At 51.7% G+C, this 115,343-nt stretch carries 101 protein-coding genes and 2 pseudogenes (2 of these 103 cut by a window edge); 84 read left to right on the plus strand and 19 right to left on the minus strand.

The genetic code is table 11. The features are described 5' to 3' along the window. From GCU45_RS32540 to GCU45_RS32570, 7 genes are all read left to right on the plus strand, one after another. On the plus strand, positions 1–674 hold the 3' portion of the coding sequence (locus tag GCU45_RS32540) for an ABC transporter substrate-binding protein (RefSeq protein ID WP_167527306.1). It extends 418 nt beyond the left edge of the window; 674 of the gene's 1,092 nt are visible here — the last part of the coding sequence; the start codon falls outside the window, past its left edge; it ends in the stop codon at positions 672–674. Between the two features lie 28 nt (positions 675–702). Next, positions 703–1,482, plus strand: a complete 780-nt coding sequence (locus GCU45_RS32545; protein WP_152404257.1) for an ABC transporter ATP-binding protein — start codon at positions 703–705, stop codon at positions 1,480–1,482. A 44-nt stretch (positions 1,483–1,526) separates the two neighbouring features. Continuing rightward, complete coding sequence (locus GCU45_RS32550) at positions 1,527–2,219, plus strand: SDR family oxidoreductase (protein WP_152404259.1); 693 nt, start codon at positions 1,527–1,529, stop codon at positions 2,217–2,219. Between the two features lie 138 nt (positions 2,220–2,357). After that, positions 2,358–2,813, plus strand: coding sequence for a MarR family winged helix-turn-helix transcriptional regulator (locus GCU45_RS32555; protein WP_152404261.1), 456 nt, complete (start codon positions 2,358–2,360; stop codon positions 2,811–2,813). 42 nt (positions 2,814–2,855) lie between these two features. Then, entirely contained in the window at positions 2,856–4,028 is a 1,173-nt protein-coding gene (locus tag GCU45_RS32560; protein ID WP_152404263.1) for an amidohydrolase, read from the plus strand. Between the two features lie 188 nt (positions 4,029–4,216). Further along, positions 4,217–4,894 (plus strand): ABC transporter ATP-binding protein, encoded by a 678-nt coding sequence (locus GCU45_RS32565; protein WP_152404265.1) that lies wholly within the window; start codon positions 4,217–4,219, stop codon positions 4,892–4,894. Beyond that, entirely contained in the window at positions 4,885–5,640 is a 756-nt protein-coding gene (locus tag GCU45_RS32570; RefSeq protein ID WP_152404267.1) for an ABC transporter permease, read from the plus strand. Before GCU45_RS32565 ends, GCU45_RS32570 begins: the two co-directional genes overlap by 10 nt. 112 nt (positions 5,641–5,752) lie before the next feature. On the opposite strand, the gene GCU45_RS32575 is transcribed toward GCU45_RS32570, so the two are convergent. Beyond that, positions 5,753–6,580 (minus strand): COG4705 family protein, encoded by an 828-nt coding sequence (locus GCU45_RS32575; RefSeq protein ID WP_152404269.1) that lies wholly within the window; start codon positions 6,578–6,580, stop codon positions 5,753–5,755. Between the two features lie 282 nt (positions 6,581–6,862). On the opposite strand from GCU45_RS32575, the gene GCU45_RS32580 reads away from it, so the two are divergent. The 9 genes from GCU45_RS32580 to GCU45_RS32615 all read left to right on the plus strand — a co-directional run bounded on the left by GCU45_RS32580 (position 6,863) and on the right by GCU45_RS32615 (position 15,357). After that, positions 6,863–7,636 (plus strand): C40 family peptidase, encoded by a 774-nt coding sequence (locus tag GCU45_RS32580; protein WP_152404271.1) that lies wholly within the window; start codon positions 6,863–6,865, stop codon positions 7,634–7,636. A gap of 202 nt (positions 7,637–7,838) precedes the next feature. Beyond that, positions 7,839–8,516: a response regulator transcription factor gene (locus GCU45_RS32585; protein ID WP_152404273.1), complete on the plus strand. Its 678-nt coding sequence runs from the start codon at positions 7,839–7,841 to the stop codon at positions 8,514–8,516. Beyond that, complete coding sequence (locus GCU45_RS32590) at positions 8,513–9,919, plus strand: HAMP domain-containing sensor histidine kinase (protein ID WP_152404275.1); 1,407 nt, start codon at positions 8,513–8,515, stop codon at positions 9,917–9,919. The genes GCU45_RS32585 and GCU45_RS32590 overlap by 4 nt, the downstream gene beginning before the upstream one ends. 112 nt (positions 9,920–10,031) lie before the next feature. Beyond that, complete coding sequence (locus tag GCU45_RS32595) at positions 10,032–10,655, plus strand: undecaprenyl-diphosphatase (RefSeq protein WP_244364708.1); 624 nt, start codon at positions 10,032–10,034, stop codon at positions 10,653–10,655. A gap of 7 nt (positions 10,656–10,662) precedes the next feature. Then, positions 10,663–11,577: an alkaline phosphatase family protein gene (locus tag GCU45_RS32600; protein WP_167527307.1), complete on the plus strand. Its 915-nt coding sequence runs from the start codon at positions 10,663–10,665 to the stop codon at positions 11,575–11,577. Between the two features lie 47 nt (positions 11,578–11,624). Beyond that, positions 11,625–11,801 carry a hypothetical protein gene (locus tag GCU45_RS33965; protein WP_167527308.1) on the plus strand — a complete coding sequence of 59 codons (177 nt, stop codon included), beginning with the start codon at positions 11,625–11,627 and terminating at the stop codon, positions 11,799–11,801. Between the two features lie 82 nt (positions 11,802–11,883). Further along, positions 11,884–13,050, plus strand: a complete 1,167-nt coding sequence (locus tag GCU45_RS32605; RefSeq protein WP_152404279.1) for an MGDG synthase family glycosyltransferase — start codon at positions 11,884–11,886, stop codon at positions 13,048–13,050. A 15-nt stretch (positions 13,051–13,065) separates the two neighbouring features. Then, positions 13,066–13,710, plus strand: a complete 645-nt coding sequence (locus GCU45_RS32610; RefSeq protein WP_167527309.1) for a TVP38/TMEM64 family protein — start codon at positions 13,066–13,068, stop codon at positions 13,708–13,710. 327 nt (positions 13,711–14,037) lie between these two features. Then, on the plus strand, positions 14,038–15,357 hold the full coding sequence (locus GCU45_RS32615; RefSeq protein WP_152404282.1) for a VTT domain-containing protein: 1,320 nt from the start codon (positions 14,038–14,040) through the stop codon (positions 15,355–15,357). 5 nt (positions 15,358–15,362) lie between these two features. Here GCU45_RS32615 and GCU45_RS32620 read toward each other — a convergent pair whose 3' ends face one another. Continuing rightward, complete coding sequence (locus tag GCU45_RS32620) at positions 15,363–15,791, minus strand: EamA family transporter (protein WP_152404284.1); 429 nt, start codon at positions 15,789–15,791, stop codon at positions 15,363–15,365. Positions 15,792–15,977: 186 nt separating this feature from the next. Between GCU45_RS32620 and GCU45_RS32625 the strand changes: the two genes are divergently transcribed. From GCU45_RS32625 to GCU45_RS32655, 7 genes are all read left to right on the plus strand, one after another. Beyond that, positions 15,978–18,800 carry a DEAD/DEAH box helicase family protein gene (locus tag GCU45_RS32625; RefSeq protein WP_152404286.1) on the plus strand — a complete coding sequence of 941 codons (2,823 nt, stop codon included), beginning with the start codon at positions 15,978–15,980 and terminating at the stop codon, positions 18,798–18,800. Between the two features lie 137 nt (positions 18,801–18,937). After that, positions 18,938–20,527, plus strand: a complete 1,590-nt coding sequence (locus tag GCU45_RS32630) for a copper amine oxidase N-terminal domain-containing protein (protein ID WP_152404288.1) — start codon at positions 18,938–18,940, stop codon at positions 20,525–20,527. 189 nt (positions 20,528–20,716) lie between these two features. Continuing rightward, a complete protein-coding gene (locus tag GCU45_RS32635) occupies positions 20,717–21,493 on the plus strand; it encodes an NUDIX domain-containing protein (protein ID WP_152404290.1) in 777 nt (258 codons plus the stop codon). A gap of 89 nt (positions 21,494–21,582) precedes the next feature. Continuing rightward, positions 21,583–23,070, plus strand: coding sequence for a nicotinate phosphoribosyltransferase (locus GCU45_RS32640; protein ID WP_152404292.1), 1,488 nt, complete (start codon positions 21,583–21,585; stop codon positions 23,068–23,070). Between the two features lie 10 nt (positions 23,071–23,080). Next, positions 23,081–23,695 (plus strand): nicotinate (nicotinamide) nucleotide adenylyltransferase, encoded by a 615-nt coding sequence (gene nadD, locus GCU45_RS32645; protein ID WP_152404295.1) that lies wholly within the window; start codon positions 23,081–23,083, stop codon positions 23,693–23,695. A 15-nt stretch (positions 23,696–23,710) separates the two neighbouring features. Continuing rightward, positions 23,711–24,529, plus strand: a complete 819-nt coding sequence (nadE, locus tag GCU45_RS32650) for an NAD(+) synthase (RefSeq protein ID WP_152404297.1) — start codon at positions 23,711–23,713, stop codon at positions 24,527–24,529. Positions 24,530–24,641: 112 nt separating this feature from the next. Continuing rightward, positions 24,642–25,484, plus strand: a complete 843-nt coding sequence (locus GCU45_RS32655) for a nucleotidyltransferase family protein (protein WP_152404300.1) — start codon at positions 24,642–24,644, stop codon at positions 25,482–25,484. Positions 25,485–25,584: 100 nt separating this feature from the next. On the opposite strand, the gene GCU45_RS32660 is transcribed toward GCU45_RS32655, so the two are convergent. Beyond that, positions 25,585–26,178, minus strand: a complete 594-nt coding sequence (locus tag GCU45_RS32660) for an NADPH-dependent FMN reductase (protein ID WP_076165832.1) — start codon at positions 26,176–26,178, stop codon at positions 25,585–25,587. A gap of 249 nt (positions 26,179–26,427) precedes the next feature. Between GCU45_RS32660 and GCU45_RS32665 the strand changes: the two genes are divergently transcribed. Beyond that, on the plus strand, positions 26,428–26,970 hold the full coding sequence (locus GCU45_RS32665; RefSeq protein WP_152404313.1) for a hypothetical protein: 543 nt from the start codon (positions 26,428–26,430) through the stop codon (positions 26,968–26,970). Positions 26,971–27,061: 91 nt separating this feature from the next. On the opposite strand, the gene GCU45_RS32670 is transcribed toward GCU45_RS32665, so the two are convergent. Then, the gene (locus tag GCU45_RS32670; RefSeq protein ID WP_167527310.1) at positions 27,062–28,573 is read right to left on the minus strand and encodes a stalk domain-containing protein; all 1,512 of its coding nucleotides are present in this window, start codon (positions 28,571–28,573) and stop codon (positions 27,062–27,064) included. A 179-nt stretch (positions 28,574–28,752) separates the two neighbouring features. On the opposite strand from GCU45_RS32670, the gene GCU45_RS32675 reads away from it, so the two are divergent. Continuing rightward, positions 28,753–29,436 carry a hypothetical protein gene (locus GCU45_RS32675; RefSeq protein WP_244364710.1) on the plus strand — a complete coding sequence of 228 codons (684 nt, stop codon included), beginning with the start codon at positions 28,753–28,755 and terminating at the stop codon, positions 29,434–29,436. Positions 29,437–29,521: 85 nt separating this feature from the next. Here GCU45_RS32675 and GCU45_RS32680 read toward each other — a convergent pair whose 3' ends face one another. Beyond that, entirely contained in the window at positions 29,522–30,931 is a 1,410-nt protein-coding gene (locus GCU45_RS32680; protein WP_208837171.1) for an amino acid permease, read from the minus strand. A gap of 220 nt (positions 30,932–31,151) precedes the next feature. Here GCU45_RS32680 and GCU45_RS32685 point away from each other — a divergent pair, with 220 nt between their 5' ends. The 5 genes from GCU45_RS32685 (at position 31,152) to GCU45_RS32705 (ending at position 36,016) form a co-directional block, all read left to right on the plus strand. Continuing rightward, a complete protein-coding gene (locus GCU45_RS32685) occupies positions 31,152–31,436 on the plus strand; it encodes a GNAT family N-acetyltransferase (protein WP_208837172.1) in 285 nt (94 codons plus the stop codon). Between the two features lie 28 nt (positions 31,437–31,464). Beyond that, positions 31,465–32,247 carry an NAD-dependent epimerase/dehydratase family protein gene (locus GCU45_RS32690; protein WP_152404319.1) on the plus strand — a complete coding sequence of 261 codons (783 nt, stop codon included), beginning with the start codon at positions 31,465–31,467 and terminating at the stop codon, positions 32,245–32,247. A 379-nt stretch (positions 32,248–32,626) separates the two neighbouring features. Next, entirely contained in the window at positions 32,627–34,975 is a 2,349-nt protein-coding gene (helD, locus tag GCU45_RS32695; RefSeq protein ID WP_152404320.1) for an RNA polymerase recycling motor HelD, read from the plus strand. A 71-nt stretch (positions 34,976–35,046) separates the two neighbouring features. Further along, positions 35,047–35,463 (plus strand): NUDIX hydrolase, encoded by a 417-nt coding sequence (locus GCU45_RS32700; protein ID WP_152404322.1) that lies wholly within the window; start codon positions 35,047–35,049, stop codon positions 35,461–35,463. Positions 35,464–35,536: 73 nt separating this feature from the next. Beyond that, positions 35,537–36,016: a GNAT family N-acetyltransferase gene (locus GCU45_RS32705; protein ID WP_152404324.1), complete on the plus strand. Its 480-nt coding sequence runs from the start codon at positions 35,537–35,539 to the stop codon at positions 36,014–36,016. Between the two features lie 99 nt (positions 36,017–36,115). On the opposite strand, the gene GCU45_RS32710 is transcribed toward GCU45_RS32705, so the two are convergent. Further along, positions 36,116–36,643, minus strand: coding sequence for a hypothetical protein (locus GCU45_RS32710; protein ID WP_152404326.1), 528 nt, complete (start codon positions 36,641–36,643; stop codon positions 36,116–36,118). A 248-nt stretch (positions 36,644–36,891) separates the two neighbouring features. Between GCU45_RS32710 and GCU45_RS32715 the strand changes: the two genes are divergently transcribed. The 11 genes from GCU45_RS32715 to GCU45_RS32765 all read left to right on the plus strand — a co-directional run bounded on the left by GCU45_RS32715 (position 36,892) and on the right by GCU45_RS32765 (position 49,810). Continuing rightward, positions 36,892–37,740, plus strand: a complete 849-nt coding sequence (locus GCU45_RS32715) for a hypothetical protein (RefSeq protein ID WP_152404328.1) — start codon at positions 36,892–36,894, stop codon at positions 37,738–37,740. 391 nt (positions 37,741–38,131) lie between these two features. Further along, the gene (locus GCU45_RS32720; protein WP_152404330.1) at positions 38,132–39,190 is read left to right on the plus strand and encodes a glycine-rich domain-containing protein; all 1,059 of its coding nucleotides are present in this window, start codon (positions 38,132–38,134) and stop codon (positions 39,188–39,190) included. A 136-nt stretch (positions 39,191–39,326) separates the two neighbouring features. Next, entirely contained in the window at positions 39,327–39,947 is a 621-nt protein-coding gene (locus tag GCU45_RS32725; RefSeq protein WP_244364711.1) for a TetR/AcrR family transcriptional regulator, read from the plus strand. Positions 39,948–39,966: 19 nt separating this feature from the next. Beyond that, positions 39,967–41,190, plus strand: coding sequence for a cytochrome P450 family protein (locus GCU45_RS32730; protein ID WP_152404332.1), 1,224 nt, complete (start codon positions 39,967–39,969; stop codon positions 41,188–41,190). Positions 41,191–41,451: 261 nt separating this feature from the next. After that, the gene (locus GCU45_RS32735; protein WP_152404334.1) at positions 41,452–42,219 is read left to right on the plus strand and encodes an ABC transporter ATP-binding protein; all 768 of its coding nucleotides are present in this window, start codon (positions 41,452–41,454) and stop codon (positions 42,217–42,219) included. Beyond that, on the plus strand, positions 42,206–44,137 hold the full coding sequence (locus GCU45_RS32740; protein ID WP_152404335.1) for an ABC transporter permease: 1,932 nt from the start codon (positions 42,206–42,208) through the stop codon (positions 44,135–44,137). The genes GCU45_RS32735 and GCU45_RS32740 overlap by 14 nt, the downstream gene beginning before the upstream one ends. 13 nt (positions 44,138–44,150) lie before the next feature. Then, positions 44,151–44,519 (plus strand): YxeA family protein, encoded by a 369-nt coding sequence (locus GCU45_RS32745; RefSeq protein ID WP_152404337.1) that lies wholly within the window; start codon positions 44,151–44,153, stop codon positions 44,517–44,519. 56 nt (positions 44,520–44,575) lie between these two features. After that, on the plus strand, positions 44,576–46,774 hold the full coding sequence (locus tag GCU45_RS32750) for a M1 family metallopeptidase (protein WP_152404339.1): 2,199 nt from the start codon (positions 44,576–44,578) through the stop codon (positions 46,772–46,774). 93 nt (positions 46,775–46,867) lie between these two features. Then, complete coding sequence (locus GCU45_RS32755) at positions 46,868–47,581, plus strand: response regulator transcription factor (RefSeq protein ID WP_089547226.1); 714 nt, start codon at positions 46,868–46,870, stop codon at positions 47,579–47,581. Beyond that, positions 47,578–49,029: a sensor histidine kinase gene (locus GCU45_RS32760; RefSeq protein ID WP_152404341.1), complete on the plus strand. Its 1,452-nt coding sequence runs from the start codon at positions 47,578–47,580 to the stop codon at positions 49,027–49,029. The genes GCU45_RS32755 and GCU45_RS32760 overlap by 4 nt, the downstream gene beginning before the upstream one ends. Before the next feature lie 103 nt (positions 49,030–49,132). Further along, positions 49,133–49,810, plus strand: a complete 678-nt coding sequence (locus GCU45_RS32765) for a formylglycine-generating enzyme family protein (protein WP_152404731.1) — start codon at positions 49,133–49,135, stop codon at positions 49,808–49,810. 61 nt (positions 49,811–49,871) lie between these two features. Here the strand turns inward: GCU45_RS32765 and GCU45_RS32770 are convergent, their stop codons facing one another. Both GCU45_RS32770 and GCU45_RS32775 read right to left on the minus strand, forming a co-directional pair. After that, positions 49,872–51,098, minus strand: coding sequence for an epoxide hydrolase family protein (locus GCU45_RS32770; protein ID WP_152404342.1), 1,227 nt, complete (start codon positions 51,096–51,098; stop codon positions 49,872–49,874). A 66-nt stretch (positions 51,099–51,164) separates the two neighbouring features. Continuing rightward, entirely contained in the window at positions 51,165–51,611 is a 447-nt protein-coding gene (locus GCU45_RS32775) for a MarR family winged helix-turn-helix transcriptional regulator (protein WP_152404344.1), read from the minus strand. 151 nt (positions 51,612–51,762) lie between these two features. Between GCU45_RS32775 and GCU45_RS32780 the strand changes: the two genes are divergently transcribed. Continuing rightward, the gene (locus tag GCU45_RS32780; RefSeq protein ID WP_425281312.1) at positions 51,763–52,722 is read left to right on the plus strand and encodes a VanW family protein; all 960 of its coding nucleotides are present in this window, start codon (positions 51,763–51,765) and stop codon (positions 52,720–52,722) included. A gap of 48 nt (positions 52,723–52,770) precedes the next feature. On the opposite strand, the gene GCU45_RS32785 is transcribed toward GCU45_RS32780, so the two are convergent. Next, positions 52,771–54,207: a MocR-like pyridoxine biosynthesis transcription factor PdxR gene (locus GCU45_RS32785; RefSeq protein WP_152404346.1), complete on the minus strand. Its 1,437-nt coding sequence runs from the start codon at positions 54,205–54,207 to the stop codon at positions 52,771–52,773. A 163-nt stretch (positions 54,208–54,370) separates the two neighbouring features. On the opposite strand from GCU45_RS32785, the gene GCU45_RS32790 reads away from it, so the two are divergent. From GCU45_RS32790 to GCU45_RS32810, 5 genes and pseudogenes are all read left to right on the plus strand, one after another. After that, a complete protein-coding gene (locus GCU45_RS32790) occupies positions 54,371–54,646 on the plus strand; it encodes a hypothetical protein (RefSeq protein WP_152404348.1) in 276 nt (91 codons plus the stop codon). 253 nt (positions 54,647–54,899) lie between these two features. After that, a complete protein-coding gene (locus tag GCU45_RS32795) occupies positions 54,900–56,132 on the plus strand; it encodes an RICIN domain-containing protein (RefSeq protein WP_152404350.1) in 1,233 nt (410 codons plus the stop codon). A 114-nt stretch (positions 56,133–56,246) separates the two neighbouring features. Continuing rightward, positions 56,247–56,381, plus strand: a pseudogene (locus GCU45_RS32800) (VOC family protein); the annotation flags it as partial. A 101-nt stretch (positions 56,382–56,482) separates the two neighbouring features. Next, positions 56,483–57,595: a kanamycin nucleotidyltransferase C-terminal domain-containing protein gene (locus tag GCU45_RS32805; protein WP_152404353.1), complete on the plus strand. Its 1,113-nt coding sequence runs from the start codon at positions 56,483–56,485 to the stop codon at positions 57,593–57,595. 245 nt (positions 57,596–57,840) lie between these two features. After that, on the plus strand, positions 57,841–58,224 hold the full coding sequence (locus GCU45_RS32810; protein ID WP_152404355.1) for a YkvA family protein: 384 nt from the start codon (positions 57,841–57,843) through the stop codon (positions 58,222–58,224). An 84-nt stretch (positions 58,225–58,308) separates the two neighbouring features. On the opposite strand, the gene GCU45_RS32815 is transcribed toward GCU45_RS32810, so the two are convergent. Further along, positions 58,309–59,175 (minus strand): helix-turn-helix domain-containing protein, encoded by an 867-nt coding sequence (locus tag GCU45_RS32815; RefSeq protein ID WP_167527311.1) that lies wholly within the window; start codon positions 59,173–59,175, stop codon positions 58,309–58,311. Between the two features lie 133 nt (positions 59,176–59,308). Here GCU45_RS32815 and GCU45_RS32820 point away from each other — a divergent pair, with 133 nt between their 5' ends. The 9 genes from GCU45_RS32820 (at position 59,309) to GCU45_RS32860 (ending at position 76,299) form a co-directional block, all read left to right on the plus strand. Then, complete coding sequence (locus GCU45_RS32820) at positions 59,309–60,070, plus strand: SGNH/GDSL hydrolase family protein (RefSeq protein WP_167527312.1); 762 nt, start codon at positions 59,309–59,311, stop codon at positions 60,068–60,070. A 62-nt stretch (positions 60,071–60,132) separates the two neighbouring features. After that, positions 60,133–62,442 carry a helix-turn-helix domain-containing protein gene (locus GCU45_RS32825; protein ID WP_152404361.1) on the plus strand — a complete coding sequence of 770 codons (2,310 nt, stop codon included), beginning with the start codon at positions 60,133–60,135 and terminating at the stop codon, positions 62,440–62,442. A 222-nt stretch (positions 62,443–62,664) separates the two neighbouring features. Continuing rightward, a complete protein-coding gene (locus GCU45_RS32830; RefSeq protein WP_152404363.1) occupies positions 62,665–63,699 on the plus strand; it encodes an ABC transporter permease in 1,035 nt (344 codons plus the stop codon). A gap of 15 nt (positions 63,700–63,714) precedes the next feature. After that, positions 63,715–64,599, plus strand: a complete 885-nt coding sequence (locus GCU45_RS32835; RefSeq protein WP_089547239.1) for a carbohydrate ABC transporter permease — start codon at positions 63,715–63,717, stop codon at positions 64,597–64,599. A gap of 39 nt (positions 64,600–64,638) precedes the next feature. Continuing rightward, positions 64,639–66,147 (plus strand): ABC transporter substrate-binding protein, encoded by a 1,509-nt coding sequence (locus GCU45_RS32840; protein WP_152404365.1) that lies wholly within the window; start codon positions 64,639–64,641, stop codon positions 66,145–66,147. A gap of 136 nt (positions 66,148–66,283) precedes the next feature. Further along, positions 66,284–70,060, plus strand: coding sequence for an Ig-like domain-containing protein (locus tag GCU45_RS32845; RefSeq protein ID WP_152404367.1), 3,777 nt, complete (start codon positions 66,284–66,286; stop codon positions 70,058–70,060). 115 nt (positions 70,061–70,175) lie between these two features. After that, on the plus strand, positions 70,176–70,856 hold the full coding sequence (locus GCU45_RS32850) for a hypothetical protein (RefSeq protein ID WP_152404369.1): 681 nt from the start codon (positions 70,176–70,178) through the stop codon (positions 70,854–70,856). Beyond that, the gene (locus GCU45_RS32855; RefSeq protein ID WP_152404371.1) at positions 70,849–75,051 is read left to right on the plus strand and encodes a glycoside hydrolase family 2 protein; all 4,203 of its coding nucleotides are present in this window, start codon (positions 70,849–70,851) and stop codon (positions 75,049–75,051) included. Before GCU45_RS32850 ends, GCU45_RS32855 begins: the two co-directional genes overlap by 8 nt. A 111-nt stretch (positions 75,052–75,162) precedes the next feature. Continuing rightward, a complete protein-coding gene (locus GCU45_RS32860) occupies positions 75,163–76,299 on the plus strand; it encodes a glycoside hydrolase family 88 protein (RefSeq protein WP_152404372.1) in 1,137 nt (378 codons plus the stop codon). 232 nt (positions 76,300–76,531) lie between these two features. On the opposite strand, the gene GCU45_RS32865 is transcribed toward GCU45_RS32860, so the two are convergent. Continuing rightward, entirely contained in the window at positions 76,532–77,836 is a 1,305-nt protein-coding gene (locus GCU45_RS32865) for a catalase (protein ID WP_152404735.1), read from the minus strand. Positions 77,837–78,188: 352 nt separating this feature from the next. Here GCU45_RS32865 and GCU45_RS32870 point away from each other — a divergent pair, with 352 nt between their 5' ends. The 6 genes from GCU45_RS32870 to GCU45_RS32895 all read left to right on the plus strand — a co-directional run bounded on the left by GCU45_RS32870 (position 78,189) and on the right by GCU45_RS32895 (position 84,063). Then, complete coding sequence (locus GCU45_RS32870; RefSeq protein WP_152404375.1) at positions 78,189–78,668, plus strand: NUDIX hydrolase; 480 nt, start codon at positions 78,189–78,191, stop codon at positions 78,666–78,668. 19 nt (positions 78,669–78,687) lie between these two features. After that, complete coding sequence (locus tag GCU45_RS32875) at positions 78,688–79,116, plus strand: GNAT family N-acetyltransferase (protein WP_152404378.1); 429 nt, start codon at positions 78,688–78,690, stop codon at positions 79,114–79,116. A 96-nt stretch (positions 79,117–79,212) separates the two neighbouring features. Beyond that, positions 79,213–80,355 (plus strand): NAD(P)/FAD-dependent oxidoreductase, encoded by a 1,143-nt coding sequence (locus tag GCU45_RS32880; protein ID WP_152404380.1) that lies wholly within the window; start codon positions 79,213–79,215, stop codon positions 80,353–80,355. Positions 80,356–80,454: 99 nt separating this feature from the next. Further along, the gene (locus tag GCU45_RS32885) at positions 80,455–81,117 is read left to right on the plus strand and encodes a hypothetical protein (protein WP_152404381.1); all 663 of its coding nucleotides are present in this window, start codon (positions 80,455–80,457) and stop codon (positions 81,115–81,117) included. Positions 81,118–81,283: 166 nt separating this feature from the next. Further along, positions 81,284–82,282, plus strand: coding sequence for a cation diffusion facilitator family transporter (locus tag GCU45_RS32890; RefSeq protein ID WP_145945910.1), 999 nt, complete (start codon positions 81,284–81,286; stop codon positions 82,280–82,282). Positions 82,283–82,551: 269 nt separating this feature from the next. Next, positions 82,552–84,063 (plus strand): glycoside hydrolase family 43 protein, encoded by a 1,512-nt coding sequence (locus GCU45_RS32895; protein WP_152404383.1) that lies wholly within the window; start codon positions 82,552–82,554, stop codon positions 84,061–84,063. Between the two features lie 17 nt (positions 84,064–84,080). Here the strand turns inward: GCU45_RS32895 and GCU45_RS32900 are convergent, their stop codons facing one another. Beyond that, positions 84,081–84,950, minus strand: a complete 870-nt coding sequence (locus tag GCU45_RS32900) for an AraC family transcriptional regulator (protein WP_152404385.1) — start codon at positions 84,948–84,950, stop codon at positions 84,081–84,083. Between the two features lie 264 nt (positions 84,951–85,214). On the opposite strand from GCU45_RS32900, the gene GCU45_RS32905 reads away from it, so the two are divergent. Beyond that, the gene (locus GCU45_RS32905) at positions 85,215–86,927 is read left to right on the plus strand and encodes an ABC transporter substrate-binding protein (RefSeq protein WP_425281313.1); all 1,713 of its coding nucleotides are present in this window, start codon (positions 85,215–85,217) and stop codon (positions 86,925–86,927) included. Between the two features lie 79 nt (positions 86,928–87,006). Here GCU45_RS32905 and GCU45_RS32910 read toward each other — a convergent pair whose 3' ends face one another. Next, positions 87,007–87,714 (minus strand): DNA alkylation repair protein, encoded by a 708-nt coding sequence (locus tag GCU45_RS32910; protein WP_152404389.1) that lies wholly within the window; start codon positions 87,712–87,714, stop codon positions 87,007–87,009. Positions 87,715–87,749: 35 nt separating this feature from the next. Continuing rightward, the gene (rlmD, locus tag GCU45_RS32915) at positions 87,750–89,159 is read right to left on the minus strand and encodes a 23S rRNA (uracil(1939)-C(5))-methyltransferase RlmD (RefSeq protein ID WP_152404737.1); all 1,410 of its coding nucleotides are present in this window, start codon (positions 89,157–89,159) and stop codon (positions 87,750–87,752) included. Positions 89,160–89,417: 258 nt separating this feature from the next. On the opposite strand from rlmD, the gene GCU45_RS32920 reads away from it, so the two are divergent. Together GCU45_RS32920 and GCU45_RS32925 are read left to right on the plus strand one after the other, a co-directional pair. Continuing rightward, on the plus strand, positions 89,418–89,738 hold the full coding sequence (locus GCU45_RS32920; protein WP_152404391.1) for a hypothetical protein: 321 nt from the start codon (positions 89,418–89,420) through the stop codon (positions 89,736–89,738). A 106-nt stretch (positions 89,739–89,844) separates the two neighbouring features. Next, a complete protein-coding gene (locus GCU45_RS32925) occupies positions 89,845–92,757 on the plus strand; it encodes a glycoside hydrolase family 3 protein (RefSeq protein ID WP_152404393.1) in 2,913 nt (970 codons plus the stop codon). A gap of 489 nt (positions 92,758–93,246) precedes the next feature. Here the strand turns inward: GCU45_RS32925 and GCU45_RS32930 are convergent, their stop codons facing one another. Further along, positions 93,247–94,158: an AraC family transcriptional regulator gene (locus GCU45_RS32930; RefSeq protein WP_152404395.1), complete on the minus strand. Its 912-nt coding sequence runs from the start codon at positions 94,156–94,158 to the stop codon at positions 93,247–93,249. A gap of 277 nt (positions 94,159–94,435) precedes the next feature. Between GCU45_RS32930 and GCU45_RS32935 the strand changes: the two genes are divergently transcribed. The 10 genes from GCU45_RS32935 to GCU45_RS32980 all read left to right on the plus strand — a co-directional run bounded on the left by GCU45_RS32935 (position 94,436) and on the right by GCU45_RS32980 (position 101,785). Further along, positions 94,436–94,831, plus strand: coding sequence for a VOC family protein (locus GCU45_RS32935; protein WP_152404396.1), 396 nt, complete (start codon positions 94,436–94,438; stop codon positions 94,829–94,831). 45 nt (positions 94,832–94,876) lie between these two features. After that, on the plus strand, positions 94,877–95,335 hold the full coding sequence (locus GCU45_RS32940; protein ID WP_152404397.1) for an NUDIX domain-containing protein: 459 nt from the start codon (positions 94,877–94,879) through the stop codon (positions 95,333–95,335). A 108-nt stretch (positions 95,336–95,443) separates the two neighbouring features. Then, a complete protein-coding gene (locus GCU45_RS32945) occupies positions 95,444–95,890 on the plus strand; it encodes a GNAT family N-acetyltransferase (RefSeq protein WP_152404399.1) in 447 nt (148 codons plus the stop codon). A gap of 212 nt (positions 95,891–96,102) precedes the next feature. Continuing rightward, positions 96,103–96,534, plus strand: coding sequence for an NUDIX hydrolase (locus tag GCU45_RS32950; RefSeq protein ID WP_152404401.1), 432 nt, complete (start codon positions 96,103–96,105; stop codon positions 96,532–96,534). A gap of 52 nt (positions 96,535–96,586) precedes the next feature. After that, positions 96,587–97,102 carry a DUF1572 family protein gene (locus GCU45_RS32955; protein ID WP_152404402.1) on the plus strand — a complete coding sequence of 172 codons (516 nt, stop codon included), beginning with the start codon at positions 96,587–96,589 and terminating at the stop codon, positions 97,100–97,102. A gap of 49 nt (positions 97,103–97,151) precedes the next feature. Beyond that, positions 97,152–97,406 (plus strand): hypothetical protein, encoded by a 255-nt coding sequence (locus tag GCU45_RS32960; protein WP_152404404.1) that lies wholly within the window; start codon positions 97,152–97,154, stop codon positions 97,404–97,406. Between the two features lie 100 nt (positions 97,407–97,506). After that, entirely contained in the window at positions 97,507–97,992 is a 486-nt protein-coding gene (locus GCU45_RS32965; protein WP_425281314.1) for a VOC family protein, read from the plus strand. Between the two features lie 235 nt (positions 97,993–98,227). Next, complete coding sequence (gene nirB / locus GCU45_RS32970) at positions 98,228–100,633, plus strand: nitrite reductase large subunit NirB (RefSeq protein ID WP_152404408.1); 2,406 nt, start codon at positions 98,228–98,230, stop codon at positions 100,631–100,633. Between the two features lie 14 nt (positions 100,634–100,647). Further along, positions 100,648–100,998 carry a nitrite reductase small subunit NirD gene (nirD, locus tag GCU45_RS32975; RefSeq protein WP_076165646.1) on the plus strand — a complete coding sequence of 117 codons (351 nt, stop codon included), beginning with the start codon at positions 100,648–100,650 and terminating at the stop codon, positions 100,996–100,998. Then, positions 100,973–101,785 carry a formate/nitrite transporter family protein gene (locus tag GCU45_RS32980; RefSeq protein WP_152404411.1) on the plus strand — a complete coding sequence of 271 codons (813 nt, stop codon included), beginning with the start codon at positions 100,973–100,975 and terminating at the stop codon, positions 101,783–101,785. Before nirD ends, GCU45_RS32980 begins: the two co-directional genes overlap by 26 nt. A gap of 89 nt (positions 101,786–101,874) precedes the next feature. Here the strand turns inward: GCU45_RS32980 and GCU45_RS32985 are convergent, their stop codons facing one another. Beyond that, positions 101,875–102,438: a restriction endonuclease gene (locus GCU45_RS32985; RefSeq protein ID WP_152404739.1), complete on the minus strand. Its 564-nt coding sequence runs from the start codon at positions 102,436–102,438 to the stop codon at positions 101,875–101,877. Between the two features lie 261 nt (positions 102,439–102,699). Between GCU45_RS32985 and GCU45_RS32990 the strand changes: the two are divergent. Next, positions 102,700–103,176 (plus strand): annotated as a pseudogene (locus GCU45_RS32990) (AAA family ATPase). Between the two features lie 115 nt (positions 103,177–103,291). On the opposite strand, the gene GCU45_RS32995 reads toward GCU45_RS32990, so the two are convergent. From GCU45_RS32995 to GCU45_RS33005, 3 genes are all read right to left on the minus strand, one after another. After that, positions 103,292–103,939 carry a DUF2306 domain-containing protein gene (locus GCU45_RS32995; RefSeq protein WP_152404741.1) on the minus strand — a complete coding sequence of 216 codons (648 nt, stop codon included), beginning with the start codon at positions 103,937–103,939 and terminating at the stop codon, positions 103,292–103,294. Between the two features lie 36 nt (positions 103,940–103,975). Continuing rightward, positions 103,976–105,028: a DJ-1/PfpI family protein gene (locus tag GCU45_RS33000; RefSeq protein ID WP_152404413.1), complete on the minus strand. Its 1,053-nt coding sequence runs from the start codon at positions 105,026–105,028 to the stop codon at positions 103,976–103,978. Between the two features lie 106 nt (positions 105,029–105,134). After that, a complete protein-coding gene (locus GCU45_RS33005; RefSeq protein WP_308737562.1) occupies positions 105,135–105,344 on the minus strand; it encodes an SHOCT domain-containing protein in 210 nt (69 codons plus the stop codon). Positions 105,345–105,499: 155 nt separating this feature from the next. On the opposite strand from GCU45_RS33005, the gene GCU45_RS33010 reads away from it, so the two are divergent. The 8 genes from GCU45_RS33010 to GCU45_RS33045 form a co-directional block, all read left to right on the plus strand. Continuing rightward, positions 105,500–106,186, plus strand: a complete 687-nt coding sequence (locus GCU45_RS33010; RefSeq protein WP_152404415.1) for a response regulator transcription factor — start codon at positions 105,500–105,502, stop codon at positions 106,184–106,186. Position 106,187: 1 nt separating this feature from the next. Next, entirely contained in the window at positions 106,188–107,522 is a 1,335-nt protein-coding gene (locus tag GCU45_RS33015) for a sensor histidine kinase (RefSeq protein ID WP_152404417.1), read from the plus strand. Between the two features lie 373 nt (positions 107,523–107,895). After that, positions 107,896–109,695, plus strand: a complete 1,800-nt coding sequence (locus tag GCU45_RS33020; protein ID WP_152404419.1) for a cache domain-containing sensor histidine kinase — start codon at positions 107,896–107,898, stop codon at positions 109,693–109,695. Next, complete coding sequence (locus tag GCU45_RS33025; protein WP_244364713.1) at positions 109,695–111,371, plus strand: response regulator transcription factor; 1,677 nt, start codon at positions 109,695–109,697, stop codon at positions 111,369–111,371. The genes GCU45_RS33020 and GCU45_RS33025 overlap by 1 nt, the downstream gene beginning before the upstream one ends. A 127-nt stretch (positions 111,372–111,498) precedes the next feature. After that, positions 111,499–113,070, plus strand: a complete 1,572-nt coding sequence (locus GCU45_RS33030) for an extracellular solute-binding protein (RefSeq protein WP_152404420.1) — start codon at positions 111,499–111,501, stop codon at positions 113,068–113,070. A gap of 44 nt (positions 113,071–113,114) precedes the next feature. After that, positions 113,115–114,077, plus strand: a complete 963-nt coding sequence (locus tag GCU45_RS33035) for an ABC transporter permease (protein ID WP_145019673.1) — start codon at positions 113,115–113,117, stop codon at positions 114,075–114,077. A 16-nt stretch (positions 114,078–114,093) separates the two neighbouring features. Continuing rightward, entirely contained in the window at positions 114,094–114,993 is a 900-nt protein-coding gene (locus GCU45_RS33040; protein WP_076165610.1) for a carbohydrate ABC transporter permease, read from the plus strand. 59 nt (positions 114,994–115,052) lie between these two features. After that, positions 115,053–115,343, plus strand: the 5' portion of a protein-coding gene (locus GCU45_RS33045) for an alpha-L-arabinofuranosidase C-terminal domain-containing protein (RefSeq protein WP_152404422.1). The gene runs 1,743 nt beyond the window's last position; only the first 291 of its 2,034 coding nucleotides appear in the window; its start codon is at positions 115,053–115,055; the stop codon falls past the right edge of the window.

Genomic DNA, 115,343 nt, shown 5'->3' on the forward strand with positions numbered 1-115,343 from the left:
GAGGGGCTTACTGGATTATCGCCAAGCCCGAAATCAAGTCGTTTGCCGACTTGAAAGGCAAGAAAATTGGTTCTGCGCAGCCGATCGGAGGTATGCCGCTAACCTTGATGGAGGTGCTCTCGCAGAACGGCATCGATCCGAAAAAGGATGTTCAGCTTGTGCCGAACGGCGTGTATCAATCCGCCTACGCGACGTTTGAATCGGGCGAAGTCGACGCCACGATTATTCACCAGCCGTTCGCAACGATGGCGGAGCAAGCCGGCAAGGGGAATGTGCTGGCCAAGACTTGGGAGTTTATGCCGAAATACCAAACCGGCGTGCTGGTAGCCAGTGAGAAGCTGATCAAGGAGCAGCCAGAAGTAGTCGAACGCGTGCTCGAAGTGTATTTCTATGCCAACGAATACGCCAAGACGCATCTGGATGAATTCCTGCCTTGGGCAGCCAAGTATTTGAACCTTGATGAGAAGACGGCACGTACTGCAATCGAATCGGAAATCGTCCTCTGGGAGAACGACCCGATCGTCGATAAAAACCGCCTGCAAGTGACCGAAGATCTGCTGAATCAATATGGCATGCAGCGGGACAAAATTTCGGTCGACGGCACATTCGACAACACGTTTGCGGAGCGCGTTGCCAAAAGGCTGAAGCTGGGGAAATACAAGGCGAACAATTAAATGGGGAAGCGGGAAAGGAGCTGATGTCATGCCGACAATCGAGCTTCGGCATATTACCAAGGAATACGAAAATATCGATGAAGAGCAAACCTATGCGCTGCACGACATTAACCTGACGGTGCAGGACGGGGAATTTGTGTGCGTGCTTGGTCCAAGTGGTTGCGGAAAAAGCACGCTCCTGGAAATTACCGCGGGTCTGCTATCCCAGACGAGCGGAGAGGTGCTGCTGGATCAGGTTCCGCAAGCCGGAACCAGCCGCGACATCGGCGTCGTGTTTCAGGATTCCGCGTTGTTCCCTTGGCGGAGCATCCGCCGCAATATCGAATTCGGCTTGGAGATTGCCGGCTTCAGCCGCGAGGAGCGGCGCAATAAAGTTCAAAAGACGATCGAACTTGTAGGCTTGGCTGGTTTCGAGGACAAGTATCCACATCAGCTCTCCGGGGGCATGAGGCAGCGCGCCGGGCTTGCCCGGACGCTGGTAGCCGATCCGCGGGTCATCCTTATGGACGAGCCTTTCAGCGCGGTGGACCATTTGACACGGTTAACCTTGCAGGACGAAATGATACGTATTTGGGAGAAAGAGAAGAAGACGATCTTTTTTATTACGCATGACGTGGCTGAAGCCGTCTATTTGGCGACAAGGATTGTCCTTCTCAGTCCGCGTCCCGGCCGCATCCAGCAAATCTTCGACGTTCCGTTCGAACGGCCTCGTAACCGGAACGATATGGAACTCTTGAGTATCGTGGAAAAGATCTATATGGCGATCAACAACCCGGTCCAGAGCCATGACACCGAGTATTTTATTTAACCGGATCAAAGGGACTAAAGTCCGGGTGATATGGAGGGATTGCGATGAGAGTCATCATTACGGGGGGCAGCCGGGGGATCGGACTTGCGATTGCCAGGCAGCTGTCCGTCTCCGGTCATGAACTGCTGCTGGTGGGGCGGAACGGGGAATCATTGGCCGAAGCGCGAACCGCGCTTGGTGGGAATGCACTGGTTTTCACGGCAGACCAGACGAGCGAGGAAACACCGGATCGGCTCATTATATATATGAAGGAACATCAATTCCAACCGGACGTTCTCATCTTGAACGCTGCCGCTTTCTTCGATGACACCCGTTCCGTTACAGAGCCAAAGGGTGAAGAGCTGGAGCGCATCCTTCTGGCCAATGTCGTATCCAACTACAATTGGGTGCGAACTTTGCTTCCGCTGATCCGCCAAGGTGAATACCCACGCATCCTGGTCATCGGGTCGACGGCCGGACTGCGGGCGGATACCTCGCTGTACGGCATTTCCAAAGCAGCGCTCCGAAATTACGCGCTCGGTCTACGGGAGGAACTGAAGCCTGCCGGAGTCGGTGTGACGCTGATCCATCCCGGCGGTACCTTTACCGAGCGGCGCGTTCCCAATGAGCGAACAGCCCCGGACCGACTGCTGGAAGGCAGCGACATCGGTTTGCTGGTTGCAGCCATCTTGTCTTTAAGTCCGCAGGCGGTCGTCGAAGAGCTAACGGTCCGACCGATGTTGGGCGACACTTTTTAGTCGATATTAGCTGGCATTGGAAAAGGTTCATTTCATGATTTCACGATGGGCCATCCGTTTGATTGACGGATTTTGGAAGAACGGATAAGATGAGGTGAATGTTTCTGACGAACACAACAATTTAGAGGAGCGTTTGTATTGGATCAGTTTCATATTCAAGTGGACCTGGCCTTGGGACGGATGTTTGAAGTTTATAACCTCCTGAATAAAAAACCAAAAGAATATGTGCCCGGCATGCTGCTGTATTATTCGGAAATCCATATGATTGAAGCCATTGGAAGGCATCAGGACTCCAATCTGACGGAGCTTGCCAGCATATTGAACATCACCAAGGGAACCGCCTCCAAGACGATCGCCAAATTGGGCTCAAAGGGGCTCATCTGCAAGTTCCAGCGGGAGGATAACAAGAAAGAGGTCCATTTCCGGCTGACGGAGCTTGGACAGCTTGCGTTCGAAGGCCATTACCGGTATCACGAGTCCCGAAGCTCGGATATCGACCGGGACTTCGACAGTTATTCCCCGGACGAGCAGAAGCTGATATTGCACTTTATTGAGCGTTATACCGAAGAATTAAGCCGGTACCTTGAAGAATGACAATGATATACTACATCATCGGAGTTAGAAGGAGGAATTCGCATGGCCAATCCCGGTTTAACGAATACCGGTTCCACTGCGAAGCTGCAGGAACGCTTGGTGGACATCCGCCGCAATCTGCATCTGGAACCTGAATTATCCAATGAAGAGTTCGAAACGACGCGCAAAATCAAAGCGTGGCTGAAGGAAGCCAATATTGAAATTCTGGATTTACCCAGCTTAAAGACGGGGGTCATCGCCCAAATTGGAACTGGCAGGGAACCGATCATGGCCTTGCGGGCGGATATCGACGCGCTGCCGATCGATGAAGAGACGGACGTTCCGTTCCGATCCAAGTTTGCAGGAAAAATGCATGCTTGCGGCCACGATTTTCATACAACCGTCGCCTTGGGAGCCGCCTATCTATTGAAGGAAAAGGAGCAAGAGCTTCAAGGAACCGTACGGATCATTTTCCAGCCGGCCGAAGAAACTGGACACGGAGCTAAAGACGTGGTGGACTCCGGTGGGTTGGAAGGCGTATCGGCGATCTTCGGCCTTCACAATTCGCCGGAGCTTGCGGTAGGAGAACTGGGCACATGCGAAGGCGCCATCACTGCCGGCGTTGACCGGTTCGAAATCGTCATTAACGGAATCGGTGCCCATGCGGCAACGCCTGAGAAAGGGACCGATGCGATCGTCGCCGCCTCCCAAATCATTCTGGCTCTGCAAACGATCACCAGCCGCCGGGTCAGCGCACTCGATGCCGTCGTGGTCAGCGTCACCCGAATCTCCGGTGGGAACACATGGAACGTCCTTCCTGGGACAGTGGAGCTCGAAGGAACGGTAAGAACGCTCGATGTGGAGGTACAGAAACGCATTCCGGACACGATCCGGCAAATTATTGACGGAATCGGAGCATCGGCGGGGGTGTCAGCTGAGCTGAAATGGTACCCCGGACCGCTAGCCACGATCAACGACGCATACTGGGCCAAGTTCGCCAGCGATGCGGCGGAGGAATCCGGCTATGTCACCACAGTGCTTGGACCAAGCATGGGAGGAGAGGATTTCTCCTACTATCTCCAGCATATTCCCGGCGCATTTGTGTACGTAGGGTCGAACTCGCCCTATGCGCTGCATCATCCGAAGTTTAATCCGGAAGAGGAAGCGCTGCTCCCGGCTGCGGAATATTACAGCCATCTGGCGGTACGCTGTCTCAACGAATTGAATACTCGATAAGCCGCGAGCTTCGCGGCTTTTTTATTTCCCGGTTTGTACCATTTGCTTCTGCATGCTCGATTTGCTCACGATAACTAGGCAAATGAGTGAAGACCGATCGATCCTTAAGCCATGACAAGCCGACCGGGAATGTTTAAAATGGATGGTAATCGATGATAGTAAGCCACACGCAGAGGAGATTTATATGAATGATCGATAACATCTTGTCATTTACGAATTTAAGCAAAACGATATCCTCGGTCTCTAACCGAATCATTTTTTCGCAAATCTCCGGTACCGTCCCCGCAGGGGAGAAAATTGTATTCGTCGGGCCGTCCGGCCAAGGCAAAAGCACCCTGCTGCGCATTCTTGGCCTGCTCGATGAAGTGGACAGCGGGGAAATGCTTCTGCTCGGAAAGCCGCTGCACGAGTGGAATCCGCAAGACTGGCGGATGAACGTCTGCTACGTCAGTCAAACGCCGGTCATGCTTGAAGGTTCCATCGAAGATAATCTGCGTACGGTGAGCAGGCTGCATCATACAGAATATGATCCAGCCTATGCGGCGCATTTGATGTCAAACGTTGGGCTTGGAGATATGGGCTTGTCCAAAGAAGCTTCCACCCTTTCGGGCGGTGAAAAGCAGCGGGTGGCTCTAGTGCGCTCCTTATTGCTGCGTCCCAAGCTTCTGCTGCTGGATGAGATCACTTCCTCGCTCGACGATGTCAGTAAATATGCGGTTGAGCGTTTGATTACGGACATCAATCGGCAGGAGGGAACGGGCTATGTCTGGATATCCCATGATCGCGACCAAGCGGCACGGATCGGGGACAGGGTATGGTCGCTCTCCAATGGGACTTTGTCGGAGGGAGGGATATCATGTCTTTGATCGCGCTGGCTTCGACGCTTGTATTTATAGCCGTATCCGTCGGTATATCCATATGGCAAAAGCTCGGACTGGAGCGGGATATTCTATATGGAACGATTCGCTCCGCGATACAGCTGCTCGCTGTCGGGTTTGTTCTTCAATACATATTTGGCACACAACATTTCCTGCTTGTTGCCTTAATCCTGGTCCTTATGATTGCGGTAGCTACCTGGAATGCGGGCAAGCGCGGAAAAGGATTGAAGCGCATCTATCTGTATGTTGGTTTGACCATTACGATTACGGAAGTTGTGACGATGGGGTTGCTGCTCGCTCTAAGCATTATCCCGCTCACAGCGCGTTATGTTATCCCGATCAGCGGCATGACCATCGGGAACGCTATGGTCGTGTCCAGTTTGTTTCTGAACCAAATGAAGCGGGAAGCGGTAACCTCGAGGGGAGAAGTCGAAACGCTGCTGTCTCTCGGCGCGAGCCCGCGGCAGGCCATCCATCGCATGCTGAACCGCTCGGCGCGTTCCAGCATGATCCCGACGATCGACGGGATGAAGACCGTTGGGCTCGTCCAACTGCCCGGCATGATGACGGGCATGATCGTGGCCGGAGCCAGTCCGCTGGAGGCTGTCCGTTATCAAATATTGATCATGTTTGCGTTCGCTTCGTCGGCGGCGCTCACCAGCATTTTGCTGGCCCTGATGAGCTATCGGTTGTGGTTCGGTAAGCTGGGCCAATTTATGCGTGTGGACTCGTAATAAATACCTCTGCAAGATGAGCACTTGCTTTTACTGTTGATTTCTATCGTTTGTGAGGACTTAGAACAAAGGGCAGCGGGATTTGAACCCGCTGCCCTTTTCAATGAACCGTCTATTTACCGGTGATATGATGCGGACCGGTAAGATTTTCGTTGGTTTGGGATCTAGACAAATAAATGATCAAGGCCACAATGATGACGAGGAAGAAAGCGCTTGTTCCCACGGTTCCAAGCCCAAGGCCACCGTCGCCTGGCGCTTGCGACAGATAGTCGCCGAGGGATGCCCCGAACGGTCTTGTCAAGATGTAAGCGAGCCAGAAGGCGAGAACGGCATTCAGCTTGATGCCGTAATATGCCAAGCAGATGATACCGATGATCGATGCAAATATGAGTGCCGAAACCAGGTATCCGAGGTTCATCGTCTCGGCGATGAGGTCTCCTGCGGCTGTGCCTAAAGCAAATGTAAACAAGATGGCCAGCCAATAGAAAGCTTCGCGTTTCTGCGTCGTAATGGAATGGATCGACAGCGTCTTTTCGCTTGCGTACCAAATTACGAATACTGCAATCAGCAGGATGGCAAACACGATGGTGCTTGTTTCCAGCGGAACTCCGAGGTTATCGGTCAGATTATCGGTGATCAAGGTACCGACCACGCTGATGAACACGACCGACAGCCAATAGATCCACGGCACATATTTATTCGCCTTGAACTGCAGAACCAGAGATCCGATCAAAATCACCGTCATGAGCAGAGTCGTTACGGTCAGTCCGAGGTTGAGGTTCTCGTTCAGAAGATCCGCTGCCGTCTCACCAACGGTCGTTGCCATAATTTTAATGATCCAAAAAAAGATGGTGACTTGCGGCACTTTGTTTAACATCTGCCTATCCGGACCTACGGGCGGCTGAATCAAGCCCTCCTTATTATGCGTAAACTGTTCCATTTACATCCTCCTTTATCGTCTTAGAAACCACCGCCTCAGCTTGCTCTTGCTGCCTGTGTTGAGTCGGTTTTGTCCATGAGTGTAACAGCTGAGAATGAAAATTTTCTGTGAAAATGACCGTTCTACGAACTGCACAGCAGACGCTTGGATAAAATTGCTTGAGGAGGATATTGGACATTCTCATCATTTTTTAATTTCTATCGCCTATAACTGTTTGTGAAGGCAAAAGCACTAATCCGCATGAATTTCACTTATCCAATACGACTTCTAAGGAGGGTCTTTATGAATAACAACACGAACCTCATCAGAAAGAGCCGTATCGTCAAAACTTTTATGGGAATCGGCTTGTGTCTCTCCGTCGCTTTTTCCGGAAGCATGCTGCTGCCGGCCCATCCGGTTCACGCAGCCTCGGTATCTGACAGCTCCGTGGCGGATCGGGTTATCGCAACAGGCAAACAATTTCTAGGCGTTCGTTATCAGTTTGGGGCTCCATCCGGCCGAACGGACGGATTCGATTGTTCCTCATTCACGCAATATGTGTTCAAGCAAAACGGCATCGATCTGCCGCGCTCATCAAGAGAGCAATCGCAGGTAGGCACGCCGGTGTCCAAGGATCAATTACAGCCAGGGGACTTGGTTTTCTCCGATACGAATCATGACGGAGTCATCAATCACGTCAGCATTTATATAGGCAACGGACAACTGCTTCATACCTACAGAGTCGGTATTGGCGTGACGGTATCCGATTTTTCTGGAAGCACCTGGGATCATACCTTTGTAACCGCTCGTCGCGTCATTTCCGACAATGGACAAGCTTCCGGCGGGCAGACAACAAGCAGTCAGGCTTCGAATGAACAGAGCAGTAACGGACAAAATGCAGGCAGCCAAGATTCCAATGGTCAGCATTCTGCCGATGCGTCAGTCACTGCACCATCGACATCTGACGACCAAAGCGGTTCTGTACAAAAGCCGTCGAATCATCAGAAGCATTCCACACAACATCATTGGGGAAAATCCGAAAGTGCAGATGGAGAGCATGAGAATAGAGAACAATAATAAAGCATTCAAGGCAGGGTCTCTTGTGGGGCTCTGCTTTTTGTATACAGAAAATGTTAGGAAGGATTATCATTTGTTTACAATTTCAAGGTATGATCAAACTAGTACTGATTGTTGATGGCAACAGTGCCTATCTTCTCATCATTTTCTCATGAAATTCCAATATACTTGTCTTCGCAGCAGTAACCTGGAGGAGATATCAATGAAACGGATACTTATTATAGAAGACGAAAAGAGCCTGGTGCGTTTCATCCAGCTCGAACTTGAGCATGAGCAATTCTTTGTGAAGGCTGCCTATGACGGATCCAGTGGACTTCAGCTTGCTTTGGCGGAGGAATGGGATATGATCCTGCTGGACATCATGCTGCCTCATTTGGATGGGGTAGAGGTATGCCGCAGGCTCCGGAATGCGAAAAGTACCCCGGTCATCATGCTCACGGCAAGAGACGGTCTCGAAGACCGGGTGCAGGGCCTTGACAGCGGTGCCGATGACTATATCGCCAAACCTTTTGACATCGAGGAGCTCCTCGCCCGCATGCGCGCGATTTTCCGCAGGATTGAGCTTCAGGATCAACCGAACCGGGCAGTTCTGACATTCCGGGACATTACGGTGGATCTGGATGCCAGAGTAGCTACCCGGGGCGGTACCCCCATCGAGCTGACGAAGCGTGAATTCGACCTGTTGGCCGTGTTTATGAAGCATCCAAACCTGGTCCAGACCAGAGATATGCTGCTCGACTTGGTATGGGGCTACGATTCGCAGGTGGAGACGAATGTGGTTGATGTGTATGTCCGGTATCTGCGGAATAAATTGGACTCTGCCGGAGAAGAAAGCGTCATCCAAACCGTACGCGGAATGGGATACGTGATGCGGCCATGAGACGAATAACTGATTGGCTCAAGCGGCTGCCTGTCATATGGAAGCTGATGATTGGCGCTACGCTGCTCATTTTTCTGCTGTTCGCTACGTACAATTTTGCCCAATACCTGGTATTGAAGCACTGGATGCTGAACCAGGAACGGGACGCGCTGCACGTCATGATGTCGCAGGTCCAGGGTTATTTAGAAGAACAGCAGGCAACGAAGGAATCGCTGGAATCACCGGAAGCGAGCTCCTTCATTCGCAATATTCTCGGTAAAAATCAAATGATCCGCCTGATTGACGACAACGGGGCGAATCTGCTGCTGGTTACGAACCATTTTAATCCGAAGTGGATCACCCCGCTGCCAAGTACGACCAGCTCATTGCAGGATGCGTGGCATGGAGAAGACCACATTCTCATTTACCGGACACCCTTTGCGATCAAGAACGAGTCGGGAACGGTCGAAATGGCGACGAATCTCGAAACTTTCGACCATTTTAACGCGACGCTGCTGTGGGTCATGGTCATCGGAGGCTTTCTGGCCGTATGCATCAGCGCTGCCAGCGGCTGGGCGATCGCGAAGCAGTTTTTGCGGCCGGTTAAGGCGCTTGCGGTTACCATCCAAAATGTGAAGCAAAACGGGCTTCAGGAACGCGTCGGAAACATCGGAAACGGGGATGAATTATCACAGTTGGCCAGCCTGTTCAACGAGCTGATGGACCAGCTGGAAGTGTCATTCCGCCAGCAAAAGCAGTTCGTGGACGATGCCTCGCATGAGCTGCGCACGCCCATCACCATTCTGGAAGGTCACTTGAACATGCTGAACCGATGGGGGAAAAAGGATCCGGCCATCCTGGAGGAGTCGCTGAACGCGTCGCTTCAGGAAGTCCGTAGGCTGAAGGGGCTCGTACAAGGGCTCCTGGCACTGTCCAGGTCAGATTCAGCGACATTGACCGATCATATCGAACGGATCCGGATCGAACCGTTTATGATTCAAACCCTGAAGCGGATGGAGCATTTGTACCCGGAGTTCGCTTTTCGCATGAAAGCGGAGGGGACCGGTAAAATGGTGAGGATCAACCCGCTTCACCTGGAGCAGATGCTGTTGATCGTCATTGAAAATGCAGTCAAGTATTCAGCGGAACATAAAGAAATCGACATTCGCTGCTACGAAGAGCAAAAACGGGTGTGCATATCGATTCAAGATTATGGAATCGGCATACCGACGGCCGAGATCCAGCATGTTTTCGACCGGTTTTACCGCGTGGACCGGGCTCGCAGCAGGGAAATTGGAGGAACGGGCCTGGGCCTTGCGATCGCCAAAAATCTCATTTCGCATTATCAAGGCGAGATCGCCATGACGAGCGTCGAAGACGAAGGAACACGTGTAACCTTGTCGTTCCCGGCGGTATCCTCCTAAAGCCGATGCCATTGATGGGTTGATTCTCATTAAATTTTCATATTCCTACGTTAAGCTGATCTCTACCGATCGTTAACAGATCAGAACAAGCAGAAGGAGTATGAGAATGAGTATGAGTATGGGTCAAATCGATTATCAACTATTTCATGTCATTAACGAGTGGGGAAGATCCGTTTCCTCCCTTAATCCTGTTATGCGTATACTGGCGGAACGAGCATTTTATTTGTTTTTTGCCGGACTGCTGGTTTATTGGTTCACCCGTAAGGAGAGCAACCGGAGAATGGTGGTGGAGTCCGTCGTCTCCGCTGCCATCGGGCTTGGAATCAGCGGAGTGATCGGTCACCTGTTTTACCGGAACCGCCCGTTTGTCACCCATTCGGTGCTCCAGTTGATCCCCCATCCTGCCAATGCATCATTTCCAAGTGATCACTCCATTGGAGCATTTGCCATTGCCGCGATTTTCGTGATATATCGCCGAAGAGAAGGGGTCATCTGGCTGATCTTGGCTGCGTGCATTGCGTTCTCCAGGGTATGGACGGGTGTACATTATCCGCTTGACGTATTGGGTGGGGCATTAATCGGTATCATAGTTTCAGCAGGCGTGCATCATCTTGCAGCACGCTTCACGTTCGCATCCCGATTGTTTAAAGCAGGTCTCGGATGGTATGAAAAATACGAATCGAAGATTTTGCCCCGGCCCGTGAACAAAGAAGATCAACTACCCGCAGGGAAGTGAAATGTTAATGCAATTGCGTAAATTTACAATACTGTTTGTTCTCCTCATTATCTTGTGTTCTTGTGCCGGGCCTAAGGGAACCGGGCAAGCGGAGGCGGGGCAAAACGTATCAAAGCCCCAGACGATGAAACCCGTTGGCCAAAATGCAGCCCAAAGCGGAAGAACGGCAAAGGTTCCCGATCATGTCGTCATCGTCGTAGAGGAGAATCATTCCCGCCAAAACATCATCGGGAATCGGGCGGCGCCCTATATGAACAGCCTGGCTAAGCAAGGGGCGTATTTCACGGAATCGTATGCCAACGCTCATCCAAGCCAGCCGAATTATCTAATCCTGTTTTCCGGGTCCGACCAAGGCGTTCACAATGATTCCTGCGGACATACGTTTACCGCGCCCAATCTGGCAAGCGAGTTGTTCAAACACAAGCTTACTTTTGCGGGATACTCGGAAGGTTTGCCTTCTGTCGGATCGACCGTGTGCACCAACAAGCAGTACGGAAGAAAACATAGTCCCTGGGTGAACTTTACCAACATTCCAAAATCGGCAAACCGGAGATTCACCGATTTCCCGGCTGATTACACCCAGCTTCCGACCGTTTCCTTTGTGATCCCTAACCTGGATCATGATATGCATGACGGAACGATCCAGTCGGCAGACAAGTGGCTTAAACAGAACCTGGGTCCTTATGTCGAATGGGCGAAGAGCCACAACAGCATCCTGATTCTAACCTGGGACGAAGACGACTACGGCAGCCGGAATCATATCCCGACGATTATCGTGGGGGATCATGTTCGTCAAGCCGTATTCGATCAGAAGATCACCCATTTAAATGTCCTGCGGACACTGGAAGACCTGTACGGTTTGTCACATTTTGGCCGTACATCGGGCAGCGAACCGATCCGAAATCTGTGGAAACCGTCCTAAATGAAATTGAAGCCATGGAATTTGAATATAGATGGGGAGTGAGAGGCATGTATGAAAAGCTTCAGGATATGGATTTGTTTTTGCAGTCCATGCATGACTTGGAAACACGTATTCGCCATATGATTCAACGGTCCGGCCTTTCCGAGAAAGAGCAGCAGTTTATTTTGGACCATATATTGGTCGTTCCCGGCAAGGATTTTTCATATCAGCGCAATTACGGTTAACTCTTGGCAGATCATCCTGACCGGATCAGGCATCGACTTGTGTCGCCTGGCAATCCGATGAGACCAAAGGGAGGGAACAAGCATGTCTAACCGTCGCCCGCGTATTTTGATTTTGACAGCCGGCTTTGGAGACGGCCATCTTCAGGTATCTTCGGCGTTATTGCACTATTTTCATGCGCAGCAGGTCAACCAGGTGCAGATCATTGACCTCATGAAGGAAGCTCATCCGGTACTCAATTCCTTGTTCTCGAAAGTGTATCAAATGAGCACATTTACGTCCCAATTGGGCTTCGACTACTATGGCTGGAGCTATTACATGACCAGGGATTCCAATCCATCCGGGCCGGTGATGCGGTACCTGAACGGACTCGTGAAAGGCAAAATGCTGGAGACCATCAGCCGTTTCCGGCCCGATGCGATCATCAATACATTTCCTTTCGGCGTCGTTTCGGAGCGAGAATGCGTTCACGCCGCGCGTACGTTTACTGTCATTACCGATTATGCCCTGCATTCCCGCTGGATTCATCCGTATACGTTCGGGTATTACGTGGCTACTAACGAGATTAAGAACCAAATGGTCCGAAACTATGACGCCGCAGCGGGGAAAATCAGCGTTACCGGTATCCCTGTACGACCGCAATTCTATACAGCCGCCGCCGAAGGCCCGCTGCCCCGTGCTGCACAAGGAACGGCCAAGGGGAAACGTATTTTGATTATGGCAGGCACATTTACGGTGTTCCAGCAGCTCGTCGAGCTCATTCATCTGCTGGTTGACCAGGAAGTTTGCGAAATCACAGTCGTATGCGGACGCAAACAGCAAGCCTATGAGAAATTGACGACGCTGTTTTCGGGTCAGCCGCAGGTGAATATGGTTGGATACGTCAAAAACATTCACGATCTGATGGCCGCGTCCTCCTGCATTGTAACGAAGGCCGGGGGCATAACTTTGTCCGAAGCCGTCATTCTGAAGCTGCCAATTTTTATTCTGAGTCCGTATGGCGGTCAGGAGAGGGAAAACGCCCGCTATTTTAAAACCAACGGCATGGCCCAGATTTCATCCAATGTCCGCCAGCTCGCGGAGCAGCTCCGGGATTTTCTCGGGGCACCGACGATAGCCGATCGGATCCGCGGAAAAATGGCTGAATTTCATAAGGGAGCGGCAGGCGAGCTGATCGTGAACGATATTTTGAAGACTCTGCAGAACTATCAAGATGCAAACCATGATTATGAGCTGATGCTTCGTCCCTAAACGATGAAGCATAGGATGAAATGGTTCGGAATGCTGCTCTTGACCGCTTTGGCGATATATACCGTTTATGTGCTGCAAACAGGGGATGCGGAATCTATTGTCGCGTGGATACGCCGCTATCGTTTCTTTGGCTTCGTCGCTGTGTTTCTGTTTCAAACCCTGCTAAATATGCTCCCGCTGCCAGGCGAAATCACCGCCGTGATGGTTCTGGAAATCTACGGACCATATTGGGGAGGTCTCTGCTTGTGGACTTCGGGGATCATCGGAGCTTTTGGGGGATATTGGCTTGCCTGGTCTTTCTCATCCTATTTTGCAGGTACGCGGGTTGAACCGTATCTTGCCAAAATGGATGATTGGCTGAGAGCCAGTGAATTAAAAGGCCTTCTGATCGCACGGTTCGTTCCCTTCATCCCCTATCATGCTGTCAACTATGCCGCCGGGCTGTTAAAGGTTAACCTATTTCGTTACATGCTGACGACGGCGATCGGTGTGTTTCCGCATACTGTGGCTATGAGCGCACTGTACGCCGGTGTACGGAAAGGTTCACTGCTCTGGGCTGTGATCGGCTGCATGGTCTTCATGATCCTTGCCGGTTTGTCATGGTATGTAAAGAAGCGGACGACCGGTAAGTCCCGAAAAAGCAGAGTGACGGCGGAGTAATGTAGGCAATGAGAGAGCAGCCAAGGAACGGTTGCCGTTTATTGGGATCCATGCAAAATAGCTTAGCGTTTCATAGGATGGCAGGCAACTCCAACCAAGCCCGGCGGATTTCTCGTTGGGGTTGGTTATTTCGGCTTGGAGCCTGCGGTTTGACAAGAAGGCACGGTCTTTTTACACCGCGTATTATTCAAGACCGGACCGGCGCATGTTAAAAGCGTGAAATGAATGGGAAATATAGAGAAAGTGGCTTCTATAAAGCCGATGAAGTAAAAGTTATACGACTAAATAAGTTATAGCGGTTATGTGTAGAGGGAGCTGGAAGTACGTATGCTGACGAATATGCTGGAGCACTACGGTTACGCATTGATCTATCTGTTTTTGTGCCTGGAAATGCTTGCCCTGCCTCTTCCCGGTGAAATGATGATGAGCTATACCGGTTTGTTTGTGTATGAAGGGAAACTGAATTGGCTGCTGAGCATGGTGTCGGCCGGAGCCGGCGTCTTGACCGGCGTGACTTTATCTTATTGGATCGGATACCGGCTGGGACGCCCTTTTATTTCGCGCCATGGCAGCAAGGTCCATCTCACCGAAGAGAGGATGAATCAAATTACGGGCTGGTTTGAGCGCTACGGGGACAAGCTTCTGTTTGTCGCATATTTTATACCGGGGGTCCGTCATATTACCGGTTACTTTTGCGGAGTAACGCGTATGCCCTTCCGGCGTTATGCGCTGTTTGCCTACACCGGCGCGCTTTTCTGGGTAGGCCTGTTCATTTCGCTTGGTAAAGTGCTCGGCCCGAAATGGGAAGCCTATCACTCTACAGTCAATCGTTACATGGTTATTTTCGGGATCGGTTCGGCACTGGTGACAGCGGCCATTTATGTCTACCGCAAGTATAAAGATCAAGTGATCGAGCGATTGATGGATTTGCTGGCAAGCGGCGTGCGGCACTTTCAGTCTTTCGGAAAGGTACGTCTATTGCTGCTGGCCTCGTTTGCTGCGTTTGTATTGTTTTTTTCGTTAATGCTCGGCGTCATTCAGGATTTTTTGTCGCATGAGTACGGACAATTCGATCAAATTGCCTCTTATTTAATATCGGTGCTGTTCGGTCCGGAGTGGGCGGGCTGGATGCACGTATTTGAGAGGTTCGGGACTTTGGATTTGTATGGGCCGGTTCTATGCCTGACAGGCTTGTGGATTGTGCTCCACAGCCGGGACCGCGGGCTTGATTTGTCGTTCCTGGTATGGGTTGTGGCCGGCGGAGAGCTCTTGGACAGGGTGCTTCGCCTGTTGTTCCATCGTCCTGGCCCGGTGGCAGCTGGCGTGCAGCTGTTCAATACATTTCCGAGCGAGGAGACGTTAGTTACGCTGACAGTATGCGGTTTTTCGGCCTTTTTACTGCTGCGGCATTATCACTTCCGTTACGTCCGGATTCCCTTCGTTGTGGCGGTGATCCTGATCTGTTTGGCGGTCGGGATCAGCCGGGTTTATTTTCACGTACAGTTCCCAAGCGATGTGTTTGCCGGATACATTTTTGGCGGTGTCTGGGTCAGTCTGCATGTGATGCTGCTGGAAATTATGCGCAAATTCAAGGAGTCAGAACTCGGCACGGCCCCTGATCACGATAACAGCAATAAAGGTGCCTAATCCGGTTATTTCATGGCGACCAGAAGTGCGCCGATTGCGATCAGCACGACGCCAGCCGAGTTCAGCCAGGATATTTTTTCGCCGAGGAACAGAAAGGCCAGAATGACGGCGATCACGACGCTTAACTTGTCGATGGGCCCTACCTGCGACACCTTGCCGTACTTGAGGGCCATAAAATAGAACAGCCACGACGTTGCACCTGCCACTCCGCTGAGCACGATGAAGCTGAGTGCTTTTTTCTGTGTAAAAATGCTTCCCAGTTGGCCGAACTTCCCCTGTACGGCAATGACGCCGAGCAGAAATAAGGCCATAATGACGGCCCGAATCGCCGTGGCGGCGTTGGCATCGATGTTTTGCAGACCGATTTTCCCGAAAATGGACACCAGCGCAGCCGCCGCGGCTGAAAGCAGCGCGTAAATAAGCCATGCAGCCATAAGCATCCCCCTTTTTTCATAAATGACTTTTCAACAGCGGCAAAGATTCCCTATTATAGTATTGTTCATCACCGGCTCAAATCATGAATGATTTTACAAAATATCCATTCCCCGAATCCGTGGCACGTTTTTCGGCGTAAAGAGGAATATGGACGAAAGGAAATAGATGAAAAGAGGTGAACCGCCATGGAGAATCAGACCAAGGCTTTTCCTGACCATATCAAATTTCGCTATCCGTGGCGTTCCTATCAAAAGCGGATACTGGACCGGTTGGACGAGCATTTGCGCAATCAGCACCTGCATCTTGTTGCGCCTCCCGGATCCGGCAAAACCGTTCTGGGCCTGGAAGTCATGCTGCGCATCAACCGGCCGACGATCATTTTGGCACCGACTTTGACGATCAAGGAGCAGTGGGCAAACCGCTTCATGGAGCTTTTTTTGGATACAGACATACGCCCGGACTGGTTGTCGACTTCCATTCATCATCCGGCCATGGTCACAATTACAACATATCAGGCCTTACATACTGTTCTCTCCGCCGCCGGTAAAAAGGATGAGGAGCAGGGAGACAAGCAGTCTACTGTTCTACGTGACCACGGGATGAAAACTGCGGTCGATGATACGGAAGATGCTGCGACTGAACGTGAATCGGCTCCGGAGGAGCATGAGATTCCAGAAGACACGGATGAGGCGGAAAAGGAAGACGAGGTGGGCCAGCCTTCAGCAGCGATAGAGATCATTGAAAAGCTGAAGAAGCTGGGACTGCACACCGTCATTTTTGATGAAGCCCATCATTTGCGCGTGTCCTGGTGGAGGAGCGCGGTTCAGCTGTGCGGCATGCTGGAGCGGCCGACCCAAATTGCGCTGACAGCAACGCCGCCGTATGACGTGAATCCGAACGAGTGGCAGCGTTATATCGAGCTGTGCGGGCCGATTGATGAGGAGATCAGCGTGCCGGAGCTTGTCCGTCATGGCGAATTATGCCCGCATCAGGATTACATCATGCTGACCCCGCCTGAGGAGAAGGAAGCGGCGCAGCTCCGCGAGTTTCGCATGCATGCGGCCAGGCTGCGGGGCGAGCTCATCCGGGACAAATTCATAACCGAATTGATCGCCGGCCACCCTTGGATCACGGACGCGGAATCCCACATGGAAGAGATATTATCTTCCCCTGGTTATTACTCCAGCATGGTCATTTTCTTACGGGCGGCGAATCAGCCGGTGTGGCGTGATGCGGTCAGGCTGCTGGGGCTCAAAGAAGCAGATACGCCTAATCTAAGCGACGAATGGCTGGAGGAGCTGTTGAACGGGGTATTGTTTAAAGATGCCCATGTGGATTCAGATCGGCCTGAGCTGAAGGAATTTCGCAGACGGCTCAGCCAACTCGGCATGATTGAGCGGCGAAAGGTGTACTTGCGGTCCACCCCGGCACTGGACAAAATGCTGGTTCACAGCGTTTCGAAGCTGAAGCAAATCGAACATATCCTCGATATTGAGAGATCGGTCCTAGGCGAAGGCCTGCGCATGGTCATCCTGACCGATTATATCCGGAAGGAAGATATGCCTAAGCAAGCGGGGGATGAACAGCCGATTCAGCGCCTCGGAGTGGTCCCGATTTTCGAAACCATCCGCAGACGGCTTAAAGAAAAAGAACCGAGCGGTCGAGAGCTCCCCATCGGCGTTCTTACCGGCTCACTTGTGATCCTGCCAGTCGCTGCGGCAGCATGGGTGCGGGAAACGGCCGGTCAGCGCGGTATTACGCTCACGGAGCGGCCGCTCGCCCATGATTCCGAATACGTGACGATCGATGTGCGCGATTCGAATCGTTCCGTTATCGTCGAATGGGCCACAGAGCTCTTTGACCAAGGCGGTGTCCGCGTACTCGTTGGTACGGCCGCGCTGCTGGGCGAAGGATGGGATGCGCCAGGGATCAATTCGATGATCATGGCCTCCTACGTAGGCTCATTTATGCTGTCCAATCAGATGCGGGGGCGTGCGATCCGTTCGCAGCGCGGAAATCCGGACAAAACCGGGGCGATATGGCATTTGGCCTGTGTCGATACGGAGCTTGCGGATGGAGGAGAAGATATGGCGTCTCTTGCCAGACGTTTCCGCTCGTTGGTGGGCTTGTCCATTACGAATGAAACGAGCGAATCCGGTATGGAGCGAATGGGATTGGGGCCGGGACAGTTAGCGGAAAGGGATATTGAGCTGTACAACGAACAAACATTGGAAAGGGCAAAGGAGCGGCAATTGCTCAAGGAGCACTGGGCATCAGCCGTTGCCCTGCAGGGTTCGATGACCGAGGAGCTGAAGGCGGAAGGCAAGAGCGTTCCAAGGCCGGTGGTTTATCCCTATACGGTCAAAGCGGTTCTTATTTTCGCGTTGGTGCTCGGTTTGGAGACCTTTTTTGACGCGGCCTCATCGCCTCAAATGCTGCATTCGGATGCACCTGGATGGTTCAAATTCGGCATCGCTGCCGTCTTGGCGGCCGTCTGTGCCAGCCCCTGGATCTACAAGGCTGCAAAAATGACGTTCAAGCACCAGTCGCTGGATCGAAGTATTCGCGAAGTCGGATTAGCCGTATACACCGTGCTGTATGAAATGAAGCTGGTCCAACCCGCGCCGAGTATTCATCTGATCGGAACCCAGGAGGAAGGGGGAACCGTCGTATGCTGGCTGAGGGATGGGAGTACGCATGAAAAGACGCTGTTTCTCAATGCCCTGCAGCAGCTGCTCGATCCGATCGACAATCCCCGCTATTTAGTCTATCGCACATCACGGCGGTGGTTTGGCCGGTCGCATGATTATCATGCCGTCCCGGAGGAGATCGGACGCCGCAAGGAACATGCCGAGCGCTTTGCCGTTCTGTGGCGCAAGCATATCGGACCGGCTGAGCTGGTCTATACCCGGACTCCCGAGGGCCGCAAGAAGCTGCTTGATGCGAGAGCGAAGTCCCTGACGTCGATGTTTGTCCGCAAATCCGAGCGGGTCAGCGCTTGGCGGTAAGGCGGGCAAACCATCACATGCGGCACTGAAGCTGGTGAATTATTTACGGGGAAATTTCTCAGGGCAGCAACCAACAGCTGATTTCCGGCGTTTATTGATTAGGCACTCATCTTTTTATAACGGGAGGATCCTATCTGATGCGCTTCAAACGACGATGGAATTCATTTCTGCCGGCTGCTTTTCTGGCCGCCGCTGCTGCATTTGCAATTGCACTGCCTGTTAGCGCCGATAATTCCGCGGCAACCAATACTGGCATTAACTTGACGATGAACGGTAAAGCTGCAAATCCGAAAACACCCCCTTTCCTGGACAAAGGTACGGTTTATCTGCCGGTCCGGGATATGGGAGAAGTGCTCGGTACCCTGGTCTCTTGGAACGTTCAGGCCAAAACGGTAACAATGAGGTATCCAAAGCTCACCGTGAAGCTGCCTTTTGGCTCGAAAAGCGCTAGCGTCAATGGACAGCTTGTCGCCCTGTCCTCGCCACTTCGAATGGTCGACGGGCGGGTGTATGCCCCGCTGCGCTTTTTCTCCGAGGCTATGGGAACGGAAGTGAAGTGGGATAAGGCCACGCAAACCGTACATATGACGAAATCGGACGATTACATGAGATTAACGCCCTATGCGATTTGGTTGAATCAGGTTACCCATGACCTGTATCTAACCAAAGATGAACAAACTGATGTAACCTCGATCGGTAAACTGGATGCTAAATTTAAAGGGACCGTTACGACCGATGGGGCGGTTCGAAATGGGAAAAATACGGTGCTAACCTTTGTGGACAAATACGCGAACCCTCAGCCCCATTATGATGTCTACTCCCTACTTATCCGCAATAACCGAATCGTCGAGCAGAAGCATGCGGCTTATGACCTCCGGTACGAACCGAATACGTCATACTATCAGGTATATGATCCTAAAGGCTGGATCGAATATACGGTGCTGACGGACGGAAAGATCGTGTGGGTATATAACGACGAAGGGAAGATCGTTGCCACGCATGATTTGTCGGAGCTGACCAAGCAGGAAGACGTGTTCGGCGTTCAGGCCGTTGGAACGGATTATTTAGTGGTCCGGCCGAGCCGCACCGGCTTGTTGACGTTAATCGACCTGAGGGACCAGACAACCACGGTACTCGCCGACAAGCTTTTAACGGGTAAAGATTTGGCATACGCCCGTGAGAACCAGACGCCGTATCCAGGAGATACGCTGAGCTTCGCCGGGGATTCTTGGTATCCCGGTTATGGAATTTTAGATTTCGCCTATCACAGTCCATTCCCAAAAAACGCCCGCTCCGAGCGGCTGACCTACGAACGGCCTTCTTATGCTGAAGAACGGAAGGCACTCCCTAAAGAGCGAAGCTTTCAGGAGATGGCCGCTTCATGCGCCGTCGACACTGTAAAGTCTGTTCATATGCAGGATGGGGACCTCATTTACAAACCACTGATTGGAGCGAACAAGCAGGATCAGGAGGGGATTCGTACCGTTTGCCGGATGCTTAAAAAAATTACTGCCGAAGGCTCGGAAGTGACGCTGCCAAGGATATTTCCCGAAACGTTTTTCCACGGTATGTCGGTAGAGTTCACTGCCGGGGATTCCGTCAGCATTTACAGGGCTGAAGGAACCAAGCTGGCTATGGGTTCAGAATTGGGAGGGAAAACTATTTTTCTGGAGGATGCCGAAATGGTCAAGACTTTCGAGCGCTTAAAAGTAAGTTCCAATAATTAGGTCGGTCTTGGAACCGCCTATTTTGTCTAACAGCTTCCTGACCGAAACATTTGAACAGGCCGACGCAGAAGTCGGCTTGTTTTTTTATTATTTTGGCAACATAACCCTTGACACAAAAAAACACCCCAGGTATATTATTAATTAACAAAATGTTAATTGTAAATCGAAACAGGAAAGGCGCAGGCAAATATGTCCAACGAACAAGCACTTCAGCAATACGATGTCCGAAAGTACCGCACACCTGACGGCTATACGTCCGACATCGCGGTCTTTACAATCCGTTCGGAGAAGACGGAAGCATTTAAACCGCCTGTTATGGAGCTGCAAATCATGCTCATCAAACGGAGTATGACGGACAGTGAGGGCCGCCCCAACATCGAAGCAGGGAAGTGGGCGCTGCCGGGCGGCTTTGTCGAACCAACGGAGTCAGCTTTTCAAACGGCGCAGCGGGAACTGAAAGAAGAGACTGGGGTCGAGCATATTCATCTGAAGCATTTTGGCGTATACGATACGCCGGGTCGGGACCCGCGGGGCTGGATCATATCGAACGCGCATTATGCGATCGTGCCCGAACGCCATCTGTCCCAGAGAGCAGCCAATGATGACGCGAGCGAGGTTGAGCTGTTTCCGGTCGACGACGTCCTGTCGCTGGACTTGGCGTTTGACCATGAAGTCATCATCCAGGACGCCATTGCCGTCATCCGGCGGAAGCTGCTGGAGACGACGGCGGCCAAGGATTTTCTGCCTGAAGAGTTCACCTATTCGGAGCTGCAGAGCGTACTGCTCACCGTAACGAAAGATTCGGCGATTGCTCTGGATGCGGCTTTTGCCAGAAAGATCAAGTCCCTCCCGTTTATCCAGGAGGTGGCCGGCAAGAAGACGAGCCGAACATCGAAGAAACCGACGCAGCTGTACCGCTTTGTGGATGCGGATATCAGCAGCTCCATATATCACAGCAAGAAGTAAATCCATTGTGCGAAAATAAAGATCTTATTTTTTTCGAAATCTGATTTAACATTTGGTTAATTGTTATTTTACAAAAGGAGGACCAACGCATGAATCAGCAACCGAATCCGGATACCAATCTTCATGCAGATGACAGCCTTGCGCTGCATACGGATAAATATCAGATCAATATGACGCAGTCCTACTGGCAGGATGGAATTCATGAACGGCGGGCCGTGTTCGAGGTTTATTTTCGTAAAATCCCATTTCACCACGGTTATGCCGTCTTCGCCGGACTGGAACGGGTGGTGCGCTATCTGCAGCAATTTCGTTTTACGGAATCCGATCTGTCCTACCTGAAGGAAGATGGATACAGCGACGAATTTTTAAAATATCTCTCCGGGATCCGCTTCACCGGAATCGTGAAGTCTATGAGGGAAGGAGAGCTGGCGTTCGCCAATGAACCGCTGATGCGGATTGAGGCACCGCTGGCGGAAGCTCAGTTAATCGAGACTGCTGTGCTGAATATCGTCAACTATCAGACTCTGATCGCAACGAAGGCTTCCCGCATGAAGCAGGTTACCGGAAACGACGTCACGATGGAATTCGGATCCAGACGGGCCCAGGAAATGGATGCGGCCATTTGGGGAACGCGCGCAGCGTACATTGGAGGGTTTGATGCGACATCGAACGTGCGGGCCGGCAAACTGTTCGGCATTCCGACGGCAGGAACGCATGCCCATGCGATGGTTCAGGCTTACAGGGATGAGTATACCGCTTTCTGTAAGTATGCAGAGTCCCACCGGGACTGCGTTTTTCTTGTCGATACATATGATACGTTGAAGTCCGGAGTACCGAACGCGATTAAGGCGGCCAAAGCGTACGGCGATCGGATCTCCTTCAAAGGCATACGTTTGGATAGCGGCGATCTGGCTTATTTATCTAAAGAGGCCAGAAAAATGCTCGACGATGCCGGTTTTCCGCAAGCCCGAATTTATGCCTCCAACGATCTCGATGAACAGACGATCATGAGCCTGAAAGCACAGGGGGCGCAGATCGATGTGTGGGGTGTCGGAACCAAGCTCATTACCGCTTACGATCAGCCTGCACTGGGAGCCGTTTACAAGCTGATTTCCATTGAGAATGAAACTGGTGAAATGGTCGACACCATTAAAATCAGCTCAAATCCCGAAAAGATTACAACCCCGGGCAGAAAGCGGGTTTATCGCATCATCAACCGGAGCAACGGCAAATCGGAAGGCGATTATATTGCGCTGGAGCATGAAGAACCACAGAAAGAGACACGTCTCAAAATGTTCCATCCGGTGCATACGTATATTGCCAAGTTCGTGACCGGTTTTGAGGCAAGGGAGCTCCATCATCTAATTTTTGACAGCGGAGAGCTGGTGTATGAACTGCCGGACTTGAAAGACATCAGAACGTTTGCGCGTGACAATCTTCAGGTGCTTTGGGAGGAATATCAGCGGATCTTGAATCCGGCAGAGTATCCGGTGAACCTGAGCCAGGCATGCTGGGATAACAAAATGAGGCTGATCGACGAAATTCAGCGGGACATCCAGCGGCAGCTGCAGCCTTAAGGAGGGGAACATGGCGAAAATCGGAATTTACGGATCCTCGTTCGATCCTATTACCAACGTGCATCTGTGGACGGCAAGCACCGTGGCCCACCGCTGCCGGCTGGACCGGGTGATCTTCCTGCCCTGTTCAAGCAAAAGGCCGGATAAATCGCTGCATGCCAGCGACGGGCACCGGTGGAACATGATTCAACTTGCGATAGATGGCAATGATAAATTTGTCGCGGACGATTATGAGATGAAGCAAGCAGGATGGGAAATTGCCACCTATCTGACGCTGAAGCATTACAAGGAGGCATTCCCGGACGAAGACATTTATTTTATCATGGGTGCGGATCTGCTGCTTGATATCGGGGAAGGGAAATGGAAGAAATCCGAGGAGCTCATCCAGGAAAACAAGTTTATCGTGATGGCTCGGGACGGAATCAACATGCTGGCGGCCATCAGCAAATCGCCGATTCTGCGGAACGCCGACGACGGACAGACATTTCATCTGATCGACAAAGGGCTCGCGATGGAAATCAGCTCGACGTATATCCGGGATGAATTCCAACGAGGCGGTGAGCCGCGTTACCTGGTTCCCGACAACTGCTATGCTTATATGTGCCAACATAAACTGTACCGATAGAAGGGAGTCATTGATATGAAAAACCAACAACAGATTATTGAAGAACTTCATGTAAAGCCTGAGATTAAGCCGGAGGAGGAAATTCGCAGACGAATCGGTTTCCTCAAGGATTACTGCAAAAAGGCAGGGGCCAAAGGGTTCGTGCTCGGCATCAGCGGCGGGCAGGACTCGACCTTGGCAGGACGCCTTGCCCAGCTTGCGGTCCAGGAGCTGCGTACGGAAGGATATGAGGCCAAATTCTACGCGGTTCGGCTGCCTTTCGGCATTCAGAAGGATGAGGACGATGCGCAGAAGGCGCTGGATTTTATCAAGCCGGACGAGAGCTATGATTTCAACATCATGAATGCCGTCAACGCTTTCGCCCTTATCTATTCTGAATCTACTGGAGGTGGGCTTTCCGATTACCATAAAGGAAACGTCAAAGCGAGAATGCGGATGATCGCCCAGTACGCCATTGCCGGTGAGCGTCAGTGTTTGGTGATCGGGACGGACCATGCTGCCGAAGCGCTCACCGGGTTTTTCACGAAATTCGGTGACGGGGGAGCGGATATTCTGCCGCTGACCGGGCTGACCAAAGAGCAGGGCCGTAAGCTCCTTAAAGCTTTGGACGCCGAAGCGCGGTTGTATCTGAAGACGCCTACGGCCGATCTGCTGGACAACAAGCCGCAGCAGCCGGATGAAACCGAGCTGGGCATGGAATACGAAGTGATCGACCAGTATTTGACCGGGCAGCAGGTTGACCCGCAGGAGCAGCTCAAGATCGAGCAGCGTTACGACCGTTCGCAGCATAAACGTGAGCTGCCTGTGACCCCATTTGATGAATGGTGGAAATAAGGCCAAGCGCCGGCTTTAGCCGGTGCTTTTTTACGTTAAATCGTTTTCTACCGTAAATCCGGTTTGTGCGGCTGCTATAATAAATGAAAAGAGTTGAATGAGGTGAGCCGGCATGGATATTCAGTCCATAATCCATCGAATAACACAGAATCTTTGTCAGGTTGATGGGGTCAGGGCCATCGTACTTGGTGGTTCCAGAGCCAGAGGGACGCATCATCCCGGATCCGATATCGATATCGGTATCTATTACGATTCAGTGGAGGGATTGGATATCGATGAACTCTGCCGGATCGCAGCCACCATGGATGATGAGGGCCGAAAGGACCTGATCACGGAGATTGGCGGATGGGGACCTTGGATCAATGGCGGGGGCTGGCTGCAAGTCGAACAAATTCCGGTTGATTTTTTGTACCGCGATATCCGCAAAGTCTCCATGGTGATGGAAGAATGCCTTGCGGGAAACGTCACGATTGATTATCAGCCAGGCCATCCTCACGGCTTTATTAACGCCATTTACATGGCGGAAGTCGCGTTGTGCCAAGTGCTATGGGATTCTGCGGACATCATTACCGCACTGAAGTCCAAAACGTCGCCTTTCCCAGCCATATACAGGCAAGCGGTCATCGGCAAGTTTTTGTGGGAAGCCGAATTTTCGCTTGACATCGGGATGAAAGGGCTCGCCAAGAAAGACATCTCTTATGTGAGCGGATGCTGCTTTAGGGCGGTATCCTGCTTGAATCAGGTGCTGTTCGCCATAAATCATCAGTATTGCATGAACGAAAAGGGAGCGACTGCCCTCGCCGACGCTTTCGATATCAAGCCGCCAGCCTATGCAGAGCGGGTCCATCAAATGTTTACCTTGGTATCGGCAGATGCGGGACGGTTACAGGAGGCGCTTGATATTCTGCGCAAACTGGTGCAGGAAACCACTCGGCTGGTCACCGCGGGGGATTAAAAGCAGGCTGAGGAATAATTAGTATAGTAGTGGTGAATATCAAAAAAGCTGCCGATTAACTCGGCAGCTTTTTTTGCATTTATCTGGATTGACTATACAATTATCTTAAAGTCTTGAGGGCTCCGCTCCAAGCCACGACTTGATCCAGCATCGCATTAACATTGTCCAGATGAAGGGCTTGCGGTTTAAAGACCGATCCGTTTTCAAAATCGGTAAACAGAGACAGCGTTGGATGAACGCGAACGTCGGCAACCAAAAGTTCTCCCAGGATACCGCGGAGATGTTCCGCCGCACGGGCGCCGCCGGTGGAACCGTAGCTCACGATCCCTGCTGCCTTGTTGTTCCACGCTTCACGGGCGAAGTCAATCGCATTCTTCAACGCGCCGGTAATGCTGTGGTTGTATTCCTGAACGATGAACACGAAGCCGTCCAGTTCTCCGAGCTTTTGGTTCCAAGCGGCGATGCCAGGTTCGGAACCGTCTGTCGTTCCAAGGAAAGGCAGATTATAATCGCTGATATCCACGATTTCGTAGTTAGCGTCACCGCGTTGGTCGGCAATTTCTTTGATCCATTGTCCCACTTGCGGGCTTACCCGGCCTTGACGCGTGCTTCCCAAAATAATACCGATGTTCAATTTGCTCATTGTAACTTCCTCCTTGGCTGCTGTGCCAAATAATTTTTTGAAAAACGACATGTTTGCACCACCTGAACCATCTATGATGTATTTGGATTAATGAACCGACTGCAGTCTGAATTCATCAGTAAGTTACTTTACGTAAGTTATTATATTTTTTAAATTTAATGTTGTCAACATAAAAACTTTATTTAAGTAACTGAGATACCAACCTGTTATACCCGGATAAAGGAAGCATGGACTGCGGCGTGGAAGTAAATATAAGCAAAGCAAGCAAGTAAGAAAAAGAGCGAGAGGTGAAATCATGCGATGAAGGCTATTACCGATATTCAGATCCCAGACGTTCCATGGCATCGGTTGACGACGGCCTATGGGAGAGGCACGGACATTCCCCGGTTCATTGAAGAAAAACAGTACGCTTCCCTAGCGGGATTGATCGAACATCAGGGGACCTTGTGGCAGGTGACCCCTTGGACCATTCTTGTATTGATGGAGAAACTAAGGACGGTTGAGCCGGTACAGGTTTCCATCGAAGAGATCGATTTATACCTTGCTGTAGCTTCTGCATTAGCAGATCAGAATATTCGAGACGTGGGTTTAATATCATCCATGGATGAGCTGCTGGATGACAAGTACCTCTGGCCCGTGCAAGAAGACGGAGACGAGGAGGAGTGGGAGGAAGAAGAACCTCGCGGCTATGAGCCGGATTCTTTTTACGGATATTATTATTTCAGCGGTGTGCTGCTAAAACAGGGAGTAGCGGAATTCACGCGGATCATGAGCGGAAACGAGGACCTTGCTCCCAGGATCAGAGAGCTGTTGGCTTTGCTTAAACATATCACCGCTGAATGAAATTTAGCTACAATCATCGTTAGGCAATTACGCTATGAAAAAAGCACACACCGCATTTAGCGGCGTGTGCTTTCTGCGCATGAACAGCCTGTTACTTGCCTTGAATGCTCAGCTCGGCAAGAGTCGGATTCCAATCGACCTGGCATCCCAGCTGTTTGAACAGGGAGGCTGGCACCATGACGGCGCCGTTTATCATACTTACCGGGGAGGACAATGCAATGGACTGCCCTTGAATGGCTGCTTCGGCCGAGTCGGGATGGAAAGTCACCGTAGTTTGGCCGTATTGAAGCCTGTAAGTGGTCCCTTCCTGAGTTGTAGAGGCCTCGAGAGAGCCTCCGAGCTCCTTCGCTATGCTTTTTACAGGGACGATGATCGAGTTATTCTTATTGACTGCCGGGAAGGAGGCGGGGAGCAAGCTGCCGTTGATACGAATGGTGATCGGCCGCTGAATGGGAACCGGTGCGTATTCCATGCCATCACCCGCATTACGCGCGACGCCTACCTCGTTCCAATTGTTCGCTCCCCAGCCGAACACCTGGCCTTTAGCATCAACGGCCAAGCGATGGGTATCCCCGGCCGATGCCGATACGATCCGCTGCAGTCCTTTGACTTTAACGGCCGACCTGCCCGGTTTGCCGTCGTACATCCACACTTCGCCTTGCCGGTTCACCAGCAACATATAACCGATGGAAGCATACACATTTTGAACCTGAAGGGACGGCTGAATGCTCACTGGTCTTACATACAGCTTTTCTGTGCCGGAAGAAGCTTGGATAGACGACCATTTCCAAACCTTGCCGGATCTGTCTACTCCATAAGCGTCATAGGCATGCTGCGTGGAAATTTGCTTCAATGCCGGCAAACCCTGTATTTGGACCGGTACGGAGAGGTGGAGCTGATTGTCTGAAGTATTCACCGTAAACCTCCAGACAGATCCGGCGGAATCCAGCGCACAGATATAATCGGATGCTGACTGCAGCTGGACGATATTTTTCAAGCCCTTAACTGAAATCGGCTGGCTCGAATCGCCGCTCTTCTGATCTCTCATCCACGCTTTAACGGACCCATCGCTTCCGAGACCAACACTGTATTTTTGCAGTGTCGTTACTTGCGAGATTCCGGATAAACCCGGGAGTGCTCGCGGAACCTGGGTTTCCCGGACGTAGCCCGGTCGTGATCCCCATTCCCAAACCGTACCGTCGCGTGCGACACCTAATTGGTAACCATACCCATCGGTAGCTATCGAGTTCAATGGTGGCAGTGTGTTGAGACAAACAGGTGCCACCATGCTGGAAACGGCCGTAGTATCGGGAATACCGAGTTCGCCCAATAAGTTTCTTCCCCAGGTCCACACCGAGCCGTCTGCCCGGAGTCCGACCGAATAATAATTCCCGGCTGCTACCTGAACGAAAGCCGTTCCCGAAGCAGCAGTGCTGGAAGCTGACGCGGCCGGTGACTCTGCAGAGCTGGAAACCGATAACCGTGCTGCAGAATCCGTTCGATCTCCCGGTTGCGTGGATGCTGCCGCAAGCGAATGGGGTGATACCGCCGTCACAACCATTGCAGATAGCAGCACCCCTTGCATGAAGTGGGAATATTTCATGATCATCCTCCGTGTTCTTTTACTTGAATCTACTAATCAAGACGCAAGCATCATGTGGGAAGTTGCGCGGCCCAAGCATAATCTTAATCGGACAAGCTCCGTGTCCGGCCAACCGTTGCCCCGGCCGCTCCCTCCGCTTTATAATTCTATTTAGTAGAATCTAGAGACAGGAGGCGGATATGATCGATCAGCAGGAGTATGGAAAATACGTGCTTGGATTGATGGATGAAGACGAGGCTGAAGAAACTGTAGGGCCCATTGAAGAAGAGATGTTTTACGGCTATTTTCAAATCTATATGCCCAGCGGAAAAGGGGTGGAAGCTACGTTCGCACCCTTGGAAGACGGTGATATCTTTTTACAACGTATCCTCCCGATTTATGAAATGCTGGATCCGCAGGACTTTCAAGGGGAATGGGTGCCCGGGTATTTTAACGGAAAATCCGATCATGTATCCGAAGAGGAGCTCAGGGATCTCGGTAAAAGGCATATCCTCGCTTTGAAGCAGCTGATGGACGATCATGCCGAGCTGGAGGAAGCGGTTGAGGCATCGGCGTATCTCGGAACGGTCTCCGAAGTAGTCATCGTATCCGGCAGCGAATTCGAAAAATTCCGAGAGGAGTATGATCCCGTCGTACACGAATCGTTGTTTGAACTGGTGAGTGAGCATACGGATGATCAGGAACCTGTTCAAATGTTGAGCGAGGCTTATTATTCCATTGCCTGTGACTACTGGATTTCGTACTACCTTCAATGGCACCGATACGGGCTTAAAGGAGACCCGCTTGCTCCGTATTTCGAGCTGTACAAGCTCGGATATTCGGCGATTTTTGCGAACGGTAAGCTGTATATCGGTAAGCCATAGAAGTTGAAGCTGTTGTCGCAACGGCACCCTATGAAAAAGGCGTCCATCCAAGATGGCCGCCTTTTTGTGTTTCATACAGTAATGATCAGTTTGATGTGCCGCGTACCTTGCCTTTCTTGAACAGCAGCGGATAAAACAGAATGCCGCTGACGATCAACACAATGCCCAGCAGGAAGGTTTTCAAATCCGCCGTTCCCGCGATGATGACCCAAAGCGAATACAATGCCGCAAGCCCCGCGATCATGCCCTCGGTTACCCGTTCTTTGCGAGCCGTAAAGGTTTCTCCGGTCCAAATCAGCTTAATATGATAGAGTGAAGCAATCAAATAAGGGACCAGATAGGCAAGCGTAGCAATGTAAATGATAAAATCGAACGCGGCCGAGATCGAGCCGGAGATCGTCGACAGCAGCAGAACCTGACCGACCGCGTTCGAGATCCATAGCGACGTCTTCGGCATGCCCTTTCCGTTTTCCTTGGAAAAGGAAGGGAGAAACACGCCCAGCTTGGCGGCCTGAAACGGGACCTCGGCGCTCAGCAGCACCCAGCCGATCGTCGATCCAAGCAGACTGATCAAGCCCAGCGCAGCGAGGAGTTTGCCGCCGATCGGACCGATTACCGCTGTGATACCGTCCACCAGCGGATTCTGGGAAGCCATCAGCTGATCCTGCGTCAGCAGTCCCATTGTCAAGATGCTGATGCCCACATACAGGACGATGGAGATGAGCAGCCCGGCAATGGTTGCGCGGCGGATGTCCTGCTTGCGGCGGGCGCGGGCGGCAAAGACCATGGCGGATTCGACGCCGATAAAAGCCCACAGCGTTCCAACAGCGGCAGCATTGACCTGGGACAGCAGGCTGAGCGTTTCGCCGTTGTCATTGGTCCGTGGAGCCAGGAAGGGGCCGATGTTGCTTTTTTGAAAAGCGAATAATGCAATGATAATAAACAAGGCAAAGCCAACCACTTTGGTAGCCGTCGCTATAAAATTCAATCGGCCCGCACCGTTCATGCCTTTCATGCAGATGGCGTGCGTGCCCCACAGCAGAAGCGAGCAGACGATAAATGTCAGCACATTGCCGGCCTTTAACGTCAATATTCCGGTATCCACCCACACCTTATCGCTGGTCAACACGGGAAAAAAGGTCGACAGGTAACTGGCGAAGGTCGTAATCACCGCCACAAACCCGGCTATATTGCCTACCCAGTACCCCCAAGTGGACATGAAGCCGGCCAGGCGGGAGCCATGTGAGCCTTCCCGGAACAGCTCCTTCGCATAAATTTGCGGCCCGCCGCTCAGCTCCGGCTTACGGACAGCCAGGCTTCCGAAAACCAGCGCGAGCATAAGAACCCCGAGCCCAGTCGCCAGCCAGGCCAGAATGACGCCCGCAGGGCTGGCCGCTTCGGACAGCGAGCGGGGCAGCATAAAAATTCCGGAACCGACCATATTCCCCACGACGAGAGCGGTCAAAATCCAGAATCCCAGTTTGTGTCTGGTCATGATGTCAAACTCCTTTTGAATGAATAATGCATCGACTTGTTGAAAAAACACTGACAAGTATTAATCATACACTTTCTTCTGGTAAAGCACCAGAGTAAAATTCAGGGGAGCCAATTTTATGACGTTAAGCCCTCTATAGGTTTCGCTTGTCCATTCGGCGGGGAAGAATAAAGAAGATAGAACAAAGATGGAACAACTTTGCACAAGGAGCGTGGGAATTTTGAGAGAAATCCGTGAAGCCGATCAAGGGTTTGTGATGGTGGAGGGTGATCGGGCGGTGGCGGAAATCACTTTTCAGCCCGTAGACGACAGAACCATCGTCATAGATCATACGTATGTGTCCGAAGAGCTGCGAGGACAGCGGATCGGGGATGAACTGGTCAAAGCGGTGGTGGATATGGCCCGGAAGGAAGGCAAGAAGATTATTCCCGCCTGCTCATTTGCCCATGTTCAATTCAAGAGGCATAAAGACTATAAGGATGTGTGGCAGCAGGAAGAACGCTGATCGAACAATAAGAAATGAGGTGGGAGATGTGAAACGAAAAACACTCGTTACCGGTGCAGCCGGACGGATCGGAAGCTGTGTAGCGGATGGTCTCCGGTCGACAGGCAAGTATGAAGTGGTCGCAACGGATATTCGGCCCGATCCGGAGCACGGAGTCGGCAAGCTGGATATCACGGATGGAGAGGCTGTGGCGGCAGCGCTGGAGGGTATCGATACGGTGCTTCATTTTGGCTGGGCTAAAGACGAAGACGATTTCCTCGGTAAAGTGCTTCCCATTAACGTGACAGGTGCTTATCACATTTATGAAGGCGCCCGTAAAGGCGGCGTATCGAGGGTTATTTTCGCGAGTTCCAATCATGCCACCGGTTTTTATAAAGTAGGAGAGCATATCAAGCCCGAGGATCACCGGCCCGACAGCTTTTATGGGCTGAGCAAAAGCTATATCGAGCTTCTGGGCCGTTACTATTCCGATAAGTACGGAGTTTCCTCTGTGAACATCCGGATCGGCAATTTTCCGGGCGACGACCGTCCTCACTCGGACCGCACCGCTCATATTTGGATCTCCCGGCGGGATATGGTGCAGTTGGCCGAATGCTGCATTGAGGCAGATCCATCCCTTAAGTTTTTGACCATGTACGGGACCTCAGCGAATGACGACAATTATTATGATATTGGATATCTGCGCGAAAAAATCGGCTATGTGCCAAAGGACAACGCGGCGGACGTGCTGGCACGGCAGGGGCTGGACGAAGACGACATCAAGCAGGAGGAAGGGGTATACCAAGGCGGTCCAGGGGTAAAGAAGGAATAGGCATAGAAAATATAGTTCTGAATATGTCCCTGAGAAAAGCGGGAATTGCTTTTATAAAAAAAGCGAAGGAGTTATGTCGTCTGCAGGCGGCGTAACTCCTTTTCTTGTTGACTTTGATCAATGAGTTTCGGCACAAAATGGTTGCATCGGAACATAAAAACTCCGCCATACGGAACGTTATTCCGTGAAAGGCGGAGTTAGAAGGTAAACAAAAATAGAGTTGCCAAAATAAAAGCAACATGGTAAATTTAAATATGCGTCATGTGATCTTTATTAATTTAATCAGTATTACCTAATTATATCTTACACCATCGCATCGGTTCCGTCAACCCCCATTTTTCAGGAACTCACAAACATTTGTGTAAAGGAGTGTTTCTTCATGAGTCAAGAACTTCAACAGGAGCAGCAGCGGGTGAATCAGGTGATTGGCATCATCCAAGATCAGATCAACGAATATGAGGAAGCGACGGCCCGCCGCCGGCAAGAGGTTGTGGACATCCGTAAGCATTTCTGGGAAGACGTTACGGTGAACACGGACAACTTTGACGATTTTCTAGAAACGATTATCAGCTTAAGGCAGCAGTCCGAGGTCCTCTCCTTAAGCCAGGGCAGCCACCGCCAGTCCTCCAAGCGGCTGTCCCAGCTTCAGCGCATGCAGGATGTGCCGTATTTCGGGCGGATTGATTTTGCCGAAGAGGGAATGAACGAGACAGAGCGCGTGTACATCGGCGTTTCCTCACTCACGGATGCTACCGGTGAAAAGTTCCTGATTTATGACTGGAGAGCCCCGGTCTCAAGCATGTATTACGACTGCACACCGGGTCCGGCTGAATACATCACGCCCGGCGGGCCGATTCAGGGCACGCTGGAGCAAAAATGGCAGTACATCATCCGCAGCGGAGTTATTCAGTCGATGTTTGATACCCGGCTCACCATCGGTGACGAGATTCTCCAGCAGGTGCTCGGTCAATCCGCAGACACGCATATGCGAAGCATCGTAGCGACGATTCAGCAGGAGCAGAACCGGATTATCCGCCATGACAGCGCACGTCTGCTCATTGTTCAGGGCGCGGCTGGGAGCGGCAAGACGTCGGCGGCATTGCAGCGGATCGCTTATTTGCTGTACAAATACCGGAACCGTTTGACGGCGGACCAAATGCTTTTATTTTCGCCAAACGCCATGTTCAAGAGTTATGTCTCCAGCGTGCTGCCAGAGCTCGGGGAAGAGAATATGCAGCAGGTCACGTTTCAGGAGTACCTAAATCACCGGCTGAGCGGCTTCTTCGACGTTGAAGATCCTTACACTCAGCTGGAATACGTTCTTACGGGTTTGGAAGACCCGGACTATCGGGTGCGGATGGCGGGTATCCGCTTTAAGGCGACAAAGTCGTTTTTTGATCGGATTCAATCCTGCCGCCAGGCGTTGGAACAATCCGGAATGGTATTCAAGGATATATCCTTTAAAGGCAAAACGCTCGTTTCCGCCGAGGAAATCATGGAGAGATTCTACAGTGAGCACACGACGCTTCGCTTTGCCAACAGACTGGAAAAGTTGTCGGATTGGTTGAAGGAGCTGGTCAAAGAAGCGGAGAAGGCCGAGCGGAAAAAGCCTTGGGTGCAGGACGCCGTTGAGCTGGTCGACAATGATGAATACCAGCAAGCTTATGCGCATCTTCGGAAAAAACACGGGTTAACCGAAGAATCGGAAGAGGATGTGGATCTGGAACTTGTCCGTAAGGAGCTGGCGCGCCGGATCGTCAGCAGGAAATTCAAACGTATTCGGCAACAAATTAAAGATATGGGCTTTATCGATACGCCGGCCATCTATAAGCAAATGCTGGTTTCCCATCCGGCTGACAGCGAGGTTGAAGGAGCAGAACTTCCTTCCGAATGGAAAGAAATCGGCGAAATGACGTCCCGACAGATGGACCAGGGAAAGCTTTTTTATGAGGACGCAACACCTTATTTGCTGTTAAAAGAGCTGATCGAAGGCTTTCAGACCAATGTTTCGATCCGGCATGTCCTCGTGGATGAGGCGCAGGATTATTCGCCGTTTCAATTCGAATTTATAAAAAGGCTGTTCCCGGCGGCGAAAATGACGGTGCTTGGCGACTTCAACCAGGCAGTCTTCGCGCACGCCGACGGTACGAATGATTTCGGCATGCTGGCCGAATTGTACGGAGAGGAACAAACCGATGCCATTATTTTGAACCGAAGCTACCGGTCCACCAGTCCGATCGTCGAATTTACACGGGCGCTTATCCCCAATGGAGAAGAGATCATTCCTTTTGACCGGAACGGAAGCCGCCCCGTACTCACGAGAGCTGCTGACGCGGATCAATTACATCAGTCCATTCGGCAAAAAGTCAAACAATTCCGGGAACAGGGGCACCGGACCGTTGCGATTATTTGCAAATCCGCAGCCCAAAGCGCATCCGTATTTGAATCCCTTCACGATCTGGGGGATATCAAGCTCGTTACCAGCGGTTCAATCGAATATAAACAGGGAATCGTTGTCATTCCGGTATATTTGGCCAAAGGAATCGAGTTCGATGCAGTGATCGTCTATAACGCTTCGGACGAAGAATACGGAGAAGAGAGCTTGCGTCGGCTGTTCTATACCGCCTGTACCCGGGCCATGCATGAACTGCAATTGTATAGCATCGGGAAGCCGAGCCGTTTTGTTCAAGAGGCAGCTTCATGGATTGCAGAAGAATCGATTTTATGAATTGAAAACCATCCCCATTTCATGTATCGTCAATCACAATGAGAGACGCTGCATGTAGGGAGGACCATATCATGAAGGGTAAGATCGTTGTCGTATTAAAAGCTGTAATCATCCATCAAGGCCGTATTCTGATCCTCAAACGTTCCGGTTCAGACGAAGTAGGCGCGGGAGGCTGGGAAACGGCCGGTGGGAATCTGGAGTTTGGCGAGGATTTGGATACCGCATTGATTCGCGAAATTAAAGAAGAAGCGGGGATTCACGCAAGTATCGATCGATTGCTGTTTGCAACGACATTTTTTACGGATCCGGGGAGGCAAATTGTGCTTTTATCTTATCTGTGCAGAACGGATGAACCGCACGTAACCCTCTCGCATGAGCACGACGAGTATAGATGGGCCACGAAGTCGGAGCTCGTTCAATATTTGCCTGAGGCGATCATCAGCGATTTTACGAAGCATGGCGTCTTTGCGCTTCCCGAATTGATTTAATTCCTGTATCAGTGCGTGGGCGAACGATCTTCATTGCATTTATCCACTCTACGCCGCTTTAGGAGTGAAACATATGTATACTCACAGAGCATTATCCAGGATGGATTTGACAGACATTTGCGGGTTCCCGCAAACGGAACAGGAGCTGCTTTATGTTGGCCCAGGTTTTAGGTTCCCGTTAACACCAGAACAAATATCGCATTCACTCATGAACCGCTTTGAACCAACCGTTGTTATAGAAGAAGATTCAGGCCAAATCGCCGCTTACGCTAATTTATATAACCGAAGTGGTCATGCTTGTTGGCTTGGGAACGTCATTGTCTCACCAAGTCACAGGGGGCGAGGAGCCGGTGAGTTTTTATTGCATGCAATGATGCATAAGGCAAAGGAGGACTATGCGGTGAGGGAACTCTTCCTCTCCTGTCATCATGCGAATTCAAGAGGACTGGCATTTTATCATAAACATTCTTTCAGACCTTTTGATTTGAAAATTTCCCAACTAGATGGCGGCCGCAAAATCATCACGGTGCAAATGAAAAGAAATCTGGGCTGAGTTCGAACAATTTATCGGAAGCGGCGGTTTGACAAGGCATATAAAGAAAGCCCGCTTTGCAGCGGGCTCGTTATGCTCTCCGTTTATCGAATCCTTTATTTAGTTCTGCTCCTCGGCTGCCAGAATCATTCCCGAGTATTCCAGAGCCTGGATTCGGTATGTGCCGCCACTTTCCATGACAATATGCCTGTTCCCGAGCTCGTATTCCTTACCGTCCTCTGTTCGTACGCGGTCCCCGCCACGTCTAGGATCCCATATTTCGACGACGTGCACGGTTTTGACAACTGGCCCCTGAACGATATCTGCTGTTACTCTCCCCAGCATAACTAAAGGGAATAACGATAGGAAGAATATAAAAATGGCTAATAGCAAGTCTGCTCTTCGCGTAACCGATTGCCGTTTGCCGTACCGGAGCACCACGTATGTAAAAATATAGCTGAAAAATATCAATGCCGCGCTGTATCCGGCGATTCCGATCCACAAAAATTGGCGGACATGACCATCATACTTCACCCCGACAATAGCCAGTTCTATCAGGCACAGCATCAGCAGGACGATCCGCAGGATGTTTCTTTTCTTTTGGTACCAGACCCTTGGTGGAGAAACTAGAGCTCCCAACTCCTTCATGGGCATCTCCTTTCGTCATTCGATCATATTTGGACTTATCAAAGCCGACATCTGAAAGCAGGACGCAGCACTCACCGGCATCATTCAAAAAATAATGGAAGATCCTGCAAATTGCAAGCCAAATATCAGGTAACAGGAAAAGTGTATGAATCATCAAGCACACAGGTGCACGCTGCTGAAACCCGATCTAGTACGGCTCCGTAATGTTACAAGGACAACATTTTTGAGCTCACAGGGGGAACGAGCGCGTGGCCAGGCATTCGAAAAGTCAAACAAAGCACAGCAGCACAAAGACTCATCAAGGGGATCGCAAAGGTAAATCCAAGAGGAAAGGGAAACCGGCCGGAAGCCGGGCTTCCCGTTTTTGGCTGGGATTATTAAAATTCCTGGGCTTTTTCATATTAGCCGGCTTGCTGCTGCTGTATTGGGACTCGGCCAGATTGGCCTCATTAATCTCACATGCGGCTCCGGTTCAGCAGCTGACGGCTGACACGAACGGGATCGTCCGGATAGAAGGAGAAGCTGACGGGGAGACCGCTGCAGCGGATCAAGGCAAGTTACGGCAGCGTTACCTGCTCCTTCAAAAGGAAAAGTTTAATTGGCATTGCAGCAAAAGCGGATGTAACTATATGTGGAATGAAGACGCCGTCCCGCAAGTATGGGGGGATTTAAGCATTCAAGGCGTTAAAGTGGAAAGTGAACGTTTCAAATTCTACTCCGACTGGCTGCCTCTGGATTTCGAAACAGTAGAAACGAGCCAACTCCCCTTTGTCCATGAGGGGGAAACATCCCGCCCGCTGCTTGTGGAGAGCCCTAAGGAAACGGCCTACGGATATCACGCGCTTAGTCCAGGGCAAAGGATCACGGTGATCGGCCGGGCCGTTAACGGACATCTGGAGCCCATTCATCTGCCCGGCGAGGGAGAAGATCAGCGTATGATTTTGATTGGAAGCAGTGTAGAGGAGATGCTCTCCAGCGAAAAGGAAACGCAAATCGGGGTTCTCGTTGCTGCCGGACTCGTCATGCTGTTTTTGGTACCCGTGATCGTCGGGTGGATCCGTAAATTGTTCCGGAAGCTACACACTTTGCACAGCTAATATTTTATGTTTTACAAAACCAAAAAAAGCAAATTGATAGAGCAGAGTAAAAGTCCGCGGAAACCGCGGACTTTTTCGTTTGCTCAGAATGGTTAAGCCATTGGAGTTTGCAGTTCTCTCGCGGCATTAGCACGTCCATTTTATGGTCGCGTCAGCAGGAAGTTCAGGAAGAACTGGCCAGACTGAAGTCAGCCAAACAAAGCTCTTAATCCTGGAAGTGAATGGTGTGTGGTGAACCCCTGTCTCTGAGAGAAGCGGGGGTTTGCCTTTTTATAGGGAAAGGATTTCCAGTAACGAAAGTGTCATTGCTTCCTTCCCGTGATATGGTAATCTCATTTAAGGGGATTCATTTCCATTTGGGACCGAAAACCACGGCATAAGGAGGAGAAACATGAGTTTGCTGTCATTTTTGAAAAGATTGCTGGGTTCCGGTTCGGCTTCCGGAGATAGCTCAAAAGAAGGGAATAAGGGTCACGGGTTTGATACACCCATACCACCATACATAGGCATCAATAAAGAGATACAAGGTTTATCCGATCTCGCCATACGATTGGAGAACGCGCTGGGAACGGACTATATGGAGCACGTAAAGCAGCGGGTTATGGAGCGCCATTCCATCAGCCAAACCCAATATCAATGGATGCTGCTTGAATTGAAGAGGTTCTTTCTCATGTGTGCGATTCTCAAGCAGGTTCCCATGTTCAGTAAAGATGCCGACCTGATCTGGCATGAAATGCTGATGTTTACCCGCGATTATGATCGCTTCTGCACCACATTTGCAGGACGGTTTATTCATCATCAACCTAACCTGGCCTACACGAATGATAAAAAGGTGTCAGAAGAAGAGAGGGCACGGTATGATTTGATCTACAGCATGCTGTTTCACATTTATCCGGCAAACGAGGCACTTCTGAATCCGTTTTTCCAATTTAAAATCGACGAAGAGTTCTTTCAAACCTTCGACAATCTAAACGATCAAGAGATCCGCAGCCGATATTTTCAGAGCGGTTCCGATGCCGCAATCGAAGCCATTCAACTGGCCATCATCGGCTCGATCCGAAAACATTATCGTAACGTCAAGTCAGCAAAACCCGGCACATTGAGGGCAAACCGTCCTTTGCCTCCCAGAAGCGGCCGGGGTCAATCCACCGGCATCCGCCGCAGTGAGGAGAGCGGGGTGACGGTAGATCCGTTCAGCTCCATTCTGTTTCTGACGGCCATGGATACGGATCCTTGGAATGATGACAACCCTTCGGGCGATTGGAATCCTTCAGACAGCGATTCTTCGACAAATCCTGGGGTGGACGATTCAGGCCTATCTCCGGACAGTGACAGCCCTAGCGGCGATGATTCCGGCAATTCTTCCTGCAGTTCGTCCAGCGATTCTTCCTGCAGCTCGTCCTCGTGCAGCTCCTCATCCTGCAGTTCCTGTGGAGGGGGAGGAGACTAGGAAACCTGTACTCCTGTACCTTCAAAAAATCCTTCTGCTTGCTGCAGGTGGATTTTTTTGTCATTTATATTGACCGATAGGTCAGCATGATGTATGATTTTACTAACCAATTGGTCAGCATGCACGAAAAGAGGTGATGAGACTGCCGATACAGCTCTACGAACAGGAGAAAATTTTGCAAGCCTGCTTAACTGTGTTTGCCCGCAACGGTTACAAAAACACTTCAACGGAAATGCTGGCGGCTGCTGCCGGGATCTCCAAAGCTTTGATCTTTCATCATTTCACAAGTAAGAAGAAACTGTATCTTAGCTTAGTGGACCACTGCTTTGAGAAGGTCCGAACCGGTATCCATTATGATGAGCGGACTACGGAACATGCTGTTTTTTTTACAGCCATCACGGAGCTAAGCCGTGCGAAACTCAGCTATTTTCGCGAGCATCCGGATGAATGGAAGTTGGTGTATGAGGCATTTTATGCCACACCTGATGGCTTGAAGGAGGAAATCGAGGATAAGTACGGCCAGGTGAGCGAAGCCCGGAATGCGATGTTGGCACAGCTTTTTGACAAGGTTCCTCTTCGCGAAGGCATAAATCAAAAGTATGCATTCGAGCTCGTCATGTCCGTAACCAGACATTTCGAAATGAAGTTTCTGGATGAGACGAAGGGGATGAGCCATATTGACGAAGCCTATACCCGCGGCCTTATGGAGGAATTGGAAGCTTTTTGTGACATGATTCGATACGGTATGGAAAACTAAAGTGAAGAGGTGAGCGGCCGTGAAAGACATCACCAGCAGTGATTTAGTGGCACCGGAAACGATGCGTGATTTCAACGCGTTTTACCAAAAACTGGTCAATCGTCAGGAAAGACTTTACCGGCTTGACGACTTTTTTGGCATGGGCGAAGCTTGGATAGCTTTTCGGTATGAGGATGTCTCAGCGATTTTGAAAGATCCCCGGTTCCTTTCGGACCGGCGAAAGTTCGCTTCACAGCAACAATCTTCACCTGAGAAAAGCTCCGTCAATGAATTGCTCGAATGGTTCAAAAGCATGCCTAATATGCTCATGGTGGATCCACCCGACCATACCCGGCTCCGGCGTTTGGTTTCCAAAGCATTTACGCCCCGAATGATTGAGGATCTGCGCCCGCGCATCCAACAAATCACCGACGAGCTGCTGGATAAGGTGGTCAGCCGGGGCAGGATGGAACTCATTTCTGAATTTGCTTATCCGCTGCCTATCATCGTAATCTCGGAGATGCTGGGAATCCCGGGCCATCATCAGGCGCGCTTTCGCGAGTGGACCCACAAGCTGGCCGAAGGCGCGCTGAACCCCGACCAAGCAAACTTGGTTCAAGAAGCCCTCCAGGAGTTTATTGATTACATTCAATCTTTGATTTCCGAAAAGAGGGTGCGGCCCGGAAACGATGTTATCAGCGGTTTGCTGCAGGCATATGACGAGGGCGATAAACTTAACGAGAACGAGCTGCTCTCTACCATTTGGCTGCTCATTACGGCAGGACATGAAACGACCGTGAATCTGATCGGCAACGGAACCCTGGCACTGCTTCAGCATCCGGAACAAATGCAGCTGCTTCGTGAGGATCCGGCCCTTCTGCCGGGTGCGGTTGAAGAGCTGCTCCGGTATGCGGGGCCGGTTATGATTACGGGCCGGGTTGCAGATGAAGATATCGAGATCCATGGTACACTCATTCGAAAAGGCGAGATGGTTATGGTTTCGCTGGCCGGAGCGGATATGGATGCAAGCCGATTTGACAGGCCAGAGCGGCTGGACATCACAAGACAAGAAACCGATCATTTGGCGTTTGGCAGAGGAATCCATCTTTGCTTGGGAGCACCCCTTGCCCGCATGGAGGGACAAATCGCGTTCGGCTCGCTATTGCGGCGCTTTCCCAACCTGCGTCTCGACGTGAAACCGGAAGACCTGGCCTATCACTACAGCACGCTCCGATCATTGGTGAGCCTTCCTGTCAGCTTTTAAAGCTTCTTCATATTCATGTTAGAGGAAAAGTCCGCGAAATGCGGACTTTTTCTTTTGCTTCCAATTCATTGATCAACTCGTCTGAGACAGGCGGGTTTTTATTTGTGGACGGCAGCTCATAAAGGTTCTCTCCGTTTTGTTGCACCTTCTATCAATTTAAGGTTCCTGTAAGGTTGGGATTAACATGCTGAAAGGTTCGGGATTTAACATAAGTGATGTAAGCGACAAGGAACGAATACAACCCAATTGAAGGAGATACTCATGAAAACGATACTGCAAGCGGAGAACGTCAATAAAACCTTTGGCACCAAAGGAAACCAATATACGGCACTGCACAATATCAGCCTTAGCATCGAAGAGGGCGAATATGTCGGCATCATGGGACCTTCCGGTGCGGGGAAATCCACCCTGTTGAACATTTTTTCGACGATCGACACGCCGACTTCCGGGGAAATCATCATTGATGGGCACAACATCGTGACTATGAATGAAGAAAAGCTGTCCGATTTCCGCCGGAATAAGCTTGGCTTTATTTTTCAGGACTATAACCTGCTCGATACACTCACGGTCAAGGAAAATATTCTGCTCCCGCTGGCCCTGTCCAAAGTATCGGCGGCAGAGATCGAACAGCGGGTTAACGAGATTGCCGACACGTTTGGAATCCGTGAAATCCTGGATAAGTACCCGTACCATATCTCGGGCGGACAAAAGCAGCGGGCAGCGGCTTCCCGGGCGATCGTGGCCAATCCGAGCCTGATTTTGGCGGATGAGCCGACCGGCGCGCTCGATTCGAAGTCGGCGACCCGTCTTCTGGAAAGCTTGAGCCGGCTGAATCAGGCAAATCGCTCTACCATTATGATGGTTACGCATGATGCGAATGCGGCGAGCTACTGCAAGCGGGTCATTTTCATCAACGACGGCCGGTTGTTCGTGGAACTCCGGAAGGATAGTCTCTCACGAAAACAGTTTTTTGGTCAAATACTCGAGGTTCTGGCGACGCTTGGAGGTGAGGAAGATGACATTGTTTAATATCGCCGGCAAAAATATCCGGAATAACTTCAAACATTATTTTCTGTATTTTGCATCAATGATTTTCAGCATCGTTATTTATTTTACGTTTGTGTCGTTGAAGTACGATCATACCATTCAATCGGCATCGGAAGGGTCAGATAAAATCAACTCGGCGTTCAGCGGAGCGGCCGTCGTCCTGATCATCTTCGTCGCCATCTTTATCTGGTATTCGAATTCGTTTTTTACGCGTAAGCGCAAAAAGGAGGTCGGACTGTACTCATTACTCGGCGTCCGAAAAAAGCAGATCGGCCGCATGCTCTTTTATGAAAATTTCCTGATGGGTGTGTTGGCACTGCTGGTCGGCATTGCGCTTGGAGCCGTGCTCAGCCGTTTTTTTGTCATGCTTCTGATGAAAGTGATGGGTTACGATGCCATGCCGAACTTTGCCATTTCCCCGGCAGCCGTCCTGAACACGATTACCGTGTTCTTAATCATTACGCTGATCACTTCGGTGCAAGGCTACCGCCTGATTTACCGGTTCAAGCTGATTGAGTTGTTCCGGGCGGACCAGGAGCGGGAGAAGGAACCTCGGTCATCGGTGTGGATTGCTCTTCTATCAGTCTTGCTTGTTGGTTTCGGCTACTGGCTTGCACTGCAAAACATGCTGACGTCACAGGCATGGAAAACGATTGGTGTGCTGGTGACCCCGCTGATTATCCTGGTCTCGGTTATTCTCGGCACGTATCTGCTCTTTAACACGTTGACCGTTACGCTGCTGAAGCTGGCCCGCAAACGGAAAAGAAGCTATTGGCGGGGGCTGAACCTGATTGGAACTTCCCAGCTTTTGTACCGGATGAAAGGGAATGCACGCACGCTGACGATCATCGCCGTGCTGAGCGCAACGACGCTGACGGCGGTCGGAACGGCATACAGCTTGTATTACAATAACCGGATCAATGTGGCGCTGGCGAACCCGAACAGCTACATGTTTATCGGAGGGGACAAAGCGGCAGATAACAAAGCGGATCAGGCGATCGAACAAGCTCCGGGTCACAAAGTGATCTATCATGAGTCCGTTCCATTGCTTGAAATGGATGCCGACACAACGGGACTGGGGCAAACAGCGGGCTCCAATGATCAGACGTTTACGGTGATATCGAACCACAACTTCAACAAGCTGGCCAAGCTGCAAGGACGGGACGAAGTGCTCAGCCTTCAAGGCGGCGATGCCGCGGCTCTGGAGCCTGGGAATATGAAGGGGATTTCACCGGCATACGAAGGTTCTACCATTGCGCTGACTGGAAAGGGAATCCATGAACAGATTCATTTTACCGAATTGAAAACGTACAGCGTGCTGAACCTCAGGACCGTCTATTCAACCCTGGTCGTCAGCGACGATTTGTTCGCGGCGCTTCAGCCCAAAGCCAAATCCTTGACCGTCCAAGCATACGCGATCACACATCAGGACAAGGCCAAGGAACTGACCAAACAGCTGAGCAGCATTCTGCCGGAGACCGCCGGCCTGGCGAGCTTCTATAGTGATTATGCACGGGGAATGGAGTCAACCGGACTGATGATCTTTATGGGTGGATTCCTTGGGCTCGTATTCCTGGCGGCGACAGGCAGCATTATTTACTTCAAGCAGCTGACGGAAGCGAGCAGCGACAAAGCACGGTATTTGATTTTGCATAAAATCGGCGTTAAAAAAAGTGAAATCCGCAAATCGGTCGCCAAGCAGGTGCTGTTTGTATTCGCGCTGCCCCTTGCGGCCGGCATTGCCCACTGCGCCGTGGCCTTATCGGCTTTATCGAACCTGATGATGACCAGCCTGGTCGTGCCCGTCGTCAGCTGCATGGGCATTTATATTTGCATTTATCTCGTTTATTATTTCCTGACCGTCAACAGCTACTACAAAATCGTTACGAATGTAAAGTGAGGAGTGGATTGAAGTGAAAAAAGGACTTATCTCAATAGCGGTTATTTTGATTGTTCTGGTCGGATTCGTTGTGTTCATCCAAAACGTGAATTTGAATCGCCTCGGCGCGCAGCAGTATTATGTGCAGATTAACCAAGACGGAAAACGTTTCGAAGACAAATCGGACAACGGGGAGAAGTACGTCTACTACGAATACACCTTGGATGGCTATAATCCAAGCGGGAAACAAAAAGCTCTGACTTTTACGGCACATAAGGAACTGCGCAGGGACGCTTATTTGCGGATTTATGTAAAAGGGGATGAGGTCAGTTCCTATCAAGAAGTGAAGGCCGATGAGCTGCCGGAAGGAGCGAAGCAGAAGCTGGACGGTGCAGGGAACTAATCTCTCTGCGTGAACCACGATTTATTCAGTAAAACTTACTAAAGGGAGAGAATCCGATGTGTCGCACGACTTTAAAAACCGTATCCCAAAAAGCGCTGGCGTATTCGCTGGCTTTGACGCTGGCAGCTTGTCCAATCGCAGGCTCTTCCCATGTCTTGGCCGCCCCGGCGATACCAACGCTCCTATCCACTGAATCTGCACAGGTTCAGGCTCCGGTTAAGTACCTGATCGACGCGCGGCTGGATGAGAATAAGATGCGCATTACGGGGAGCGAATCGGTCACCTACCGGAACTTGTCCAAAGATACGCTCCAGGAGATCGTATTCCACACGTTTGCCGATGCGAACCGGTCCACAGCGACCCAAACATCGATGTTTGAGCGCAATAATGAGGAGATCCGGAAGGAAAATCCGCAGAAGAAGGCGGAAGATTTCCTTGGCGGGATCGACATCCGAAGTACTGCTGTCAACGGGCAATCCGCAGAGTTTGCGAACAGCAACCAGGCTTTGACCGTACAGCTGAAGCAGGGTTTGAAACCGGGCGAGTCGGTAACGGTCCAAATCGCCTTTGACGTCAAAATCCCGTACGGAATGCAGCGTCTGTCGTACTACAAAGATATCGTGAACGGAGCACATTGGTTCCCGGCCGCGTCGGTCTATGACGAAAGCAAGCATCAATGGGACAAGACACCGTACAGCAAAACCTTCGAAACCGATTATTATGACATCTCGGATTTTGAAATACATTTGAATGTACCCGAATCTTACCAAATCCTGATGCCAGGGACCATCACTTCACAGGAAGTTCCCGAGGAGCCGGGACGGAAAATAGTTAGCTCGACGGCGGATCATACCCGGGAGCTCGTCTTTTTTGCCAGCCCGAATTACAAGGTGGAGAGCGTGACGCGCGACGGCCTGACCGTTGAATATTATTATTTCGATAATATGCCGGACAAGAAAAAACTCGTGGATGAGTACATCGACGCTGCTTTCGAGGCGATCCGTTTTTTTAACGACAAATACGGCAAGTACCCTTATCCGGAATTCCGAATTGCGGAATCCTATGTAGAGGGGGTTGCTGTCGAATTCTCCCGGGTCATCCAAATGGGGCAAATCGTGGAGAACAGCGATCCGGCGCATAATGACGTATTCGTGCATGAAATCGCCCATCAATGGTTCCATGGCTTAATCGGCAACAATTCGGAGAAAGAATCGTTTTTGGATGAAGGATTTGCGGATTTCTCAAAAGTATATTTTGCGGAAAAACGAGGCGATGTCCTTGGCGGATTCCAATCGATCCAAATCGATGACTTGTCGTCCATAGATAAGCCGATTGCTTCAGCCAACGCGGAAGCTCAGGACGAAGAGAACCCGGTCTTTTACGGAAAAGGACGTCAGGCGATTTACCAGCTGTACCGTATGGTGGGCGAAGAGAAATTCGATGCATTCATGAGGAAATACTTCAAGCGCTATGAATATAAAAACGCGACCATCGACGGTCTGCTGCAGACGATTCAGGATATTCTCGGAAATGATGCACGGCAGGAAATGGACCGGGCGCTGCATGATCCGAATTTTACATTAAAGTCAGAATACCGGCTGTCCGAGGCGGAAGAAGCCGCGTATTGGCAGGAGCAGTTCAAGAGCATCTACCACTCGTCCCTGACGCAGATTCCCGATCTTGAGGAGGAAACGATGAGCCGCATCGTGGATAAGGCGCTTCAAGGCGAACCTCTTACGATCGTGTTGAGCGACCGGGCCGACGACAGCGCACACAAGCAGGAGCAATCGATGCTGGAGCAGCTGCAGGGTTCCCTTCAATTGATGGGAATTCATGCCGACGTCATTACAGAGCGTCAAATACTCAAGAAGCAAATGGAGAAGGAGCTGGCCGCCAGCAACATTATCGCCATCGGCAGCGCCGGGTCGAACGGCTTGATCCAGGCGCTGAAGCCCGGCATCATGCAAAACGCAAAGTCGATCGGTCTGAACTGGACGAGCTTGATGGGACAAAAAGCAGCTTCAGGCGCTTATATCGTCAAGCATCCTTACAACCAAAACCGTCTGCTGCTGCACTTTTTCTGGAACGGTAAGGCGCTCAGCGAACCGGCTATGAAGGTTTTTCCTGCTCAGATGTTAAATGCACTCAGCTTCAGCACGGATTACTACCAATATTATGTTATGAATGCGTCAGGCAAAATCACGTCAGACCGAAAAACCGCCAATCCGTTGGCTAAGTTTTTCGCGCAGGAATAAGACGGGCAGCGTTTCAAATGAGGACGTGGACTTGAAAATAGAGTTATAGTAGATTTCAGGGTGGAAATGATGAAGAAAGGAGGTACTGATCGTATGCCGCAAAGTCAGAAAGTGCTGATCGTCGATGATGAAGAAGATATCGTCAAGCTTTTGAAAACCGTTCTTCTGAAGGAAGGCTTCGAGCATGTATTTGCCGCTTTTTCCGCGAAAGAGGGTTGGCAGCAATTTCAGGACCAGCGCCCTGACGTCGTCATCCTGGATATTATGCTGCCGGACGGAGAAGGCTATGACGTCTGCAAGCAAATCCGCAGCGTTTCGAATGTACCGATTTTCTTCCTATCGGCCAAGACGGAGGAAATCGATAAAATACTCGGGTTTGCCATCGGAGGCGACGACTACATTACCAAACCGTTCAGTCCGAAGGAAGTAGCATACCGGATCAAAGCCCGCTTTCGGAGGCAGGAGGCTGCCTCTGAAGATGTGGACAAAGCGCATATTGTGCAAGCAGGCCCCTTTGTGTTTGACGAGCAAAAGATCGAACTGAAAAAAAACGGTGAAATCATCGAGCTGAAGCCGAAAGAGCTGGGATTGTTCACCCACTTGCTCAAGCACCCGAACCAAATTATCAGCAAAGAAAGCCTGTATGATCAGGTTTGGGGCGAAGATTCCTTCGGGTATGACAATACCGTGATGGTGCACATTCGGCGGCTCCGGGAAAAAATCGAAGACGACCCGTCCAATCCGCAGTATTTGGTCACAGTGAAGGGTCTGGGGTATAAGCTTGCACTGGAGGGTGCGAAGCGATGAAATGGAGACTGACCGGAAGATACCTGGTATCTGTAGTTCTCATCGTCGTGATTGTCATTTTCATGAATATCGTGGTTGTGACCGGTCTTTACTTGAACCAGTTTGCTTTTCCCCATTTTTCTTTTCAAAGCGAACAGAATAATCCGGATTTGATTACCCGGTCGTTCGGCAAAGAAGTGATCCTCTCCGATTCGGGGATGACCATTACAGGTGAAGGGAAGGAACTTCTTGACCGTAATCAGGCCTGGATCCAAGTTTTAGATGAGGACGGTCGGCAGGTCTACGGGTACCACGTTCCCCCGGATGCAAAGACTAAATATACGCCGATGGATATGGTTCAGACCTATAAGTATATGGAAAAAGAGCTCATGTCGACCGTTTTTGTGGGGGAAAAGCAGGGCAAACAGCAGCGCTACAGCTACTTAATCGGTTTCCAAAATACTTACCTGGAGCGGAACGTCCTTACGTATGATATGCGCTCCGTGGTGCATTTCTTCAAAATCGGAAGCATGGCCGTCATTGGGGTCGATGGATTTATTGCGCTGCTCATCGCTTATCTGTTCAGCAAAAGGCTGACCCGGCCGCTTCATAGGCTGATCGATGCAATCAAGCAGCTCGCCCACAAAAAATATGGGGTTCATTACGAGCCCCAAGGGGTTTACAAAGACGTGTTCCATCATGTCAACCTGCTGAGTGCGGAGCTGGAAGCCAGCGAGGCCGAACGCAAAAAACTGGACCGCATGAAGGAAGAGTGGATCGCGAATATCACGCATGACATTAAAACACCGCTGGCTTCGATCCAAGGATACGCCGAAATGATGAGGGACCAGGATTATGAGTTTACGACCGGAGAAATGCGCGATTACGCGGAAATCATCGAACAGAAATCCCACTACTTGAAAGACGTCATTGAAGATTTGAACTTGTCCACCCGCCTTAAAAACAAAAATATTACGCTTAACCTGAAGAACGTCAATCTGGTCAGCCTGGTGCGCAGCGTAATTATCGACGTGCTGAATGATCCCCGATACAGCGGCAGGAACATCGATTTCGGCTACAACGAAGAGACCATTCAGGTAAAAGTGGACGACCTCCTCATTCGCAGGGCCGTCAGCAATTTAATATACAACGCGATGGTTCATAACGCAGAGGATACGGTCATTGAGGTTGGGGTAGAGAAAACGGCGGATTCGGTGACGATGATCATAGAGGATCATGGGAAAGGCATCCGCAAAGAGGAACTGGACCGGATTTTTGACCGCTATTACCGCGGAACCCATACGGGCGAGAAGCATAAAGGTTCAGGACTGGGGATGGCCATCGCACATGATATCGTGGAAGCACATGGAGGGGAGATCCGCGTCACCAGCGAGCTCCATCAAGGAACGAGGATCGAAATCAGGCTTCATCCGCTTCCAGAAGTTCACAAATCCGATGAGATCCTATAAGATAAAGATTCCTATATCATTTGATGGATGATAAAGAGTCAAGATTCATGGGAGGTAAAGTTTGAATTTGGCCGAATGGATGACGAGTCTTGGCGAATATCCGATGATGCGTATTCCAGGTGGAGACGTTGCGCTTAGGGATGACAGGGTTAAAAGATCATGGAATGTCAAGCTGGATGCCTTTTTCATGGCACCCGTCCCGGTAACGAATGCATTCTACGACGCCGTGTTGCAGCATAAAACCCGCACGCACGGACGTTCGAAAGCACCAGTCACAGGGGTATCATGGTTCGAAGCAGTCTCATTTTGTAATACGCTGTCCCGGCAAGCGGGACTGGAGCCTTGTTATGAGATTGCCGATGAGGAGCGTGTCGTCTGGAATCGGGAAGCGGACGGCTATCGTCTGCCTACAGAGGCCGAATGGCAGCATGCATGTAAAGCAGGCTCTCAAGGCTACCGATACGGCGAATTAGAAGAAGTCGCCTGGTTCCAGGAGAATTCCGATGGCATGACGCATGAAGTCGGAGGCAAACTGCCGAATGCGTGGGGGCTGTACGACATGCTGGGAAATGTATGGGAATGGTGCTGGGATCTGTATGACGAAGAGGTATACGGATCCTACCGCATATTCCGGGGAGGCAGCTGGGCGGAAGAAGCAAGAGGCTGCGGAGCGACGTGCCGCCGGCGCAGCCACCCGACGTTTCAGATCGACGATCTCGGATTTCGCCTGGCCCGCTCAATATTCTCCAATGATGGAGATAGGCATCGGTCATTCGGATAAGCTGCCTGTTCTATTCGAATCATAAGAGAAGGACCACCCGGAAAGGGTGGTCCTTCTTCCGTTACCGGCGGCCGTGAAAGGTCCGGCGTAAATCTTGAACCCACAGCTCCGGCACTTCCCACGGTATAAAGTGGCCTCCTTCTTCGTGGGCAGTAATATTGACGTGGTTATACCACGCTGCGCGGTCGGTCTTGAGAAAATGCTCCACGCGTTGATCGGTCGTCACGCCGGGCGGATTTTCGTATCCCACGAAAGTGATGCCGGTCGGCGCTTCGATAACAGGATGGCGTGAATGGGAGGGCTCCCATGGATACCGGTTGTTATTGGCATAGACGCGCATAGACGTTTCGATGGCGTTATTGACCCAGAAAATCGTGGCGTGCGTCAGGAGGTCATCCTTGGAGAACACCTGTTCAATACTGCCTTTGTTGTCGCTCCACTTGATCCAGCGTTCAAGAATCCAGGCCAGCATGCCGACAGGTGAATCGCTGAGCCCGTAAGCAAGCGTGCCGGGATCCAGAACGTGCACGGCAAGATGCGAAGCAAACCGGCGGTCCAGCTCCAACAATTGATTCCGGATCTCCTCAGGCAGGTCATCCGGAATCGGACGTCCGCCGGCATAATCCCAGGCGCGTTCCCCGTTAAAGAAGTCCAATTTGAGAGCCGAACCGATATGAATACCATACAGCTCGGCTCCGTATTTATGCCCGAGCTGACCGGTGATCAGCGCGCCGACATCGCATCCGGCAGCAGCATACTTCTCGTATCCGAGCATGTCCGTCATGAGGGTGTGCCACAGATCGGCCATCTTCCAGAAGTTCATGTCCGGATGGTCGGGAAGCGGAGCAGAGAAGCCGAAGCCCGGCAGCGAAGGGACGATGACATCAAAAGCATCGGAGGGATCACCTCCATGCGCTCCCGGGTCAGCGAGCGGATCCACCACTTTGGACCAATGCCAGAACGTCCATGGCCAGCCATGGGACAAAATGAGGGGAACCGGGTTTGGCCCCACTCCGGGCTTGCGCATAAAATGGACAGGCACACCGTTGACTTTGACTTGATAATGCTCATAGGCGTTGATCGCCTTCTCGGATTTACGCCAGTCGAATTCGTGAATCCAGTAATCGACGAGCGCTTTCAGTTCATCGCGGCGTACGCCGTAGTAACCGTCTTCGTTACCTGCATCCAGGGGCCATCTGACGGAGGTAAGACGACGGTTCAGATCGTTCAGTACCTCTTCGGAAACATGGATGGGACTTGCTTTAAATGGAAATTCGGCATGGGACATAGTGATCCTCCTCTGACGTGATTTGGAGCCGACGAAAAGGTGAACATTTCAAGCGAGAAAAATCCGCTAAGCGTCGCCAGCAATTTCGACCAGGCGCCTCAATGCCGGGATGGCATCAGCTATCGCCTGTCTTTCTTCCGTCGTGAGATGTTCCGCAAAACCGGCAATCCGACGGATCCGTTCCAGGCGCCGGGAATCGATCACGTTTGCTCCCTGGGGGGTAATATGCACGAGAACAACGCGGCCGTCATTTGGATCGGATCTTCGTTCCACGAGCCCGTCCCTCTCCAGCTTGGTTACAATTTGCGTGATCGCCGACTGGGTTACCTGCTCCGTGGCAGTCAGTTCTGTCAGGCGCATCGGACTGTTGTGGGTTAGCGTGTGCAGGACCGACAGGGCGGTGAAGCTGAGCTTTTCAATGGACGGCAGTCGAATATTAATCCGGGTCAGATTTTCAATCACTCGAACAAAATCGGCGACATCCAATTCTTTGGATAGATGTTTAGGTTTCATGTCTATAATATATTAGAAACTTATATAAATGTCTAATATAAATTGGGAATGGATGAGAATTGGAGGTGAATGATTTTTGTGGAATCGCATCATAATAGCAGGATGAAAGCAGGATCTGCTCCAAACACCATGATGAAACGAGTGATGAGGCTTGAGATGGACATCCGCGGCATGCCTCCTGTTCATGCTGCTGCATAATCCGGCCGCAGATCAAGAACAGGCACAGGACAAGCTTACGGTCACCCATGAAGGAAAAACCATCTCCGTGCTCAATCGAGACGCGCACAGCTTGGGGGTGTTTCCTTTACTGGACAAGGAACAATATAATGCATGGGTCAACGAATTGGACCGGAAAACCTATAAGGAAGCACAAAACGCCAGTTTTGACGCCGGGGGGCGCATTGTCGAGGGGAAGAACGGGTACAAGCTCGACCGCAGAGCTTTTTTAATGAAGTATTATACGTATCTGTACGAAACGAGCGGGCCGGCCGTGATTGAGGTTCCGACGTACCCGGTATATCCGAAGGTCGATACGGAACTGCTCGCGTCTTTGCGTTCGAAGCAAATCGGTTATTATATTACTTACTACAACGCCGGCAACCGAGACCGCTCGCATAATATTGCTCTGGCGGCCGAAGCGATTGACGGTACGGTCATCTTTCCTGGTGAACGGTTCTCGTTTAACCGGGTGGTCGGCATACGAACGACCGGCAGAGGATACCGCCGGGCCGCCGTCATTGTGCGGGGCGAATTATCTGAAGGCGTAGGAGGCGGCATCTGTCAGGTATCCTCCACCTTGTTTAATGCCGCCGATCGCGCCGGGCTGAAGATCGTTCAGCGATATTCCCACAGCCGTCACGTTCCCTATGTGCCATCGGGCAGAGATGCAACTGTAAGCTGGGGCGGACCGGATTTTGTTTTTGACAACGCGTACAACCAGCCGGTCCTTCTTCGCGCGTTTGCAGGCGGCGGCAGCATGGCTGTGTCCATTTTCTCATCTGATGTGATCGAATACTTCCCGAAAAAGGTCCCCAGCATATCTCATCATCTGCCGGAAGAGGTGCGCGACATCACCGCAAGCCAAAACCCCGGCCATCAGAAGAAAAATTAGACCACAGGCTTGTCTTGAATCAGCTTTCATAGTCCAAACGGAAACAAGTTAATTCCTTAAACTGTGCAGCGCACGGGCAAATCCGGCGATGCCTTGTCCAATGCATTCCGTCTTTGCACGCGCGAACGTAAACCGGACGAATCCGGCATTCGAACCGTACACGCTGCCAGGCACGAATACGACGCCGTTCCGGATCGCTGCTTCCAGCAGCTTTGCGTCATTGACTGGCTCGGACAGCTTGCACCACAAATGATGACCGCCTTTCGGAATATGGAATTGAATCTCCCCCGGCAGTTCCTTACGCAGCGCTTCGATCAGAAGATCGCGCTTATACATCAGATTTGTCCGCAGGCGGCCGAGATGAGGTTCAAAAAAGTCCGATTCCAAAAACTGCGCCGCCACTTGCTGGGGAATGACGCTAAGTCCAAAATCCATCTGCTGCCTGGCATCCGCCAATCTCTGCACGACGGAATTCGGGGCAACCATCCATCCGATCCGCAGTCCCGAGGCGGCGATTTTGGAGAAGGATCCGATGTAAATGACAGACCCGGACGTATCTATTGATTTTAAAGGCATGCGTGGTAAGCCTTCGTAATCGGTTAGGCTGTAAGGATCGTCTTCGATGATCGGCAGTCCGAGCTCGCTTGCGGTTTGAAGGAGCTTGTGGCGCCTGTCTTCGGCAAGCAGCGTACCTGTTGGATTTTGAAAATTCGGATTCGTAAATATCATCTTGATGCGGTGTTTTTTGTGCAGTCCACGAATTTCTTCCGGCCTCATGCCGTCCTGATCTACGGGGAGCCGGAAGATCCGCAGTCCCGCCGACTGGAACATCGGCAGCGAATAATAATAGGATGGGTCCTCTATAGCAACGGCGTCGCCAGGGGACAGCAGGCATTGCGTAATTAAAAATAAGGACTGCTGAGACCCGGATGTAATCAGGATGGACGATTCCGTCGCCTGAACCCCGCGGTATTCGGCCAAATATCGAACCAGAGCTTGCCGGAGCGGGATATATCCCTGCGGGTTGTCGTATCCCAAATACGATGCGTACTGATGTCTGCTCATGATTTCGCTGATTTCGCTTGTCGGGGCCAGATCGGCCGCAAGTTCTCCACTTGCAAAATCGACCAGGGAGGGATCCTGGCTCAGAGCTTCCCGAATTCTCCGGAGAAACGGAAGGTTGGGAAGAAAGCTCCCGCCTTCGGCATACCTGTTCCAGTTTGGTGTATGTTTCGGTGAAGCACCCCACTTAAACTGGCTCACCCGAGTTCCGCTGCCGGAACGGCTTTCGATGATCCCGAGCGAGCGGAGTTCCGCAAAAGCTTGTACGACCGTGCTCCGGTTTACGCCGATCTGCTCAGCCAATTTCCTTTCTGAAGGCAGCAGGCTGCCGGGCGGAAATTCCCCAAACGAAATTCGCCGCTCGATGTGGTCGGCGATTTGCTGATATAATGGTTTTTTACTTTCCCGGTCAAGACCCCACATACGTTTTCACTTCCTCGAACAACAATTACGACACATTTTTATCATCCTTTCCAATATAACTTATTCGCTTAACGATTTCTGTCTTTTTCTCACCGAAAGTTTTGCGTTTTCATGAACACGGCCCGTTTCATTTAGTGAAATGGATGGTCAGGGAACGATTGCAATGGCTGGTGTGTTCACGTCCGATGGTGATTATAATGAAACTGCAACAAATCTACTTGACGGGCGGGTGAACAGCATGGTCTGGCTGATGGTTTTTGCTGTGATCGTATTAATATGGGGACTCTTCGCAACGATGAGAATTGGACAATCTCAAAGCAATAAAGAACAAAATCCACAATACTTCCAGGATACGGGCAAAAAATGGTTTAGGCTTCTAGGCTTCTACGTAATTAGCATCGTTGCGGCAGCTATAATGATTGTGATTTTGATCAAGTGAAAAACCAGAGGTAAATGATGAATTAATTGTAAATAAATATAAATAAAGGTTGTTAATGTTATCCAAACCGGATATACTAGCAATGTAAGCGCTTGCTTTAGTAGATTGAGACTTCTAGATTTCCCTGCCGCTGTCCCATACCAAGTATAAAGCGAGGTGATCAACGTCCCAAAGGCGGGCTCTTTAATGATGCAGGTCTGATTTTCCTTATAGTGTCTGTGACGTTTTCCCAATTTGATGAGGAGGGAACAAGATGCTGAAAAAAGGATTATACGGAATCATCATGGTCAGTCTTTTGATTGCTTTATTTCCTGTCAAACAGGTGAGTGCGGCTCCGAACTGGAAGCTGGTGTGGAGCGATGAATTTGACGGAACCGCGCTGAACCGTTCCAATTGGACTCCGGAGATCGGCACGGGCAGCGGCGGATGGGGAAACAACGAGCTTCAATACTATACGGACCGGTCGCAGAACTTGCAGGTTACCGGAGGAAATCTGGTGATTACGGCAAGAAAAGAATCATACGGCGGAATGAACTACACTTCGGCACGTATCAAAACGCAAAACCTGAAATCCTTTACCTATGGCAAAATAGAGGCTAGGATCAAGCTGCCTTCCGGACAAGGGCTGTGGCCGGCGTTCTGGATGCTGGGCAGCAACATCAGCACGGTGGGATGGCCGTACAGCGGGGAAATGGACATCATGGAGAGGGTTAATAACAACCCTTATGTTAACGGCACCGTTCACTGGGATGCGGGAGGGCATGCGGAATACGGAAGAGTGTCGGGCAACCTCGATTTTTCCCAATACCATGTGTACAGCGTCGAATGGGATTCGAAGTATATCCGCTGGTTCGTTGACGGACAGCAGTTCAATGAATTTTATATTGAGAATGGCACCGGAAATACCGAGGAATTTCAGCGGCCGTTCTTCCTGCTCTTGAACTTGGCGGTCGGCGGCAACTGGCCGGGGGCTCCGAACGATTCGACGCCGTTTCCTGCTCAAATGCTCGTGGACTACGTCCGTGTATATCAGGACAATGGCCAGTCCAGCGCAATCAGCAACGGAGTTTATACTTTGGCCTCCAAGGCGAGCGGAAAAGTAATGGATGTCGTTGACGTGTCCATGGCCAGCGGAGCCAAAATCCAGCAGTGGACGAATTATACCGCCACCAACCAGCAATTCCGGATCGAAAGCACGGGTGACGGTTATTACAAGCTTACTGCCGTGCACAGCGGGAAAGTATTGGACGTGCCGAATTCGTCAACGGCAGCCGGTGTCCAGCTGCAGCAGTGGGATGATAACGGGACAAACGCGCAGCGGTGGAGCATTGTCGACGTAGGCGGAGGGTATTATAAGCTGGTTTCCAAAGTAAACGGACTCGTCGTTGACGTGTCCGGTTCATCCACGGCGGATGGCGCGGCCGTCCAGCAGTGGACGGATAACGGAACGGACGCCCAGAAATGGGCTTTGACCAAAATCAACTAAGGCACAAACAAGCAGTCCACATATGGGCTGCTTGTTTGTGTATATGCGACTGAAGCGGAACACATGCTAAAGTCTTGGCAATCGATGAGAAATTTCGGTGGATGGGCGTGCTATAATTTGGATGCGTTGTATCGCGATTTTACCGATAAACAGATCACGGTCGGTGAAATCGTTGAGCTTCCTACCGGCAGGGTGTATAACTTTGCAGATAATGAAGCGAATTACTTTGCGGTCATGGAAAAAAAATAACGGCCGCTCACGGGCGGAAGAAGGGGCGATGGTAACGATCCGTCGCTCTTTTCGCAAGAAGGGAGTATGACACGCAATCCCTGAACAAAGGAGGATTTCAGATGTTCAATCCATTTGAGGTAGCTGAGCTTATGGTCCAGCACATATCAACGAATTATCCGGACGACGTCTCTCTGATCGGTTATTATGGATCACGCGCTCAAGGAACGGCGACGGAGCGTTCCGATCTCGATTTTTTCTTTATACCGGCGAACGCGGAAGGTTTCCGTCATAGTTTGCAGTTTGTAGTGAACGGGATCAGCTTTGATTTTTGGCCGATCAGCTGGGAACGTGCGGAGAGAATCGCCGCTTTCGAAGAACTGAATGTATCGATCATCGCGGACTGCAAGCTTCTGTATGTACGTTCCGAAGAAGATCGTGAGCGGTTTCTCCGGCTTCGCAGCAAAATTGCTGACCAAGCCCGGGCACGCTTGGAATGGCTCCATAAAGCCGAATCGAGGCTGAAGGAAGCTTATATACACCTTTACAACTTAAGCAAATTGAGCTCTATGGATGATCTGGTTTCTTTTCGCTATGAAGCCCAAGAGATCCTGATCTTAAACCTTGAGAGCCTTTCATTAATTAATCATACATACTACACCAAAGGCTGGGGCAAAAACGGGGAGCAAATTCGAAACTTCCCTATAAAACCGGACACATTGGAGCAGACGATGGAGACGATTCTGTCCTCCTGTTCGGGATTTCAAATCCGGGAAGCCTGCGAACGATTGACCAAGGATACGCTTCGTCTCATTTTGCAGCAGAAAGAGAAAGACGTCAGCGGTCCAGATTATCCTGGCCGGATGAAGGGCTTCTATGAAGAAGTGAAAGGGATTATGGATAAGGTGGTGAGCGCTTGTGAATCAAGCGACTACCATACAGCCTATTTCTGGGCGGTCGGCGTGCAGAAAGAAGTGTCCCGTTTTCTCTATTTCTCCGAGAAAGGGTATTGGCCGTCGCCTTTGTGCGCCGGGGAGGAAGAGTTAACCTTGTATATGGAACTTGGCTTTCCAGATTTAATCGGATTACTGAATCAGGGGGATTTCAGCCCCCTGAAAGAGGCGGTTGAACAGCTTGATTCGCAGCTGGAGCAGCATCTTCAGAGCCGCGGAGTACAAATCAACCGGTTTCGGAACGCCGAAGAATTCAGCGATTTCCTGCTGACGCTGCGTTGATCGCCAAGGCTGGATGCATCATGTCCATATCCCGCTGTGATTCCAATTCGTATGACTGGAAATGATGATAGCATAGAGGACAGCTGCTGCTGCTGAGAGTCTCCTTCTCATGGTGTCGATTCGTAAATAAGTGTAGGGAGGTTTGTCAGTTTAAGGCGGCGAAGAATACATAAGGCAAGTCTTGCAGCAAGTTAATATGAAGATCATACAATGAGTCATAACAAGCCAAGGGGAGAATGGAAGACATGATGGAACAGCTGAAAGCTTGGGCTAAACAATTAAAAAGGCAGGTATTTGTACTCTATTACGCCTATCGGGACAAACGTTCGCCATGGTATGCAAAGCTGTTTTCCATGTGCGTCGTTGCCTATGCATTCAGCCCCATAGATTTAATACCGGACTTCATACCCGTCATTGGCTATGCGGACGATTTGGTTTTGATTCCGCTGGGAGTGTTGGCTGCTATAAAAATGATGCCTGGTGAGGTCATTGAGGATGCCAAAAAGAAAGCGGATGCTCGCATGAACCAAGGGAAACCGGTGAATTGGGCTGCAGGTGTCATGATTATTTTATTATGGGCTGCTGTACTGGCAGCGGTATTGACTTACCTGTACAACCGTTTGAAATAACCCGCTGATTCACCGCAGGGCATTTCGGCAGGATTCGGATTGCCCGCCCAATCGGCTGCTTAAACCATGGCCGTTCCCCCGTGTTTATGAATCCTGCAGCTTCTCACGATACTCGGATGGTGTACAGTTGTACACCTTGCGGAACTGGCGGGCGTAATAGTTCTGGTCCCGAAAGCCGCTTTCGAGCGCCACCTGGGAAATGGACAGGTTTGGATGGCGAAGCAGCGTGCAGGAATAGTCCAGACGCTTGCGTATGACGTAATCCATCGGTGTTGTGTGATAGTTGCTCGTAAAGACGCGCTGAAACTGGCGGGTGGACAGGTAGGCTTTGTCGGCCATCGCTTGCAGGGTGATCGGCTGGAGAAAATGCTCTTCAATGTAAGTGACGGCTTCACCGATCCGCAGCGCCTTGTTATCATCAGCTCCGCTGCCGATTTGATAGTAACGGGAGAGCAGGCCTACCAGAGCGGTAAAGTAAGAGCGAATCATCAGACGATAGCCCTGCGGCTGCAGCTCATACTCGGTTAAAATCAGGTCAAGCAGCTTTGTCGCTTCCTGCAATTGCGCTTCGTCCAGCGTAAGCATGCCCTTGAAATTCATTTCCTTGCGGTAAAACGGTTCGATGTAGAAGAGCGCTTGAAAGCCCGGAAGCAGCCTAAGCTCGGACAGCTGCAGAAGCTGCTCGGGCTGGAACATGACGTTGATGTATTCAATCCCGTCGACGTTTTTGTAGCCGTGGGATACGCCGCTGTGAATCAAGAATACCTGGCCGGCTGTAACGGGGTATTCCCTCCCTTCAATGATATGAACGGCGCTGCCCTGCAAAATGACGACGAGTTCGGAAAAATCGTGGCTATGTACAAAATATTCGTGCGTTAGCGGACATTTCTGGATGCGGAACGTAAATCCCGGCTCGAGCCCGATGTCCGTGGCAAACAGTCTGGTTATCATGTCCATATTATGCTAAACAATGTCGGCATCGTCAAGGCGAAGAGCGTGGTCCCGCGATACCATTAAGATTACGGGCCGACGCATGGCAGATCGATATGTCATCGGCTTAGAGAATGTCAATGGGGAGGTACCTATGGATTTATGGTGGAATGAAGGGACGAATCAACCCGCGAATCCGGTTATTCTTTTTCTGGGGGACAGCATTACGGCCAGCGGTCATTATATCCGGTATACCGAAGCTTGGCTCCGTCAGCACCGGCCGACGATGGAGATGAAGCTGGTTCCATGCGGTGTGCCCAGCGAAACTGTATCGGGTCTCAGTGAGGCGGCACACCCGTTTCCGCGCCCTTGCGTGCACGATCGGCTCCGAAACGCGTTGGATACGGTATCGCCCGGGATCGTGGCCGCCTGTTACGGGATGAACGACGGTGTTTACCATCCTTACTCCGAGGATCGTTTTGCTGCCTTTAAAGAGGGGATGTATCGTCTAGCCGAACGCAGCCGAGAGGCAGGAGCAAAGGTGGTGCTCATGACGCCGCCGCCGTTTGACCCACCCTCCATGAACGCCGAACTTCTGCCCGAATGCGCGCCGGATTTCAGTTATCTCACACCATTCCGGGAGTATGACCGCGTCCTCGAACAATATTCCGCATGGCTTCTGTCTGCGGGTGATGTGGCCGACCAGATCATTGACTTACGCAGACCGCTGCTGGACCATCTAAAGGAACAAAGGGCACTGGATCCTGCTTATCGTTCGGGGGACGGTATTCATCCAAACCGTGCCGGGCACTGGGTTATGGCGCGTACGCTTCTCAAAGAATTGTTCGGCGCGGCACCCGGTGTTATTCCCGATGTGGATGCGATTTCGAGATCGCTTGCTGAAGAAACGGATTGACACCTAAAAATCAACCGGATTATAGTTAGGTCACTCCAACAATTGGGAGGGAGAGAGGTACGATGAACTTGCTGCAAATGCTGCGAACGCGGAAATATTTACAGCGGATCTTGCTCAGCTTTATGCTCGTAGTCGCCACACTGGCGGTGGCCTCCCTATTTATGAACGCCTTCGCACGCGACAAAGTGCTCAGCCTTCAGAACGAAGCCGACCGCAAGCTGCTGACCCAAATCAACTATAACATCGAAAACATGAACGGCATCGTCAAGGATCTGGCGGTATCCATGTACAACGACGAAGAGCTGATCGCACTCAAATCCGGAGCGGATTACAAGCAGAGCATTCTGAAGATCGAGCGGCTGAATCAGACCGTAGCGGCGTCTCCGTATCTCCACGCTGCTGTCTTTTACAACGGGGCGCAGCACCGGTTTTTCTCATCGCTCAACCATGATATGGACAACAGGCTGCTGTATCAAAGGCTCGGGGATTATATGTCGTCCCGAAGCGACCTGCCGAAGCTCCAGTTGATTCCGATGGATCTGGACGGCGGAAATGAAGGGATCGATGTGTTCGCCTTCTTCATTTATGACGGACCGTCCTTAGGTTCCGTAAATGATAATGTCCTGATTTTGACCGTCAAGCCGGGATGGATGCTGGATAACGTGAAAGCGCTTAATCGTGTCGCGGAGCGGGAGAACGACATGCTGTTCGTGACTGACAGTGACGGGCGCATGCTGATCTCCAACGACCGGTCGCTGCCGGAGGGGCTGAGCGTCAAAAAGGATTTGCTTCCGCGAATCCAATTTACCGGGAGTACGCTTGACTCTTTTATCTATAAGCACGGTTCGCATAAATACAAGGTGACGTATTTGAGCAAAGGACTGAACAACTGGCAAATCGTCAGCCTCCAAAATTATAACGACGTGCTCGGCAGCGTCCGGCAGATGAAATGGACCGAGATGGCCGTGACGCTGTCCGTTGCAGTCCTGGCTGTGCTGCTTTCGGTGTTTTTTTCGCTTCGGCTGTATAAACCGGTTGGGCAGCTCCTGACGCTCGTTCCGCCGCAGCGGCGCGATGCTCCCCCTGCGAAGGATGAGCTGTCGGTCATTGCCGCCAATGTTACGGAAATGATCGGAAAGCTGAAAGGGCTCGAGCAGGAGAGGGCATCCCAGTGGAACATCGCCAAGGTCTATCACCTGCGCAGCCTGATCGGTCTCAGCGAAGGCGTACACGAACTGGAGTTTCGGCGAATCAGAGATCAGTACGGACTCGATATCGCCTATCCATCGCGGCTCCGGCTGGCTCTGGTCCAAATTGACGACATACAGAGCCTTGCCCGCGGCCAGGGATCGCAAGCAGAATCGCTGCTGTATTTCGCCATAGCCAATATTGGCCAGGAACTGCTACACAAACATGGATCCTGCGAAGCCGCAGATATGAAAAGCGGGCATCTCGTCTTTATCGTCGGCGGCGAATCCAGGGATCTAGCCATGCTTGCCGACCGCTTTCGGGAGCTTCAGCACACCATACTTCAATATTATCGGGTAACCTTCACGGTAACGCTCAGCGACCCGTTTGAAGACTACCGCGAAATCACGGCGCATTATAACCTGGCTGTCCGCCACGCCAATTACCGCATGGTTTTTGGCAAAGGTGCGGTGCTAGAGCCGGAACGGGTCCGAAGCTGCGAGGCAAACGATACGTTCCGCATTCCGCAGGATTTGGAGCGGCGCCTGACGGAAGGATTAAAGAGCGGCGATCTGGAAGAGACGGAGCAGGCGATCCGGAGCTGGAGAGAGCTGATCGGCGGATTCAGCTTCGAGAATATGTACTCTGCGCTGCTGCATCTGGCAGTGACGCTCAGCAATACGCTGGGAGAGATGAACCATCATAATTTGAACCCGGTATCGGTCAACGTTCAGGCCATCAACCGGCGCATTCTCGAGAAAGAAACGTTGGATGAAATCGAAACGGTGCTGCTCGAGGTCGTCCGCGAGGTATTCGAACAGCGGCGGAACGGGCGTGAAGACAAAAACAGGCTGCTTGCCGATACCGTGAAAGAAATAATCGACAAGCATTTTGCCGATCCGGATCTCAACGTGCAGCGGATCGCCGACATGCTGAAGATGAGCTCGGTCTACATCGGGCAGGTGTTCAAGGCACAGGAAGGAACGACGGTCGTCGATCAGATTAATGCCACCCGCCTGGCCCGTGCCCGAACGTATTTGGAGCAGCAGGAGCTGACCGTTGTGGAAATTATGGAAAAGGTCGGCTTCGGCAACGAAAGCTATTTTTACCGCTTGTTCAAACGCCGATACGGAACCACACCCAAGGAGTACCGCCTGAAATCAGCCATAGAGAGAAGCATATGAACCTGATGAAGACCCGCACGGGAGTACCATTTCCCTGGCGGGTCTTTTGCGTGCTCAAGAGCGGGCTGCAGGCCTGTAAATACAGGAATCCGGCATCTATACAGCCCGCAAGTACAGTGATCCTGCAATTGTACAGTACGCAGCAGTAAGGGTTTTACGTTATCGTTAGACGTGCAAAGCCTGACACCAGGCAGAGCGCAAAGGAGGAAAGGGGCTTACGATATGTTGAATAAGGTTTCTCTGGCGGGTGACGCAGAAAACAGACGGGTGGCGCCAGAACCCGGACAAACCGGATTGCTACCCTCGCCGGACGTGCCGCCAAAGCAGCGCAAGCAAACATCTGTCATCCGGAGGGAGCTGCGCCATTTCCGTAACAACCGGGAGCTGTTCCTGCTCTCATTGCCGGGAATATTGTATAAGCTGATATTCGCCTATATTCCGATGGTGGGGCTCATCATCGCCTTCAAAAATTATCGGTACGATCTGGGCATCTTCGGCAGCAAATGGGTGGGACTCGATAATTTCCGGTATTTGTTTTCTACGGATACGGCTTGGCGGATTACGCGCAACACGGTGCTGTACAATGCCGCCTACATCTTGGTGACCACCGTGGCTGCACTGCTGCTTGCGATCCTGATGAACGAAATCAAACAGAAATGGAGCAAGTTCTATCAGACTGCCTTGTTCCTGCCGCATTTCCTGTCCTGGGTCCTGGTCGGTTACGTCGCGTATGCTTTTTTGAACCATGCGGACGGGTTGATCAACCGGACGCTGCAAGCGTTTGGGATGGATCCGGTCAGCTGGTATCAGAACGCGGCGCCGTGGCCGGTCATTCTCATTCTGGTTCATTTATGGAAGGCCGTCGGTTTCAATACGCTCATCTATTTCGCGGGAATTTTGGGGATCAACGGAGAATATTACGAAGCGGCGCGGATCGACGGGGCGACCAAATGGCAGATGGCCCGCAAGATTACCATTCCGCTGCTGTCGCCGCTGGTCATCATTCTGCTGATTTTGTCCATCGGCAACATGTTCCGCGGCGATTTCGGTCTGCACTACTTCATTCCGAACAACTCAGGTTTCCTGTATGGATCCACCGATATTATCGATACTTACGTGTACCGCGCGCTGCGGGAAATCGGGAACGTGAGCATGTCGGCGGCAACGGGCTTTTACCAATCGGTTGTCGGCTTCGTACTGGTTCTGCTGGCTAACGGCATTGTGCGCAAAATCAATCCCGACCATTCTTTATGGTAAGGAGGTGACGTAAAGGTGACAAAAACATTGGAGCTGTCGAAAGTATTGATCAACCTGCTGTTTATCATCCTGTCCGTCTTGGTCGTGCTGCCGTTTCTGCTCGTCATCGCCGTATCGCTAACGGATGAGAAGGCATTGTCCCGGGACGGCTATCAATTCATCCCCAAATCGTTCAGTCTGGAGGCGTACCGCTATCTGCTGGATGCCCCGGACGTGATGATCCAGGCATACGGGGTTACGATCACCGTCACGGTGATCGGATCGCTCGTCGGCCTGCTGCTGACCGCGATGACCGCTTACGTCATTTCCCGGCCGGATTACCGCTACAACCGGATGACGACCTTTTACGTATTTTTCACGATGCTGTTCAGCGGGGGACTCGTTCCTTCCTATATTCTAATGACCCAGTACCTGCACCTCAAAGACAGCCTGCTCGCACTCATTTTGCCGGTGCTGCTGTCGCCGTTCAACATCATGGTCATGAAAGGATTCATGTCTAAGATACCGCTTGAGATCATCGAATCGGCGAAAATGGATGGGGCGAGGGAATTCCGAATTTTCTTCCGCATCATTCTCCCTTTGTCCACGCCGGCATTGGCTACGCTGGGCCTGCTGATTTCGTTCTCCTATTGGAACGACTGGTTTAACGCGATGCTGTACATCGACGATCCGGGTAAGGTGCCGCTGCAGCTGCTGCTGGTCCGGACGCTGAACAGCATTGAGTTTCTCACGACGAATACCGAGTTTGCGACGCAGCTGGGCATCGACCTGGCGAGCTTCCCGAACAATTCCGCCCGGATGGCGATCGCCGTGCTTGCCGGCGGACCGATGCTGATCATCTTCCCGTTCTTCCAGCGGTTTTTCGTGAAAGGGCTTACGGTTGGCTCCCTCAAGGGTTAACATACACGCAAGCGATTATAAAAACAGGAGGTCACACAGATGAAGAAAAAGTGGTTTGGCGTGCTGGCGTTTATCCTGCTGGCAGCGACCGTCCTTGCCGGATGCGGCGGTGGAAAAAGCGCGGACGGCGGCGGAGAATCGGCCGGATCAACGGATGTGAAGAACGAGAGCGGATTGAAACCCGTCGAGCTGACCTGGTATTATCCGCTGTCCCAGCTCCAGCCCGATCAGCAGAAGGTGCAGGACGAAGTCAACAAAATCGTCAAAGAAAAAATCAACGCTACCGTCAAGCTGATGCCGGTCTCTATCGGCGACTACGTGCAAAAAATGAACACCGTGCTTGCAGCAGGCGAGAAGTTCGACATTCTCTGGACCGGCTACATGCTGAAGCCGGAGGAGCTGGTACGTAAAGGAGCCATACAGCCGCTTGACGATCTACTGAATCAATACGCGCCGGAGCTGAAATCCGATGTGCCGCAGGTGATGTGGGACGGCCTGTCCGTCGACGACAAGATTTACGGCATCCCCAACCAGCAGATCAACGGTTCCCGCTATGGATTTATCGTGCTGAAGGAGCTTGCCGACAAGTATAAACTGGACACCACGAAGATTAAAAAGATTGAGGATATTGAACCGTTCCTGAAGCAGATCAAGGACAACGAACCGGATATGATCCCGTTCGGTATTTTCGGCACCGATTTCATCAATCCACAGGTGCATGACGACAAATATTGGATCGTACCGGGGCTTGATGACCACTTCTACATCAAGAAGGATGACCCGACCTATACGCTTCAACGTTATCCGGAAGAAGAGCTGAACAATTTCCGCCTGGCCAGCAAATGGTACAAGGAAGGTTACATTTACAAGGATGCGGCGACCGTGAAATCGGGTGACTTCAAAGGCAAGATCGCGGTGGATTACCATATCGTCCTGAAACCGGGCGTCGAAGCTGAAGTCAAAGCGAGAAACGGCGGACACGACGTGGTCATCATCCCGCTCAGCAACTGGTTCTCCAACGGTTATTCGGCGACCACCAACCAATCGATCAGCCGCACTTCGCCGAATCCGGACCGGGCAATGATGCTGCTGAATCTCGTGAACACCGACAAGGAGCTGTACAATCTGCTCTGCAACGGCCTGGAAGGCGTTCATTACGAGAAGCAGTCCGGCGAATACATTAGCGCACTCCCGGATTCCCGATATAAACCGAATATGGACTGGGTGTTCGGCAGCGTATTCAATTCTTATCTGAAGGAAGGCCAGCCGGAGAACGTCTGGGAGGAAACGAAGAAGATCAACGAAACAGCCGAAATCAATCCGGTCGGGGCGTTCAAATTCAATTCGGAGCCCGTCAGCACCGAGATCGCCAACCTGAACGCGGTATGGGGCGAATACAAACGCGGACTTGTGACCGGGACGCTTGATTTTGACGAAACTTGGCCGGTGCTCTACGGCAAGCTAAAGGAAGCGGGCGAGGATAAGTATGTGGAGGAGGTGAAGAAGCAGTTTGAACAATTCCTGAAAGACAAGGGGTTGAAAAAGTAAGAAGAATATTGAAAAGCAGAGAAGCGCAAGCGGCGCACGGATAACGGGGAGAAACCTGCTGTCATGGGCGGCTTCAATGGAAGCATACAACGGGACCGGAGCCGGCCCTAATCCATGCTGAAAGGAAAGAGAAGCCATGGCAAAAAAACGGTTGCTCGCGGTTCTCGCGGCCATCGTGCTGATCACGTTCACCCCGTCTCCGCCGCCAGCTGCAGCGGATGAAGCCGTCGCCAAACCAACGGGAAAATCGCTATATGTAGCCACCAATGGCAGCGACACAAATAATGGATCCAAGAACCACCCGTTTAAAACGCTGGAGAAGGCAAGGGATGCCATCCGGAAGCTGAAAGCGAAAGATGGCCTGCCCGCCGGCGGCGTGACGGTGTATCTGCGTGAAGGGCGGTACGAACGATCAGGCAGCTTTGATTTGAACGAGCAGGACTCCGGCGAAGCCGGGAAGCCGATTAAGTATACGGCTTATCCAGGCGAAAAGGTGATCTTGTCCGGATCGAAACGCATTGAAAGATCCGCCTTTACACCGGTCACCGATCAAGCGATTCTTAACCGGATCATCAGTCCCGAGGCGAGACAAAAAGTGCTGGTGGCCGACTTGGCAGGCCAGGGGATTACCGATTACGGCGAGCAAAGCCGCCACGGCTACTATCTTGCCAACGATCTGAGCAAAGTTCCGCCGATGGAGCTGTACATCAACGGGCAGGGAATGACCTTGGCGAGATGGCCGAACCAAGGGACGGTACAGATGGATGAAATCATCGATCCAGGTCCGACGCGGAAAGATCCGAACGGGGAGGTACATACGCGCGGAGGAACCTTTTCCTATTCGTATGACCGGCCTCAGTACTGGACCCAGGCGGACGATATTTGGCTGGACGGTATATTCGGCTACAGCTGGGAATGGTCCTACAACAAAATCGCCTCCATTGACACAGCCGCCAAAACCATCACCCTCCGCTACGGAGAGATGAGCGGCCTGCTCAAAAACTGGTATCCGGATTTTCATTTTGCGCAAAACCTGCTGGAAGAAATCGATATGCCGGGCGAATATTACATCGACCGCCAGGCGGGAAAGCTGTACTTTTTTCCGAACGCCGAATTTACAGCGGCGAATCCGACGATCGAGGTTACGATGCTGAAAACGCCGATGATCAATGCGCTGAACGCTTCGTACATCGACTTTTCCGAGCTGGTCATGGAAGATGGACGCGACTCGGCAGCGGTTATTATGGGCGGCAGCCACGTGCGTATTCTGAACAGCGAAATCCGCAACTTCACGAACAGCGGCGTGCTGGTCAATACGCAAAGCCGGTTCTACTACAATGATTTTCAGGGCGTGCCGGGAACGGATCATGCCATCGTTAGCACGCATATCCACCATATCGGCGGGACCGCGGTCACGCTGACGGGCGGCGACAAAACGACCCTGCAGCCGGGAAACAATGTCGTTGAAAATTCGCACATTCATGATTTTGCTTATTACCATAAAGCTTACAATCCGGGCGTTCTTCTCTCCGGGGTCGGCAACCGTATGGCGCATAACGAGCTGCATGACGCGCCTCATCCCGGCGTGCTGATCTTCGGCAACGACCATGTCGTAGAGTACAACAACATTTACGATGTGTGCAAAACCTTCTCGGATCTCGGGGCTATATACATGAACGCGGGCGAAACACCGCAGCAGCGGGGTACCGTCATCCGCAGAAATTATTTTCACAATATTGGGGAAAGCAAGGCCGGCGTGGAGGGCGTCTATCCCGACAACTTCACTATGGGGCTTCAGATCGACGAAAACATTTTCTACAAAATGGGCAACTCGGCGATCAAGAACAACGGCGGCGCACATATTTTGTCCCGGAACAATATTTTCGTAGACAGTAAAGTTCCGTATGATTACGCGGACATCTACCTTGGGGATCAGCCGGACAATCAAATCCCGAAAAACTACATGCCAAAATGGCAGGCGCTGTTCGCCGCCAACAACGATTTTGTAGGCACGCCTTATTTGACCAAATATCCAGAGCTGGCCACCTTCTTTACAGAAAACCGTTATTATCCCGATACGAACACGTTCCAGGGCAATGTCATCTACAACCCGACCATTCCACGCAGCACGACGACCAATGCCAACGGAGCGTATGACAAATTCGGGCTGGTTCAGTATGCCAATAACTTCGTTACGACGGAGGATCCGGGCTTTGTGGATCTGGCGAACGGAGATTTGTCCCTGCGGCAGGATGCGGCTGTATTCAGCGCCATACCCGGCTTTCCCAACATCCCGTTTGGAGAAATCGGCATTAACGGCAGAGCCGGCACCAGCACAGGTCAGGACAGTCATCCTGTCCAGGGGGTTGCCGTGTACAACGACGATGTGACGGTTGACCGCTGGAAAACGGTCAAACTGCAAACCGCGGTTCTGCCGTGGAACGCAGATCATCCGGCACTGTCTTTCACATCCGCCGATCCGGAAATCGCCACGGTCGATAACGCCGGCATTATTACCGGACAGTCTGTCGGCCAAACCGAGATCACTGTAGCATCTGTGGAAATTCCGCAGCTGACAGCATCAGTGAAAGTAACTGTTGAAGCCGGCGACGGCATTATGGACTACACCGATTTCGAATCCGGTGCAAATGGATGGCCGGTGGATGCTAACCGGAGCATCGTTAAAGTGGATGAAAACCGCTGGTACAAGTTACTTAACGGCGCATCCGCGCTGAGCAGCAAAAAGTTCTCCGATTATGAGCTGACCTTCAAGCTGAAGACGCCAGCGACCATCGGCGAAAACGCCACGCTGTATATTTTCGACCGCCAGGCGGGTAGCGGTTCTAGCCGTATCGGATATAAAACCCGGGCGGACGGAACATCGTCATGGCTGCTGTATAACTCAGCGTGGTCCGTGCTGAAGGAAGTCAAGATGCCTGAGCATGATTTGAAGCCGGGCACGGAATATGCCTTCAGAATGCTCGTCAAGGACGGCGACATCAGTGTGTACGTGAACGGCGGGTTCCGGCTGAAAGGCACCGATCCGGGCCATAACGCAGAGGGTCAAGTCGGGTTCTACGTTAACAACGTCAGCGACATGATGTTCGATGACATCCAGTTCAAGGCGCTGACTACCGATCTGGCTGGCATGATCCCGGCGGATAACCAGATTCGGCTGGCTGCCGGAGAGAGCAAGCAGCTCCAGCTGACATTTGATCCCGCGGATACGCCGGATACGGCTGTGACCTGGCAATCCGCGAATCCTGCGGTGGCCGAAGTGAACGACATGGGTGTCGTGAGCGCCGTGTACGAAGGCGAAACGGTCATCACGGCCGTATCCAAGGTAAACCCGCTGATCAAGGCGGACATCGCGGTCAACGTCTCGAACGTCATGCATGAGACCGATTTTGAAACCGGAGGAAACGGCTGGCCTGTCGATCCCAATCGCAGCATTGCAGCCGATCCGGACGGGAACCGCCGCTATAAAATCTTAAACGGCGCCACCGGCCTGCTCGACCGAAACTTCTTGTCCTACCAGCTTGAATTCAAGCTGAAAACGCCTGCGGTTATGCCAAATGACGGCGTGCTGTACATTTTTGACCGCCAGGACGCCACTGCATCGACGCGAATCGGCTACAAAACAAGAGCCGACGGCACGTCGGCATGGATGCTGTACGACACCGCCTGGCAGAAGATCAAGGAAGAGACGCTGCCCGCGCAAGACCTGCAGCCGGATACGGAATATGACGTCAAGGCGGTCGTCAAAGACGGCGACATCCAGCTCTATGTGAACGGGGAGTTGAAACTGTCCGGCACCGATCCGGGACATAAACCTTCCGGCAAAGTCGGTTTCTATGTGAGCGGATTCGATTACATGCTGTTCGACGACATTCGTTTCTCGGTAGTGCCTTAAAGCTTACTGGTGTTTAAGGGTTTCTTCGGCGCTCTCTCCCTGCATGGAGGGGGCGCTTTTACAATTCCAGGTCCGGTGCATGGCAAAACCAAAAACCACCTCAAGGAGGGACAACATGATTCGATGTTTATTTCGAGCCGTCTGGAACGGAGAAGGCAGTCCGCGCTCTTTTTTTCGAGTCCAGGAAAGAGAGCATTCGCTTGCCGATGCGATGGAGTGGCTTCAGGTCGCCAATCTAAGCCTGTTTGCCGATCAAGAACAGCTGTTTCTATATTATGAATGTATGGACACGCCGGTTCTCCCGGAAAGCTTGCTGGCTGAAACCGGAGAGCGGCTGGCTGAATGGCCGGGAGGCGCATCGGGAAGACGTTGGGTACCGATGACTGATATTTTTCATTACCAGCACCCTGTGTCGAATTCGCAGTGGACCCGTGTCCATAAGGAACGCACCCCTTACGGAAGAATCGCTCTGCTAAAACCGGAGCAAACGGCAAGCTATATATATTATCACTACCAATACCAGGAGGAAAAGCCGGGGGACGGCGATAAGTACGGCATGATCGGCATGCACGAGAACGTTTTGTTCTTCTATTCGGAGCTGCCGGAGACGATCACGCCCGTGCTCTATGAGGGCCGATTAAAAACGTCGTTGAAGCCTGAAAACTGGGCCGAGGTGATGGAGCCCCATTTTATGAAGTGGGAGGGGGCTCCTGACGGGCAGGACATTTGGCGCAAGCTGATGCTTGTGCTAGAAGTGCGCTGCCCGGCCGAAAGAAGGGGTGCACAACATGCGTAACTCGCTATGTCTGAACGGAGAGTGGGATTTCATGCCGCTGTACGATCAGCCCCAATCCCGCAAGCTACCGGAGAACATCGTATACGATCAGCACAAAGTTCAGGTCCCATCCAGCTGGAGGAGGACCTACAAGCAGGGCACCGGCCGGTCGTTCGGGTACATTCCCGAATACGGATATGTTCCGATGGACCTGTACGATTATCCGAAGGAATGGGACACCGCCGAGGCGGGTGTGCTGCACCGGAGCTTCCGGCTTCCGGACCACATGGCAGGCCAGCGGATTGTGCTGCGCCTGGACGGCATTATGCAGAAGGCCGTTATCTATTTGGACCGGGAGGAAATCGCCGTATGGGAAGACGGCTACCTGCCGCTCAGGCTGGATATTACGTCCCGGGTGCAGGCGGATCATGAGCACCACCTGCACGTCGTTTGCGGGAGCTTTGACCGCGTGACCCTTCCGTCCGGATCGCAAAAAGTGACCGGCCTTACCGGTTCCTGGTTCGGCACCGTTTGCCGCGGCATTTGGCAGGATGTTTACTTGGAGAGCTATCCGGAATTATCTCTGGAAGACGTCACTATCCGAACGTCTGTCCGGGATGGGAAACTGGAGGTGCATGCGATTGCCGGAGGAGCTTCCACCGAGATAGAGCACAATTCGCGAGAGATGGAGCAGAATACGGTTCAGGTCAGGCTTGTCGTACGGGAGCTTGGCGTGTTGAGCGGGAATGAGCATCATGTGGAGCATGCCCAAGCATCCGCGACTCATCCGGATCCAAACACGGTTCTTGCAGCGAGTGCAGCGGCCGTTCCTGTTGACGTTGCCGTTATTCAGCTGCCAAGGCTGTGCGAAAACGAGCGGGACGGGACGGCATACCGCGCCTCCTTCAATCTGGAATGGCCGGAAGCACACTGGTGGAGTCCGGATTCGCCGTTCCTCTATCGGGCGGAGCTTGAGCTGCTGGCGAATGAGCGGGTCATCGACCGCCGTCATATTACGTTCGGGTTCCGGGAGTTTTGGTGCGAAGGACCCCAGTTTGTCCTGAACGGCATTCCGATCAATCTGCGCGGAGATTCCTGGCATTTTCAAGGTGGGGTGCAGCAGGCGGAAGCCTACATCCGGAACTGGTACCGGATGTGCCGCTCCGTCGGCGTGAACAGCATCCGGCTGCATGCCGAGCCGTACCCTGAGGACTACGTGCGCATCGCCGATGAAGAAGGCATGCTCATCGTGAATGAAACCGCGATATACGGCTCGGGCAAATCGATGCAGGCCGACCATCCGGCTTACCTGGAAAACTGCCGGAACCATGTCCGCCGCCTTGTGCAGCGGGACAAAAACCATCCGTCCGTCATCCTGTGGAGCGTACAGAATGAGATGCGCTGGGTCGACGGGCGCGACGGTTTCAAAACGCATATTCCCGGCCTGATGGCTGCCATCCGCGAGCTGGATCCGACGCGGCCGATTCTTGCTGAAGGAGACAACCGTCTTCTGTCGAAAGAAGATACGGAGGTGGAGAGCCGCCATTACAATATCGACGGCACGATCAGCCAGTGGGACCGTGACGTTCCGCTGACGTTCGGCGAGCATGGCGGGTGGTGGTACATCTGCCCGCAGAACAGCAGTATGTATGTCGGACTGAGAGCCTACTGCGGGACAGATGAGAGCACGGCCGGACTTGCCGAGAAGGAGCGGCTGTTTGTGGAATACGCCCGTCGCCTGGGCGTATCCGGCATTTCGACTTTCAACTTTGCGCATTATTTCATGCGGGCTATGCCTGACCGCGACGTGATTTTACCGCCAACCGGTCCCGGTGAGCTTTGCCAGCCCGGCGTCAAGCCGAAGCGGATCCCCGCCTATTCACTGACCTTGAACAACGGTCTGCTGCCTGAAGAGTATCCGGCTTATTCACCAAATCCGGCCTTTGCCATCATGGCCAGAGCATTCAAGCCGGCCACCATCATCGCGGCCGAATACAACCGCTGTTTTTACGATGATGCGCCGGTTCACCGCAGCTTCGACGTGTACAATGATACGCTTGCCGCGCAGGACGTCCGGGTGGAATGCAAGATCAGGCAGGGAGGGAAGCTGGTTCACGAGCAAAGCTTTGACTTCCGCCAAGCTCCGGCTGAGCACCAAATCATCTCGCTGCAATGGACCCCGGAATCTGTGGATGCAGAAGAACGGGCTGAGCTGACCGCGCAACTGATGCATGACGGGCAGCTTATGGATGAGCTGCGTATCGAATACAGACTGGTTTCCGCCCGGCTGCGCAGCGGAGCGGTGGAAGTCGGCCGGGAAGCATTCTTTTGGGGTCCGTCCTGCGAATATGACATGATCTGCAGGATGATCCCTGAATGCGCAGCAATAGAGCGGGAAAGCTTGGCCAGACTGTCGGCCGACAGCCTACTCATCATCGGCACCTATGCCGAGGATGCGGACGGCGGGCTGGAGGCGCAGCTGAAGGCATTCGTGGAACGCGGCGGCCGTCTCATTCTGCTGGAGCAAAACCAGCTGTCGCTCGGGAAGCTGACGCTGTCACGGAGGCCTTTCATCCGTGCCCATGCTGGCAGCTACAGCCATCCGGTTCTGAAGGGAATCGGCGACGAGGATTTAATGTTCTGGCATGAGGAGCTGCGGGAAGAAGGACCGCTGCCGATCATCCATGCGGCCTTTGAAAAGCCGGTCACCGGCGACTTTACGCTGCTGCTCGAATGCGGTGCAGGCGATTTCGGAGACGGTGGAGACTTGTGGTCACCGCTGCTGGAATACCGCAGCGGCACAGGCATGTTTATCGCGAGCCAGCTCGATCTGATGGCGAACGTCGCGCGCGTTCCGCAAGCCTGCCTGCTGCTGCGGAACCTGATCGCCTACGCCGGGCGCGCCGATGACGCGGGCGCAGGCGAAACCGCCCGCACGGCCGCGCTGGTACGCGCCGGCGGAGCGGCCGCAGCTTTCCTCGACAAGCTGCGGCTGAACTACACGGCGCTTGGCGAAGCAGCGCCGCTTCTGGCGTCGGCGGGCGCAGCCGCCGCGCAAAGGGTGCCGGCGCAGGGCATCGCCCCAGCGCCGGACGCAGGCGGGCATGGCCGGCATGCCGCCATGCCGCCCGGGCAGGGCTTCGGCCTGCTGGTGGCCGAAGCCTGCCTGCTTGAGGCGCCGGGCGCGGCCGAGGCCGTCCGGCGCCACGCCGAAGCCGGCGGACGCGTGCTCGTCCTGCCGGCGGAAGCCCCGCAGCAGGCGGCGCTGGCACGCCTGCTGGACCGCCCCGTGCGGGTGGCTCCGCACGAGGCGTATCACTTGGCGGCGAGTGACGGCGCCGCCATGCGCGGCATCAGCCCGGTTGACCTGTTCGGCTACGACAAGGTATTCTTGTCGCCGCGCGACGTGGTCAACCGGGTGCTGGCCAGCCACAAGATTGAAGCACCCGGCACGGAGGTGCTGTGCCGCAGCGTCGAAGGCACCGCCTGGAAGGACTACTTCGTGAACGGCTACACGGCGGAGTACAGCCGTTTGGCGCTGGTGGAACTGAATCGCGCTAAGGCCGTTCCCGCAGGGGCATTCGTGATCAAAGCCAAGATTGGCGGGGGAAGCGTGGTATGCTCTCAGCTGCTGCCCGATCTCGGCAGCGACAAGGCGCTGCGCCTATATTCGCGCCTGCTCGCCAATCTCGGAGCTGCCTTCGATGACGGCTTGCTTACAAGCGAGAAGGGAGATGCACAGTGGGCCGTGGAAGCGGTGATGGCCCTGCCTTGTCCGCCGCATGTCGATTACGAAGCGATGAAAGCTTACCATACGGATCCCGAATTTTCGTTAAACAATTTGGGCGAAGGCTTGTACGGATGGATGCAGAAGAAGGAACGGCGCCTGGATGACGGCATGCTTCGCATAGCGGACGCTGGAGACACGCCATGGTTCTTCAGCTGTTTCATCCAGGTGCCAGGGAAGGAAAACGAGATTCGGCAGGGGAAGCTGCGGATCAACACCGAGGCGTGGTTCGAGATCTATATAAACGGGGAAAAGGTCTCGAGGCCTGAGCAGGAAATCATCCTGAAGGGCGGGCTGAACCGGCTCATCGCCATCGTTCGCAGGACAGCGGGAGACCTTCTTCTCGGCATGACCTTCCTGAATCGGGAAGGTACGTACATGAAGGATCTGGCGTTCCGCCTGACGCTGGACGAAGTCGAGCCGAAATAGGCAGGTACGCAGACGTGCTGCCGATCGGGCTGAACTACATTTTTTATAGGAAGGCTTCTTCCCGCAGAACCAACACGGAATCCTTACTTCATCATTTTTCAGGAGGTTGTTATGAACTGGAGCGCAACGATCGAGCAAACGCTGTTAACGACGAAAGCCAACATCGCACGCTTTCATGGTCAATTTCCGCATGTCAGCCACGGAGATGGCAAATATCAGCTGGTGAATCATACTGATTGGACGGAAGGCTTCTGGGCCGGCATTTTATGGTTGAGTTACGAATACAGTAAAGATCCGGATATCCACCATGCAGCAGTCCAAAGCGTCCGTACTTTTCAGGAGAGGCTGCAGCAGGGAAGTAACTTGCAGCACCACGATATCGGCTTCCTGTATTCTCTGTCCGCCATGGCAGGCTGGATTGTCGAGCAGAATGAAGATGCCCGGCAAACCGCCTTGCAGGCAGCCGACCTGCTCTTAAAACGATGGAGGCCGGCCGCGCAAATCATTCAGGCGTGGGGTCCGGAAGGGGACCCGGAAAACGGCGGGCGTATCATCATCGACTGCCTGATGAATCTTCCGCTTCTGTATTGGGCGTCCGAGCAGACCGGTGACCCTCACTATGCCGCGATCGCCCGCATTCATGCGGATAAGAGCCGGAGATTTCTCGTACGTGGTGACGGATCATCATACCATACGTTCTACTTCGATCCGCAAACGGGCGATTCGATCCGCGGAGGTACGTATCAGGGCTTCAGGGATGGTTCCACCTGGTCCCGCGGGCAGGCTTGGGGCATTTACGGTTTCGCGCTCGCCTACCGTTATTTGAAGGAGCCGTATTTCTTGGACACGGCTAAGCAGCTGGCCCGGTATTTCATAGATCACGTACCGGAGGATCTCGTGGCTTATTGGGATTTTGACGCCCCGCAGCAGCAGGGTGAACCGAGGGACAGCTCTGCTTCGGCTATTGCAGCATGCGGAATGCTGGAGCTGGCGCAGCATCTGGACGAATCGGATCCTGAACGCGCATTTTTTCAGGAGTTCGCGGAGCAATCCGTCATCTCCATGGCGTACGGTTATTTCACGGCCGGCAGTACGGAGGAAGAGGGATTCCTGCGGCATGGCTCCTACTTTGTCAGAGGGGGAATTTCGCCGGATGATTTTGTCATTTGGGGCGATTATTTTTTCCTGGAAGCACTGATGCGTCTGGATGGCCACTCGCCCGGATATTGGTACGAAAGATCGCTCTAACTATAAAAGGCGGCGAAGAAGTAAATGTCGGCTTTACCGAGTATGAACAAAGGTGGCGGCCATTGTGCCGCCTTTTACCATTGTTTATGCCGTTTCCGCTGAACGACAAGCGTACGCTGAGATGGACTGTTGAGCACAAAAAGAAGGGACACGTTAAAGAACGTATCCCTCCTACCAAGCTCAAACGTATGGCATACCCGAAATGATCCTCGAAATGATTCCTTGTTCAGTCTCAGCCTTTTCCTTTCAAACCGATGTGCCGCGCAACCCTTTCACCCAGCTCCGGAGATGCTTCGTACAAATAACTTAATACGATCCGCTGCGTTTCATGGGATATTCCTTTCAGATCAGCTGCTAAGTTATCCACCAAGTGCTCCTGCTGCGCTGGTGAAATGGCGCGGTAAAACTCACCGGCTTGGGTGAAATTATCCGGTTTGGATATGTCGGTCCGTTCGAGCTTGCCCTCCACGTATCTGCCATTACCGCTGGTCACCAGGGAAGCCGGAGACCAATTCTCCTGGTGATTGATCGGTATGCTGCGAAAGCTAGGGCCTAACCGCCGGCGCTGGGAGTCCCAGTAAATGTTGGCGCGGCCCTGCAGCATTTTATCATCCGACAGCTCGGCACCCTCCAGCAGATTGGAGGGGGAAAAGGCAATCTTTTCGACCTGTCCCATATAATTGTCCGTATTGCGGTTCAATACGAGGCGGCCGACCGGACGAAGAGGGTACTGCTGCTGGTCCCATACCTTGGTATCATCCAGCGGGTCGAACGGAAGATGCGCCGCATCATCGGGATTCATCAGCTGCACATACAGCCCGTACTCCACGGTCTTGCCCGCGGCAATGGTATCGTACAGATCCTGGCCGGCAATATCCGGGTTCTCACCCGCCAGCCGGGCTGCTTCCTGCCGATCGATATACTGCTCGCCGGCTAATGGCATCCAGTGGTATTTTACATAAAAACGCATGCCCTTTGCATTTTTCCACACGTAAGTGCTCACGCTGTGACCCTTAATGTGGCGGAGACTCTTCACCGTGCCCACGTCCGAGTATAGCCAAACGAGGAAATGGGTAGCTTCCGGTGCCCTGGCTACAAAGCTCCAGAAGCGTTCGGGATCGATCAGATTGTTTTTCGGCGAGGGGAGAAAGGCCTTGATCGATTCCGGGAACCGGACGGCATCTCGAACCAAAAAGACGGGGATATGATTGCATAACAAATCAAATACCCCCTGCTCTGTGTAAAACTTGGTGGAAAACCCTCGCACATTGCGCGAAGTATCCGGTGTGCCTTTATTGCTGACCGCGAGGGAAAAGCGAACCGCGACGGGAACCTGCTGACCGGGCGTCTGCAAAAAGCTGAGCATCGTAAAGTCGGTCATGGAATGCACTGTCTCAAAATAACCGAATGCGCCAAAGCCTTTTACGTGGACGGGACGCTCAATGATTTTGCTATGTACAAAGGTTTCCAGCGTTTCATGCAAAATGTTATCCTGTTCCAGGACAGGTCCGCGTTCGCCAACCGTCTGCGAGTGCATCGCGGCCGGCAGATCTTCTGCCCATGGTAAGGACTGGTTTACGCTATGCGGCCTGTCGTTCCCCTCATTTGGAACCGCTGAATTTGGTTCACGGTTCGCTGTATTGCCAGCCTGAGGGGCAGCACCGTTGTGATGGGAATCGTTCATTCCTTAACCTCCATTTTCATGACTTCTCTCCTATATGGTTTATGCGGACTACCAATGAAAATATGAGTGGACATCCGTATGTCATTGCAGGTTTCGCGGCGCTGTGTATCGAAATATAGTCGCTTATAGGTTAGCTGGAATGTCATAAATAAGCCTCTCAAAAGAAACTTTATAAATTATTATCAAGGGTGGGGAATGAAATAACATGATGATATCTTATGAGACCGGTACAAATACATTTCAGTTAAGGGCTGCTTGCATTATCCTCCATAGAGATAAGGTACTGATGCAAAGAGCAGCACATAATCAGTTGTGGTTTATACCCGGCGGCAGAGTGGAATTCGGTGAAACCGCAGAAGAAACGATCGAACGTGAAATGATGGAGGAATATGGGGCACCAATCTATGACCATAAGCTTTTCTGGATAATCGAAAATTTTATAGACTTTCCGGATCGTAAGGTTCACGAGCTGGGGATGTTTTTTCTTGTGAATTTGCCAAGAGATCATTCCATATATCATCATGTTGAAGAATTTCAAGGCATGGAAGAGGGATTTGTCAATCGGTGGATCGATATCGATGAACTTGATCAGTATACCGTCATTCCTGAATTTGTTGCTTCGGAAATCAGACATTTAGATCATACGACAGGGGTCAAACATATTAAAAATAGAGCCGTCAGATAGATCGGAGGGAGAATATATTATGATCCGTGAAGCGGAATCCAAAGATAGGGAACAACTGAGTAACTTGTACAGAATGCTGGTGCCGAACAGTAAGAAAATGAATGTGCTGGAAGAGCAAATCGAAAAAATTAGAATGGATCCCGCCAATTTTCTGTTGGTCTATGAAGAGGAAGGAGCGTTGCTGGGAACGCTTACGCTGAACATCTGCCTTCAAGCCATGCATGGGACCAGACCCTATGGATTGATCGAAAACATCGTCGTTCATGAGGACCACCGCAGCCGGAATATCGGCCAATCCCTTCTGAAATATGCCGAAGAATATTGCAGATCGCTGCATTGTCACAAAATCATGCTGCTCAGCCATTCCAAGCGAGTTCGGGCCCATCCATTTTTCGAACGAGAAGGATATGACGGCTCAGTCAGCAAAGGCTTCAAAAAATATTTGTAAGCACATTCAGGAAAACCTAAAGGTCAGCCCGAATTTCCTCTGTATGAGAAGTGTTCGCTATAATGGGGTAACAGGCATCAAGAAAGGAATGTAATTATGAAGAAATATATCATCATCGGATCAGGCATCCTGGGAGCATCGACGGCTTATCAGCTGGCAAAAATGGGAGCGGACGTCCTTCTCATCGACCGCAAGGATCCAGGACAGGCGACGGATGCCGCCGCGGGCATCATCTGCCCATGGCTGTCGCAGCGCCGCAATCAGGCCTGGTACCGGCTTGCCAAGGCAGGGGCGGCTTTTTATCCCGGGTTAATCAAGGAACTGGAAGCGGAAGGCGAGACTCAGACGGGTTATGCGAAGGTTGGTGCCCTCAGCGTCCACCAAGACCCGGAGAAAATCCGGAAAATGGAGGAGCGAGCTTTGAAGCGCAAGGCGGATGCACCGGAAATCGGCAGTATTACCCGGCTTTCCGAAGAAGAAACCCATCAATCCTTTCCGCTGCTGGAGAGGGGCTATCAATCGGTTCGGATCAGCGGCGCTGCCCGGGTTGATGGCCGTGCCCTGCGCGACGCTTTGATTCGGTCTGCCCAGAGGCACGGGGCTGTTGTGATTCAAGGGGATGCGAAGCTTCTGGCGGATGGGAACCGGGTGAGCGGAGTATCGGTCGGACCCGACGAATATGCAGCGGACCGCACGATCGTCTGTGCAGGGGCGTGGGCCGGACAGCTTCTGCAGCCGCTCGGTGTCCGCTTTAACGTCCGTTACCAAAAGGCGCAAATCATGCACCTCCAGCTCGAGAATCATGAGGATACAGGCACATGGCCAGTCGTCATACCGCCTTCTGATCAGTATTTGCTGGCTTTCGACGAGCAGAAGATCGTGATCGGGGCAACTCATGAAAATGACGTGGAAGGCTACGATACAAGAACAACAGCGGGTGGTATGCAGGAGATTTTGAATAAAGGGTTAACCTTGGCACCCGGATTGGCGGACGGCACCTTTCAGGAGGTCAGAGTCGGATTCCGTCCGTTCACCTCTGATTTTTTGCCAGTGCTTGGAGCCGTTCCGGGCTGGAGCGGCCTGCTCGCGGCGAACGGGCTCGGTGCATCCGGCTTGACGATGGGGCCTTTTATCGGCTATCAGTTAGCTAAGCTGGCGCAAGGCGTGGAGCTTGATATCGACATACACAATTACGATATCCGCAAAGCCATTGATGAGGGTTCGTTAACCGAATCGTAACCCGAACGTAACCCTCATGGATCGCCATTCTTCTACAATAGAAATGACATCTATACATATAAATACGTCTCCAATGGCGTATATAAAGGAGAATGATCCATGAAGAAACGGTTGAAGGTGTTCATTGCGGCGAGTTCGGCATTTGTCATTCTGTCGGGCTCTGCGCTGGCGGTGTCGGCCGGGCCGCGGATTTTTATCAATGGGGCGGGATTCGCCAACAATTTTCTGAAATTGAAAATCGAAAACGGAACCGCCATGGTCTCGCTGCGGGCCATCGTGGAGCAGCTGAAAGGCGAAGTGGAGTACAAGAGCGACGGCATTCATGTGTCATTGCCCGAGGCGAGCAAGCTGGCTCAGCAGGTGAACGGCTTCATGAACGCACTGCAGGCCGATACGCCGGAGGATGCCGCAAAGACATGGATCCGCGGTGTTCAGAAGCGCAGCGGACCGATGCAGTACGCGGTGATGACTCCCGCGCTGCAGGCCAAAACCAAACAGCAGTTTGAGGACAATTTCTGGGTTACCGGGGGTTCCAGTCCTCATATGGGCACAGTCACCAATATGACTACCAAGACATTGTCGGACGGCAAAGTGCAAATCTCCTTCGATTACCCGCTGGTGACTTCCGCAGGCGTGGAAGGCACAGGCAAAGCAATGCTCACGATTGAGAAAGGGTTTGGACCTGCTGATGACCAATGGGCGATCTCGTCCATTTGGCTGAAAGATCCTGGAGATACCGGGCTCATGATCGGCGTGGATTAGTTTTTTTTCGAAAGCTCGCTTGATAGCGGGCTTTTTTTCTTGGTTTATCGTGTGCCCGGCAACCAATAAACATCGTCATTTCCCATTACACTGCATAAAATCCGGCTATTTTTCCCATCGTAAGAACATATTCAAACATGTCGGATTCTTAAGCAGGAGGCAAAAGATGGCGCAGCAGCAGGAACGGGAGCATTGGCTGGCACTCATCAAAAAGGGAAACAAATCATCGGCGATCGCCATGCTCGGCAATGCGGTCATCGCTGCAGCCAAAGGGGTGGGGGCCGCTTTAAGCGGCAGCGGGGCGATGTTTGCATCGGCGATGCACTCGCTTGCGGACTGTGTAAACCAAGGGTTTGTGTTTGCCGGAAGCGTGCTTGCCGAAAGAAAGCCTAACCGTAAATTTCCGACCGGATTCGGCCGCGTGATCAACATTTTCTGCATGGTCGCCGTCATTGTAGTGACGATTATGGCTTATGAAACGATTCGGGAAGGATGGCATTTGATTCATCATCCGGCTAAAGCGGGCGGAGCTTTTTGGATTAACGTGGGTGCGCTTATTCTGAACCTGGTGATCGATGGCGCGATTTTATTTAAGGTGATGAAGGAAATCGCCCGAGAAGCAAGGATCGAGGCCTCCGGTATCTCACTCATCCCTATGGCCTTCAAGCATGTATCACGCTCAGCACCTCCGACGCGGCTGGTCTTTTATGAGGATTTGGTAGCGGTCACCGGTGCGTTTCTGGCTCTTGTCGCTGTTGTTGTGACGACATTTACCGCCTTTAAAGCACTGGACGGCATCGTGACCGTCATCATCGGTGTGCTGATGGTGGCCGTCGCTTTCCGGGTAGGCTATGATAATATGGTCGGACTAATCGGTGTGGCTGCGCCGCGCGACGTGGCGGAGAAGGTGTCTTCCATCATCTTGTCCGATCAGGACGTCACCGACATCAACGGTCTGCGGATTATCCAGGAAGGCCGATACTATCATGTGGATACGATGATCGAACTTCGGAGCGGCCTGTCGCTTGCCGATGCCGATGATATTAAGTTCCGCGTTCAGGACCAGCTCAGCTCGGATCCGGATATATCCGATGTCGTATTAGGCATCATCGAAGATAACGGTGTGAAAAATTGGACGCCGGAGCATTTGAATGAGTTTTCGTAATCGCTAGAATTAAGATATATGAAAAGTCCGCAGAGTGCGGGCTTTTTTGTGTTGGGCTGCACGAATCCGGATTGATGTCTGGGGTTAAATGTGCCATATCTTGTAGCTTGAATGTCTAGATCATGCTATTTTCCTGACTTGATCATCAAGGTTTGACTGCAGGTTACCGTTTAGAATATGGGGCAGAGCCGGTTGAACCAAGAACAATTTGGCGTAACCGCTCTCTTAGAGTCAAGTGTGGAATCATCACGATTAGGAGCTGAGTATCGATGCAGTATACCAACCCCGTCATTCCCGGGTTTCATCCGGATCCCAGCATCTGCCGGGTCGGTGAAGATTATTATCTGGTCACCAGCACATTCGAGTATTTTCCGGGGGTGCCTATTTTTCACAGCAAAGATTTGGTGCATTGGCGGCAAATCGGACATTGCCTGACGAACGAGCAGCAGCTGCCGCTGGCGGGTGCAGGCAGTTCAGGCGGCATTTACGCGCCAACCCTTCGCTACCATGACGGTATGTTTTATATGACAACGACCAATGTTAGCGGGATCGGGAATTTTTATGTGACCAGTGTTGAAGCAGCCGGGCCCTGGTCCGATCCGATACCCGTTGCGCAGGGCGGAATCGATCCATCTTTGTTTTTCGATGAGGACGGCCGTGTGTATTTCCAGTCGACCCGAATGGGAGACGAGGGAGACGGGATTTATCAATGCGAAATCGATAAGGAATCCGGTGAGATGCTCACTGAAAGCCGCTTGATCTGGCAAGGAACCGGAGGGTCGCATCCCGAGGCGCCGCATCTCTATAAAATAGGGGATTATTATTACTTGATGATCGCCGAAGGCGGAACGGAGTTCGGACATATGGTGACGATCGCCAGAAGCATCGATCCTTACGGACCTTATGATTCTTGCCCACATAATCCGATTCTGTCGAACCGGAGCTTAAAGAGCACCATTCACGCCACCGGTCACGCCGATCTCATTCAGGCCCATGATGGAAGCTGGTGGGCCGTTTGTTTGGGAATCCGGCCTCCGTCCTATCCGATGCGCCACCACCTGGGCCGGGAAGTGATGCTTGCGCCGGTAACCTGGACGACGGACGGTTGGCCGGTCATCGGAGCAGGCGGACACATCGAACCCGTTATGGACTCGCCGAATTTGCCTGCCGTCCGCTGGGACGATAAGCCGGCTAGGGATGACTTTGACGCCTCACAGCTTCAGCTGGAGTGGACCTTCTTGCGTAATCCCGCTCCTGGTAGCTGGTCTTTGGAGCGGCGGCCTGGGCACCTGGAACTTCGCGGAAATCGGACGACGCTGTCAGACACCGGCTCTCCGGCGTTTGTTGGCCGCCGTCTGTGCCATTTTACCTGCAATATTTCGGCAGCCATGGAATATGAACCAGTCGGCGACGGGGAAGAAGCCGGGTTAACCGTTTATATGAATGAGAAGTATCACTATGATCTTGCCGTTACGTCAAGAAATGGAGTCAAGAAGATACGGCTTCGGCGCACTGTCGGTTCCTTAAGCGTGGAGAAAGAACATGCATGTCCGGCAGGGCAGCTGGAGTTGAAGATCGAGGTACAGCCTGACAAGTTCGTGTTTTATTACGGGCAGGCGGGAGCAGAACTGACGGAAATCGGCTGGGGGGAGACCCACCTGCTTTCCACGGAAGTGGCCGGAGGGTTCACCGGGGTATTCGTGGCGATGTATGCGGTATCTGCCTATGAAGAGCCTGCTCCTGCGTCGTTCGATTGGTTCGAGTATGATCCGGTTGGCTGACGCTGGTGCTCCAGCCGTTACAGCTGCACGCTTTTCCGGAATGATTTTGGCGTCATGCCGTAAGTTTTTCTAAACTGGCGTGTCAAATAATTGCTGTCGTTATAGCCGCATTCGTATGAGATTTCGGTGATCGAAAGGTTCGTCTGCTTGAGCAGGATGCATGCCCGTTCCAGGCGAAGCCGCTGAAGATACGCCATCGGCGACGTCTGATAATATGCCCGAAAGATCCGGTTCAGGTGCCGTACGGAAATCCGGGACTTATCCGCGATTTCTTCCAGGGTCACCGGTTCGAGGTAGTGGTCTTCGATATAGGATACTGCATTTGCCAAATGCATGAGATTGCTCTCGACGCCCTGATCCTGGTGCTCATACAGCCTGGACAAGTATACGGCAAGCTCCATAAACCTTGACGCCAGCATCGTTTGGTACCCTTGGTGCCGATGGTGGTATTCGTCAATCATATCGGAAATGACCGAAGCCACATGTTCGAGATTGGACAGCGGAATATTGAGTTTACTTTCATAAGGATGCAGATGGCGATAAAGCGGTTCCAAAATAAAAAGCGCCTGAAATCCTTGAGACGCCCTTAAATCCGGGCCGGCATATTTCAGCATATCGGGCTTGAACATGATGTTGCAAATTTTAAAATCGTACGGATCCTTGTAGGCATGCTGCGTGGCGCCATTAATAACAAACACGTTGCCTTTTTTGATAAAAGAAGCCTCGTTGTTGACGATATGCGTAGCATGTCCGTTCAGTACGATCACCAGCTCGCAAAAGTCGATGTGCTTATGCAGCTGCATGTCTTCGTCATGACCTCCATACTGGATGAAAAACGGAAACTGCTCGTCGGTCGTAAACCAGTTTAAATACACGTTGATGCTCATGGAGGATCCCACCCGAAAAAGTATGGTTTGATGTCTATATCATCCTATAATCGCGACTTAAAAATCAAGGTTTGCTTGTAGATTACGAATTACAATGGCTATTAACCAAACCGGAAACCGGTAGAGGAGGGATGTTTTTCGAGGATATTTCCGAAAACGTTTTTACTTCACGCACATACGGAAGGATAACCGGGAGAGCTAACATCAATCAGCTAAGCTAAACCGAAAAATGCAAACGCATTCTTAACAGAAATAAGGGGGAACATGACCATGACAGGTACAGTTGGGAAAAAATTTGGGCTGCTTCTTCTTGCCGGCATGCTGTTCATTTCGGCAGGGTGCAGCAGTTCAGGGGATGGCAAGCCAGCCGATTCGGCCGGCAGCACGCAGGACTCCAAAGCGGACGATACGAGCCCGATCACATTTTCGTTTTTTGGGGCGGACGCGAGCTCGAACTGGAACAAAATGCAGGATGAGGTTGGCCAAGAGATCACCAAAAGGACAGGGGTGACCCTGGATGCGGAATACGCCGTATCCGGCGCGGGAGCGGATAAAATATCGCTTATGGCAGCGAGCGGTGATTACCCGGATCTGATTTACGGCAAGGGCGATGTCGATAAATTGGTGGAAGCCGGGGCCATGATCGACCTGACCGATTTGATCGACAAGTATGCACCCAATCTGAAAAAAGTATACGGCAAGTATATGAACCGTCTGCCATACAGCAACGACGACCAATCTATCTACGTCATACCAAGTAACGCGGCTGTTGATCAGCAGGACTTTGACGCCGGCAGCGGCTTTGAAATTCAAAATGCGGTGCTGAAGGAACTGGGTTACCCGAAAGTCAGAACCGTCAAAGATTTTGAAAACGTTCTCCAGCAGTACAAGGATAAGCATCCCACCATTGACGGCAAGCCGACCATTCCGTTAACTTTGGACGCCGATGACTGGAGAATCATGATCACGGTCACGAACCCCGCAGTGTATGCTACCGGACTCAAGGACGACGGTGAATACTACATTAATCCGGACACCTTTGAAGCCAAGCTGCACTATAAGCGGCCGGAGGAGAAGGAATACTTCCGCTGGCTGAACCATATGTACAATGTGGGTCTGCTGGATAAAGAAACGTTTGTCCAAAAGAGCGATCAGTATAAGTCCAAAATCGCCAGCGGCCGCGTCCTCGGTCTGATTGACGCCAAATGGGGATATGCGGAAGCCGAGAATGCCCTGAAGTCCAGTGGGAAGGCGGATCGCACCTACGCCCATTTTCCGGTGACCATGTCGGAAGAGTACAAGGATCATAACTTCCAGGATACCGGATTTATGTCCGGCTGGGGCGTTGGCATTACGACCGCGTGCAAAGATCCCGTACGGGCGATCAAGTTCCTCGACTTCCTTGCATCGGATGAAGGACAGGTCCTGATCAACTGGGGGATTGAAGGTAAGCACTATAATGTGGTGGATGGCAAACGGGTCATTCCCCAAGAAGTGCTGGATAAGAAAGTGAATGATAACGCCAACTTTACAAAAACCACCGGGATCGGCTTGTACGGAAACATGTCGGCTCACTACGGAGACGGTGTCAAGGACGCCACAGGAAACTACTACACGACGAATTTCCCGGAACAAATTATCGCCTCATATACCAAGCCGGAAAAGGAAACGCTTGAGGCATACGGAGCAACCACCTGGAAAGACCTGTTCCCATCGAGCAAGGAATTTCCGGTCAAGCCGTGGGGTGCTGCCTGGAATATTGCGGCTCCGCAGGACGGCAATTATAATGTGATCTATCAGAAAACGCAGGATATTATCCGCAAACGGATCCCGGAAGCTGTGTTGGCAAAACCGGAGAAGTTCGATGCGATCTTTGACGGTATGCTGAAGGAGCTCGACGACGCGGGTGCTGTGGAGATGGAAAAGCAATATACAGAGCTGGTCAAAGCGAGAGTGGAGCTGTGGAGCGGTAAATAAACGCGCATAAAAAGATGCACAAAGGGAGTCTTGAGCTCCTTCTGTGCATCTTCTGCGTTTAATATATACATATCTGCAGTTAACATCTTACATATCTGCGTTTAAAGCCGAGCTGTTGTTTATCCACCGCTTTTTGAATGCTTTCCGAAGCATTTAGGATGCTGCTTTTTTTATGATCGCGCTTCATTTCTACCGGACCGACTGCTTTTGCAGTCTCGATCGCTTTATCATGGAGCGGCAGATAGGATACGGCTACCGTGTATATAAAATTGTTCATCGCCGATTTTGTTCGTTCCGGAGCTTCGTGGATTGTCTTTGTCACCAATGCCAGCATATCCGCGAGTTTACTTTCGTCAAATTGAGTGTCCGGCCGGCTGCCTAGAAGCCAGCAATAACAGCTCCAGCCCGCCGACATTTTCAGCTCCTCACCGCTCGCGATCCATTGATCGGCGACTTGTTGCGCAATATCGGTTTCCGCCAAGGTTACCGCCACCACGTAATCGGACAGCATATAAAAATAGGCCCCCTGAATCCAACGCTCAAAATCCGATTCGGTCATCGCTTTCGGATCGGCAATGATGCCGGCAAAGTACATGGCGTCATAATTTCCTGTGGCGTACAGCTGCTCAGCCAACGATTGATCGATTTTGATCTTCTTGGCCATGGGTTTCATGGCACCTGTCGCTACGCCAAAAAGCGGTTCGTGTGCACCATTGGACATATACTGCTTCTTGAGCCGTTCCTTGCCGAGAGCTTCAAGCTCCTGCATGACCTGTTCAAAATCCATGCTTTGACACCGCCTTCTTCAAATTGTTGCCGCATTTATTTTCCGCTTTTGCCGTTCCAAACGAACAGCGAACAGCACTCCACATGGCTCGTCTGAGGAAACATGTCCACGGGCTGGGCCCACTGGAGCTCATAACCGCCGTCGATCAGCAACTTGCTGTCCTTGGCCAACGTGGAAGGGTTACAGGATACATACACGAAACGGTTGGGCTTCGTTTTCAGAACGGTTTCCAGGAAGCGGCGGTCCAGTCCGGTTCGCGGCGGGTCGGCGACGATGACATCCGGGCGAAGTCCCGCTTTGACCCATCGCGGGAGCAAATCCTCCGCTTCGCCTACATGGAAGCTGGCGTTACGACGGCCGTTGCGCTCGGCATTCCGCTTGGCATCCTCTACAGCTTCCGCGATCGTCTCGATACCACGGACTTCCTTGGCGTGCGGGGCCAGCCAGAGTCCGATCGTGCCGGTGCCGCAGTAAGCATCAATGACTGTCTCGCGGCCGGTCAGACCAGCGGCTGCCCGGACCGATTCGTACAGCTTTACGGTCTGCTGCGGATTGAGCTGAAAGAACGCTCGCGGCGATAGGGAGAATTCCAAATCGCTCAAGGATTCCTGCATTGAATCGGCCCCCCATATGGTGATGGTCCGGTCTCCGAAGATCAGCGAGGTCCGCTTCGGATTGACGTTCAGGGCGATTCCTGCCAATCCGTCGATAGACAATCTGAGCAGACGGATGAGATCGTCCTGACGCGGCAGGCTGCTGTTTGCGCAAACCAACGTCACCTGCAGCTGGTCGGATTGAAAGCCGTGACGCACCACGATCGTACGCACGCCTTCTTTACTGCCGTTTTCTTTTGCCAGCGGGATGCGCAGTTCTTCCAGCACGGATTTCACTTTCTCCACGGCCTCATTCACCTTTGGATGCTGGATTGGACAGCCGCTGATATCCACGATGCTGTGGCTGTCGGCTTCATACAGCCCCGCTATGATTTCGCCGTTCCGGCGTTCCACTTGCAGCTGGGCTTTGTTGCGGTATCCCCAAGGGTGGTCCATGCCCAGGATCGGCTTCAGCTTGAGCTGGTCGATACCGGCATACCGGTTGAACGCTTCGCGGACAATGTCCGTTTTGGCCTGCAGCTGTCCTTCATACGAGATGTGCTGAATTTGGCAGCCGCCGCATACCCCGAAAACCGGGCAGGGAGGTTCGATCCGATGGGGAGATCGTTTCTCCACCTCTGTAAGCTGCGCTTTGATAAACTTAGGCTGCACTTCAGTTACCTCAGCCTTGACGACTTCACCGGACAGCGCTCCGTCGATAAAAACCGCCTTCCGCCGATAATAACCTACGCCTTCACCGTTAATGCCCAAACGTTTGATGGTCACGACGATGCGGTCGCCGGTCCGAAGCTCATCGGCATGATCGCGGGCAGAGCCAGACGTCTGCTTCATCGGCTCATTTTTGCGGAAGCCTTTGCGAGCAGCTGCATCCTTTCGATATAAATGAGTCCCGGCTTGGGACTGTCGTTTGTTATTGGGTTGTTTTCGTTCATTCATGTTCGTTCTACACTCCATTGCTTGTTCTTCGTTTCACTATACCACGCGGCCAGGTAGGAATGCCATGTTCCGCCGCCGTGTTCTGCATTTTTCGTGACATTTCCTTTTGGGCAGCGTTTATATCGTAAAAGCAGCAGAGGGGACCTGTTTCATATGAAAAAGCTGAAATTATTATTATGGATAACGATGGTCACAACGGGATTAGAAATGATGGAATTTGCGATGAATGAATCTGCACAAGCCGCAGCAGCCCCACCGCCGGTAGCAGTTCAAAATGCAGAATGGAATCAAGGACATCTCCTCGTCCCGGTCCGGCCTCTGGTCGAAGCGTTGGAGGATCGGACCGTTACGCTCATTTGGACAGGAGGGGCTTGGAAGGTGGAGCGCGTCGACATCCGCATAAGAACATTAACGACGGGGTTTGCCGAATACGCACCAATGAAAAAGGAACATACGAATCTTTCCTCATCGTGATCAAACGGACAGTCTTTCTATGAATTCTATATGAAAACGCCTCTAATTATCCGGGTATCTCCTGAAACCGATATGGCTTAAAATACGCCTGAAGGAGATGATAACGATGCCAGTACAGACCGACTATCCATTTCAGAATACATCCTTACCTCTAGAAGAACGAGTGAGAGACCTGGTCTCCCGATTTACACTGGAAGAAAAAGTGGAGCTGATGGTTCAATATCAAGCTGCCGTCGAGCGGCTCGGTGTGAAAGCGTATAAACACGGAACGGAAGCAGCCCACGGCATGGCGTGGCTGGGAGAAGCGACCGGATTTCCGCAGCCGATCGGCCTTGGCTGTACGTGGGACACGGAACTCATGAAACGAATCGGCAGCGTCATCGGCGACGAGGCCAGAGGTTTCTACCGCCGTAATCCCGAAGTAAACGGATTGACCCTCTGGGCTCCGACCGTCGATTTGGAACGTGACCCGCGCTGGGGCAGAACGGAAGAAGCCTACGGAGAAGACCCGATCCTGACCGGGAAATTGGCCTCCGCGCTCATTCAGGGCATTCAAGGCGACCATCCCGTATACTTGAAAGCGGTTGCCACTTTGAAGCACTTTATTGCGAATAATAACGAAGTTGGCCGTGGGGACTCTTCGGTCAGCATTGATCCGCGCAACATGCGGGAATATTATTTGAAAGCGTTTGAGATTCCGTTCAAGGAAGGCGGCGCCCAGTCCATGATGACGGCATACAACGCCATCAACGGCGTGCCGGCGAACCTTAGTCCTGACGTCAAAGCCATCGTTAAGGACGAGTGGGGCATGGACGGTTTTGTTGTAAGCGATGCCTTCGACGTGACTGGTACCGTCCGCGATCATGGATACCTGGATACGTATAAGGAGGCCGTCGCCCGCTCCGTTAAAGAAGGCGGGATTGACAGCATCACGGACGATTCGGCTGTGATCAAGGATGCGCTGCGTGAAGCGCTGCGTGAGGGACTGCTGGCCGAGAGTGATCTTGACGCCGCACTGACGAATACCTTCCGAGTCCGCTTCCGGCTCGGCGAATTCGATCCTGAAGAGGGCAACCCGTATGCTGCGATCGACGAATCCGTAATTCTGCGGCCAGAGCATGCGGAACTGTCCAGGGAAGCCGCCCGTAAGGCAATGGTGCTGCTGAAGAATGACCGTGGGCTTCTCCCGCTCGAAGCAGATAAGCTGAACAAAGTGGCCGTGATCGGGCCGCTCGCCGGAATGGTGTACCGGGATTGGTACAGCGGTTCGCTCCCTTATGCCGTCACGCCGCTTCAGGGCATCCAAGAGAAGCTTTCCGGGGCAGGAACGAACGGCAAAACAAGTTACAGCGGGGGAACGGACCGGATTCGGCTTAAATCCAAAAAGACGGGGCGGTATGTGCGAATTCAGGCCGGAGAAGAGGCCGCGTTGGCTGCAACGACCGAAAATGCTTTGGATGCGTCTGTGTTTGAAATGACGGATTGGGGCTGGGGAAGCCACACCTTGATCTCTGAAGACAATGGCCGCTACCTGACAACTGACGATAAGATCGTTAAAGCGTCGTCCGATCAAATTTGGGAGTGGTTCACCAAAGAAGTCTTCCTCAACCATCCTGCCGAACATGAGCAAGGGTGCGTAACCTTCTCAACATGGAACGGTACACCGGTGACGGTGCACGCCGAATCAGGTCAGCTGCTGGTTGGTGACGGCCAAGCGGCGGAGACTGCGAATGAAATCAACGTTGCAGGTGCTGCCGAGGTATCCGGTGAGGATGCCCCGATCGTCCATGCCGATCTGTTCGAGCTTGAAATCGTCACGGACAAGCTTCAGACTGCCAAAGAAGCAGCAGCGGAAGCGGACCTGGCGGTTGTGTTCGTCGGCAATCATCCGTTGATTAACGGCAAGGAGACGATCGACCGTCCGGACATTACGCTTCCGGAATCGCAGGAGAAGCTGATTCAGGAGGTTTATGCAGCCAATCCGAACACGGTGGTCGTCGTCGTAGGCAGTTACCCGTACGCGCTAAACTGGGTGGACGCGAATGTACCGTCCGTCCTGTACACATCCCATGCCGGCCAGGAACTGGGTCATGCATTGGCAGACGTGCTGTTCGGGGACACCAACCCGGCGGGGCGACTGAATATGACGTGGTACAAATCCGTCGACCAGCTGCCGGAATTTATGGACTATGATGTCATTAAGCACGGCAGAACGTACCAATACTTCGAGGGAGAGGCTCTGTATCCGTTTGGACACGGCTTGTCCTACACCAGCTTCCGGTATGATGGGCTGCAGCTTGCGAAGGAAAAGCTTACAACGGGCACGGATCAAACGGTTTGTCTGACATGCAGGGTAACCAACATCGGTGAAGTGGCAGGGGAGGAAGTGGTGCAGCTGTACGGCCGGGCAAATCAGTCCCGCGTCAAGCGTCCGCGCAAGCAGCTGCTTGGATTCCGCAGAGTGATGCTTCAACCGGGCGAGACGGCCGATGTGTCCTTTGAAGTTCCGCTCGATCAGCTGGCGATCTGGGATGTCACCCGCGAGCGCTACTGCATCGAGTCCGGCACCTATATGTTGATGGCCGGCGCTTCTTCGGAGAACCAGCCGCTGACAGCCAAGCTGGTTGTAGACGGTGAGACCATTCCGCCGCGTGACCTCACGCAATCAACGAAAGCCATCAATTACGACGATTACGAAGGCGTTCTGATTGGTGAGTGTACGGAAGGCGGCAGCGCCGTGATCGTGAAGGATCAATCCGGATGGATCGCTTTCCGTGATGCCAAGTTCGAGGACGGTGCGGATACGCTGCGAATTCGGGCAGCCGGAGCGGCGGATGCCGTCGTTGAAGTGCGGCTGGATAGCCCTGAAGGGCTGCCTGTGGGCCGGATCACTCTAACTTCAGGCGACTTACAGACATGGCAGGATTATTCTTGCAAGCTTAGCGGAATACACGGAAGTCAGAATATGTATTTTATTTTGAAAGGGAACCTGGCAATTAGCCAATTCCAATTCTCTTAAATCAGAAACGGAAAGCAAATGACACAGCTATTGACCCATACACCCGCCTGCATTAAAGGCGGGTGTATTTAGGTTTCATGCAGGCTTGTAACTGCCCAGAAGATATGAATGTTATAATCATTAGATTAATTATTAATCATATTAAATAAATATTTTTCCCTAAGTACTCCAGACAGCAAGTTGAATCATGTCATCTCGTACCATAACTTTTCCGCAAATTTACTTACACGGCTTACGACTGGCACCATCGGCTAGTGGACTGCTGGCTGGACTGGATCCTGGATGCCCCATCCACCATGTAGGAACATGAGCATGTGTGCTGTACGATTTTTCACCGAATCGGGAAGTTACGCACCAGTGAACAAATCTTTAATATGATTAATTAAATTTGGTCATCATGAAGAGAACAAGCCCCAATCTCACCGAGATCGGGGCTTGCTGTTCTTGTGGCGCAGCTTGTGTTTCACCTATGGAAATGAGGGAACCCCCTTACTGGATAGAGGCTTGCTTCAAATCACTTTTAGGCGGCAGACCATACAATCGGGCATACTCGCGGCTGAATTGGGAAGGACTTTCATATCCAACCTGGAAAGCGGCATCGGCTGCCCCCATTTTTTCACTGATCATGAGATGTCTCGCTTCCTGGAGTCGGATCCGTTTCTGATATTGCAGCGGGCTCAGAGCCGTGACCTGTTTGAAATGTTTATGAAAAGACGACGCGGCCATATTTACTTCCTTGGCCAGTTCCTCGACGCGAAGCGGCTTGGAATAATCACGATGGATGAGCTGAATGGCCTTCGCAACGGCGTGCGCCTGGCTGCCGATCACCGCAAACTGCTTGACTAAATGGCCTTGCTCGCCCTGCAGAACGCGGAAGAGAATCTCCCGTGTAATCAAGGGAGCCAGGATAGGGATTTCGGCAGGTTGGTCGAACAATTTTACCAGCCTCAGCAGAGCATCAAGCAGTTGCGAATTCGTATTGCCGACAAATATGCCGCTTCCCGGCTCCGATTCTTCAGGCCAGGCCAGATCCGTATGCTGCAATATATCCAGAATTTGATCCGGTGTAAACTCCAGGTGAAGCCCAATGAACGGAACCTCAGGCGAGGCTTCGGTGATCTCACTTTTGATCGGAAGATGAACGGATGTCACGAGGTACGTAGTCGGATTGTAATGGTAAATCTCTTGACCAAGCGCTGCGGATTTGGCGCCCTGGACAATGAAGCATAAAGAAGGCGCGTACATGCTATGAATAGGTTCGGACGTCGCCGTGGCCCGCATCATGTGCAGCGACGGGATCTCTGTTATATGTAATCCATCCGTCTGCAACAGCTGATTTAGCCGCCCGGATAATTCAGACAAATAGGGTTCGAGTCCGTTGGGTTGCATTTCTCGATCCATTTTCAGAACGCCTCCTTGTTCAAACATACGGTAAGAATAACAAAGGAGCCGACATCAGGCAAGAATGGATGAATGTGCTGAGTCTGAGATGCTTCAGATCATTTTCCTGAATCATCATAAGAACCTCCTTTTACGGATATAGAAGCCGATTCATTCCGTCAACTTCTTCTTTTTTTCTGTTATGCGAAAATGTTAACATGGAGAAGGTCGAAGGAAAAATATAAAAAAAGTTCAGGACCAATGAGCTTTTTCATATACCAACGAGGAGTGAACGTTCATGCAGAAAAAAATAGGTCATGTTACGCTGCTGGTTAAAAATTTTGACGAAGCGATTGAATTTTACACAGAAAAGGCAGGGTTCGTTCTGTTAACGGACAACCATTTCGGGAACGGCATGAGATGGGTCACCGTAGCTCCGTCGAAGGATGCGCAAACCGCCATCGTATTTGTGGTGGCAGACACGGAGGCTAAGCAGGACAGGGTTGGAACCCAAGCAGCGAACCACGTATTCCTCGTCGTCCAAACCGGTGACTTCTATCGTGATTACGAACAAATGAAGGCAAACGGAGTTCATTTTCTCAGTGAACCGAAAGAGGTCCCATGGGGCATTGAGGCGGTCTTCGAGGATCTCTATGGAAATCGGCTTGACCTTGTCCAACATAACGGATTTTAAAGACTGATCCATACCACATAGAAATTTAGGAATCGTGAGGTTAGCATGAAGCCAATTAGAAACTCTGCGAAAGCGATCATCATTCAGCAAGGAAAATTGTTATTGACCAAAAACAAGGATAACGACGGTTTTTTCTACCTATTCCCAGGCGGCGGCCAAGAGCACGGAGAAGTACTGATAGAGACCCTCAAGAGGGAATGCATCGAAGAACTTGGAGCACAAGTTGAGGTGCAGAACCTTGTTTACGTGCGCGAGTACATCGGGAAAAATCATGAGTTCGCAGCATGGGATCATGACGTTCATCAAGTGGAGTTTTATTTTGTCTGCTCGCTTGCGCAGGAGGCGCCGGCACAGATGGGCGGAACCCAGCCCGACCCGGATCAGATCGGCGTAGAATGGGTGGATATTCGTCAACTCGATCACATCAGGCTGTATCCGAAAGCGCTTGGACGTCAATTAGTCAATAATGAAATGAACATCCGGTATCTCGGTGATGTGAATTAAGTGATTTTTGGGAGAAGCTTCTTATACAAGTTCTATACCAACCAGGCAGGATACCCAAATGGTAACATATAGGGGATCGTTTATTTGATAATCCTGGAGGATTGGTTTATGGGTATTGTTCTGAAGCCGGTGACCGCTAATAACTGGTATGCTTGTACGAAGCTAAGGGTTAAGAAAGAGCAGGAAGAAGTTTTTCCAGCGCCAGTCGTTTATCGGATTGCTGAATCGAAATATGTTAATGAATTTGAATTACTTGCTGTATACGATGAACAGCTATTGGTTGGATTTCTGGTCTTCTGTAATAATGAGGATGAGGAAGGGAACTTCTGGATTCCAGCAATTATGATTGATCAGAATTTTCAGGGCAAAGGATTTGGAAAGGCAGCCATGCGCAAGTTGATCGATACGATGGAAAGAAAGGGCTGCAAAAAAATGATGATCGGCCATCGTCCGGACAACTTAACCGCAGGTCATTTATACGAATCTTTGGGATTTCTGAAAGTTAGCGATGACCTTTGGGATGGTGAGGATGTTCGTTTGCTGAAAATCGAGTGATTTAACAAATGAAAGTGATAAGGGAGCCTGAGCGGCTTCTTTTTTTATGGGGATTTGAAAAAGCAGAATTCTGATGAGGGTTAAGTTTTTTTCAGGGATGATTCAGAATATATGTTCTGGTATAATAAGCAGGAGAATTTTGGGAAAACAACAAGACCTTCATGAATTGAAGTCGATTAAATATCATTCAATACCCATAAGGAGGCGAGTTCATGCCTAAGTTAATTGGCTCCGCGGCAATAATTCTCGATGCTGAGGGAAGAGTGCTGCTGGTAAAACACAGCTATGGCAAACGCAACTGGGACCTGCCCGGCGGTAAGGGGGAAGAGAACGAGTCGGCTCAGGAAACCGCAAAAAGGGAAGTATTTGAGGAAGTCGGCATGGAAGTGCTTATCGGGAATCTAACAGGCATATATTACGATCCGGATTATGACATTCATCACTTTGTGTTCCTTGCGACGAGTAAAGATACCCGTGCGCCTCTGCCAAGCTCGCCTGAAATTGTCGAATGCGGATTTTTTTCAAGAGACGAACTTCCTAGACCCATTAGTGATTTCACATGCAGACGGATCGAAGATGCACTTCGCAATACCCCAAACCATGAGCTGTTTCACGAGGTGGGGCCAAGACAATGGATCGAATAGGGATCAGTAGGGGATCCATAATGTTTTGGCTAATAAACGAAGGGGTGTGAACATGGAACTAGCTATGGAACTAGCACTCGAATTTATCCAAAGTATGAAAGTCAAGCTGATATCGGAACAAAGAGGGACGCTTAAAGCCATTGAACAAGTGTCGGAAGAAGATATTACCTGGCACCCGACTCCGGAAAGCAACAGTATTGCTAATTTGGTTGCGCATATTCGGGGCGCTGCCCACTCTCGGGTAGAGACGATCCTATACAATATTCCGGACAAGCGGGACAGGGATAAGGAATTCGAAAGTGGACTGATGATGACGAAAGAAGAGGCATATCAGCATACAAAAGAAGCGTTTGATATCATTCTTCAGTATCTTGAACAGTTTCAATCCGAGCCAGAGCAATTGATGTCCCAGCCTTTCCTCCATCTGCCGCCGCTTACATACAGCCAAGTGAACAACGAAACGACAGCCCTAAATCTGATGATGGCGATGTTCAGAGAAGTGCACTACCATACGGGACAGATCATATATATTGCCAAAATGAGAAAAGGCGAGTTAACTTGGGACTGAAGAGATCAGAAACTGTAGTTCTGTACATTTTTCGGAAAGGGGACAGGGTATGGAAAAAATGAAATGGGTGCTGCTTGCGATCTCATCGTTAATCTCGGCAGTCTGCTCGTTACGGGCAGGATATCTGTGCCTGCATCCGATGATCCCCGAGACAGGTCCTGTGGGTGAGCCTCCTGAACCTGAGCGTTTTCAAGCCGTTCTTTGGTATATAGCTTCCGGGTTGTTATTCATCTCATTCATCATTGCTGTTGTTCGATCGATCAGCAGCTGGGTGCAAAGGGGATGGCGTATACCTCATGATTAGCGCCTTGAAAACTAGAAACAAAGCAATCTAAAAGAAACGCCGTTTCCCTTGATAGGCTACAATCATCATAGAATGATTATAGCCAGGAGGTATGACGCGAATGAAATTGCACAAGATTACCCCAAACCTGTGGTTCGATTCTCAAGCAGAAGAGGCGGCAAATTTTTATACGTCCATTTTCCATGATTCCAAAATCGGCAGAATTGCCCGCTACGGTCCGGAAAGCCGGGGTGTAGAGGGAACGGTGATGACCGTGGAATTTCAATTGGAAGGGCAGTCATTCGTCGCGCTGAATGGGGGTCCGCATTTTAAGTTCAATGAGGCCATATCTTTTATCGTTCATTGCGATGATCAGGAGGAGCTGGACTATTATTGGGGTAAGCTCTCCGAAGGAGGAGACGAAAAGGCGCAGGTTTGCGGATGGTTAAAAGATCAATTCGGCGTATCCTGGCAAATCATCCCCAGCCATTTAACGGAGATGGTCTGTGACCCCGACCCGGCAAGAGCAGGCAGAGTGATGCAAGCCATACTCCAGACGAAAAAGAAAATCGACATAAAGACGCTGCAGCAAGCTTACGAAAATTAGAGTTATTCTTACCCATGTTAAATACGAAGGTTCGAAGAAAGGCCACCTGTCAGGGTGGCCTTTTGCACTTTTGCTTGTCACGGTTGGAGGTCATCACAATAGCGCCGTAAAATTCCTGGCCTTCGCCAATTTTTTTTTAACAAAGCCACTGTGATTTACTTCACAGGCAAAGCCTCCCATATCCGTTACGATATCAATGTAATTAATTTCACAAGGTTGCACGGGAGGCGTGTTTATGAGCAGACGATTGGTGATGATAGGCAACGGGATGGCGGGGGCGCGGTGTATCGAGGAAATTCTCCGCCGGGACCGCGAGCGCTACGAGATAACGATGATCGGGGATGAGCCGTATCCCAACTATAACCGAATTATGCTGTCCCCTGTGCTGCAAGGGAAAACAACGTTTGAAGAAATCACGATTAACGATTGGGACTGGTATCAGTCCAATAACATACATTTGCTGTCCAAGGAACGGGCTGTAGAGATTAACCGAGCGTCGAAGGAAGTCCGAACCGACCGGGGAACCGTCGTCCCCTACGACGAGCTCATTATCGCGACCGGATCCAGCGCGTTTATTTTACCTGTATCAGGACACGACCTGGAAGGCGTCGTCGGTTTCCGCACCATTGAAGACACGAAAATGATGCTGGAAACGGCTAAACAATACAAAAAGGCGGTCGTGGTCGGCGGCGGACTGCTCGGCTTGGAAGCAGCTCGCGGATTGATGAACCAGGGGATGGAGGTCCATGTCGTTCATTTGCTGCCCCATCTGATGGAAATGCAGCTCGACGCGGCAGCGGCAAAGCTGCTTCAGCAGGACCTGGAAGCCCAGGGCATGAAGTTTCTGATGGAAAAGAAAACAACGGAAATCTACGGTGACGGAAGAGTACAAGGGCTTCGGTTTGAAGACGGAACGAACGTCGAATGCGATCTTGTCGTCATGGCCGTCGGCATCCGTCCCAATGCAGCGCTGGCGCGGGATGCGGGACTGGCAGTTGGCCGGGCGATTCAAGTCAACGACCTGATGCAGACGACGGACCCGTCGATTTATGCCGTAGGCGAGTGCGCTGAACACCGCGGCATAGCCTACGGTCTGGTGGCGCCATTGTATGAACAGGGCATTGTGCTTGCGGACCACCTTACGGGCCGGCCAACGGAAGGTTACGCGGGCAGCGTGTTGTCCACGCAGCTTAAGGTAGCGGGATGCGATCTGTTTTCCGGCGGAGAAATCCATGCGGATGCGGACACGAAAGCCATCGTCGTGCAGGACGAGGTCGCCGGATCCTACAAAAAGATCCTGGTTCGCGAGAACCGCATCGTCGGTGTCGTGCTGTACGGGGACGTATCCGACGGAACCCGGCTGTTCAGCCTGCTGAAGAAGGGCAGCGACATTCAGGAATATACGAGTGTTTCCGTGCTCCATAAAGCCGGGGGAGACAGCGGACTCGATGTCGCGTCGATCAGCGCGGACGAAACGATTTGCGGATGCAACGGCGTAACCAAGGGACGCATCGTCGGCGCCATTCTCGAGAACGGACTGACCACGTTCGACGAAGTGAAAGCTGTGACCAAAGCCGGAGGCTCATGCGGCAAATGCCGCGGCATGGTTGAGGCGATCCTCGCGCATACGCTGGGCGACAAATTCGACGCATCGGCGCAGAAGGCGGCAGGCATGTGCGCCTGCACGACACTTACCCGCGATGAAGTGGTGGCCGCCATTCGCGAGAAAGGTCTGCAGTCGCCGCGGGAGACACGCATCGTGCTCGGGTTTGCATCCGAAGAAGGCTGCTCGAAGTGCCGTCCGGCATTGAATTATTATTTGCGGATGCTGCATCCTGAGACGTATGCCGACGATAAGGCATCCAGATATGTCAACGAACGAATGGAAGGCAACATGCAGAAGGACGGCACATTCTCCGTCATTCCGCGGATGTATGGCGGAACGACGACACCGGAGGATTTGATCCGCATCGGCGAAGTCGCGAAGAAATATAACGTGCCCCTGGTGAAAATTACGGGCGCAAGCCGCATCGGGCTGTACGGCGTACAGAAGGAAGACGTGCCGAACGTTTGGGAGGAGCTGGAGATGCGTTCGGGGTACGCCTACTCCAAGTCGCTGCGTAACGTCAAATCGTGTGTCGGTTCGAGATTTTGCCGATTCGGCACTCAGGACTCGTTAGGGCTTGGCATCCGGCTGGAACAGGAGATCGAGATGGTCGATACACCGCACAAAATGAAAATGGGCGTGACCGGCTGTCCGCGAAACTGTGCCGAAGTATTGACGAAGGATTTTGGCGTCGTCTGCGTGGAGAACGGATACCAGCTGTATTTTGGCGGAAACGGCGGCACCGAGGTCCGGGAATGCGACAGCCTGACGACGGTGGCGACAGAGGATGAGGTGATCCTGTTGGCTAAAGCCTACGTACAGCTATACCGGGAAACCGGCATTTACGGCGAACGCACAGCCCCGTGGGTGAAGCGCATGGGCACGGATTGGGTGCGCCAAATGCTGGGCAATGAGCAGGAGATTGCCGGTTTAGCCAGCCGCTTCGAGCATGCAAAAACAACGTATCGCGAAGCATGGTCAGCCGCGCTGGAAGACGAGGAACGCCGCCGGATGTATACCGTGGAGAGACCATAAGGGGAGGGAAGGGCATGAGCGTGACGAGAGAAATGATGAAAGTGATGAAGCTGGAGGAACTGAAGCCGCAGATTGGCAAGGAGGTACGGGTTGGCGATGAGTCGGTTGCGTTGTTCCGGCTGTCAAACGGGGAGGTGCGGGCGGTAAGCAACCGGTGTCCCCACAAGAACGGTCCGCTAGCTGAGGGAATTGTGTCGGGTGAATTTGTCTTTTGTCCGCTGCACGACTGGAAAATTTCGCTGACGACAGGGGAAGTGCAAAAGCCGGACGACGGCTGCATCCAGACGTACGAAACCGCGGTTATCGACGGTTACGTCTATATTGGAGGACTGAAAGAGCATGAAAAACACCATTCAGATCGTTGAAACCGCCGGGGTAAACAAGGTTAGCCTTATGAACCGGAGTATAGGCAAATACTTTGTATCCTCGATGCTTGCCGGTTTGTTCGTTGGTCTCGGCATCATACTGATCTTTACGATCGGCGGACTGCTCGCGCCGGTTCACGCACCCGCCATGAAGATCGTCATGGGAGCCAGCTTTGGTATCGCCTTGAGTCTGGTCCTGATGGCAGGATCGGACTTGTTTACAGGCAACAATATGGTCATGGTGGTCAGCACGCTGAACAAGAAGACGACCTGGCTCGATACGCTTAAAATATGGCTGTACAGCTACCTCGGCAATTTTGCCGGATCCTTGCTGGTCGCGGCGATCTTCGTATGGACGGGATTGGCGAAAGGGGGAACGGCCGAATTCATCAACAGCACGGCTGCTGTTAAAATGAATGCACCGTTTATGGAATTGTTCATGCGGGGAATTTTATGTAACACGCTCGTCTGTCTTGCCGTCTGGTGCTCCATGAAGCTGAAGGAAGAGACCGCCAAGCTGGTCATGATTTTCTGGTGTCTGTTCGCCTTTATTACCTCCGGGTTCGAGCACAGTGTGGCGAACATGACGCTGCTCTCGGTCTCGCTCTTCATCCCGCATCCAGACACGGTAACCTGGGGAGGGCTGGCCGCAAACCTGATTCCGGTTACCCTCGGTAATATCGTCGGGGGCAGCGTGTTCGTAGGCCTCGCTTACTGGTATATGACGAAAGATAAAGAGAAGGTGGAGATCGAAACTCTGCCGCAAAGCAAAAGGTCTGCAAGTTAAAGATGTGAAATAATCAAACGCCGGTAGCCTTCCTTTATAGAGCCCCCAGGGTGCAAGGAATGAAAGCCAAGAAAGCGCGGTACGCCCCATCAGGTCGCTTTCTTGGCTTTTGGTTTCCACGTTGGCGCTTCCGTCTCAGCAGGCTCCTCGATGATAGCCATTGCTTCATCGTAACGGCGGCTTTTAAATAAAATGATCAGTTCCTCCAGATCTTCCCTGTTCAACAGCTTTACCCCGTTCACGGCCGCCAGGATGCGGCAGGCTTCGGTGTATCTGCCGGAGGTCAGCACGATTGCCCGTTCAGCTTCATAGTATCGCATCGAAGTATAAATCTCCTGAACCGCGCCGATGCTGACCGGATTGCTGTTCCCGTAGCGTTTGGCCTGAAGGACGTTTCTCAGTCCGTTCTGATCCGTAAATACCAAGTCGGCGCCGAAGTCCCGGCTGGCTGTCGTCTGGTAAACTTCCTTATACCCAAGCTCATGAAACAGCCGGAAGAGATACAGCTCAAATTCGGAGCCGTCTGCCATTAAATCGATATCCTTGATCGTAATCTTGCGCGGATTCGCCTCCCGGCGGATCCTTTTTCTGCGGTTTCTGACCAAACGTATGACGAATAGGACGAGGAGCAGGGCAATCAGCCCGGCGATCATGATGGTCGTTGTATCCAAGGTAGTAGGCAAATTAGGTTTCCTCCAAATATCCGAATGTTTGTTCCTATCCACTATATCAAAATCGCGTCAACGAAGGAAGTCATTTCAAATGACTTGCCAGCTGAACATGACCGTGAGAGAGTAAAGGATATACATAAATAAAACATGGGGTGTGATAGATAAATGACCGATACGTTGAATATCGAGGAATGGTTGGAGCGGGAGCGGGAACGGGACCGTGACACTGCTCTAGTCGTGCTCATGTGCGGGATCGCCGGTTCCGGGAAAACTACATTTTCCCAGAGATTGGAGGAACAAGGATTCATCCGTCTTTCTATTGACGAGGAGGTGTGGAACACGCATGGCCGTTACGGAATCGATTATCCGGTTGAGAAATAGAGAGAATACTTAGATGTAGCGCATGCAAGCTTGCGAAAAAAGCTAGTCACATTCGTTCAAGACAAAAAGCAGGTTGTGGTCGACTCCAGCTTTTGGAGCCGTTCCGCGAGAGATGACTATAAACGACTTATTGAACTTTCGGGAGGAAAGTGGAAGTTAATTTATTTAAAAGTACACCCTGATGAATTGCGAAAGCGCCTCAAGGTCCGGAGCCAACGTTTCGATGCGAACGCCGCCTTTCCTATAACCGAGGAGACGTTGAACAATTTTCTTAACTCGTTTGAAGAGCCTCAGGGGGAAGGAGAAATCATAGTAGAAAATGGGAAAGAGCAACAATAGCCGGCAGATTCTGCTCGTCTGTTCAGCGGATTACTAAAAGGCTGCCGTACGCACGGCAGCCTTTCGCAGTTCTACAGGAGGAACATTAGTACTTCCCATCTCAGAACAATTTTTATTATAGTTCAACAGTAATTTTTCGCGATAACCCCATCGTTCTGATCAGAATATTTGGAACAATCAGCAGCAGCACGATCGCGCCGTAGACGCCGACGGTATAACTCAATGCGTATTCCAACCCAAAGCCCTGTTGAAGGACGGACGTGATCAGATGAATGAGCAGGTTCGTAAAACAAAACGCATAACTCCGAATCATCCAGTTGCGGTGCCGAATGACCTGTTTCTTTTTAATTTGAACGAGTGCCGTCACCGTCATGAACAGCCAGATTAAATTCAGCGCGTTAAACGCCATGCTCGTCACCTTTCCTCCGGTGGCGTAAGGAGCCATATACCCGGAAGTGATAACGACAAGAAGCACCGACACCATATACAGGTATCCGTTGATCCGGTGGAATTTGCGGCTTTTTTGAAAAATGCGGTTGGAAAAATTGACAAGCCCAGCCGCCATGGCGATGCACGCAAAAGCAACATGTATGCGCATGACACTTAACCACTCCGGGAGGTGAATTTCACGTTTAAGACCGGTTTTATGGCTTAAAAAGCCTTCCGCACCGGGATCAATTATAAAATTATCCAATAAAGTGTAAAGGATAAACAAAATACTGACACAAACCAACACACCATATAAGATATTTCGTTTGTTCACTTCATTCACAACCCCCGATAGCACTTCATTTCATTGTTAAAAAGTTGATTTCAAGCGCTTACCGACGACCCTGGAGGCCGGAAGCACGCCGGCTTTGGCGGTGCCGTGCAGCTCGTCGCCATCGACGGTTACATCAAATTTCAGGTTTAAACGCATTGGCTTGGTCACTTGCTGGGACCAGGTCAGCTTGTTGCCTTGAATGACGGGACTCATAAATTTGACCGTTTCATCCCCTTGGGTGGCCGTTCCGTGGACTTCACCATGGCTTGTTGCGATCGAGAGCTTGACATCCATTTTGCCCACGGGTGTTGCAATGGTCACATCCCAGTCTCCGTCGAAAACGGACTCTGTTTGTTCGAATGTGTTTTGAAGGGGAGGGGACGGTGGATTCACCGCTTCAGTACTCAGCACAAGGTTCGATTCCTTGTCTGTTTTGGTCTTTTCCGAGTTCGGCAGCATTCCCTGTGCCCGCCACGCGATACCTCTCCGCTCGTATTCGAACAGCTCCTCGATCGCATGGGCGATCCGAGGGCCAAGCTCGCGTTCCACCAGATGCAGGGCAACATCGAGCCCGGACGTTACACCGCCGCCACTAACCAAATTGCCGTCGTCCACGACACGTGCTTTGACCGGCAGAGCACCGGTTGCGCCAAGAACGTCCATGCCCAAATGATGCGTAACGGCCCGTCTGCCTTCCAGCAAGCCTCCCATGGCCAAAACCAAGGATCCACCGCATACGGTGGAGACAATGATGTCTTTCCTTCCGAGCGCTTCTCTGATCATGCCGGTCAATTCGGTATTTGCGGTTCGTGCCAATATGGCTGGGACGGAATCGGGACCGTCGCTTTCGACATCCCCGGCTGCGCCTGGAACGAGAATAATCCCCGCTCGATTTGGATCTAGTTTGCCTGCTGCTTCAATAGGCAGGCCCTGGGTGCCGCTGGCCACAGCTCTTGCTCCTTCGGCGGTGACAAGCTTTACCTCCAGCGCACCATTGGACATCATTGCCGCGGCACAGAAAACTTCATAAGGTGCCAAGGCATCCAGCAGATCGAAGCCATCAAAGAGTACGATTTGAACGGTTAACATCGATACATCCTCCTTCATTGAAGACGAAGCCCGTACGTTCAACTTGAGCCCCTTGTGTTTTTACGCGAGACACGATCGCCGAACAGTACATTATGGGCCATCATCGTTATTTGGTCAGCAAGTCCTTAAGCCGGCTATATTCCTGTTCGTCAATTTCACCTTTGGCCATCCGGTTTTTGAGAATCCATGCAATGTCATCCTCCCGGCGGCGGCTGTTACCGGACTTGTGACGAATGGAATACATCCGAACCGCCAAAAAACAAAAAAGCGTAATACAAAACAAAGCGCTAAACACGTATACACTGCTGTTTTCCATGGTCAACCTCCTTCACGAACAACATCCTACCAAATGAATATCTCGAATGAAGAAATAAAAGTGTCACAAAACGATAAACATTGCATCACAAAATGGGTAGGGCCGTTAGTTCTTCCTTAAAAAGATGATAAACTAGATGCGAAGGTGGGATGTACATGAGCGGAGGCCATACGATTCTCGTTGTTGACGACGATCCCAGCATCGTCGAACTGTTGAAGGACTTTTTGGAGAATGACAATTTTCGTGTGATCACGGCCTGCGATACGGCAGAGGCGTGGGACATGTTCGAACGGAATACGGTTCACGCGATCATTCTGGATATTATGATGCCGGGACAAAACGGGTTTGATTTATGCCGCCGCATTCGCGCGGATAGCGACGTTCCGATCCTTTTTCTGAGCGCGCGCAGCGATGACGTGGACAAGATTCGGGGGCTGACGCTCGGCGGCGACGATTATATCGTGAAGACGGCTTCTCCGGGAGAAATTGTCGCCAGGGTAAAAGCCGTCCTGCGGCGCACCGCTTTGCGGGAGCATACGAAGGAAAGGATCCTTGACTACGGCCGGATCCAATTAAATTTGTCCACCAGGGAAGTTTTTGTGGATGGGGTCGGCATCGTGCTCACTCCGAAGGAGTACGATTTGCTGCGATTGTTCGCCGAACATCCAAGGCATGTATTTTCCTATGAGCAGCTGCTCGCCAAGTTTTGGGAAGGGATCGGCGACCGGCATACGATTCGGGTCCATCTCAGCCGGCTCCGGGAGAAAATAGAGGTTGATGCAAATCATCCGCAATTCCTGGTCAACGTGTGGGGAGTAGGGTATCGCTTCGAGGGAGGATAAGATGAAAACACTTCGCATTCGCACATTTACGATACTCTGCCTATTTATGATCACGCTCGTGCCTTGGGTATTTTTCGTTGCAGCCAACTTTCTGGAAACCCATTCGCTAAAAATCGGCTCAAATCAGCCGTACGATGAAAGTCTGCAGAAAGATATAAACGAGGCCATTCACATGATTGAGATGGGCTCGGGCCAATGGCGGGATCCGAACTGGCAGGGCCAGCTGCAAAGCGAACTGCGTCAAACCAAGCTGGATGCGGTCATATTATCCGATTCCGATGAGGAGATTTATCGGTCTACCGAGCGTGAAGGTAGTTTGCGATCAACCGAGCGGTTCTCCGTTATCGAGAACGGTCATTTGCTTGGAAGGGTGGTTCTTTACCTGCCCAAGTCCAATACGCTTCCGATGATATCGGCGTTTGCCGGATTGCTGCTCGCATTTTTCATCGTTGGCGTAGAGATGCGGAGGTTCCTGCTGAAGCCCCTGGAGAAGATGAGCCGGGCCGCCAGGCAAATTGCTTCAGGCGATTGGGAGGTGCGGTTACCGAAGTCCAGAATTACGGAAATCGCTGAAGTAGGGGACGGATTTGATGTGATGGTTAAAGGGCTGCGAACGTCATACCAGAAGCAGGTAAAGCTGGAGGAAGAACGGCGCTTTGTCATATCCGCGGTCGCGCATGATTTGCGTACTCCGTTGTTCGCCCTGAGGGGATATTTGGACGGCTTGGAGCAAGGCATAGCCCAAACGCCGGAGAAAATTTCAAAGTATGTGGCGGTTTGCAAGGAGAAATCGGCCCAGTTGGATCGGTTGGTGGAAGACCTGTTTACTTTTACAAAAATGGAATATTGGGATCGTCCATTGAACAAGGCGCCAATCGATTTACCGGTCGTGTTCCAGCAATCCATCGACAGCTTGAGTCCCGGTGCCGGGCATAGAAGTATTGTGATCAACAGCCATCTGGCCGCCGATTGCATCGTTAGCGGGGATGCGCATCTGCTGGAGCGCGCACTGAGCAACCTGCTGGATAATGCGGTGAGGCACACCCCGCAAGGCGGTACGATAGATGTCCGATGTAACAAGGAAGAAGGCAAAATCGCGTTTATGATCCGAGACAGCGGGCCGGGGTTCACGGCGGAAGAGCTGGAGCGCGTGTTCGAACCGCTGTACCGCGGGGAAGCGTCCAGAAACCGTTCGACCGGAGGCAGCGGCTTGGGGTTAACCATCTCGCAGCGAATTATCCGGCAGCATGGAGGCGAACTCACGGCAAGCAACGATCCAGAGGGAGGCGCAAGGCTGACGGGCTGGATTCCAGCTGCAGACTCACATCTTTCTTGATGGAGATTACTGCGGATAACACTTTGAAATAGGCTGGTCACTGCCATTCGGCGGCCGGCTTTTTTTGCGTATAAGCAGCTGCTTCTATTTCTTTCGGTTGGTCCTGATTTGGCAATATGTCAGGTTGACTCGACAATTTTTTATTTTCCTTTATATAATATGTATAAATTTCCCCCGTTAAAAAGCAGCTCCGCTCCAATTGGAAAGTTGTCATTTTGTTGCGTAAGTACAAAGTGTTACCATCTCTTCCAACAGTAACCTTAAAGAAACAAGCGAATATTTTTTTCTGAGGATTGGGAAGCGCTTGCATATAAATTGCCAGTCCAACGCCATATAAAACGAATTTAAAACGCACTAATAAGGGTGGTATAATATGAATTTATCAACGCTGCGAAGATGGCTGTGGCCGCAAACGAGTTTCCAGGGGAAAATTTTTATGGCTTTCGGCCTGATCACATTTCTGTCCATCGTCTCCGTCACCGCTATCGTCTATGTGAATATGCGCGAGACGATCAAGCATAACGCGGTCACATCCGTCTCGGACAGTATCCGGCAGGCGGATGAATCATTGAACGTCATGCTCGAGGAGATTGACCGGCTGAACACGGTTGTCGTAACCAATAAAAACACGGTGATCAATACGATCATGAGCCCAAACGAAGAGCCTAGTTATGAATGGTTCCAGGAACAGAAGCGGATTACGGAGTATTTATCCGGACTGATTCAGTACAAGCCCTATATTTCCCGCATGGCGGTCGTCGGGCTGAACGGAAAAGTATTTTTTACCGGCGGTCCCTGGATGGACCGGAGCGTACTGGGTACTCCGATGCTCAATTACATGCTGCACAATGGATCACGTCATGCGTATTTTAAGCCGGAAGGAACTGCGGATGCCATTACCGTCGGCCGTGAGATTCGCTATAACCGCGAGACGGTCGGCATCGTCATGGTTGACTTGGACTATGACTTTATTAAAAAAACGTACGGAGTCAAACCGACCGCGGACAGCATGCTGTATGTTCTTGATGAGCAGAACGGCTATGTGTATCAATCCGAGTCTGCGCCGTCTTCTTATGCGCCTCCGCTGGACAGAATCGTCCAGATCAAAGGGAAGCTTGCCGGAAATAACGACGTCGTGGAGCAGAAGATCAACGGCAGGTCCTACATCGTGGTCAGCCGCCATTCCGAATACACGGGCTGGAGCACGCTGGCACTGATTCCGCTTGATTCGTTACTTAGCGAATCGACGCGAATCCGTAATTTGATGACCGAGGTATCGATCATCGTCTTTATCGTCATCCTGATCGGTTCCCATCAGGTCTCTTCGCGGACCACAATAAATATCCGGCGGCTCAGATCGATGATGATGCAGGTGAAGGACGGGAATCTGTCGTTTCCCCGAACGGAAATTCACTCAAAGGACGAAATTGGACAGCTGTACCGCGTGTTCATCAGCATGGTAGACGAATTAAAACGGCTGATGGAAGGCATCCGATTAAGCGAAAAGAAGAAGCGGGAGGCCGAGCTGACCGCCCTTCAGGCGCAGATTCGTCCACATTTTTTGTACAATTCGCTGAATACGATCAAGTACTTGGCCAAGCTGAACGGGGTGCCCAATATCGAGGAAGTATCCGGCTCGCTCATTGAGCTCATGCGGGGTTTATTGGGGAACTCCAACGAATTTTTAACGCTGCGCGAAGAACTTGACTATGTGAACAGCTACATATCCATCGTGAAATACAAATATTTGGAACCCATCGAGGTGCACACGCAGATCGAAGACGACGCTTTGCTGGATTGCCGTGTGCTGAAGCTAATGGTCCAGCCTTTCGTCGAGAATGCGATTATGCATGGTATCGGTCCATCCGGGGAAGGGGGCTTCGTCCTGATTCGGGTCTATGCAGAGCATCAAGAACTGAGAATCGAAGTCACGGACAACGGCCGGGGCATGACGCAGGACCAGATCGACGCTCTTCTTGGAACAGCAGGACGTGAGGATACGCCGTCACGCTTCAGCAGCATGGGCGTACGCAATGCGAACGAACGGATCGTGAGAATGTTTGGCGAATCGTACGGTTTGAGCTTATACAGCGAGCCGGGTCTGTACACGAAGGTAGAAATTCGTTTTCCGCTAATTCGTAACAGCGATCAATCTGATGAAGAGGTGGTCTGATGATGTTTAAAGTACTGTTGATCGACGACGAGCCGTTGATTGGCAATGTCATTCGAACGTTATTCAACTGGAAGAAGCACGGGTTCGAGTTCGTCGGCGAAGCATACAGCGGGACGGAAGCATTGGGGATGATGGAGGAGTCGCAGCCCCACATCGCTATTATCGACGTGAACATGCCGGAGATGAACGGGGTAGAGCTCCAAGGCATCCTCCGTGAGCGGTATCCGTCGGTTAAGACGATCATGCTCAGCAGTTATGACGATTACGATTATGTCCGCGAATGCTTACGAAACGGGGCTGTCGACTATTTGCTCAAGCACCGGCTTGATGAGGCGCTGCTGCTGAACGTTTTGGGCAAAGCCGTTAAGGATTTACAGGAAGAAGACCGGGTGGAGGAAGGAAGGCTGGCGAGCAAAAAAATGGCAGAGACGATGAAGCCCGTATTGATCAGAAGCCGCATTGCCGAGCTGGTGAGAGAGAACGGGGAAGGGGCGGGTACCCTTGAGGTTGTAAGCGGGTTGGAAGGCTTGTATCCAGGTGCTGTCCGTTATGCGGCAGCGGCACTGCAGATCATCCCGTTCCTGCTGCTGACGGAGTCGTTCAGCGACAGCCAAACGAACCGGCTGGTACAGCAGGCGGTCGATGTGATGCAGCAGAGCCTTGGAGATATCCATGAGCGGACGGCCGCTTACGTGGAGAACGGGCGGTTGATGGTCGTGTTTGCGTTCAAGGAGCGCAGCGAACATGCCGGCAGCAGCGAGGCGCACCGCTGGATGGGCAAAGTTCAGCATGCGCTGGAGCTGATGCTGAATTTGAAATCAGTCTATGCCCTTGGGCATCCATGTGCAAGCTTGACGCAGCTTGGGACGAGCTACAGATCGGCCGAAAAGACGCTCGATACCTCTCCTGTCGTGGAGAATGGGATAAGATCCGAACGTGTGACCCATAACGAGCCTGCTGCAAAAGAAAGACCGAACGAGCAGCATCTTCGCGTTGCCTTGACGATTGAGGAACAGAAACAGCTGCTTCTTGCCCTGGAAAGTCTGGACCAGGAAAGGATACAGCAGCTGATCGCCTCCGTCTGCGGTTCTGTATGTCATCAGCCGCTTCATTCGCCTGCGGTGCAGATGATTGTCAGCGAGCTGCTGCACACCGGCGACAAGGCTCTGAAAAAGTCCATTTCCACGCCTGCAGCGGAAGCCGTCATGTCCGAACTCCCGCCGCGACGCGATCTGGGGCGGATCGGCAGCATGGATGAGCTTGAGGAATGGCTGAAATCCTACTTTACCGCCTTGCTGAATTTACTGAAGCGTCAGCGTGCTGGAGGCAGCTATTCCCGGCATGTCTCGCAGGCTATCCATTTTATATTGGAGCGGTATCAAGGTTATATCAACTTGGAAATGGTGGCGGCTTCCATCGGGCTCAATCCCTCTTATTTAAGCCGTTTATTCAAAGAGGAGACACAGTGCAACTTCTCGGAATACGTGAACCGCATACGCATCAACGCGGCCCAAAAGCTGCTGGAAAGCGATCAATATTCGGTCAAACAAATCAGCAGCCAAGTGGGCTTTACGACATATAACTACTTTTTCAAAGTGTTTAAGGAGCTGACCGGAATGACGCCGCATGCTTATGTGGAGAGCCTCCGTCCGGAACGACAGCGGTCGAAACCGTAAAATATGTGGAGTAAATAGTCAAATAAGTAGAATTTGCTGTCATGCCGGGTGAACTATAATACTCACATGCACCAGGGGAAACGCTTTCAACTGTTCCCAAATATACAAAAACGGAGGTCATAGAATCATGTACAAACTTTGGGGTAAATATGCGCTGAGCACAGCGCTCGTTTCCGCTTTACTGCTCTCGGGCTGCAGCTCCAACAGCGGTTCGGGATCCGATGCAAAGACGGCGGAGCCGTCCGAAGCAACGGTGAATGAGACCGGGTTTCCGCTAACTAAAGAGCCCGTCACACTGAACATGTTCACCCGGATTGCCCCGCTGAATGGTCCTTTCAAGGACATGCCGGTGTTTCAGGATTATGAAAAAATGAGCAATGTGCATGTAAACTTCACCGAAGCGCCGACAGACGGCTTCCAGGAGAAGAAAAACCTGCTGTTCGCCTCCAATGAGCTGCCCGACGCTTTTTACCGCTCAGGCATTACGCCGCTTGAAGCGACGCAGTATGGTGCCGTTGGCCAATTGATTCCGCTGGAAGACCTGATCGACAAATATGCGCCGAACCTGAAATCACTGATGGAACAGTACCCGGAAATCCGCTCGGCGATCACGACACCGGAAGGCCACATTTACGCGATCCCGGGAATCGTGACGCTTGCAGCCGCCCGTACGGATAAGAAGTGGATCAATGAGGCGTGGCTGAAGAAGCTGGGCCTGAAAGAGCCCGAAACGACGGACGAATTGTACGATGTGCTGGTGGCCTTCCGTGATAAGGATCCAAACGGCAACGGCAAGAAGGATGAAATTCCGATGACCGCCCGGGCAGGTCTGGCTGTCGTTAACTTGATGAGCGGATCGTTTGGTCTCGATCAGCAGCTTGGCTACAACATCAATTTGGAGAACGACAAGGTCAACATCTGGATGGGCAGCGAGCAGAACAAAGAGCTGCTCATGTACCTGAACAAGCTGTACAAAGAGAAGCTTCTGGATCCGGAATTGTTCTCGCAGAAGGAAGCACAGTATTTGGCCAAACAGGGCTCGGGCAATGCGGGATTTTTCTTTGATCAGACGAACAACAACTTTCTGCCTATTGCCGACCAATATGTAGGGATTGCGCCTCCGGCAGGTCCGCACGGCGATCGGCTGCAGGCCCAGACAGCGCCAGTGCCGCGTGACTTTGGTGCCTTCGCCATTTCGTCCGTCAATAAATATCCGGAAATCACCATGCGCTGGATCGACTATTTCTACAGCGACGAAGGATCGACCCTGCTGCGGTTCGGGCGAGAAGGCGAGCACTATGAGCTGAAGGACGGAATTCCATATTATAAAGAAGACTTCCTGAAGACCGACAACCAGCCCAAAATCACACCTTATGCAGGAGGAGGAGCGCCACACCTCATTAGTGATAAAGTAGCCTCTTATATCAATCCTCCTCAGGTTCAGGAAGCTCAGAAGAAGCTGGATCCATACATGCCGAAGGTCCGTTATGCGGCTCCGATGTTCGACGAGAAGACGGCACAGGAAGTCAACATCCTCCGGAACGATATCGACAAGTATTACGAAGAGCAAAGCACGAAATTCATTGCCGGTGCGCTTAGCTTTGATAAATGGGATGAATTCCAATCCACGCTGAAAAAGATGCAGATCGACAAGCTTCAGGAGCTGTATCAAGCAGCCTATGACAAGATGGAAAAGTAATCGAATTTGATGATATTTCGTCATGAGGTAAGGAGTAGATGGTTATGAAGAGCGCGCAAGTCCAGGCGACGGCCGCTCCATCCCGGGTTTCCGCAAGACGGGGGAGACGCATATGGATTCAGATGGTCAAGCGGTACGACCTGTATCTCATGCTGCTGGTGCCGATCGCCTGGTATTTGATCTTTCATTACGGGCCGCTGTATGGTCTGCAAATTGCTTTTAAAAATTTCAACCCGGCCAAAGGAATTATTGGCAGCGGCTGGGTCGGCTTCGATCATTTCGAACGGTTTTTCGATTCGTATTATTTCGGGCGGCTGCTGTGGAACACGTTATCGATTAATCTGTTTTCGCTGCTGATCGCTTTTCCGATTTCCATCGTGCTGGCGCTGATTGTCAATGAAATTCGCAGCAAATCGTTCAGCAAGCTGCTGCAAAATATTACGTTCATACCGCACTTTATTTCCGTCGTCGTCATCGTAGGCATCCTGAACGTATTCCTCTCGCCCACGACGGGGCCGATCAATTCGCTGATTGAGGCATTCGGCGGTTCGCCGATCCGATTTCTGGAGGAGGCCGGCTGGTTTAAAACGATTTTCATCGGCTCGAACATATGGCAGAACATGGGCTGGCAATCGATCATTTACATCGCGGCGCTCAGCGGGATCAATCCCCAGCTGTACGAAGCGGCAAAGATGGACGGCGCCTCCCGGATGCGGCGCGTGTGGCATATCTCCTTGCCGGGAATCGTTCCCGTCATCGTGATCATGCTGATCCTGGACATCGGCCATTTCATGGACATCGGATTCGAGAAAATATTACTAATGCAGAACAATTTGAACCTTGAGGCGAGCGATGTCATTTCCACATTTGTGTACACGACCGGTATTCTCAAAGGAGAGTACAGCTACACTGCGGCCATCGGGCTGTTCAACTCGGTCATTAACCTGGTGCTGCTGCTATTGGTGAACCGGTTTGCACGCAAAACGTCGGAAACAAGCCTTTGGTAAAGGAGGACCATGCGCCATGTCTAAACAAGCTGCTGCTATGATCAGCAGACCCAGGGATGAGCGGGTGTTCGATGCGATCGTGTATACGATCGCATCGCTCATCATTCTGATCGTGCTTTATCCGCTCATTTTCGTGGTCAGCGCTTCGTTCAGCGACCCGGCGAAAGTGCTGAACGGGGAAGTATGGCTGCTGCCGAAAAGCGTGTCTTTGGACGCGTACTCGAATATTTTTCATAACGGAAAAATATGGACGGGATACATGAATACGATCATTTATACGGTAGTCGGCACGATCGTCAATATGATCCTGACCATATTGGCGGCTTATCCGCTGTCAAGACCCGACCTGCCCGGCCGGAAAATGCTGATGGTCATCATTACGCTTACGATGTTTTTTGGCGGCGGGCTGATCCCTACTTATTTGCTCGTCAAAAATCTGGGCATGCTGGACACGATGTGGGCCTTGATCGTTCCGGGAGCGATCTCCACGTACAACCTGATCGTTATGAGAACGTACTTTCAGAGCAGCATCCCTTGGGAGCTGCAGGAGGCTGCCCATATCGACGGATGCTCGAACTGGCGGCTGTTGATCAACATCATCCTGCCCCTGTCCAAGCCGATCCTGGCCGTCATGGTGCTGTTTTATGCCGTCGGCCATTGGAACTCATTTTTTAATGCCCTGATCTATATCCGCGACGAGGGACGGTATCCGCTGCAGCTAGTCCTGAGGGAAATCTTGTTGATCAGCCAGACCGATGCCGTTGACGGCAACGTCGGACTGGAGAGTAAGGTGCTGCTTGCGGAAAGTATCAAGTACGCGGTCATCATTATTTCCAGCCTGCCGATTTTGATTATGTACCCTTTTGTGCAGCGGCATTTTGTCAAAGGCGTCATGATTGGCTCCATTAAAGGATAGACATGGGCAGACGCCTTGATTGGCGGCGTTTAATAACATCTTACTTATGGAGGTACATTGTGCAAACGAATGCGACGATAACAATCGACTGCAGCCGGCCTGGTGAACATACGGTTAACCCCTATCTTTTCGGGCATTTTGTGGAAGATATTCGCGACCATATGGAAGCGATGCTGGCCTTTCCCTTAAGAGATATGGATTTTGAAAGCGAGAAAACCGGAGAGAGCGCCGTATCGGGAAGCTGGTTTCCCTTTACGAACGGACGAAATACGCAATATGCGCTGGAAGCGCCGGCACTGAGACATTCAGGCCGCGCTCAGCGCATCCGGATCATGAGCGATGACGAGGCA

It is taken from the genome of Paenibacillus cellulositrophicus (assembly GCF_009363095.1).
Classification (GTDB): Bacteria; Bacillota; Bacilli; order Paenibacillales; family Paenibacillaceae; genus Paenibacillus_AQ; species Paenibacillus_AQ favisporus.

Coding starts and splice junctions, on each gene's coding strand:
- GCU45_RS32545 (WP_152404257.1), top strand. CDS start 703: ATGCCGACAATCGAGCTTCGGCATATTACCAAGGAATACGAAAATATC.
- GCU45_RS32550 (WP_152404259.1), top strand. CDS start 1,527: ATGAGAGTCATCATTACGGGGGGCAGCCGGGGGATCGGACTTGCGATT.
- GCU45_RS32560 (WP_152404263.1), top strand. CDS start 2,856: ATGGCCAATCCCGGTTTAACGAATACCGGTTCCACTGCGAAGCTGCAG.
- GCU45_RS32565 (WP_152404265.1), top strand. CDS start 4,217: ATGATCGATAACATCTTGTCATTTACGAATTTAAGCAAAACGATATCC.
- GCU45_RS32570 (WP_152404267.1), top strand. CDS start 4,885: ATGTCTTTGATCGCGCTGGCTTCGACGCTTGTATTTATAGCCGTATCC.
- GCU45_RS32575 (WP_152404269.1), bottom strand. CDS start 6,580: ATGGAACAGTTTACGCATAATAAGGAGGGCTTGATTCAGCCGCCCGTA.
- GCU45_RS32580 (WP_152404271.1), top strand. CDS start 6,863: ATGAATAACAACACGAACCTCATCAGAAAGAGCCGTATCGTCAAAACT.
- GCU45_RS32585 (WP_152404273.1), top strand. CDS start 7,839: ATGAAACGGATACTTATTATAGAAGACGAAAAGAGCCTGGTGCGTTTC.
- GCU45_RS32590 (WP_152404275.1), top strand. CDS start 8,513: ATGAGACGAATAACTGATTGGCTCAAGCGGCTGCCTGTCATATGGAAG.
- GCU45_RS32595 (WP_244364708.1), top strand. CDS start 10,032: ATGAGTATGGGTCAAATCGATTATCAACTATTTCATGTCATTAACGAG.
- GCU45_RS32600 (WP_167527307.1), top strand. CDS start 10,663: ATGCAATTGCGTAAATTTACAATACTGTTTGTTCTCCTCATTATCTTG.
- GCU45_RS33965 (WP_167527308.1), top strand. CDS start 11,625: ATGTATGAAAAGCTTCAGGATATGGATTTGTTTTTGCAGTCCATGCAT.
- GCU45_RS32605 (WP_152404279.1), top strand. CDS start 11,884: ATGTCTAACCGTCGCCCGCGTATTTTGATTTTGACAGCCGGCTTTGGA.
- GCU45_RS32610 (WP_167527309.1), top strand. CDS start 13,066: ATGAAATGGTTCGGAATGCTGCTCTTGACCGCTTTGGCGATATATACC.
- GCU45_RS32615 (WP_152404282.1), top strand. CDS start 14,038: ATGCTGACGAATATGCTGGAGCACTACGGTTACGCATTGATCTATCTG.
- GCU45_RS32620 (WP_152404284.1), bottom strand. CDS start 15,791: ATGGCTGCATGGCTTATTTACGCGCTGCTTTCAGCCGCGGCGGCTGCG.
- GCU45_RS32625 (WP_152404286.1), top strand. CDS start 15,978: ATGGAGAATCAGACCAAGGCTTTTCCTGACCATATCAAATTTCGCTAT.
- GCU45_RS32630 (WP_152404288.1), top strand. CDS start 18,938: ATGCGCTTCAAACGACGATGGAATTCATTTCTGCCGGCTGCTTTTCTG.
- GCU45_RS32635 (WP_152404290.1), top strand. CDS start 20,717: ATGTCCAACGAACAAGCACTTCAGCAATACGATGTCCGAAAGTACCGC.
- GCU45_RS32640 (WP_152404292.1), top strand. CDS start 21,583: ATGAATCAGCAACCGAATCCGGATACCAATCTTCATGCAGATGACAGC.
- nadD (WP_152404295.1), top strand. CDS start 23,081: ATGGCGAAAATCGGAATTTACGGATCCTCGTTCGATCCTATTACCAAC.
- nadE (WP_152404297.1), top strand. CDS start 23,711: ATGAAAAACCAACAACAGATTATTGAAGAACTTCATGTAAAGCCTGAG.
- GCU45_RS32655 (WP_152404300.1), top strand. CDS start 24,642: ATGGATATTCAGTCCATAATCCATCGAATAACACAGAATCTTTGTCAG.
- GCU45_RS32660 (WP_076165832.1), bottom strand. CDS start 26,178: ATGTCGTTTTTCAAAAAATTATTTGGCACAGCAGCCAAGGAGGAAGTT.
- GCU45_RS32665 (WP_152404313.1), top strand. CDS start 26,428: ATGAAGGCTATTACCGATATTCAGATCCCAGACGTTCCATGGCATCGG.
- GCU45_RS32670 (WP_167527310.1), bottom strand. CDS start 28,573: ATGAAATATTCCCACTTCATGCAAGGGGTGCTGCTATCTGCAATGGTT.
- GCU45_RS32675 (WP_244364710.1), top strand. CDS start 28,753: ATGATCGATCAGCAGGAGTATGGAAAATACGTGCTTGGATTGATGGAT.
- GCU45_RS32680 (WP_208837171.1), bottom strand. CDS start 30,931: ATGACCAGACACAAACTGGGATTCTGGATTTTGACCGCTCTCGTCGTG.
- helD (WP_152404320.1), top strand. CDS start 32,627: ATGAGTCAAGAACTTCAACAGGAGCAGCAGCGGGTGAATCAGGTGATT.
- GCU45_RS32700 (WP_152404322.1), top strand. CDS start 35,047: ATGAAGGGTAAGATCGTTGTCGTATTAAAAGCTGTAATCATCCATCAA.
- GCU45_RS32705 (WP_152404324.1), top strand. CDS start 35,537: ATGTATACTCACAGAGCATTATCCAGGATGGATTTGACAGACATTTGC.
- GCU45_RS32710 (WP_152404326.1), bottom strand. CDS start 36,643: ATGAAGGAGTTGGGAGCTCTAGTTTCTCCACCAAGGGTCTGGTACCAA.
- GCU45_RS32720 (WP_152404330.1), top strand. CDS start 38,132: ATGAGTTTGCTGTCATTTTTGAAAAGATTGCTGGGTTCCGGTTCGGCT.
- GCU45_RS32725 (WP_244364711.1), top strand. CDS start 39,327: ATGAGACTGCCGATACAGCTCTACGAACAGGAGAAAATTTTGCAAGCC.
- GCU45_RS32735 (WP_152404334.1), top strand. CDS start 41,452: ATGAAAACGATACTGCAAGCGGAGAACGTCAATAAAACCTTTGGCACC.
- GCU45_RS32740 (WP_152404335.1), top strand. CDS start 42,206: ATGACATTGTTTAATATCGCCGGCAAAAATATCCGGAATAACTTCAAA.
- GCU45_RS32750 (WP_152404339.1), top strand. CDS start 44,576: ATGTGTCGCACGACTTTAAAAACCGTATCCCAAAAAGCGCTGGCGTAT.
- GCU45_RS32755 (WP_089547226.1), top strand. CDS start 46,868: ATGCCGCAAAGTCAGAAAGTGCTGATCGTCGATGATGAAGAAGATATC.
- GCU45_RS32760 (WP_152404341.1), top strand. CDS start 47,578: ATGAAATGGAGACTGACCGGAAGATACCTGGTATCTGTAGTTCTCATC.
- GCU45_RS32765 (WP_152404731.1), top strand. CDS start 49,133: ATGATGCGTATTCCAGGTGGAGACGTTGCGCTTAGGGATGACAGGGTT.
- GCU45_RS32770 (WP_152404342.1), bottom strand. CDS start 51,098: ATGTCCCATGCCGAATTTCCATTTAAAGCAAGTCCCATCCATGTTTCC.
- GCU45_RS32775 (WP_152404344.1), bottom strand. CDS start 51,611: ATGAAACCTAAACATCTATCCAAAGAATTGGATGTCGCCGATTTTGTT.
- GCU45_RS32785 (WP_152404346.1), bottom strand. CDS start 54,207: ATGTGGGGTCTTGACCGGGAAAGTAAAAAACCATTATATCAGCAAATC.
- GCU45_RS32790 (WP_152404348.1), top strand. CDS start 54,371: ATGGCTGGTGTGTTCACGTCCGATGGTGATTATAATGAAACTGCAACA.
- GCU45_RS32795 (WP_152404350.1), top strand. CDS start 54,900: ATGCTGAAAAAAGGATTATACGGAATCATCATGGTCAGTCTTTTGATT.
- GCU45_RS32805 (WP_152404353.1), top strand. CDS start 56,483: ATGTTCAATCCATTTGAGGTAGCTGAGCTTATGGTCCAGCACATATCA.
- GCU45_RS32810 (WP_152404355.1), top strand. CDS start 57,841: ATGATGGAACAGCTGAAAGCTTGGGCTAAACAATTAAAAAGGCAGGTA.
- GCU45_RS32815 (WP_167527311.1), bottom strand. CDS start 59,175: ATGATAACCAGACTGTTTGCCACGGACATCGGGCTCGAGCCGGGATTT.
- GCU45_RS32820 (WP_167527312.1), top strand. CDS start 59,309: ATGGATTTATGGTGGAATGAAGGGACGAATCAACCCGCGAATCCGGTT.
- GCU45_RS32825 (WP_152404361.1), top strand. CDS start 60,133: ATGAACTTGCTGCAAATGCTGCGAACGCGGAAATATTTACAGCGGATC.
- GCU45_RS32830 (WP_152404363.1), top strand. CDS start 62,665: ATGTTGAATAAGGTTTCTCTGGCGGGTGACGCAGAAAACAGACGGGTG.
- GCU45_RS32840 (WP_152404365.1), top strand. CDS start 64,639: ATGAAGAAAAAGTGGTTTGGCGTGCTGGCGTTTATCCTGCTGGCAGCG.
- GCU45_RS32845 (WP_152404367.1), top strand. CDS start 66,284: ATGGCAAAAAAACGGTTGCTCGCGGTTCTCGCGGCCATCGTGCTGATC.
- GCU45_RS32850 (WP_152404369.1), top strand. CDS start 70,176: ATGATTCGATGTTTATTTCGAGCCGTCTGGAACGGAGAAGGCAGTCCG.
- GCU45_RS32855 (WP_152404371.1), top strand. CDS start 70,849: ATGCGTAACTCGCTATGTCTGAACGGAGAGTGGGATTTCATGCCGCTG.
- GCU45_RS32860 (WP_152404372.1), top strand. CDS start 75,163: ATGAACTGGAGCGCAACGATCGAGCAAACGCTGTTAACGACGAAAGCC.
- GCU45_RS32865 (WP_152404735.1), bottom strand. CDS start 77,836: ATGCACTCGCAGACGGTTGGCGAACGCGGACCTGTCCTGGAACAGGAT.
- GCU45_RS32870 (WP_152404375.1), top strand. CDS start 78,189: ATGATGATATCTTATGAGACCGGTACAAATACATTTCAGTTAAGGGCT.
- GCU45_RS32875 (WP_152404378.1), top strand. CDS start 78,688: ATGATCCGTGAAGCGGAATCCAAAGATAGGGAACAACTGAGTAACTTG.
- GCU45_RS32880 (WP_152404380.1), top strand. CDS start 79,213: ATGAAGAAATATATCATCATCGGATCAGGCATCCTGGGAGCATCGACG.
- GCU45_RS32885 (WP_152404381.1), top strand. CDS start 80,455: ATGAAGAAACGGTTGAAGGTGTTCATTGCGGCGAGTTCGGCATTTGTC.
- GCU45_RS32890 (WP_145945910.1), top strand. CDS start 81,284: ATGGCGCAGCAGCAGGAACGGGAGCATTGGCTGGCACTCATCAAAAAG.
- GCU45_RS32895 (WP_152404383.1), top strand. CDS start 82,552: ATGCAGTATACCAACCCCGTCATTCCCGGGTTTCATCCGGATCCCAGC.
- GCU45_RS32900 (WP_152404385.1), bottom strand. CDS start 84,950: ATGAGCATCAACGTGTATTTAAACTGGTTTACGACCGACGAGCAGTTT.
- GCU45_RS32905 (WP_425281313.1), top strand. CDS start 85,215: ATGACCATGACAGGTACAGTTGGGAAAAAATTTGGGCTGCTTCTTCTT.
- GCU45_RS32910 (WP_152404389.1), bottom strand. CDS start 87,714: ATGGATTTTGAACAGGTCATGCAGGAGCTTGAAGCTCTCGGCAAGGAA.
- rlmD (WP_152404737.1), bottom strand. CDS start 89,159: ATGAAGCAGACGTCTGGCTCTGCCCGCGATCATGCCGATGAGCTTCGG.
- GCU45_RS32920 (WP_152404391.1), top strand. CDS start 89,418: ATGAAAAAGCTGAAATTATTATTATGGATAACGATGGTCACAACGGGA.
- GCU45_RS32925 (WP_152404393.1), top strand. CDS start 89,845: ATGCCAGTACAGACCGACTATCCATTTCAGAATACATCCTTACCTCTA.
- GCU45_RS32930 (WP_152404395.1), bottom strand. CDS start 94,158: ATGGATCGAGAAATGCAACCCAACGGACTCGAACCCTATTTGTCTGAA.
- GCU45_RS32935 (WP_152404396.1), top strand. CDS start 94,436: ATGCAGAAAAAAATAGGTCATGTTACGCTGCTGGTTAAAAATTTTGAC.
- GCU45_RS32940 (WP_152404397.1), top strand. CDS start 94,877: ATGAAGCCAATTAGAAACTCTGCGAAAGCGATCATCATTCAGCAAGGA.
- GCU45_RS32945 (WP_152404399.1), top strand. CDS start 95,444: ATGGGTATTGTTCTGAAGCCGGTGACCGCTAATAACTGGTATGCTTGT.
- GCU45_RS32950 (WP_152404401.1), top strand. CDS start 96,103: ATGCCTAAGTTAATTGGCTCCGCGGCAATAATTCTCGATGCTGAGGGA.
- GCU45_RS32955 (WP_152404402.1), top strand. CDS start 96,587: ATGGAACTAGCTATGGAACTAGCACTCGAATTTATCCAAAGTATGAAA.
- GCU45_RS32960 (WP_152404404.1), top strand. CDS start 97,152: ATGGAAAAAATGAAATGGGTGCTGCTTGCGATCTCATCGTTAATCTCG.
- GCU45_RS32965 (WP_425281314.1), top strand. CDS start 97,507: ATGAAATTGCACAAGATTACCCCAAACCTGTGGTTCGATTCTCAAGCA.
- nirB (WP_152404408.1), top strand. CDS start 98,228: ATGAGCAGACGATTGGTGATGATAGGCAACGGGATGGCGGGGGCGCGG.
- nirD (WP_076165646.1), top strand. CDS start 100,648: ATGAGCGTGACGAGAGAAATGATGAAAGTGATGAAGCTGGAGGAACTG.
- GCU45_RS32980 (WP_152404411.1), top strand. CDS start 100,973: ATGAAAAACACCATTCAGATCGTTGAAACCGCCGGGGTAAACAAGGTT.
- GCU45_RS32985 (WP_152404739.1), bottom strand. CDS start 102,438: ATGATCGCCGGGCTGATTGCCCTGCTCCTCGTCCTATTCGTCATACGT.
- GCU45_RS33000 (WP_152404413.1), bottom strand. CDS start 105,028: ATGTTAACCGTTCAAATCGTACTCTTTGATGGCTTCGATCTGCTGGAT.
- GCU45_RS33005 (WP_308737562.1), bottom strand. CDS start 105,344: ATGGAAAACAGCAGTGTATACGTGTTTAGCGCTTTGTTTTGTATTACG.
- GCU45_RS33010 (WP_152404415.1), top strand. CDS start 105,500: ATGAGCGGAGGCCATACGATTCTCGTTGTTGACGACGATCCCAGCATC.
- GCU45_RS33015 (WP_152404417.1), top strand. CDS start 106,188: ATGAAAACACTTCGCATTCGCACATTTACGATACTCTGCCTATTTATG.
- GCU45_RS33020 (WP_152404419.1), top strand. CDS start 107,896: ATGAATTTATCAACGCTGCGAAGATGGCTGTGGCCGCAAACGAGTTTC.
- GCU45_RS33025 (WP_244364713.1), top strand. CDS start 109,695: ATGATGTTTAAAGTACTGTTGATCGACGACGAGCCGTTGATTGGCAAT.
- GCU45_RS33030 (WP_152404420.1), top strand. CDS start 111,499: ATGTACAAACTTTGGGGTAAATATGCGCTGAGCACAGCGCTCGTTTCC.
- GCU45_RS33035 (WP_145019673.1), top strand. CDS start 113,115: ATGAAGAGCGCGCAAGTCCAGGCGACGGCCGCTCCATCCCGGGTTTCC.
- GCU45_RS33040 (WP_076165610.1), top strand. CDS start 114,094: ATGTCTAAACAAGCTGCTGCTATGATCAGCAGACCCAGGGATGAGCGG.